The following is a 115343-nucleotide window of genomic DNA, read 5'->3' on the forward strand; positions in this document are numbered from 1 at the left end:
AGACAAGGGAGTTAAGCAGCAAATACTTGATAAGTTGCAATTAGCTTTACAAACATTGACTTCTAAAGCTGATTTTAAAGAGAATGATGTCTTAAGAGATTTTATTCCTAAAGAAAACCTGAAGAGCTTTTGGCGCGATTTGGAATTTGAATTGAAGCTAAAAATACCGAAGCTAAATCCTCAAGATTTTACTGAAGAAAGACTTAAAGACATCAAAATTTTAGGAATTACAATTTCGAGACCAAAGCAAGCTGTTTTGGATATGCAATTCAGCAGATTTTCGGAGTGTATAGGAGCGATAAACTATGAAAAACTTGTTGATTTTGATACTATTTCAAGTTTGTTCGAGATTACAATTGCTACAATTGCTATAACCCACGAACAATGCGGAATAGCCATAGATGAAATATTTGTAACAAGTTCTTTTACTAATGATTTGGGGATTGATTAGTATTTCTAATGAATATTAGTAAGAACAACTGATATTAAACTTTAGTTAAATAAATTCATACTAAATAGTTATCTAGTCAATTACATCTAAATTTGAGTTGGACTATAAAACTATTAGCTATGAAAAGACATGCCACCGCAGTTTGGACTGGTTCCTTAAAAGAAGGAGCAGGGAAGTTGACCACACAAAGTACTACTTTGTCAAATACCCAATATTCGTTTACTTCAAGATTTGAGGAAGGAGTGGGGACCAATCCCGAAGAATTAGTAGCGGCTGCTCATGCTGGTTGCTTTACCATGCAATTGACTGCATTTATTGGAGAAACACTAGCAGTTATTGAAAGCATTGACACCAAATGTGTAATCAATTTAGTAGAGGGTTCTATTATTGGTTCGCACCTTACTGTTAAAGCAAAAATCTCAGGGATTACTGATGCTGTATTTCAAGAATTAGTGACTAAAGCAGAAAAGAATTGTCCTATTTCTAAATTATTTAACACACAAATTACTACTACAGCCACTTTAGTATAAGGTACTATTTTTTTAATAAAAGAAAAGAGCCAATTGTTTTAATTGGCTCTTTTTATGTAAATGGATTTCGTTTTATTAGTAGATTAAGGTCGGTTTTCCGTCAATACAACTCACGCTTTTGGGAACAGGTGTAATATCACAAGGTGAATTGGCTCCCGTTTTTTTATTGAATATTTCTACAGCATTATTGTAAGCCTTAATTTTGGTCTCGAATGCAATTAAGTTTATTTTCCTTGCATAAGGAATATAAGAGTCTACACCGCCACAAGGTTTAACTCCAATTCCCTTAAATGACCATTCTTGCTCATTAGTACAAGTCATAGTGTTGGCTAATGACATACTGATAATTTCATTGTACATAGCTTCTATAGCAGCTGCGTCATAGTCTTGATTCGTGCTCTCCTCATTACTGCAAGAAAGTAATGTAATACAAATTGCCAATAGCATAAAAGATATTTTTTTCATAAATACTGATTTAGGATTAGTATATCTAAGAGGGAGATAAATATAAAAGGTTGCGTTAATATATTGAAATGCAATAGAAAAAAATAAGTAACTACTTTAATAGCAGATCCGTAATTTGAAAAATTATTTATTCTTCAATTTAGGACTATACACATATCCAAAGCTCAGTTCAGAAAAATCAGCCTGTCCTAAGTTTGAATTGATAGTTGCAGCAATAAATACATTGTGTTTTGGAGTTTTTTTTGCAGTAATAGCATAATAGCGGAAGCCTACACGAGAAGAAACATACTGCTTTATTTTTGCTTTCGTGCCAAATTCGTCAGCTATGTCTATGCTGGTATAGCCGCCATTGTTTACATGCCAATCTAATTTGTAAGCTGGTTTGTAAAGATTAATTCCTAATTCTGCTTCTACACTAAAATGGTTTATTAAAACTTCACAACTGCTAAATACCCCAAAAGCAGTAGCATTTTGATAAGGATTTTTTGTTAATTCTGGAAAATGAGTAGTAACTATACTGCCTTCTTCTTTGATGTAATCATAATAATCTTCATAAAATCTATAATAGAAGTTTAGTCCATATTTGAATGATTTGTTCTTTATTCTACCCATTCCAAAGGAGGCAGTGTATACATTTTTAAGAGAATTGTAGTTTCTAAATAGTGTTTTATATCCCAATCCCAATCGAGTAGTATAGTAGGTTTGTGTCTCTGATGGATTTGTATTAGCAGTCTCCTCTGATAAAGGAATAGTATTTTTTGTAAAATTGAATTCGGTTTTAACTGTAGCTAAATAAGAATTCAAACCCAGATTAGGCCAGCGGGTGTGACCATTGGAAGAGTGGGTAAGCCCTCCACCAATTTTAATATTGAAATCTTTTCGATGTACTAAATCATAATACAAAAAGGAACGAAAAGCCCAAGTAAAGTGTGTTGAGATAGCATGGTTCCCAGGATTGGTTACTTTATCATAGATAAGATTGTTGTAGGAACCACCCAAACCGACTTGAAAGCGGATTCTATCTGTGACCTTATTCAAAATGCCAAAATCGAAGAAGGGCATAACAGTAATACCATAGCCAACTTTCTCTCGATTTCCAAAATCTGCATAAGAAAGCAAAATACCTGTTTTTGGATAATTCAGTAGTTTGCCCCAACTATCGTTTTCAAAGGTAGTTGTGCCCAATGTAAGGTCTAAACCTTGTTGCATTTTTGTTTCTGGATAAATACTTAGTGGCGGCATTGTTTGCCCCATTGTATAACCCACTCCAATAAAATTAAAGTTGTTTTTGGTTGTTGAGGTACTTTCTTGTGCTACTGCTATTGAACTAATTAATGCGATTACAAGTACTGTTGTTTTTTTTAAAATCATTTTGTGGAATCTATAATTTGATTTAGTCTCTAAATCAAATTTGACATATTGACTATTCCTGAATTTTTGTATAACAAAAATATGAATATCAATCAATTAAGAGAAATTATTCAAATAAATCTGAAGACAAATACCGATCGCCACGATCACAGATAATAGCAACGATAACCCCAGATTCCAAGGTCTCAGCAATTTTCAAAGCCGCTGCTACTGAACCACCGCTGCTCATTCCAGCAAATACGCCTTCTTCTTTGGCTAAGCGTTTGGTCATCGCTCTAGCTTCTGTTTCGGTTACTTCTATAACGGTATCCACTTTTGAAGCATCAAAAATTTTAGGCAAGTATTCTTGTGGCCATTTGCGAATACCCGGAATTTGAGAGCCATCACTAGGCTGTGCCCCAACAATTTGAATCGAAGGATTTTTTTCTTTCAAATAGGTTGAGGTACCAATAATAGTTCCTGTTGTCCCCATAGCCGATACAAAATGAGTTACAGTTCCTTCTGTATCTTCCCAGATTTCTGGACCTGTGGTTTTGTAATGGGCTTTCCAGTTGTCATCATTGGCAAATTGGTTAAGCATGATATAACCGCCTTCAGCTACTTTTTTGTCAGCATAATCTCTTGAACCAATGATGCCCGTACTTGCAGGCGTTAAGATTACTGTAGCGCCATAAGCTCTCATAGTTTGTGTGCGTTCTATGGTAGAATCTTCGGGCAAAACCAATTCTATTTCAATATTGAATAATTGTGCAATCATTGCCAAAGCGATGCCTGTGTTTCCACTGGTTGCTTCGATTAATTTATCGCCTTTTTTGATGTCTCCTCGTTCAATTGCCGATTTAATCATATTGTAGGCTGCACGGTCTTTTACACTTCCTCCAGGATTGTTTCCTTCAAGTTTTAGAAGCAATTTTACGTTGGGATTTTGTACTAAATTTTGACTTATTACTAATGGTGTGTTTCCAATAAGATCGACTAACTTTTGTGGTTTCATTATCGTTTTTCTTTTATCTTAACCTCAGTTGTTGTTGTGTTTAATACAGTTGAATCGGCTGGTATTGATTTTGTTACCCATGAATTTCCACCTACGATACTATTTTGTCCTATTACAGTTCCGCCTCCAAGTATAGTGGCATTGGCATAAATACATACATTTTTTTCAACCGTTGGATGGCGTTTGTCATTTTTCATTTCTTTGCTAACACTTAGCGCGCCCAAAGTAACTCCTTGGTATATTTTGACATTTTCTTCGATTATCGTCGTTTCACCAATCACAATTCCGGTAGCGTGATCAATAAAAAACGGTGAAGCTATCGTGGCGCCAGCATGAATATCGGTTCCAGTAATTCGATGCGCATATTCACTCATTAATCTTGAAAAAAGTAATAAGTCAAGTAAATACAATTCGTGACTTAATCTATAAATAGCAATGGCATAAAAGCCTGGGTAAGCTAAATATACTTCTTCAATACTATTCGAAGCGGGGTCATTTTTTAAAATGTATGCGGCATCTTGATTGAGTTGTTCTAAAACCAAAGGTAATTTTTCAAGGAAATTATCCCAAGCGCATTCGCAAAGATCTTCGGGTTTCTTGCAAGCAATTTTTGCAATTTCTTTGAATTGAATTTCTAATTCATCAATGCTCTGGTCTAAAGAGGCATTGGAGTCAAACAAGGTGTAAAACAGCTTTTCAGTAAATGCCTCTGTTTTAGTTTTTATGCTATAATTAATAGTCAAATGACTCTTATGCGTGCGTATATTTTGAATAATCTGATGTCTTGACACAATATAAAAATTATTAAAATGAATTCGAAGACGTAAAAGTAAGGTGTTTTTTAGAGATAGCACTATTTTTGAAAGCAATAAATATAACTTTAGTCTATTTTTTTGATAGATTGTATAGGGAGTTATTTTTTGTTATTAAATAAGTTACTATGGGCTAATGACGTAAATTAGCTTAATAATTGCTATTTACCATTAAATCATGATTATGAAAAACCATTCTACTTTCAAAAGCGTTCTCTCCAATATTGAGTTTCCAATAAATGAGCGTATTTCTGGTCACGCAATACAAAATCCAATTTTAGGACTTATAAAAGCGGATCATCCTGATTTTTCAAGTGATCAATATATTGCAATATCGGAGTTGAATTTTTACAGAGAAAAATATATTTCAAATTATCTTTTGACTGAAATTGGAGAATTGAGTCATTTGGAACAACATGTTATTGGTTCATTGAAGGAAGACACATCTTTGGTATCAGAAGTGGAAGATGAGATTGAAACGAGAACGTTTGGTCAAATTGTAGCAGATAAAGTGGCTACTTTTGGAGGAAGTTGGACTTTTATTATCTGTTTTGGAATTTTTATTTTGCTTTGGATTTGTCTTAATACATTTATTTATCTTAATAAAGGGTTTGATCCTTATCCGTTTATTTTATTGAATTTAATCTTGTCTTGTTTGGCGGCTTTGCAAGCTCCTGTGATTATGATGAGTCAAAATCGTCAGGAAGAAAAAGATAGAGTTCGTGCCAAAAAAGATTATATGATTAATTTAAAATCAGAATTGGAAGTCAGAATGCTACATGATAAATTAGACCATCTAATCCAGCACCAACAACATGAGTTGATTGAAATTCAAAAAGTACAAATCGAAATGATGAATGATATTTTGAGCCGAATGAAGATGTAATTCGGTATTAAAAATGTTTATAGATATAGCCGCCAATCACAAAAACAAGATTAATAGCAATTAGAATTGTCAATATATTTTTGGTTGTTACTGTTTTTTTTGTGTTGTAAAATAAAAGAATACCAAAAAACATTACAAGCATAGAGTATACCGCAGGGTACATTACAAAAGCAGCACCCCATTCTCCTTTTAGCAACAAAAGCAGGGCGCGTTGAAAACCACAACCTAAGCATTCTATGCCAAATAGTGTTTTGGTCAAACAAGGAATCATGTATTTTTCTAGATGCATTTGCTTTTATTTAGTACAATTTTACAAAAAAAGCCGATTCCTTTTTTAATAATCGGTCCACCCGTTTTTTATTTCTTATTTTTGAAGCTTGAAATTTTTTGAAATGAAGAAATTGATGATTCTGATTATGGCAATAGCCATTGGAGTAGCCTTATATGAACAAGCTAAACCTGAAAAAAATGTGTATTTGATGGTTATTGCTATTGTTGTTTTTATGTATGGAATGATGCGATTAAGCGCTAAAACACCTAGTAAAAATCAAGAGAAAGAAGAAAAAGATGTGGAATAAAGGAGATAAAGTGTCAGTTTTAGACGATGATATTGATGGTGTTGTTGTAGCAGTAAATGGTACTCAAATCACAATTGAAACCGAAGATGGTTTCGTTATGAATTTTGATGAAAAAGAATTGGTTCGATTAAATGAAGCTAATAATTTAATGGATACCATTAGAAGAATTAATGTAGATGAAATTATCAAGGAAAAAACAATTCCAGCTCCTAGAAGTTTTGTAAAAGAACGCAAAGAGAAAAAAGAGGCTGGAGTGCCTGAATTTGATTTGCATATTGAAAAGTTAGTGCCCAATAAAAGAGGAATGTCTAATTATGATATTTTGACTTTACAAGCGGATACAGCCAAACGCCATATTGAATTTGCTATTAGAAATAGAATTCCTAAAATTGTATTTATTCATGGTGTAGGTGAAGGAATACTTAAAGCAGAATTGGATTTTTTGTTGGGACGTTACGAAAACATTTCTTTTCAGGATGCTAATTATCAAAAATATGGTTTGGGCGCTACAGAAGTTTATTTTAAACAGAATAGTAAATAATTCATTTATTTTTGTTCTTTCTATAATCCTGAGTGCAGTGTGATGCTTCCTACGTCAGCATGACAAAATAGCTTATGAATTTCCCACACTGTTTGTCCTTCCGACGAAGGAGGAATCGCATATTGCAGGTTTAAGTGAATGTGATGCTTCCTACGTCTGCTTAACAAAATAACTTATGAATTTCCCACACCGTTTGTCCTTCCGAAGAAGTAGGAATCGCATATTGCAGGTTTAAGTGAATGAGATGCTTCCTAGGTCTGCTTAACAAAATAACTTATGAATTTCCCATACCGCTTGTCCTTCCGACTGAGGAGGAAACGCATGATCTAGGTGAAAGTTTATCAAAATTCACTATAATTGTATTATAGATAATTTATCATAAGTTGCACAGTGAAAGTTAATAATGTTATGTTTGGACATATAGAAGGAAATCATTCCTACTATGTTTATATTATTACAAATAAATATCGTTCTACGTTTTATGTTGGAATGACTAATGATTTGAGTAGAAGATTAAAAGAACATAAGCAAAATATTGAAAATGGAGTTTTAACTTTTGCCTCAAAATACAATATTGAGTTTTTAGTTTATTATCAAAAGTTTACTTGGGTTCAAGAGGCTATTGCTAGAGAAAAGGAGATAAAAGGTTGGCGAAGAGAAAAAAAGTTGAATCTGATTCGGTCGTTTAATGAAAATTTTGAATTTTTGAATGAGCGTTTTACTAATTTGATTTGACTCTAATTTTTTAGTTTCTGTTTTTGTCTAGATATATGAAGTTTTCCATCCGTTTTTTGGATTCGTAAAAACAAAAAGGTCAATTCCAATAGAATTGACCTTTTTTATTCTTGAAAAAGAAGGATTAATTAGTAATTAATTCTCCATAGATATAATTGTCTCCCAACGAAAAATCATCACTTCCTCTTACCATTTTTGCTTTTTTAAGTACTATGGTATGTTTGAATCCAGTACCAAAAGTTGTGGTAGTAACTTCGATTATACCTTCGGTATTAGCTACGCCAGCAGCGGCTTTCCATTCTTGAAAAAGTGTTGGTGTTGTAGGGGTGGTGGTATTGCAAAAATAACTTTCCGTCAAAAGACCAGTATATGATCTGTAGATTAGAGAATTGGTTGTGCTGCCAATTAATGCCGTTCTTGGAGTGTTCAATGCTGTTACTTCGTTTTTAATTAATCCTGCTTCGATGTTGTTTAGGGTTAAGGCCTCACTATTGATAAAATTGTATACTTGTTTAGACGTAGTACACTGCCCTAAAGTTTTGGTAAAAGCAAATGGGATTGAAGTTACAGTTGTCTTATAATCCCCAAAAATAAACTCAGGATACTTTTGCCTATCATTATTTGTTTTTATGAATACTATGTTTTTAAGTACGATGTAATGGTTGTAACCTGAAATTTTGGTGCTGTTAGTAGTAGCATCTGTTGTTTTTATTGGAGTACTAGTAATCACTATTTTTCCGCCGTCTTCTGCAGTCCATTGGTCAACTACAATTGGTGTGGCTGGGGGAATGGTTTCACAAATGTTATCCGTTTTTACGGTTCCGTTGAAAAAACGATAGACCACTCTATTACTTCCTCCGATAGTAATTTCTTGTGTTTTGGTTTCACTAGGAAAAATAAAGCCTGGAAGTTCTAGTAATAAAGCTTCTTTTTCATTTAGTTTATAAATAATATCATTGTTGGCACAGGTTTCAACCGTAGCCTTATCAAAATTAATGTCCTCTAAAAAAAGGTCGCCGTCATCACAACCGCTAATCATAACTACTAAGAATAGTATTCCTAAAAATCTTTTCATTTCTTTACTTTATTTTAAGCAAAAATAGAATTTTTAATTGGTATCCGCTTCATTACTGATTTTAAAATGATGTTAATGTAAGCCGATTTATTTTGGAAGAAAAAGACAAGCCAAATGAAATTAGTACCTTTGCCGTCCTATTTAATCTAAATGAAACAAACGAAATATTATCTTGCTGCATTTTCCGCTTTCTTTATTTGGGGATTTTTCAGCTTGGCACTAAAACCTATTGCCGATTTTCCTTCTTTGGACATCCTTTTTTACCGCGTTTTTTTGAGTGTTGTACTTTTGACGCTTTTGAATATTGTTTTTAGAAAAAGCGTGATTCGAGAGAATTGGGTCCTTTTTCAAAATTTTGAGCCAAAAGTTAAGAAAACCATTTTGTGGTTGACATTAGGAGGAAGTTTAATACTGGCTTCGAATTGGTTTATTTTTATTTATGTTGTCAATCACGTTAGTGTGAAGGCAGGTTCCTTGGCTTACTTGATTTGCCCGATACTGACGACCGTTTTTGCCTTTTTTCTTTTAAAAGAAACACTTTCAAAGACGCAATGGTTTGCGGTTTCATTGAGTGTTGTGAGTTGTTTGTTGTTGTCAATGAATGATTTGCATGATATTTTTTATAGCTTGGTGGTAGCAGCGTCTTATGCGCTCTATTTGGTAAGTCAACGAAAAAATAATCAAATGGATAAACTTTTGGTACTCAATGTGCAATTGCTTTTTATTGCGCTGTTGATACTGCCATTTTATCCTATTTATAGCGGTCCGCTTCCTACAACAACTTTGTTTTATGGTTGTTTGTTATGTATTGTGGTCTTTTTTACGATTATTCCTTTATTTTTAAATTTGTTTGCATTGAAAGGAATTTCCTCTGCGACAGTTGGAATTTTGATGTATATAAATCCAATGATTAATTTTGCAATTGCTTTGTTGTATTTCAAAGAGAAAATAAATGGAATTCAACTCTTTTCGTATGTACTGATTTTGATTTCTGTTGTGATTTTTAATAAGAAAGTGATATTGGAACTATTGAAAAAATCGAAAGAAAAACGATTGGTTGCCTAAAGAACGTTTGGTTTTGCAGGGTTTGCGTGAGGGTAGAAGTGGAGCTCTTTTTTAGAGACTTTTTTGGCTCTAAAAAAAGCGGGAATGGATGCCCGACCCGACTTTTTCTGGCGGGGCACGCCCAAATAAAAATGAATAGTATTTAATTATGAAAAAAGTATATCTCGACAATGCTTCTACAACTGCGATGCGTCCCGAAGTGATTCAGGTGATGGTGGATTGTATGGCGCAAGATTACGGAAATCCGTCGTCTACGCATAGTTTGGGGCGTCACGCCAAAAGTATTTTGGAACTGTCTAGAAAGAGCATTGCCAAGGCTTTGAATGCTACGGCGCAAGAGATTTTGTTTACATCGGGTGGGACAGAGGCTAATAATTGGATTTTGCGTTCGGCAGTGAAGGATTTGAAGGTGAAGCGGATTATTTCGAGCAAAATGGAGCATCATGCGGTTTTGTATCCTATTTTGGAATTGCAAAAGGAGTTTGGTGTTCAAGTGGAATATGTAGAAAATTCGGCTGATGGTGTACTTGATTTGACGCATTTAGTAGACTTGTTTTCTGAATCTTCGGAGAAAACTTTGGTGAGCTTGATGCATGTGAACAATGAAACGGGTGTAGTTTTGGATTTGGAACGTGTGTCACAAATTTGTCAAGAGCATAATGCGTTGTTTCACTCGGACACGGTGCAATCTGTAGGCAAAGCGATTTTGGATTTGCAAAAAGTACCTGTAGATTTTATAGTGAGCAGTGCCCATAAATTTCATGGACCCAAAGGAGTTGGTTTTGCTTTTATTCGAAAAAATTCGGGTTTGCAGCCTTTGTTTTTTGGTGGAGAACAAGAAAAAGGACTGCGTTCTGGAACGGAAGCAATTCATCAAATTGCTGGAATGGCAAAGGCTTTGGAAATTTCTTATGCCAATTTAGAAGAAGAACAACAGCAAATCAGTGCTCTAAAACAGTATTGTTTGGAAAAATTAGCGTTGCACTTTGCTGGAGTTAAAGAAAATGGAGTTGCTACTTTTTATCCGATTTTGAATGTGCAATTGCCTTTTTCAGCGGATAAAACGGCTATGATTTTGTTTTATTTGGATATGAAAGGGATTTTTGTTTCAAGAGGAAGTGCTTGCCAGTCGGGAAGTGTGAAACCTTCGCATGTATTGGCTGAAATGCTCTCGGAAGATGATTTGAAAAAACCAAGTTTGCGAATATCGTTCAGTCATTTATCCACTCAAGAAGATGTAGATTTGTTGATTGAGGCGTTGAAAGGCGTTTAATTCTCTCTCTTTTAAAATACAAAACCTGACAATTGTGAAGTTGTCAGGTTTTTTGTTTTATATAATTTATGTTATTCGAACAAGCCTTCGATACTCAAATAACGTTCGCCAGTATCATAGCAAAAAGTGAGAACGGTTGCGCCTTCTGGGATTTCGTTTAGTTTTTTGTCTACAGCGGCTAAAGAGGCACCAGATGAAATACCTAACAGGATTCCTTCTTCTTTAGCGGCTCTTTGTGCATAAGCAAATGCCTCGTCTTTGCTAACTTGTATGGTGCCGTCAAGTAATTCGGTGTGTAAATTGATGGGTATAAAACCAGCACCAATCCCTTGAATTGGGTGTGGACTTGGCGCACCTCCACTAATTACAGGAGAAGCTTCTGGTTCTACCGCAAATACTTTTAGGTTAGGAAAGTGTTGTTTTAGGATTTCTGCACAACCTGTAATATGTCCACCAGTGCCGACTCCAGTGATGAGGTAGTCAATTCCGTTTGGAAAGGCATTAATGATTTCTTGGGCTGTTTTTTGCTTGTGCACCTCAATATTTGCTGGGTTTTCGAATTGCAGTGGTGACCAAGAGTTTGGGATTTCGTTGACTAATTCTTGCGCTTTTTCGATGGCGCCTTTCATTCCTTTTTCGCGCGGCGTCAATACAAATTCTGCACCATAGATACTCATTAAGCGACGTCTTTCTATGGACATGGATTCTGGCATAACCAAAATAAGGCGGTATCCTTTTACTGCTGCAACCATGGCTAAGCCAATGCCTGTGTTACCAGAAGTAGCCTCGATGATGGTGCTGCCTTTTTGTAAAATTCCTTTTGCTTCTGCATCTTCAATCATGGCTAAAGCGATACGGTCTTTGATACTAGCCCCAGGATTGGCGCGCTCTAATTTAATCCAAACGGATGCTTTATCTCCAAAAAGTTTGTTGATTTTTACTTGAGGCGTGTTGCCAATCGTTTCGAGTATGTTGTTATAATTCATAGTTGTGTTTTTAAATTTTAAATCCTATTAAATCTATAGAATAAATTGTATTTAACAAATAGCTGACCGTTAATTCTATGATAAAATGAAATTACATAAAAAAATCCGTTTTGTATTGAACAAAACGGATTCTATATTTATCTATAATCTACTTAAGAAGATTTAGAACAAAATGTTACAAGTGAATTACTTCGCCATAAGCATCAGCAACTGCTTCCATAACTGCTTCACTCATAGTTGGGTGAGGATGGATGGCTTTTAAGATTTCGTGACCTGTAGTTTCTAGTTTACGAGCAACAACTGCTTCAGCAATCATATCCGTAACACCAGCTCCAATCATATGGCATCCTAACCATTCGCCGTATTTGGCATCGAAAATTACTTTTACAAAACCATCTGCAGCTCCAGAAGCTTTTGCTTTTCCAGAAGCAGAGAATGGGAATTTACCAATTTTCAATTCATATCCTTTTTCTTTGGCTTGTTTTTCAGTTAAACCAACAGAAGCAATTTCAGGCGTTGCGTAAGTACAACCTGGTACATTTCCGTAATCGATTGGTTCTACATGAAGACCTGCAATTTTTTCAACACAGTTGATTCCTTCAGCAGAAGCAACGTGCGCTAAAGCTTGACCTGGAGTTACATCGCCAATAGCGTAGTAACCAGGAATGTTAGTAGCATTATAAGCGTTCACTAAAATTTTATCTCTATCAGTAGCAATACCTACTTCTTCTAATCCAATGTTTTCAATGTTGGTTTTGATTCCAACAGCTGATAATAAAATATCTGCTTCTAAAACTTCTTCACCTTTAGCCGTTTTTACATAGGCTTTTACACCAGCACCAATAGTATCGATTCTTTCTACAGAAGAGTTAGTCATGATTTTAACTCCTGCTTTTTTCATAGAACGTTCCATTTGTTTAGAAATGTCTTCGTCTTCTACAGGAACAATATTTGGCATAAATTCTACAATAGTAACCTCTGTTCCCATTGAGTTGTAGAAATGTGCAAACTCTACTCCAATTGCTCCAGAACCAACAATAATCATAGATTTAGGTTGAGTTGGTAAAGTCATGGCTTGTCTGTAACCAATTACTTTTACACCATCTTGAGGTAAGTTAGGCAATTCACGAGAACGAGCACCTGTAGCGATAATGATATGGTCAGCGCTATATTCAGTTACTTTTCCATCTTTATCAGTAACGTCTAGTCTTTTTCCAGCTTTTAGCTTTCCAAATCCGTCAATAACGTCAATTTTATTTTTTTTCATTAAGAACTGAACCCCTTTGCTCATTCCGTCAGCTACACTACGGCTACGGTTAACTACAGCACCAAAATCTTTGTCAAATTCTTTTACAGTCAATCCATAGTCAGAAGCATGTTTTAAATAATCAAAAACTTGTGCTGATTTTAGTAAGGCTTTGGTTGGGATACATCCCCAGTTCAAGCAAACGCCACCAAGGTTTTCTTTTTCTACAACAGCAACTTTAAAACCTAATTGTGAAGCTCTAATGGCTGTAACATAACCTCCAGGACCACTTCCTAAAACTATAATATCGTATTTCATTTTTTTTAATTTTTAATTTTTAAAATAGGATGAATTTGTATGTAAAAAATTCATAGTGTTGTTTTTCACACGGTCACAAAATTAAGGATTTATTCTGTTTTGAGAAAGTTTCATTAATAGAATGTGATAATCTAACAAAATTAGTCTGTTATTTAATTTTTTTGCAATTTCTAAAAGGGCTTCAAAACTAATTCGCTATCGAAAACTGCGAATCGTATAGGTTTTTATAAAACCCTTTTTCCTGATTGATTAATTCCTGATGGGTTCCTTGTTCTACAATTAAGCCTTTGTCCATAACTACGATTTTGTCCGCGTTTACAATAGTAGCCAAACGGTGAGCAATCACTATTGAGGTTCTGCCTTGTGTAATGGTTTCGGTAGCTCTCTGAATCAATTCTTCAGAATAGGTGTCGATAGAAGACGTAGCTTCATCTAAAATTAAAATACTTGGGTTGGACACAAAAGCACGTAAAAAAGCAATCAATTGTCGCTGACCAGACGAAAGCATAACCCCGCGTTCTTTTACGTCAAAATTATAATCATCGGGCAAACTCATGATAAAGTCATGTACTCCAATTTTTTTGGCAGCAGCTACTACTTCCTCTCTTGTAATTTCTGGATTATTAAGGGTAATGTTGTTGTAAATAGTATCGGCGAACAAAAACACATCCTGAAGCACCACCGCTATTTGTTTACGTAGTGAACTTAAAGTGTAATTTTCAATATTATGATGGTCTATGTAAATGGAACCACTGTTGATTTCGTAAAAACGATTCAATAAATTAATTATAGTCGATTTTCCTGCGCCTGTAGAACCCACAATAGCAATGGTTTGTCCTGCGCTAACTTCTAAGTCAATACCTTTGATTACTTCTTCATCCGGAATATAACCAAAACGAACGTCTTTAAAAAGGATGTTTCCTTCAAAAATAGGAGCTTCTACGGTTCCAGTATCCTGAATTTGGTCTTCGGTATCCAAAATATCAAACACACGATTGGCTGCAATCATTCCCAATTGCATTTCGTTGAATTTATCCGCGATTTGGCGCAAGGGATTGAACAGCATTCCGATAAACATAGTGTACGAAAACAAATCTCCAAATGTGGTAAAGTTGTCACCGTTCAATATTTTGATTCCACCATACAAAACGATAAATCCCAAAGTCAACGACGAGATAATATCAGCAATAGGGAAGAAAATGGAGTTGTATAAAATTGTTTTTATCCAAGCTTTTCTGTGTTTATCATTGATATTTTTGAATTTATCAAACTCAATATCTTCACGATTGAACAACTGAACGATTTTCATTCCTGTTACGCGTTCTTGAACGAAAGTATTCATATTCGCAATTTGGGTACGTACTTCCTCAAAAGCCACTTGCATTTTCTTTTGGAAAATACGCGTGAAAAAGACCAAAACCGGCATAGCTACAATAACAATCCAAGTGAGTTTCCAGTTCATATAGAACATAAAAATAAGTACCACAAGCATTTTCATCAAATCACTAATAATCATGAAAAGTCCTTGACTAAAAATACGAGCAATGGCTTCAATGTCCGATACACAACGGGTTACGACTTGTCCAACAGGAACCAAATCAAAGTATTTCATCCTAAAACTGAGTAAATGTGCAAACAATTTAATTCGGATGTCTTTTACAATATCTTGTCCCAACCAATTAGCCCAAAACACAAAATAGAATTGCGAGAAAACTTCTAGAAGCAATACAATTCCCATCAAGGAAACATACAAAAGTAAACCTTGTTGGTCATGGGTTTTGATGTATCCATCGACTGTTTGCTTTAACAAATACGGACGTAAAGCTGCAAAAACCGATAAGGAAATGGCAAAGGCAATGACCCCATTAAATCGTAATTGATAGGGTTTTGTATATTTTAAAATTCTTTTGAATAATCGAGTATCGAATGCTTTTGCTTTCATGTTTAGGAGCTATTTCCCGCTATTTGCTGCAATCTTTTTTGTTTTTAAAGGAAAAACAAAAAAGGATTTCCACTACTATCGGGGCTATTTTAGGTATTCATAAGTGATTTCGGTTAAGTACAAACCATGCGCTGGAACCGAAAAACCTGCTTTTTCTCTGTTTTTGCTTTTTATGATGTTTTCAAAATCAACCAAAGTGATTTTATGTAATCCCACATTGACTAATGTTCCTACAATAGAACGCACCATATTTCTCAAAAAACGATTGGCGGAAATGGTAAAAATCAAACTATCTTTTTCCTTTCTCCAAACTGCGTCAAATATAGTGCAATCAAATGTATTTACGTCGGTATTCACTTTCGAAAAGCACTGAAAGTCGGTATGATTTAACAATAATTTAGCAGCTTCATTCATTAAGGCTACATCCAAATCTTGATGGTAATACCAACTCAATCCTTCTAGAAAAGGATTTTTTAGGGTATTGATGTGGTATTCGTAAGTGCGTTTGGTAGCATCAAATCGGGAATGCGCTTCATCGCTTACGGGGATAATTTCAAATATGGCGATATCTTTTGGTAAATACGAATTGAGTTTGTGCACCAAGGTTTCTGTGTCAAGTTCTTTTTCGCTATCAAAATGAGCATACATTTGGCTGGCATGTACGCCAGTATCAGTTCGACCAGCACCCATAATATTGACAGTGGTGTTCAAAAGCACCGAAAGGGCTTTGTTCAGGGTTTCTTGTACAGAGCTGGCATTGGGTTGGTATTGCCAACCGTGATAAGCAGTTCCGTTATAGGCTAATTGTATAAAGTACCTCAAGATGTTTTGTGATTTTGGGTTGTAATCGTTTTAATGCGTTACAAAGGTAGGGTAACGATTGCTTGTTTTATTGGCTGCAAATTTACAATCTTTAGAGTGATTTTTATGTTTTTATATCATTTTTGTAATTGCCTGAAAAAATGCCGAATGTTTGATGCTAGCCCCGATGGGAGGGAATATCCTTTTTTCTACACCTTGCAGGTGGCTGAACCGGAAAGGTGTAGAAAAAAGATAGGAAGGACAGCGGGAATCCCTGTTTATTTTTAGCCTTTTGTTTGGCTCCAAAAAAAGAACTTCAAATTTTGGCTAGAATGAGAGAGAAGCGCTTATTTTTGCTGTTTTTTATTTTTAATCTTCCATAGTATGACCAGAATTCTTTTGCTCTCTGATACGCACAGCCACATTGATGAGGCAATTTTGAAACATGTAGCTTGGGCTGATGAAGTTTGGCATGCAGGAGATATTGGAGATTTGAGTGTGACCGATACGCTAAAAAAACACAAGCCTTTGCGAGCGGTGTATGGTAATATCGATGGGAATGAAGCTAGAATTGAATTTCCGTTACACAATCGGTTTGTGTGTGAGCAAGTTTCGGTTTGGATTACGCATATTGGCGGTTATCCTGGGAAATACAATCCTGCTGTTAGAGATGAAATGGCGATGAATCCGCCTATGTTATTTATTTGTGGGCACTCTCATATTTTGAAAGTTCAGTTTGATAAGAAGCATAATTTGTTGCACATGAATCCCGGTGCTGCTGGAAAAAGCGGTTTTCATCAGGTTCGTACACTGTTGCGATTTGTGATTGATGGCGATAAAATTAAAGACTTGGAAATTGTCGAAATGAAAAAATAATTACGCAACAGGAATAATAAGTTTGATGGTTGTTCCTTGATTTTTTTTGGATTTGATTACGAATTCTCCTTTCATGTTGTTGATTCGTGCTTTGATTCTGTTGATTCCGTAACCATCAGTGCTGTTTTTTTGAAGGTCATCAAACCCTTTTCCGTTGTCTTTTATTTTGATGGATAGTTGATTGTTTTCAAGAGTAGTTTCTAGTTTTGCCCAATTGGCTTTACTGTGTTTCAAAATATTGTTTAGTAATTCTGAGATAATGAAATAGATTTTCATTTCTAAAGCTTCGTCAAATCGGGTTTGAGTATCGATGGTATTCAAAAATTCAAATTTAATTTTTGAATTCGAGTTTTTTTCACACAAATCATCCAAAGCAAATAGTAAACCGAAACGTACCAATAGCGAAGGCATCAATTCATGTGATAAGTCTCGAACTTTATGGTGAGCATCTTCAAGGATGTACTTAGTTTTTATGATTTCATCGCATTGATTTTGACTCATTGAGCTAAAAACATTGAGGTGCATACCTGCAGAAGTCAACAAAGCACTAATGTTATCATGAAGAAATGCAGCAATTTTTTTACGCTCTGACTCTTGACCGTCTATGGTGGCATTGATGATGTTCTGTTGTACTTTGCTTTGTATTTCTTTTAATCGATTGTATTGTTTTAGTTTTTCGTTTTGGGAAAAAGCATAAAAAATTAAGAAAACCAATAGCGAAAGGGTAATGACTAAAATTACAATTTTTTTGTTGCGCGATTGTTGTTCTATCCAATAGGTTTCTTTTGATTTGTAGGAGTTCGATATTTTGTCTATTTCTCTTTTGTATTCGTCTAATTCGAGATTGATTCCCGCAACGTTAGCCTTTTTGAGCTTTTCCTCAGAATTAATCTCTTCTGTTAATTTATTGTATTGTTCTAGTAAGGAATAAGCTTTTTTATGTGCTCCATTTTTATTTAAAAACTTTGAATATTCAAGATAAGCATAGGATAGGTCTGATTTTTCTTCTTCTTCAATTCCGTATTTTACTGCATCCTCAAAAAAGGCAGTAGCTTTTTTACTGTCTTTTGTATAACTGAAATACATACCGTTCAGCATGTTCGTAATGCATTTTAAAGAAGTATCACCGTGTTTTGAAAAATTGTCATTTACAAACTGTAAATACGGGTAGCCTTCATTAAACTTTTGTACATCAAAGTAGGCCCATGCCATATTGATTTTCGTAAAAACCATTTTGGTAGTGTCTTTAATTTTTGAACTGTATTCTAATGCTTTTTTGTAATGGTAGATTCCCTTTTTTAAGTCTTTTTTATCAAAAAAATAGATATTGCCAAGATTGTTGTTTATAGAGTATTTAGAGACATTATTACTTGTTTTTTCTGCGAAAATGAGCCCTTTTTTATAATAAAACATGGCTTTTTCATATTCGAGTAACCCGTCAAAATTTCCACCTATGATGTTGTAGATTTGAGCTATCAATTCAACATCCCTAGCTAAAATAGCGTGACGCAAGGCGCTTCGAGATTGAATTAATGATTTTTCATACAATTCATTATTCATATTGTTTACGGCTTCTGTGGCAAGATGAATAAGTTCTTCTCTAGGGAGTTTTTGTTCTTGAGAAAAGCTTTGAGAAGGGGAGAAAAACAATAGTGAAAGCACTACACAGAACAGATGAAAATGTAGGCTTGAAATGAATTTTGGAGTTTTTTTATAAAAAAGCATGTAGGTTATACCAATTAAGACTTTATCAATTTATGTTTTAAAGCATATTTTACAATGCTAATAGTGTTCTTGGCTTTTATTTTTTTCATTATGTTTTTTCGATGTGTTTCCACAGTGTTGGTACTTATAAATAGCTTTTCACTAATTTCTTTTCCGCTGAATTCTAATGAAATTAGAATGATGATTTCTATTTCTCTTTCTGTTAAGTTAGAGTGGATTTCAATTGGAACCGCTTTAGTTTTTGGATTGTTTTTGGTTGCGGTATCAAAAATTTTATTTTGGACCGTTTTACAAAAGTATTCTTGCCCCATTACAATGACTTGTATAGCTTCAATGATGCTTTCACTTGCACATTGTTTAGTTAAATAGCCACTTGCTCCCAGCTTCATTACTTCTTTTACAATTTTAAGGTCGTCATAGCTAGATAAAATAATTACTTTACAAGGAAATCCTTTTTTAGAAAACTCTTTAAGTACTTGAATACCGTCTTTCTCAGGCATACTAATGTCTAAAACAAGTACATCTGCTTTGTTTTGAATGACTTCCTCATATATTGTGGTTCCATTGAGCGAGGTTCCAACTACTGAAAATCCTGGTATTGTACTTAAAAGGGTTTTAATTCCATCAATTAGTATTTGATGATCATCGGCTAAATGAATATTAATAGTCTGCATGTTGTGGTATTGATCTTTTCAAATGTATCATTTTTTATTAAAATGAAGCAATTTTTTTACAATAAAAAAACCCGATTTTAAATCGGGTTTTCTTCGCACAAATAAACTAAGTTTATAGGTTTATCTCAATCTGTCCACAGATTTTACAAGATCTTCATCCTTCTTGATGGCTTTATTAGCTAAGACTAATAACACGATAGCCAAGACAGGCACAAACATCCCAATACCTTTCTCAGAAACCAAAGGGGTTTCTCCAGATAAATTTAGCGAACGATATACAAACAATCCTAATAAAATTAAATTTAGTATCATATTCAATCTGCCCATTACAAATTGATTTTGTCTCTTTTTAAATGAAAAAATGCTAACTAATGACAGCGTAGTACTTAATCCAAAAAGTGCTACATAAACTGGATTTTGCATAAAATAGAAGTCTTTGGCATCAGCTGTAATCCATAAAGGAAATACATAAGGTACAACCAAAGTAACCAAAAAGGCCAAAAACAAATAGATAGTCTGAATTCTCTGTATCATTTTACTAATATTCTAACGCAAAAATATATTTTCTTTTTTATAAATACTATTGTATGATTGATTTTTATTCGTATTATTGCATTATAAATCCGTAAGCACTTCATACTGCGGTTGATTCAAGAAAAAAAATCCATTCTATTCTTCACACGATTTCCCAAAATAAATAATCTAATAGAACATTCATGTTTGATATTTCTGCATTAAAAGAATTGAAGCTTTCTGAGCTTCAAGAAATTGCTAAAACAGCAAAAACAATAAAGTTTAACGGTGTCAAAAAAGAAACTTTGATTGGTCTTATTTTAGAGCATCAAGCTGCAACAACTAAGGTTGTGGATACTGTTATTTCTAATGATATTGTTGATGCTGAAAAACCTAAAAGAGTTCGAATTGTTCCAAATAAAAAAGTAAAAGACGTAGATGATAAACCAACTCTTTTTCAAAATGAACAAACCATTGATAAAGTGGAATCGGCTAATCCTAAAACGTTAGAAACTAATAGTGCAACGCAATTAGTTGAAGCAAAAGATATTGAGAACAATGATGGTAGTAAGAAGGCTGATAAGGTAGTTAAGTTTAACAAATCAGCTTATGAAAAAAAACTTGCTCTAAAGAAAGAAAAAGGAAATGCAAAAAAAGCAGAGGTAGTTACTGAAGAAGGTGTTGTTGCAGAGACTGTTGCTGCAGAGGGAGTTTTAGAAGAGAAAATTTCGGAGGAGAAAACCAAGGATGTTAACGAACCCTTAGCTCCTGCAAAAAAAATAAACCCAAATCAGTTAAAAAAACAAAACGGGAATCCAAATCAGAATTCTAATCAGAATTCTAATCAGAATCCTAATCAAAATCAGAATGGGAATTCGAATGGGAACCCAAATTTTAAAAACAAAAAAAACAATTTCAAAGATGCCGATTTTGAATTTGACGGTATAATTGAAAGTGAAGGTGTATTAGAAATGATGCCAGACGGTTATGGCTTCCTTCGTTCATCTGATTATAATTATTTGGCTTCACCGGACGATATTTATTTATCTATTTCTCAAATCCGTTTATTTGGTTTAAAAACAGGTGATACAGTAAAAGGAGTTGTTCGACCTCCAAAAGAAGGTGAAAAATATTTCCCACTAGTTCGTGTTCTCAAAATTAATGGTCACGACCCACAGGTAGTTAGAGATAGAGTTTCATTTGAACATTTAACTCCAGTGTTTCCTTCAGAAAAGTTTAAGTTAGCCGAAAAACAAAGTACGATTTCTACTCGAATTATCGATTTGTTTTCCCCAATTGGTAAAGGTCAGCGTGGAATGATTGTTGCTCAGCCGAAAACGGGTAAAACGATGTTGTTGAAGGATATCGCGAATGCTATTGCTGCTAATCATCCTGAAGTATATTTGATTGTTCTACTTATTGATGAACGTCCAGAAGAGGTTACAGACATGCAACGCAGTGTAAGAGGTGAAGTAATTGCTTCTACCTTTGATAGAGAACCACAAGAACACGTTAAAATTGCAAATATTGTATTAGAAAAGGCCAAGAGATTGGTTGAGTGTGGTCATGATGTGGTTGTATTATTAGATTCAATTACTCGTTTAGCAAGAGCCTATAATACCGTTCAACCAGCGTCTGGTAAAGTGTTAAGTGGTGGTGTAGATGCGAATGCATTACAAAAACCAAAACGCTTTTTTGGAGCGGCAAGAAATGTTGAAAATGGAGGTTCATTAAGTATTATTGCAACGGCATTAACTGAAACCGGTTCTAAAATGGACGAAGTTATCTTTGAAGAGTTCAAAGGAACTGGAAATATGGAGTTACAATTGGATAGGAAAATTGCAAATAAACGTATTTTCCCAGCTATAGATTTGACCTCTTCAAGTACTAGACGTGATGACTTACTTTTAGACCAAAATACTTTACACAGGATGTGGATTATGAGAAAATACTTGTCCGATATGAATCCAATTGAAGCAATGGATTTTATCAATGATAGATTTAAGAAAACTCGTAATAATGAAGAGTTTTTGATTTCGATGAATGATTAAAAATACTGTATTAGCTATTTTCTTCTATATTAAAACAAAAAAAAATCCTCATAAGAGGATTTTTTTTTGTTTTAATGCATTGAGTTATTTTTTTAACTCAGTATTTTCTTTACGCTCTAATAAAGCCATATAAAATCCATCAAATCCAGATTCTGAAGCTAATATTTTGTGGTCTTTTATGAATGTGAATTCTTTTCCAATGTCTGTTCCTAAAAAACGTTTCACCTGTTCTTGGTTTTCAGAAGGAAGTATTGAGCAGGTAGCATATACTAATTTACCTCCAGGTTTTACAATTTTGGAATAACTTTCCAAAACCTCCGACTGTACTTTTCGGATATTATCGATAAACTCTGGTTGTAATTTCCATTTCGAGTCAGGGTTTCTTTTTAAAACACCTAAACCACTACAAGGAGCGTCAATAAGCACTCTATCGGCTCTTTGATGCAATTTTTTAATGACTTTTGTAGAATCAATAATGCGGTATTCAATATTAAATGCACCGTCTCTTTTGGCTCTTAGTTTTAATTGTTTGAGTTTGCTTTCGTACAAATCCATTGCAATTAATTGTCCTTTATTTTCCATTAGCGCTGCAATATGCAATGTTTTTCCACCAGCACCAGCACAAGTGTCAACCACTCTCATTCCTGGTTTTACATCAAGGAAAGAAGCCACTAATTGTGAATTTGCATCTTGAACTTCAAAAAGACCTTGTTTGAAAGCATCAGTTAAAAATACATTTGCTCGCTCTCTCAAAACTAATGCATCTGGTTGGTCTTTTAGAGTATCTGTCTCAATATTCAAATCCATTAAAATAGCTCTAAGTTTTTCTTTAGTTGTTTTTAGTGTATTTACTCTAAGTACAACTTTAGCTGGCTGATTTTGAGCAGCAATTTCTTTTGCCCAAACTGTTTCTCCTAGTTCTTTAACTCCAACTTCATCCATCCAATCCGGAATCGATTCTTTGAAGGTTCTGATTTTAGAAAGTTCGTCAAAACGTCCTTTAATTTTACGTTCTGGAGTGCCTTCTAATTGTCTCCAATCAGGAATTGGATATCCTCTCAAAACGGCCCAAACCGCAAAAATTCTCCAAAGATTATCTCTGTCAAACGGTTCTTTAACTTCTGCGATTTCAGCATATAGTCGTTTCCATCGTACAATTTCGTAGATGGTTTCGGCAACAAATTTTCTGTCGGAACTTCCCCAACGTTTGTCTTTTTTTAACGAACGGGCTACTACTTTATCGGCATATTCTCCCTCGTTGAATATGGCGTTTAAGGCATCTATAGTAGTATAAACTAAATTTCTGTGTAATCTCATTTTTAATATTTGAACTGCAAAGGTACTATTTATTGATTGATTGTTAAATTTTTAGTCAGGATTGTTGTTTTTAAATTTTTTACATAAAAAAAGCACTGTATAAAACAGTGCTTTAAATTTGTTTATCGAATGATTATTTTACTCTGGTAAGACCAAGGTTTTCTGGTGCGTGAAGTACCATTGGGAATTTTTCGATTTTAACAGAACTACTATCCAATCCAAAAGCACTTTCTTCTGATAAGCTTAGTTTTTTGATTAAGAAATAGGAGTTCATTATGATTTTTTCATGCCATAATAAATCTGAATCATTAGATAAGAATTTTTCAGAAAGAACGAATTTAAAGTCTCCAACAATATTGTTTTTGTTTAATGATTCGTACCTACTTGTAACGTCTACTTCTCCTTTTTTAACCATATCTACAATTACCTCTCGGAACATTAGATTGATTTTTGTAGGTTCTCTAAAGCCAAGATTAAAATCGATTCTATAAATGTCGTCTTTAACAATTTCAGTTACCTTGTATTCTTTTTTGTAAGGTTCGTTGAGTACATTTACATGCACAAACCAATATATATCGGCTCTTTTTGGTCTTTTTTGTAAAATTGAATAGGTTACTTTTTCTTCAATTTCGTCTACTCTTCCTGCATTAGTCATGTAAACTAAATGCGTTGCGTATTTTGGTATTGTTAAATCACGACTTAGCTCAACAAGTACTTTCTTAAAGTCTTCAATCTTAACAATTTTGGTATAGTTTTTATTGATTTTCTTAGCAAGATACCAAATGGTCATTACGGATATCAATAGAATAGCAATGAATAAAGTTACATAACCTCCTTCAGCAAACTTAGTGATGTTAGCGGCTAAAAAACTAAACTCTATTAACAAATAAATGGTAATCAATGGCATAAAGAAATACCATTTTACACGCTTCATAATTAAGTAATAATTAAGTAAAATGGTAGTCATAATCATGCATAGAATAATGGCTAAACCATAAGCATGTTCCATATTACTAGATTCTTCAAAATGTAATACAATTCCGATACAACCTGCTAGTAAAAGCCAATTTATAGATGGGATATAAAGTTGTCCTTTTAATTCAGTAGGGTACTTAATTCTAACTTTAGGCCAGAAATTCAATCGCATTGCCTCATTAATAAGAGTAAATGACCCACTAATTAAAGCTTGTGATGCAATTACTGCTGCTAATGTAGCTACAACAATACCAAAAGGCTGGAACCAGTTTGGCATAATTAAATAAAAAGGATTTCCATTGTCACCTCCTAAACTTTGTAGTGTTTGACCGCCGTGTTGGATAAGATAAGCAGCTTGTCCAAAATAGTTCAAGACCAAAGCTGTTTTAACAAAAATCCAACTGATTCTAATGTTCTTTCTTCCACAATGCCCCATATCTGAGTATAATGCCTCAGCACCAGTTGTACATAAAAATACAAATCCTAGTACAAAGAAACCATCAGGATGAATTGACAGTAAATGATAAGCATAATAAGGATTTATGGCTTTAAAAACTTCTGGATGGAAACTAATTTGAATCGCACCTAAAACGGCTAACATTAAAAACCAGATTGTCATCATTGGTGCGAAAAATTTACCAACTAATTTAGTTCCGAATTGTTGAATGGTAAATAAAATGACCAAAATTGCTATTACTATTGGTACTGTATTTATTTCAGGATTGAATGTTTTTATTCCTTCAACAGCAGATGAAACAGAGATTGGCGGTGTGATTATACCATCAGCCAAGAGTGCACTTCCACCAATTATTGCCGGGACAATCAACCATTGTATTTTGGTTTTTTTTACTAATGCATAAAGTGCAAAAATTCCTCCTTCACCGTGATTGTCAGCGCTTAGAGTAATAAGAACATATTTTAAAGTTGTCTGTAGAGTCAGTGTCCAAAAAACACACGATACACCTCCTAATACTACATCTGGGTCGATGATGTGTTCGCCAAGTATGGCTTTCATAACGTATAAAGGTGATGTCCCAATATCACCATAAATAATTCCTAAAGAAATCAATAAACCACCTAAAGTTAATTTACTATGTAGGTCTTTGTGCGATGCGCTCATGGATAATTTTTAAAAAACTGCTTCAAATTTACATTTTTTAAATAAAATAAAGGATTTAATTACAATAAATAATAAAAAAACACGACCAGATAGTCGTGTCTTTTTTGTTTTGAGATTTTAGTTAAATACTTCTATTTGTTACTCTGTTTCCTCTACTTTCATTTGATGAGTTTTCTCTTCTTGAGTTATTATTGTTGGATTCAGACCTTCTATTCTCATAAGAACTAGATGTTTTTTGTTCTGTTCTTTGAGGTTTGTTTTCTCTAGTTTTTAAAACATTAGAATTATCATATTGCTGTTCTCTTGAAGTAGCATCATTATTTCTGTTGGTTCGATTATAGTTCGTATAATTTCTTGAAGATTCTACTCTAGTTGGTGGAGTAACTCTTGAGTTATTATTGTTATAATCTATATCGCTTCGTTGGTTACTATATTGTTGAGAATTACTTCTGTTTTCAGCATATCTTCTTGAGGGTTCAACTCTTGCCTCGCTATAATTTCTGTTTGTGTTGGATTCATAACGAGTCACATTGCGATTTGAAGTGTAATCCTCTCTGTTTCCTCTTCTTCTGTCTAGTTCATAACGATTTGTAACTTCTGCATTTCTTCTTGAAAAAGAGTAGTTTGGATAATTTCTTTCATATGCATTATGACGTCTAGATGCATAAATATGTTGTGCTCTATAACTACTTCTGTAAGAAACATATCGATAGGAATTATGTACGTTTATACAATGGTTGATGTTGCTTCTGTATCTATACACCGGATATGGATTCCAAGCATAATAGTACGATGGGTAATAGTTCCAATTCCAGCTTGAATAATATGGTCGATAATTTCCTATCCAAAAGGAAGCGTAAATTGCAGGTGTTCTGTAATAAACGGGTTCGTAAATATAGTTTGGACCATACATAAACACATCTCCAACCACTTGAATACTTACATTGTTATAGCGATCTTTTTCTACATCAATGGTTGCTACATCTTGAAATAAATCTCTTCCAAGTACGGCTTGAATAACAATTACGTGTGTTCTGTTTTCAACAGATTCAATAACTCTTAAATAATCAACTTGGTTGTCATAATTAAGGTCTAAGTTTGAAAGTTGAAGTCTTGGGTCATTTAATCTTCTTTCAAAGTCTTGTAAGTTTGACGACTCACCAAAAACAGATGCTACCGCTTTTAAGTCTAAATTATCGCTAATTTCTCCGTTTTTAGCATAGATAGTTGTTCTGTCTTGTGCTGTTGAACATCCTGTTACAAGAGTTGTAACTATTGCAAATAAAAGTAATTTAGTTTTCATAGCATTTGGTTTTAAGGTTCTGTAATCAATTATTCAATTACTGTGCCAATAAATGTTTTTTTTAATTATCAATATTTAAATATAATTGTATTTTAGCCTATATAAAACGTATTGTAATGATTAAAAATATAGTAATTCTTCTGTTTTTTAGTGTGTTAAGCTTCAATTGTTGTAATGCTCAAAAAAGCAAAAATAAAAGCAGTTTTTTTCAAAAAATTGAGATTGATACTTTGTTTAAAGATGAGATTAGTATCCGTTCATTAAATATTGAAGGCAGTAAAGTATGGTTTGTAGCCAATAATAATCGATATGGTTTTTTTGATTTAAAGAAAAGAGAGAAGGTTATACATAAAGTAGAGAAGGATAATTTAAAATTTGAATTTAGAAGCAGCGCAATTACTGCCAAACATTTTTTTGCTTTAACAATTGCGAGTCCAGCTTTATTGTTTAGGGTTAATAAAGAAAACATGAGTACTGAGTTGGTTTATGAGAATTCTAATGAAAAAATATTTTTTGATAGTTTGCAATTCTGGAATTCAAAGGAAGGAATAGCTTTAGGAGACCCTATTGATAACTATTTTAGCATTATTATCACTAGAGATGGAGGGCAAACATGGCAACCATTACCAAATACTGTTTTTCATAAAAATTTTGATGATGAAGGTGCATTTGCTGCAAGTAATACCAATATCATTATTAAAGGAAATCATACTTGGATAGTTTCTGGAGGGAAAAAAGCAAGGATTTTTTACTCTCCCGATAAAGGAAAGTCTTGGACGGTAAACGATACACCAATAGTACAAGGGCAACAAATGACGGGTATTTTTACTGCTGCATTTTATAATGAATCGATTGGTTGTATAGCAGGAGGGAATTATGAATTGCCAAATCAGAATTTGGGTAATAAAGCAATCACAAGGGATGGAGGTAAAACTTGGCAATTATTAGCCGAAAATAGTGGCCCAGGCTATATTTCATGCATACAATTTGTTCCCAAAAGTAAAGGAAATGGAATAGTGACAGTTGGTGCAACTGGCATTCATTATTCAGGTGATGGGGGCACAACTTGGAAGCAAATGAGTACAGATTCTTCATTATTTACCCTGCGTTTTATAGACGCTTCAACTGCAATAGCAGCTGGGAAGAACAAAATGATTCGAATTTCACTAAAAAAATAAAACCTCATAAATTCAAAAATGAAATTATGAGGCTAAAACTAAATGAAACTATTAATTAGTTTTTGTTGCGGTATTGTTGAAGTAGCTTTCTATCAAAATCTACTTCTGATTTTCTTAGTTTTAGGATTTTTGTTGGAGGTAATATATTTCTTAAGGCAGAATTGAATTTTTTTCTAATTACATATTGCTCTTCATCTGTACTCTCAATCTGATTTAGAAAAGCCAAAGCCTCTCTGTCACTCATATTATCAAGTGAACCGTCATTAAGTTTTCTGGCATACGTTTTCATTTTTTGATGCCTTAATTCAAATTGTTTGTCATCATAGGCATTGTAAACTGGCCAAAATTTTTCAGCTTCATCTGATGTTAGATTAAGTTCACTAGTTAAAAAGGCCACTTTCATAGCTTTTATTTGGTCTCTCTTTTCTTTTAGTCTTTCATTTTGACCATAAGTTATTACAGAGAGTAATAAAAACAGGTACGGGAAAAGTTTCTTAATTGTCATGAGTTTTATATTGTTTTGTTCAAAAGTTGCTATTATTCGAGAATAAGTTGTTCTAAATTTCCTTCTTTTAGTAAATGTTCTTCAATAATTGTATTATCTGCAGGCGAAGATTCGTTCAATGTAAGCAAATCTTCATCCTCTAATTCGCTTATCAAATCATATTGCGTTATGTTAGGTTGATAGGTCAAGTAATTTTCTATACTTGTGTTGTCAAGTTCATTATTTGAGCTAATCAAGGCATTATATATTGGTATACTTAGTGCCAAAATTAAAACTGCAGCAACTGCAAAAAGTAGTTTCTTTTTCTTTTGATAAATAGAAATTACTTTAGGTTCATTTTTAGGCAATTCCTGAAGTAGTTTTGCTGAAAAATTTTCAAAATAATTTTCAGGCACACTAAAACCAGTGCTTATTTTTGGATTGTTATCTAATTTAAATTCTTTCATACTTGTTTATGACTTTAACTGTGTCTAAAGGTTTAATTTTCGGTTACAAAAGCTTCAATTTTTTTTGTTGCATGATGATATGAAGCCTTTAGTCCTCCAACCGAAGTTCCTAATATTTCTGATATTTCTTCGTATTTTAATTCCTCAAAATATTTCATTTTGAAAATTAATTGTTGCTTTTCTGGCAAACGTGCTATTGCTTTATGCAATTTTAATTGAATTTCATCACCTTCAAAATACACATCAGATTGAAGGTTTTGAATCGTTTTTTCTTGTAATTCTTGAGAAGATAGATTGTTTTTTTTTGCTTTTTGACTTAAAAAAGTCAAAGCCTCATTGGTGGCTATTCGATACATCCATGAAAAAAGTTTGCTATCTCCTTTAAAATCTTTTAAATAACGGAAAACTTTAATAAATGTATTTTGCAAAACATCATCCGTATCATCATGATTTAAAACGATGTTTCGGATATGATGATACAGTGGCTTTTGGTATTCCTTCAATAATTGCTCGAACGCTTTATTTTGCGTTTTCGGGTCTAATAATTGCTGGATAAATGCTTGTTCTTCTTGCAAGTTTTACACTTTTTTAGGGTTAGAATAGCATTCTTTAAAAAGGTTTAATCTAAATGATTTATTTTTTAAAATTCTGATGGAATTTCTTCTTCAGTAGGAGTTTCGATTATTTTTTTCCTTGGTTCTGTTGTTTTAGCAACAGGAGTGGGGATTACTTTTGGTTGTAGAGGTGCATAAATGTAGGTAACCCATTTTGAGGGCTGGCTTGACTCCTTTTTGCCAATCGAATAGACTTCAATATGTGAAAATTTAGTATCTCTAGGAATCACTTTATTATTAAAGTAAGCATTAGTTTGTTCTAGAGCTTTTGATAAATGTGAATAGTCACCTTTTAATGTTGTTTTTATTGCTGGGAAAGAGGATAATTTTCCAGGAACTATATTTTTATCTGAAGTCGAGATAATTTCGCTTTTTACAGGAATACAGAAAGTTAGTTTTGCAATTTCTTTAGTAGCGTCGTAATTGTGATAAATTATGAATGGTTTGCCGTAAACTTCAATTCCATTCTTATCGCAATATTCGTTTATTTTTGAAAAAACAATTCTACTGTTTTTGTTGATGTTGCTTACTTTACTGCTAAAGGATTGACTCAAATAAAAAGTAGCTGTTTTTCTCACTTCACCTATTACTTTTACATTGTAGGTGTTTGTTTCGTAATCTAAAACTTTATCTAGATTTTTTAAGCTTTTTTCATATACTGAACCTATATTTCGTTCAACACCACCCTTTAAGGTAGCATACATTTTTAGTTCGAAACTTAAATTCCCTTTAGTTTTCCATGTTACTTTAGTACCTCCAACAGTATCTTTGAAATACCAAAAAACTTCAGATTCAGTTCCGTTATTGTTTAATTTTTGAGTGATACTTTCGTTGTTTTTTACACTTGTTGTTTGAATATCTCCAGCGCCATCTGCACCTGACCAAGAACAAGAGCCTCCTTTTCCTGATGTAATAGCTGGGAAAATCATTTTTAAATTTTCATCATCAAGCATCCATGAATTAAAATTAGGCCAATTTTGATAGTCATTTACATAGTTAAATACTGCTGCTTTTGGCGCATTGATAATTTTACTTCGTTCTAATTGAAATTCTCCTTTTTGCGTAGCTACGAAAATAGTTGTAGCGACAAGACTTAACAATAGTAAAAGAAAAAGATATTTTAGGATTTGCATGAGATTTTGGATATATACTTTCGTAAAGTTAGAAATTTTATTCAAAAAGTAGGAGTACTTTTTAGAATTGATTCCTACTTTATAACAATAAGTTTGGTAATGTAGAAAGAATAGTGGTTTTAATGCTTAAGATAAATTTTTATAAGGAACAAAAGTCCAATAAAAAGAAGGAATCCTAATAGAATTTTATAATTTCCTTTGTAAAACATTCGGTGTAAATTGGCATCTTTTCGATAAGCAATAATCATTGCAAATATAAAGGCGATGGCGAAACAAGCGCCGAAAATTAATTGTCCTTGACTAAACATAGTGGTAAATTTTTCTACAAATTTAAGTAATTGAATAGGAATTATTGCTAATTTGCTCCTTCAATTAACTTATCTAATTATGCAAAAACAAATAGAAGCGGTAAAGGAATTTCATACAGCTTTTGCCATTGGGCATAAAGAACAACCACATGCTGATTTGGGAGAATCAAAGAATTTACTTCGATTTAATTTAATGAAAGAGGAAAATGAAGAATATCTTGAAGCAGCCAATAACAATGATATTGTTGAAATTGCTGATGCTCTTGGAGATATGATGTATATTTTATGTGGAACCATTATTGAACATGGTTTGCAAAATCATATTGAAGCTGTTTTTGACGAAATTCAGCGAAGTAATATGAGTAAATTGGGTGAAGACGGAAAACCAATCTATAGAGAAGATGGAAAAGTCATGAAAGGACCAAATTATTTCAAACCTGATTTTTCTAAAATTCTAAAAATTGTAGAAGATTCTATGTAATAAACAAAAGGCGATTTTCAAATTGAAAATCGCCTTTTGTTATTTAAGTGCAGTAGTATTAAATTTTTACTGTCCAACCAAATGGGTCAGTTTCTAATTTGTGCTGCATATTAGTAAGTTTACTTTTTAACTTTTCAGCGTATGAATTTTCAATTTTAGGTAATTCATAATATTCCTCTTTATAAGAATACCCAACAATTGGATTTACAACTGCGGCTGTACCAGCACCAAAAATTTCTTTTAGGGTTCCGTTTTTAGAAGCTTCTACTAACTCGCTAACCAAAACTGGGCGAACTTCTACATTTATCCCTTCTTTTTGCGCTAACTCAATTAAACTTTTTCTTGTGATTCCATCCAAAATTCTTTCACTTACAGGAGCAGTTAATAGCGTGTCATTTATTCTAAAAAACACATTCATTGTACCTGCTTCTTCTAATTTTGTATGTGTAGCATCATCTGTCCAGATTACTTGTTGGAATCCTTCTTTGTTTGCTAATGTTGTTGGGTAAAATTGTGCAGCATAATTTCCTGCAGCTTTAGCAGCTCCAATACCACCGTTTGCAGCTCTACTATAATGCTCAGCAATTAAAACTTTTACTTCTCCTGAATAGTAAGCTTTTGCTGGAGAAAGAATAATCATGAATTTATATTCACTTGATGGGTTAGCTACAACACCTTCACCAGTTGCAATCATAAAAGGACGAATGTACATTGTATTTCCTAATCCTTTTTTAACCCATGCTTCGTCAATTTTCAAAAGTTCGTTAAGACCATTCATAAAAACTTCTTCAGGAACTTCTGGCATTGCCATTCTTACTGCCGATGCATTAAATCTTTTATAATTTTCATCTGGTCTAAAAAGCCATAAATCGTTGTTATCATCTTTATATGCTTTCATACCTTCAAAAATGGCTTGTCCGTAATGAAAAACTTTTGCTGAAGGGTCTAGTAGAAAAGGTTGGTAAGGCTTAATGACTGGTTGTTGCCAAGCGCCATTTTTAAAATCACATTCAAATAAATGGTCCGTAAAAACGGCTCCAAAACTTAAGTTATCAAAATCTACTTCGTTTATTTTTGAAGTAGCAGCTTTTGTTATGTTAATTGTAGTTGTTTGAGAAGTACTCATGATTATGTATTAATAGTTTTTAGTTTCAATAATTAAATCAAAAAAATAGATTTTTCTCTTTTGATTTTATTTTTTTACAAAATTAAGTAAAAAAGGCTAAAAACGATGCGAAAATTGTATGATGTATTTCATTTAATTGCGATTTATGTATTTTTTAAAAATCGGAATTATTTACTGTGATTTTATATGAAATATATAATAAATACTTGCGTTTTTGTCCGTTAAAGAACCTAACTATTGCTAAATTTTGTTTTAAAGTGAAATTACAAATTCACAAATAAACATCAATTTGTTTTGAAATCGTCATTCGTGCTATCTTTACGGTGTTCAATACCAAAAGAACAACCAAAAATCTATTCAAAATCAATTCTTAAAAGTATGAAAAGAAGAATCATTCAGACTTCAGATGGCTCAACCACTATTCAAATTGAAGATTGGGACGAATGTTATCATTCTAAACACGGAGCAATTCAAGAAGCTAAACACGTTTTTATTAAAAATGGTTTGGCTTTGTTTCCGTCTCAAAATATTTCCATTCTAGAAATTGGTTTTGGTACAGGTCTTAATGCTTTTATAACTTTTTTGGAAGCCAAAAAGCTGCATCAGAAGATACAGTATGTCGGAGCAGAAGCATATCCAGTATCTGTAGCTGAACTTCAAGGAATGAATTATGTAAAAGAACTCGAGGCTTTGGAGTACGAATCCGTTTTTGAAAAAATGCATCGTGATGATTGGGAACAGTCCATTGTAATAGATGAAGATTTTTGTTTAACAAAAAGACAACAATTTTTTGAAGCTATTGATGATGTTGAACAGTATGATTTGATTTATTTTGATGCTTTTGGCTATAGAGTTCAGCCTGATTTGTGGAGTACAGCAATTTTTCAAAAAATGCATACAGCGCTCAAAAACAATGGGGTACTGGTTACTTATGCTGCTAGAGGAGTAGTAAAAAGGAGTATGATTGAGGTAGGTTTTAAAGTAGAAAAATTAGCTGGCCCTCCTGGTAAGAGAGAAATGTTTCGTGCAACCAAGCTCGTCCCTTGAAAACACTACGAAAACGTTTTTGGCTATGAAAAATCAGTATAAAAAAAGGATAAATCTTAGTTAATTATGTAAAAGCTAAAAAGAAAAAGATTAAATTTACTGCAAGATAACCCCAAAAATCTTATTTAATTATGTCGAAAATAATGTTTGATTACACTAAATCAGTGTTAGAAAGAGTAAGTTTTGACCCCATCCTTTTTTGTAAAGAATTAGAAAAAGCCATACGAACTTTATTACCGTATGAGTTGGAACAACTTAAAGAATGGTTATTTGATTTTACTTATGAAAAGCCAGAATTAAAACAATGTCTTGTTATAGTAAATAGATAAAAAAAAGGAACCAATTGGTTCCTTTTTTTATGCTTATTTTTTCTGGATTGGACTTATAATTTCTACATTCTGAAAAACAATTGCTCCTTTTATGACTCCAGCAATTGTGTTTCGTAGGGCATCTATTATCTGGATTTTTAGCTCATTTTTTGGATAAATTAAACTAATCTCTCTTGCTGGTTTTGGTTCAACAAAATGTCTCAGTTTTAGTTTGTCACTTTCTTTTAAATCCAAGGTATGAAGATAAGGGAGCAAAGTAGTTCCAAGACCTTCATCTGCCAATTTGATTAATGTTTCGAAACTACCACTTTCAATAGTAAAATGATTTACTTCGTTTGAATTGCTGTTTTTGCACAAATTCAAAATCCCATCTCTAAAGCAATGTCCGTCTTGTAGCAGCAAGATTTCGTCCAAATTCAAGTCGCTAACTTCGATTTCTTTTTTCGAAAAATGTTGATGCCCTTCTGGAATATAAGCCACGAAAGGTTCATAATACAAAGGAATTTCTTTTATTTTTTCTTCCAAAAGTGGTGTAGCTGCAATCGCTGCGTCTAAATGACCATTGTTTAGTTTAGAAATGATATCTGCCGTGTTTAACTCTTCAATAATCAAACGAATTTTTGGGTACTTTTTGATGAAATTTTTCAAAAACATCGGCAATAAAGTAGGCATTATCGTTGGAATGATTCCCAAGCGGAATTCCCCGCCAATGAATCCTTTTTGTTGTTCTACGATATCTTGAATTCGGTCGGCTTCGTTTACAATGTTTTTAGCTTGTGTAACTATTTTTTGACCAATATCGGTAAGTTGAATGGGTTTTTTGGTTCTGTCAAATATTTGAATGTTTAATTCTTCTTCTATTTTTTGAATTTGCATACTCAATGTAGGTTGAGTAACAAAGCATTTTTCAGCTGCAAGGGTGAAATTTTTATGTTCCGCAACGGCAAGAACATATTTGAGTTGAGTGATTGTCATTGATAGTAATATTTGATGTAAATATAAAAACAATCAATTTAACTGATACCGCTTTCATCTTAAAATATAGGTAATTTTGCAACATATTTAAAAATGAATTGTTATGAAACTAAATACTATTGGTTTACCAATACAAGAGACAGAAAAAATTGTAATAGAGTTGAATGTTTTGTTATCTAATTTTCAAGTGTATTACCAAAGTTTAAGAGGAATGCATTGGAATATTAGAGGAAAACGTTTTTTTGACTTGCATCTTAAATTTGAAGAATTGTACAATGATTCTCAACTGAAGATTGATTTAATTGCTGAGCGTGTTCTTACGCTTGGGGGAACACCATTGCATACTTTTGATGACTATATAAAGCACAACCAATTAGAAGTGGGTAAAGATATTTCTAATGATGAAAAAGCAATTCAACTAATTGTGGATTCTTTGGCAAGTTTGTTAACGATTGAAAGAAAAATTTTAGAAAATGCTTCGGCTATTAATGACGAAGGAACGAGTTCGATGATGAGTGATTTTATTGTAGAACAAGAAAAAACGATATGGATGATGCAGGCTTGGTTGGCGTAATCATTCTAAATTTTAGTTTAAAAAAAACAGAAGCTTTTGTACTTCTGTTTTTTTTATGTCTAATTATTAATCTTCCTCTAAATTTTCATTGAACGAAGAAGGTAATAAAGTTGGTATAAACTTAATTAAAATTGGAAGCAATAAACTTCCTCCAGGTAATAAAAATATAGTAAGCGAAGGTATCGTCTTGCAGATATCCAAAATTTGCTTTCTGATTTTTTTCTTTTCTTTTTCATCAAGGTCACGGTGGGTTGAATGGGCTAAGAGTACCATTAATTCTTTGCTCTCCAAAATTTCTTTGACCAATCTGTTTTTATTTCGGGTTACCAAAGTTACCACACTTTCGGTAGTTTGGTCGTAAAAATGCTTAACAGGATTGGAATAATTGAAATAAGGGATTTCACTTTTGTATTTTGTGATGAAATCGTTGGTGTGATGAATTGATGCCACGACAAATTCATCGGACTCGTTGAGAATAGTGCCTAAAGTATGTAAAAAATATGCCTCTTCTTTTTCTATTACGCCATCACTCCAAAGCGCCATACCCGTAATATCAATTAGGTATTTTTTTTCTAAATCAAGAGTAAAATAATCGAGTTCTAGCGATTCTAAAGATAGAGAAGCTTTTTTTGAAAATTTAGTATAACGAATCGAAGCTTCAAAAAGTTTGATTAATAAATCGTCATATTGTGTTTTGTTGCTTTTTATCTTTAATGCCAAAGCTACAATGTTGACAACGGTTTCTTCAATACGTTTTAAGTATTTTTCAGGGATTTCTCCATGTTTTAGGTATTGGCAAAACGCCAAAACATCAATAAATAAAAGCGCATTGGTGACTAAATGTGAAAAGTTTTTATTGATGATGCCATCGTTGGTTTGCACTCTTTCGTCAATAAATTTTTCCAAAGTTAAAGACCTACTGTTCTTGGGTAATATTTTTTTGAGTAGGCTAAAACCCTGTGGATTCATTTGGTTGTAGAATTCCAATGCTTTGGCTACAAATATTTCTGGTGCTTTGTCAGATTCTGATAAGCAATAAGCACCATAAAGTGTATTTAGTAAAGCAACTTTGGAGATTTCTTCTTTAAACCATCTTTTGGAATCAATTGGATTTATCGTATTGAACGAAATTATGTGACCATAAATAAATCCTGTATCCCTTGTTTTCAGATAAAAAGAAGTACTGTTTTCTAAAGAAAGTTCTTCAGAAAAAGGTTGTTCTGTGAAAAATTTGTCTATCCAACCAGGAGCAGATGGGTTAATCATTGTTATTTTTTGAAGTTGCAAAGCTATGTTTTTTTACAACGACAATGGTTAGTAAAAGTTAAACTTTAGTTTAAAATTAATAGGAGCCTCTTGATTTGCAATTTTGTTCGCAAAGAAGAATGATTTCTTTGATTCTTTTGTCTCTAGTTTCAATTCTTTTGGCTTGATTTAGCCAGTATAAATAACTTTTTCTATACGAGGGGCTAAACGATTGGTAGTTGCTCCAAGCTTTTGGATTATCGTCAAATGCTAGTTGTAAATCTTCTGGTATAATATGGTTTTCTACTTCGTCAAGGGAGTTCCAAGAGCCATTTTGCTTTGCGATTTCGATTTTTCGTAAACCACTTTCATGCATTGCATTTTCTTGAATCAGCTTTTCGATATAGGTTTTGTTTAATTTACTCCAAACACTTTTGTCTTTTCTTGGGGTAAAGAGTTGTCTGCGTTGATGTTCGTCAATTTTCTTTACGGTCGAATCAATCCATCCATAGCATATAGCAACTTGAACGGCTTCTTCCCAGCGCATGCTTTCATAATCGCTACTTACTTTATAAAATAAGAGATAAATGCCTTTTGACGAATGATGATTTTCATGAAGCCATGTTCGCCATTCGTCAGCATTTTTAAAATATAAATGTTCCTTTTCTTCCAAATGTTTTAGGTTTAAGAGATGAAGAGTGCTTCAGCCGCTTCCCAGTTTACAACATTCCAAAAAGAAGCAATATAGTCAGCTCTTCGATTTTGATTTTTTAAATAATAGGCATGTTCCCATACATCTAGTGCCAAAACCGGTTTTCCTTTAGCAACAATCGTAGGTAAATTCATTAATGGATTGTCTTGATTTGGAGTAGAAGTGATGGTTAACTTTCCGTTGCTAACAACTAACCATGCCCAACCAGAACCAAAGCGTTTTGCGGCTGCATCTGCAAATTGTTTTTTGAAAGCATCAAATGAGCCAAATGTTGCGTTTATGGCTTCCCCGAGTTTTCCTTTTGGCTCACCACCACCGTTGGGTTTCATTAAGTTCCAAAATAAACTATGGTTGTAATGACCTCCACCATTATTGCGAATAGCTTCTGGGAAAAGACTCATATTTTCGAAAATAGAAGAGAGATTTTTTGCTTTATCAACTATTCCTTTGTCCAAAGTTTCAATCGCTTTGTTAAGATTCGTAACATACGCCTGATGGTGTTTTGAATGATGGATTTCCATAGTCAGTTTGTCTATGTGAGGTTCTAAAGCATCATAAGAGTAGGGTAATTTGGGTAAGCTGTAAGTTGCTTCTTGAGCATTTAATAAGTTGTCATGAAAAAAAGATGGTACTGAAACACTCTTATTTGCTGCCAAAGTTGAATTAATAATGGAAGTACCCATGAAAATTCCTGTTGAAAGAAGAGCTGTTTTTTTGATGAAATCTCTTCTGCTGCTGTTGTTTTCCATTTTCTTTGAATTAGATGATTAAGTGGTGTTTTTGGGTTATTTGGATTTCTCTCCTACAAAATTATGATTAGGGGATTTGAAAAGGATATTGAATGTTGTAAGAGTTCCATATATCCTTGTGAGGTATTGTTGTAATTCAATTTTTTCAATTTCTTCTATTTTACTAGAATTGATTTTTTGTTCCATTACTCTTAACCGGTCTCTAACCATAATTATTTTGTGAAAGAATGTATCAATTGGGATTTCTTTAGAAGCCAAGCCCGCTTGTCCGGGTTCTAATATGATTTTGCCTCCTTTCCATTTATCTGCGATGGGAACAATTTCAGAAACATCAGACCATTTTTGCAATAAATTTTTAAGTGTGGTTTCTACTTCATAAAAACTAATTGTGTCAACCTCGTTTTCTGCAGCTTCAATTGTTTCAAACGAACTGTCTAAGGCTATTGTTTCTAATCCAGAATCAATGAATGTTACCCAATATTCTGTAGAGGTCACATTGGTTACAACTCCTTTCCCAAATTGCTCGTGGTTTATTCGAGACCCAATTCCTAGTATTTTCATTTTCCTTATGATTTGTATTAAAATTATATTAAATTTATTGTAAAAAACGAGTAAAATGTTTTCAATGGCACAGTTTTAGTAAATTTACTGAATGGCTAATTGATGCTTTTCAAGCATGACTGAATTTTGTATAGCATCTTTTATATTTTTAATCGAATTATAATAAACACTATAAATATATAATTATGAAAAAAAACAGTTTATTAATCGCGTTTTTAGTTTTGATAATGACAGCATGTAACACTACCAAAAATACAACAAATTCTCCAAACTCTTTACAAGGCGAATGGGTCTTAACATATATTAGCGGTCCACGAATTGCTTTTGATGGTTTGTATCCTGGACAAAAACCCGTTATAAATTTTGATATAGCTGGGCAAAAAGTATTTGGAAAGAATAGTTGTAACTCTTATTCAGGAAAATTAACTATCGATGGAGATAAAATTAATTTTAAAGACAGTAAAATGGCTGTTACAATGATGGCATGTCAAGGAAATGGTGACCGTATATACATGGATATGTTAGAAAAAATTGATAGTTACAGTGTTACTGAAGGAGGAAAAGTACTTACAATGCTTGGAAATGGAGTACCATTAATGCGATTTGAAAAAAAATAAATTACTTTAGATATGAGAAATACATTAAAAATTGCAATTGTACTGTTTGTGCTTGTTTTTTCAAATGGTATATCTGCGCAAGAAAAAACAAAAAAAGAACTCAAAGAGGCTCGTAAAATTGAACAGCAAAAAATAACAGAAGCCCTTGTAACTACTCAAAAGTTTGTTTTTGAGGGAAATAGAGCTTTTCCAACTGGGTATAGAAGTATTGATTTGACAACAAATCCAAACTTTGTAACTTTTGCAAAAGATTTTATAAAAAGTGATATGCCTTTTTTTGGTAGAGCTACTGGCAGTATACCTTATGGAGGTGGTGATGGAGGTTTGAAATTTGAAGGTGTACCTAGTGAATTTTCCATTCAAAAAACAAAGAAGAATTATCAGTTAAAAGCAAAGGTTAAGGATAAAAATGATACTTATACATTGAATTTGACTATTTTCTTTGATGGAGGTGCTTCATTGATAATTAATAGCAATAATAGAGCTAGTATTTCTTACTCAGGAAAAATAATGGCACCACCAGTAAATTGATGAAAAAAGAAATCGCTCCTCATTTGCCATATTGGTCTATAGTTATTCCTATTTTGACTTGCTTTCTTTATCTAGGAAAACCTGTTGAAATGAGTACTATGTTTTTAATCCTTTTGTCTTTTGGATTAATTGGAACCATCTTAGCAGCAGTGCATCATGCTGAAGTTGTTGCGCTAAGAATTGGCGAGCCACTCGGAACGCTTGTGTTGGCTATTGCAATTACCACAATAGAAGTAGCTTTAATTGTGTCTTTAATGCTTGCTGGTGGTGAAGGAACAGCTTTTTTAGCCAGAGATACAATTTTTGCAACAGAAATGATTATAATGACAGGAATTGTTGGTGGATGTTTGTTGATAGGTGGGATTAAATTTAAAGAACAAAATTACGGTTTAGACGGCATTAGTGCTGCACTTACAGTATTAACAGCAATTTCTGTTTTAACTTTAATATTGCCGAATTATACAACAAGTGTTGAAGGGCCTATTTACAATAATGAACAATTAATTTTTGTATCATTTGTTTCTTTAATCTTGTATGGTTCTTTTTTGTTGATGCAGACAGTAAAGCACAGGGATTATTTTTTGCCTTTGGATGCCTCTGACCACGAGGAAGTACATGAGGTTGCTCCAACCAATTGGGTTGGTTATATTAGTACGTTTTTATTAATTATAGCCTTGGCTTTGGTTGTTTTGGTGGCAAAAACTTTGTCGCCAAGCATTGAAAGTGGAATTGATTCTATTGGTGCTCCAAAATCTGTTGTGGGAATCATTATTGCATGTGTAGTGCTTTTGCCAGAAGCATTATCTGCAATTAAAGCAGCTATAAATAATCGCCTGCAGTCTAGTTTGAATTTGGCATTTGGTTCAGCATTGGCAAGTATCGGATTGACAATTCCCGCTGTTGCATTGGTGTCTATTTTTTTTAATTTAGACCTTACTCTTGGAATTGATGTAAAATCAACAGTGTTGTTTATTTTGTCATTATTTATTTTGTCATTGTCATTGCGCACAGGAAAAACCACTATGATTCAAGGGGTTGTTTTACTTGTTGTTTTTTCAGTATATTTATTTATCACTATTGTTCCATAGAATCAGATATTAATTTTAAGTCCAAAACAAGATTCAAAAAGCTATTTTTTTTACCATTATTCTAGGTCTATTATTGTTTTCTTGTAAAAAAGAAAATAAAGAAGCAACAACCAATCTTACTGAAATTAAAGCCGATTCGGTTGCAGGAATGCCAATTGATACTATTCATACTGGCGATAATTCGGAAACCTCATTGGATTGGGATGGAGTATATGTTGGAACAACGCCTTGTGCTAATTGTGAAGGTATAGAAACTGAATTGACTTTAGGAAAAGACAAAACGTTTGTTTTGAAGACCAAGTATATTGGAAAAGGGGCTGAAAAAATTAATACAGAAAAAGGAACTTTTTCTTGGGATGAATCAGGTTCTGTAATTGTTTTGAATGGTTTAGAACATAAGCCTAATCAATATAAAGTAGGTGAAAATCATTTGGTTCAAATGGATATGCAAGGTAAAATAGTAGAAGGAAGTTTGGCTTCCAAATATATTCTTCAAAAAAAGTAAGTCATACTTTTTTGAAATAAAGCTCAACATTTTGATTTAGGTGTTGAGCTTTATTTTTTTATACTATTTGGTTAAAGTTAAATCATAACCGTACAAATGTTCGTCGCGAATAAATCCCATTTTATGATATAAATTTTGTGCCACAAAATTATTTTTAGCTGTTCGAAGACGAATAATGGGTGAGCCAATTTCTAGCGCTAATTTTTTTGTTTCCTCGATTAATTCTCGGGCAGTTCCTTTTTTTCTAATGTTAGAGTCTACGAAAATATCGTTTAGAATTACAATTTTGCTTAGCAATAGCGAAGAAAAGGTAATATAATTTAAAGCAAATCCTATAGCTTTGTTTTGTTCATCAAAAGCCATAAATACAATTGCTTCGTTGTTTTCTAGTCGTTCTTTTAAATAGTTTTTATGCGTTTTGATGTCTGTAGGCTTTTTATAAAAAACCAAATATTGATCGAATAAAACGGTTAATGCATCAAGGTCGTTAAGAGTAGCTTTTCTTATCATAACTGTTTGTTTTTAAGTGGTTTGTTAATAAAAATACAACAATATTTTTGTTTTACAAAATACAAATGCAAAAGGGATATCTGAAAAGATATCCCTTTTGCATTTGTTGAACAGTTATTTACCTAAAATTTTAACTGATACACTTCATCTAAATCTTTGTTTGAGCTAATGTTTACCTGTAAATCGGTTACAAATCCAGAGTTTAAACCATAAACCCATCCGTGTAAAGTAAGTTCTTGTCCGTTTTTCCAAGCTGATTGAACAATAGATGTTTTGGCTAAATCAAAGACTTGTTCTTTTACATTTATTTCTACAAAAGTATTGAATCGTTTATCTTCATCTTGAATTGAGTCAAGGTATTCATTGTGTAATCGGTAAACATCTTTTATGTGTCGAATCCAGTTGTCAATGATTCCAATAGAACTATTGCCCATTGCCGCTTTGATTCCTCCGCAACCATAATGCCCGCAAACTAAAACGTGTTTGACTTTTAAAACATTAACGGCATAATCCAATACGCTTAGCATGTTCATATCGGTATGCACAACCATATTGGCAATGTTTCTGTGAACAAATACTTCTCCTGGTTTAGCGCCAATGATTTCGTTAGCAGGAACTCGACTATCAGAACATCCAATCCATAATAAGGGTGGAGTTTGTCCTTTGGCTAAATCTTGAAAGTAGTTTGGGTCTTTTGCTAACGATTGTTCAACCCATTCTTTGTTGTTGTCTAGTATTTTTTTATAAAAATCCTTCATTTTTGACTGGATAATAAAATTGATATTGATTAAAAAACTTCTTTCTTAATGATTTTGCGTTTTGTAAAATCATAATGTTCTACAGTCACGTGATTGCTATTGTCGGTGTTTTCAAGTCGATATTCGTCTTTAAAGTTCTTTAATTTCACTTTGATGTTTAAATCTTTAGACCTAATTTCTTTGAATTCAGTGATTAAGTCCAAAACATCATGGGCAATATATACGGTGTCTTTTGCATCTATAATCACTTTTGAATTTTCAGGTATTTTGGCTAGAGTTGATTTTATTGCAGCTTTATTAAGAAATGAAACCTCTTGTGCCAAGTCAATATGAATTATATCTCCATCTTCATATTCCTCTTTTCTAAAGCTGTAAGCTCTTTTTAAATTTCCTCTTAATACGAAGATAATACTGATGACGATACCCAAGGCGACACCTTTTAATAAATCAGTAAATACAACAGCTAATAAAGTAGCAATGAATGGAACGAATTGGTATTTTCCGTAATGCCAAAAATGAAGAAAAGTTGCAGGTTTAGCCAATTTATATCCTACTAGTAATAGAATAGCTGCGAGCGTAGCTAGTGGAATTTTGTTTAGAATTGATGGAATGGCTAATACACTTATTAATAGTAAAACACCGTGTATAATGGCGGCCATTTTTGATTTGGCTCCAGCATTATTGTTGGCTGAAGTTCTAACCACTACGGATGTCATTGGCAAACCTCCTAAAAGTGAACTTATCATGTTTCCAATTCCTTGGGCTTTGAGTTCTACATTAGGATTGGTGTATCTTTTTTGAAAATCCATTCTGTCGGCAGCTTCTATACATAATAACGTTTCTATAGAAGCAACAATAGCTATGGTTAAAGCAACAATCCATACCTTTTGATTGGTTATGCTTGAAAAATTAGGAGTGATAATGATGTTTTTGAATTCTTCAAAGGATGTTGGAATGGGTAAAGAAACCAAATGTTCTTTTTGAATAGCCAAAGTGCTTCCGCTTACTGTGAATATTTCATTTAAAATTACGCCTACAACTACAGCGACTAGAGCGCCTGGAATTAGCTTTAGTTTTTTTAGAGCAGGAAGTTTGTCCCAAGTAATTAATATTGCAAGTGAGATAAGGGTAATGACGATTGAACCTAATTGGATATAGTCAAAGAAACCTAAAAGCGAAGAAAAAGTATTGCTTCCGTCGGTTTGAAAAAAAGCCTCATCGCCCTCAAAGTCGGTGTCGTAACCAACTGCATGGGGTAATTGTTTTAAGATAATTATGATTCCTATACCTGCTAGCATACCTTCAATTACATTATTTGGAAAGTAATTTGAAATGCTACCAGCTTTTACAAAGCCTAATAAGAGTTGAATTGCGCCTGCTAAAAAAGCGGCTAATAAAAAGACATCAAAAGCTTTAAAATCTGTTACAGCTGTTAATATGATGGCGGTAAGTCCTGCTGCAGGTCCTGATACACTTATGTGAGATTGACTTAGGTAGCCAACTACGATTCCACCAACGACTCCCGAAATGATGCCGGAAAACAATGGAGCTCCAGAAGCCATTGCTATGCCTAGGCATAATGGTAAGGCGACTAGAAAAACCACTAAGCCAGCGGCAAAGTCTGAGTTAAGATTAGCGAATAAATTTATTTTTTTTGACATTTTATATTGAAATAGGTAATTAATTTTTTTAAAAGTTTTTAGTAAGGTCTAAAAACGGTCGAATTGTATTAATTAAATTTTTCGAGGAGGCGGGGTGTTGATTTTTTGAATAGGGTTGTTAGAAAACAAAAAAACATCCATACGGCTTGTTTTGGAAGATGTGACCGCTGGTTTCTTGGAGATTTCAAGTTTTATTATCTGTTCAAAAGAAGCTATTTTTTTTTCTTCATTAGTGTCATCTTCTTCTATTGCTTCTTTTGCAAAACTAACAGTTGCTTTCTTTTCAATAATCGAAACTATTGAGGGCTTGAATATAAACAAGATGAAAAACACTAATAATAGGGTAGCAAATGGTTTCATGTTTTGCATAATTGAGTGGTAAAAATACATAATTAAATAAAGGAGCGTACAGTTAAGTTAAAAATATAGTAAGTGATGATGGATTTATAGTATAGATTATAGTTTTTAGACTTTATATTTTATTTTGTGGTTTACTCTTTTTGATGCTTTTCTAAAATTGATTAAAAAATTAATTTTTACAAGCACCCCATATTTTTTAGGGGGTATTATTTTGTAAGTATAAATTTTTTTAAAACAAAACCCTTTATTTTATTGGTTTTGTATAACAAAAAGTTAAATTTTGATTCAAACACCCATTATCGATTTTTTAAAAAAAAGCACTTAAAATAGCATATTGATATTATTTTTTATCGAAATTTTTGATTTGATAATTCTTCATTGAAAATGTTAAAAACATCCTTTTTTTTTGGACTACTTAGAAAAAAAGGTAATAAATTCGTCAAAGAAAAAGGAAAAAATACTTACAAAAGATTCTTTCTAAATTTCGATTTTAGCTAAAATCATTATTGAGTACAAAAGAAAAACAATAACCAAATAATTGAAATTTAACCAAAATTAATGCACATGAAAAAAGCCACCTTAATTTTAGCTTTAATGCTTACGTCGAATTTTATTTTAGCACAAGAGGAAGGAACAAAAACACCTCCAGCAACTACTTTTGCAGGTTCTGCAGATGCATATTACAAATACGATTTTGCAAATGACTTTTCAAATAACAAAACAAGTTTTACCAATTCAAGTAATTCATTCGAACTTGGAATGGCTTCTATTGAGGCATCTCATAAGTTTGGAAAAGCCTCTGTATTTGTTGACTTAGGATTTGGTAAAAGAGCTGCTGATTTTTCTTATAATGATACATCACCAAATGATAATGCCACTTTCTTAATCAAACAATTGAATTTTACTTATGAATTCTCAGATAAGTTTAAAATAATTGCAGGTAGTTTTGCTACTCACGTTGGTTATGAATTAGTAGACGCTGTTGATAATAAAAACTACAGTATGTCGTATGCGTTTACCAATGGACCTTTCTTTAATACGGGGGTTAAAGCTCAGTATACTGCTGGAAAATTTGGTATAATGGCAGGGATTACGAACCCAACTGACTTTAAAACCGCATTGGATAGTGGAACAGACCAAAAAACTTACATTGCGCAACTTTCTTATACTGGAGAGACAGGAGCTGTTTACTTAAACTTTACCTCAGGTAGTAATAACCCTGCTTCAGATACTAATGCTACTCAATACGATATTGTGGCTACTAAGAAATTAGGAGATAAAATTGGAATTGGTTTCAATGGAACTTATGCATCATTGAAAAATGATAGTAATGGTTCTTTGGATGCTAATTGGTTTGCCTTAGTTGGTTATGCTAATTATTCTTTCTCAGACAAAGTGAGTTTGGCTTATAGAATTGAATATTTTGATGATAAAGATGCTGCAAAATATGGTTTAGTTGATAATAATGTTTTTGCAAACACTTTGTCTTTAAACTTTAAAGAAGGAAATTTCACTTTCATACCTGAGATTAGATTAGATTCTTCATCAAAAGATTTTTTTACTAAATCAAACGGAAGTGCTACAGGAAGTTCAGGTAATATATTATTTGCAACAACCTATTCATTCTAATTATAATCTATTTTTTTTTCTGTCATGACACTTTTTGTAAAGTGTTGTGGCAGTTTTTTTTTAATACTGCTTGGTTTCAATATGAAATCAAGCAGTATTTTTTTGATTAATTAGTAAAGTACTTTTTTCTAAACCAAAAAGCTAAATTAACCAATGCGATTAATGCTGGAACTTCTACTAATGGTCCAATTACACCTGCAAAGGCTTGCCCGCTATTGATTCCAAAAACTCCGATGCTAACAGCAATGGCTAGTTCAAAATTATTTCCTGTAGCAGTAAAAGCAATGGCAGTAGCTTTAGAATAATCTGCGCCAAAATACCTGCCAGCAAAAAAACTAAGAACAAACATCAGGCTGAAATAAATTACTAATGGAATAGCAATTCGGATTACATCTAGTGGTATCTGAACAATTAATTCACCTTTAAGGCTAAACATTACAACAATTGTAAATAATAGTGCAATTAGCGTAACAGGAGAAATCATTGGTATGTATTTTTTGTCAAACCACTCTTGTCCTTTTATAGAAATTAAAAGATATCTACTTATGATTCCTAATGCAAATGGAATTCCTAGGTAGATACCAACACTTTCTGCAATTTGACCAATACTTATAGAAACATCAAAGCCTGTGTAGCCAAAATAAGGAGGAAGTACTGAAATGAATAGATAGGCATATACGCTGTACAATAAGACCTGAAAGATGCTGTTTAAGGCAATCAATCCAGCAGCATATTCTCGGTTTCCGTCTGCCAAATCGTTCCAAACCACGACCATTGCAATACACCTTGCTAAACCAATTAATATAACACCAATCATATATTCAGGATAACCATTTAAGAAAATCAATGCCAAGAAAAACATCAAGATTGGTCCGATAATCCAGTTTAAGAACAATGAGGTTCCTAATACTTTAGTGTTTTGAAAAACCTCGTTTATTTTGCTATAGTTTACTTTGGCTAGAGGAGGATACATCATAATTATTAGTCCAATGGCTAATGGAATATTTGTGGTTCCACTCGAAAAGGAATTGATAAAAGTGCTACTCGAAGGGATAAAATACCCAATACTTACACCTAAAGCCATAGCTAAGAAAATCCACAGCGTTAAATTTTTATCTAAAAAACCAAGTTTTTTTCTAGTAACAACAGGTGTGCAATTATTTGCTGACATAAATTATAAGGATTTAATTTGACTAAAAACATACAAGAATTCGGTAGCAATTTGCGTGCTTCTTTCCAGATATTTTTCTGTTTGAAGCGGGGTGTTGTCAAAAGCTTTTGGGTCATCAAAAGTGATTGGAATTCTTTTTTCGGCTCCTGCAATAAATGGACATCCGCCATCAGCTTGTGAACAGGTTAAAATTGCGGCAAAGTCGCTTTGAGGATTAAAGTCATCCTCGTATCTTTTTGAAAATCCAATTATAGGATGGTCATTAGTATTGTATTTTATAGCGTAAATAGGATTGTCTCCTTCACTGATGATTTTTACTTCAAATCCTGTGTTTACTAGTGTTTTGGCTACTTTTGGGAATAAGGCAGTTGCTTCTGTTCCGCCAGAATAACAAAATACATTTTTTATATTGTAAAATGAAGCTGCCGTTTGAGCCCAAACTTGAGACAAATGGCTTCTTCTAGAATTGTGGGTACAAATGAAGTTGAGACGAATAGTCAGTTCGCTATTAACTTTTGATTGGATGAACTGAATTAGCGGTGCTAAAACCTGTTTTCTTTCCTCGGAAATGGTTTCAAAACTGACTTGGTCTATAGTTGATTTAATTTTTGGAAACATACAATAGAATTTAAAATTTGAGATGTATTAGCAACAACTGCCTCCTGGAATACAAGAGTTTTTTGAAGTAGTAAGTTCTTGTAGAGAAATATGTTGTTTTTCGGCTGGAATGCCACAATTATCTTGTGCTAAACAATTGGTTTGTTTGCTAAGTAATAAAAAATGCTTACCATTGAATCCTAAATCATACTTCCCGATAGTTTCGTTTTGGTATTCCACTTCGATTTCTAAATCTTCGATTCCAAGTACTTTTTCGGAGAGATGGATGATGTTTAGTAGTTTGCTTGGTTTTAGACGGTGATTGGTATCATTAGCATTCCATAATTGAAAATTTGCTACCTTTCCCTCACGGACAGTTCCGCCGCAATCGATAAATTTTTTAGTAATAATGCCAACCTCGGTTACATGAAAATGAATGGGTACCATTTGTCCGTTGGGTAAACTAAAGTTAACATCCTCTAGTTTTTCTAAAATCGTTTTTACTTCTGAAAGTTTCATAATTATTTTTTTTAATGATTAGCAACAAGATTCGTTGGAGGGACCAGCGGTTGATTTACAGGTTAAGGTTTCAAAAAAAGTCTTGATTTTTTCAAACCCTTCCTTGTTAATGCAATAGCAAATGGCATTCCCTTCAATGTTTCCTTTTATGAGTCCAGCATTTTTTAGTTCTTTTAAATGCTGAGAAACTGTAGGCTGCGCTAGTGGAAGTTCATTGACGATGTCTCCACAAATACAAGACTTAGATTCTAATAGGAATTCTAAAATAGCAATTCGAGCTGGATGCCCCATAGCTTTGGCCAAAAGAGCAATTTGATTTTGATGCTCTGTAAAATGTTCTGTCTTTGATGCGCCCATTGTTATATTTTAATATCGCAATATTACGATAATAAAATCAATTTAATTTCATTTTCAAAATAAAAATTTTCAAGGCATTTTGTCTTAGATGAATTTAATAATTAGACAGTGGTATTTCTTTTTTTTCTATTTTTATTAAAAATTAAAACTAAAAACATGAAAAAAACTGTCTATACTTTAAAATTTGTTTTGCTTTTAATAGCTGTTTGTGTTCAATGGAATCAAGGGATGCATGCTCAAAAGAAAACAGCGGTGGTTTTAAACGATGCAATAGATATTACTACTTTGCAAGAAGGTTATAGAAAAAAAACATACTCGATTGAAGATATTACTCAAGCTTATTTAGACCGAATTCAGGCTGTAGATAAAAATGGTTCTCAATTGAATTCCGTTTTAACCATTAATACAGATGCTATTGCAATTGCCAAAGCTTTAGATAAAGAATTGAAAGCTGGAAAATGGAGAGGGCCTTTGCATGGTGTTCCAGTTTTGCTAAAAGATAATATTGATACCAAAGATAAAATGCCTACTACAGCTGGTTCTAGAGCTTTGGCTAATTCATTTCCTTTACAGGATAGTTTTGTGGCACAAAAATTAAGAGAAGCCGGTGCGGTAATCATTGGTAAAACGAATTTAAGTGAATGGGCCAATTTTCGTGGAGCGCCATCTACTAGTGGATGGAGTGGTTTAGGCGGTCAGACCAAAAATGCCTATGATGTCACTCGAAATCCTTGTGGCTCTAGTTCGGGTTCGGCGGTTGCAGTTGCGGCCAATTTGGCTTTGTTTGCCATAGGAACAGAAACCAACGGTTCGATTGTTTGTCCTGCACATGCCAATGGAATTGTTGGGCTTAAACCTACAGTAGGTTTGATTAGTAGGGGAGGTATTATTCCAATTTCTTTTACTCAAGATACGGCTGGTCCTATGACGAGAACAGTCAAAGACGCTGCGATTGTTTTGGGTTGGCTCACAGGTGTTGATACTAGAGATAGTAAAACTGTTGCAAGTGCAACTATGGCTGTCAAAGATTACGCTAGTGCTTTAGATGCTAATAGTTTGAAGGGTAAGCGCATTGGTGTCTATGTTGGCGTTAACGGTAAAAACAAAGAAGTTTATGTGCTGTACCAAAAAGCCATTGAAGACATGAAAGCTCAAGGGGCTACTTTGGTCGAAATTCCTGAAATTACTCCTGAAGAAATTGATATGCAGTCTTTTACTGTGATGTTGTATGAATACAAACAAGGTCTGAATGATTATTTTAAATCATTAGGACCAAATGCAGCCATAAAAAGTGTAGCTGATTTGATTGAGTTTAATAAAAAAGATGCCGTGGAATTAAAACACTTTAACCAATTGTATCTTGAAATGGCACAATCAAAAAACGATTTAAGTACTGAAGAATACAAAAAAGCTTTGGAAGCAATGCGAATAAATAGTCAAGAAAAAGGAATTGATAAAGTAATGAATGATTTTAAATTGGACGCGATTATTGCTCCTACTGGGACTCCAGCTTGGGTAACGGATTTGAAAAATGGCGATAAATTTACATTTGGTACTTCAGGACCTGCGGCACATTCGGGTTATCCAAGTATTACAGTGCCTATGGGTTATGTAGAGGGTTTGCCTGTGGGAATTTCTTTTGTAGGCAAAGCATGGAGCGAAGCCGCTTTGTTGAATTTGGCTTATGCTTATGAACAAAACACAAAACACCGACATGCTCCGAATTTAGCAGCTAATTAATCCAATGTCATTAAAAAAAATGGCAGTTCAATACGTTGAACTGCCATTTTTTTTATGCTGAATTAGAAATTATTTTCCATTCAATGACCAGTCATAAGCACGAGTCATTACTTTATAGGTAGTTTCTATTCTTTTTTCTAAAAAGATATTAATGAAGTCAATTTCGTTAAAATAACCTGTTACAAAATCACCTTTGTATGTTTCGAACATTTTAGGTAATTCAATAGAATTGGTGTTCTTAAAAATTCTGTAAAAATCTTTGTCGTTAATGTACAACTTAGCACGTTGTTTTATTTGGTCGTTCACTTGTTCTGGTGTATAAGCAGCATTCAAAAGTGGAGCATCGCCATTGGTACCTTTACACAATACAAAATGCACTCCAGCATCAGCAATGATTTCTCTCAAAATCGTATTTTCAATGTCATTAAGAGTCAATTCTTGTTTGGCTACAATAAACGTTCTTTCATTAAAAAAACCAGGGATGGTATTTACAGAAACAATAGGAAGTTTTTCAACCACTGCTTTAATTACTAATAAGTTGTAAGCATTTATCCAGAAAGCTTTAGCTTCTTCTTTGGTTTTAAATTCTGTTTTTAACTTTGAAATATTGTCCAAAATATAAATTAATTCTCCGGGACTTTTCTTTAGTTGAGCGTAATTTACTTTTCCTTCTGCTGAAACATTTTTCTTCAAAAACTCATTAGTTTGTTCGAAGAAATCATTTAAAGTTTGTGCTTGTGAATAAGAGGTAATGATTAAAAATGAGACAAGTAGTAAAATTTTCTTCATATAAATTTGGATTTTCTTGGTTTTGGTTTGGTATAAAACAATTACGAATAATTGAGCAAATAAACTAATTTTTTTTGAACAAATTATTATTAATTTGATATAATATTTTGCACTCCAATCAAAAGGATTTTTTGGCTATTGCGTATCTGTTTTTAAATTTATTTTTTTGTTGAAGTATTGTTTTTAAAATTCTAAAAATGACTCACAATTATGATAGTTTTGCTTCGTTTTGACATCAGATAGTGAATTGATTTTTTTTATTTTTTCTTTTTTTGGTGCGATGTAAACGAAATCGATTTCATTTATTTTGTATGCATGCATAATATATCGTTTTCTTTTTCTATTTTTGATTCCAATAAAATCTATAGTATGGAAAAACAGTCTTTACAATCACTTTTGCAAATCACTCATCCAGTGATTATGGCTCCTATGTTTTTAGTTTCTAATACTAAAATGGTAATAGAAGGAATGAAGAGTGGAATTGCAGCTTGCATTCCAGCATTGAATTATCGTACGCTCGAGGAGTTGCGAACTTCTATCATTGAGTTAAAACAAGCCAAAGTTTCCGGAGGTAGTTTTGGATACAATTTAATTGTAAATAAGTCTAATGTAAAGTACAAAGAACAACTACGTGTTTTGTGTGAAGAAGGTGTAGATTTTATCATAACTTCCTTGGGTTCACCTGAGGAAACAATTGCTGAAGCTCACAAAGTTGGTATCAAGGTTTTTTGTGATGTTACGGATTTGGCTTTTGCAAAAAAAGTAGAAAGTTTGGGTGCCGATGCCATTATTGCTGTAAACAATCAAGCGGGCGGTCACCGTGGAAATATAGACCCAGAAACCTTAATAAAATTATTGAATGAACAAACAAGCTTACCTGTAATTTCTGCTGGTGGAGTAGGAAGCAAAGCCGATTTGGATAAAATGCTTGGCTATGGTGCAGTTGGTGTTTCGGTTGGAAGTCCGTTTATCGCTTCGGATGAAGCTGGGGTTTCTAAGGAATACAAACAAGCCTGCGTTGACTATGGTGCCAAAGATATCATTATGACAGAACGCATTTCAGGTACTCCGTGCACAGTAATCAATACCCCTTATGTGCAAAAAGTAGGTACAAAACAAACTTGGCTGGAAACACTTTTGAATAAAAATAAGAGTTTGAAAAAATGGGTAAAAATGATTCGTTTCTATATTGGAATGAAAGCTACTGAAAAAGCAGCGACTCAAGTAACTTACAAAACCGTTTGGGTTGCTGGGCCTAGTATAGAAGATACTACCGCTATTTTACCAGTTCAGCAGATTGTTCAAAAATTGGTTGGTTAGTATGTACGAAAAGATTTATTTGGTTTTAAACCGATTTGTTGAGAAGTCAACCTTGTTTAAGGTATTGTTCAATTGGTCACCAATGTACCGAAGAAGTTGTGGAAAAATTATTTTTGTTTCAAAAGATTTGCATACCGTTCGCATCAAGATTCCTTTGAGTTATAAAAACAAAAATTATGTAGGTTCCATTTTTGGCGGAAGCTTGTTCGCTGCAACCGACCCAATATATATGATTCAGCTTATGCAGATTTTAGGAAAAGACTATGTGGTTTGGGATAAAGCCTCTGTTATTCGATTCCGTAAACCTGCTTTCAGTGTAGCTTATGCTGACTTTCATTTCACCAGTGATGAAATTGCCGAAATTCAACAAAAAGTTGCTGAAGAGAATGAGGTAAATTACGTCAAACAATTGTTGATTACGAATGCCAATCAAGAGGTGTTTACAGAGTTGGAGAAAACCATTTACATCAGTAGCAAAGCCCATTACAAACAAAAACTACAAAAGAAGAAATCCACAAAAGAATCTTCTTAATAGTACAACCTAAAATCCAAAAGCTGACACAAAGCGTATTGTTTTTCGAACAATCTTTCGACTACGTCCGTAATGTCGTCTTCCTTTTGGCACAAATCAAAAAAAGTTTTGTCGAGTAAATGACTACTTGTTTGAGTCGAGGCTAATCCATAACCCGAAACAGCTCTGGCTCCCGTAATATCCAAAAAGTATTGGGCTTCTTCTTCATCTAAGTCCAATACTTTTGCATTGGCAAAGTGAATGATTTTGCCCTTCATTTTGCCTTCAAATAGTTCTGCAATTTCTTCCAAACTATAAAAGTAATCGTTCAAGCAAATAGAATTGGCTTCTCCTGGCATCACCAAATAAATGATTTCATACGCTTGAAAATTATTGTCGTCATAAAGCAAGGTACTCAAGCTTTCTTCAAGACCTTCAATCGTGTCACAGGTCTTGTAAATACTGGTTAAACCTTGCTCAAAAGCCATTTTTTCAAGGTTTTTAATTACGGCTGTTTCTTGTTCAATTGCTGTGTCAGGAACTCCTTCTAGGCAGAAAATAAACTTTTCTTGGTGCATAACATGGTATATAAATGTCATACAAAAATATTCTTTCTTTTTTGGATTCAGATTTTTGTGGGCAAATATTCTTGTTTCAAAAGGGTGCTTTTTTATCAAAAAAAAATCCGTCACGGTAAGTAACGGATTGGTTTAAAGGGTTCAAGCAAGTTTATAAAACATTCAATTCTTGCATACATTTTTTCATACTTTGGTAGGTTCTTTCGATATCGTTGTCAAGTCCAATAGAAAAACGAATCAATCCATCGGTTAGTCCCATTTCGGCTTGCTCTTCTAATGGGATTTCGCTTGATGTTGAGGTGCCTGGCGCACTAAATAAAGTTTTATAAAAACCTAAACTCACAGCCAAATAGCCAAGATTACGTTCTTGCATCAACTCCATCAAAGCATTAGCAGTCGCTAAATTTCCAACATCAATAGTCATCATTCCACCAAAACCATATTCAGGATTAATCATATTTTTGTACAGTTGATGACTCGGGTGACTGGCTAAACCAGGGTAAACCGTTTTTAAACCCTCTTTTTCAAATCGTTCAGCCAAATATTGTGCGTTGTAGCTGTGTTGCTTCATTCTGATATGAAGTGTACGCAGGTTTTTCATCACGCTAGCGGAGCGAAGACTGTCCATTGTAGGTCCCAAAAGCATACTTGCGCCTGTGTTTACATTTTTCAAACTATTGATAAATTCGCGACTAGCACAAGTTACACCACCAACCGTATCGCTACTTCCATTGATGTATTTAGTCAAACTATGAATCACAATATCTGCTCCCAAACGGGCAGGAGAAACTGAAAGTGGCGAAAAAGTATTGTCCACCACCAAAGTCAAATTGTGTTTTTTGGCGATTGCAGACAATCCCGCAATATCGGCTACTTCTAGCAACGGGTTACTTACCGTTTCGCAATACAATACTTTGGTTTTTGTTGTAATCGCTGCTTCAACTACCTCCAGTTTTGTGATGTCTACAAAGGTCGTTTCAATGCCTAAGCGTGGCGTAAAGTTTTTAAGAAAAGCATACGTTCCGCCATAAATCGTGCGGCTGGATACAATATGGTCGCCCGCGCCACACAATTGCAAAAGAGTAGGCGTAATCGCTCCCATTCCCGAAGCTGAAACGTTGGCCGCTTCCGTACCTTCCATTGCAGCTAGTGCTTGGTCCAAATACAAGTTACTAGGCGAGGAGTGACGCGAATACAAATAACAACCTTCCATATTGCCTTCAAAGGTGTCAAACATCGTTTTGGCAGATAAAAAAGTGTAGGTAGAAGAGTCCGATATTGAAGGGTTTACGCCTCCAAATTCCCCAAAATACTGTAAATCCTGAATATTATCGGCTGGATTAAAATCGTTATTTTTCATAGTCTATATTTTGATTAGTTATTATTTTCATTAGGAGCTCATCCCGCTATCCGCTATATCTTTGCCTTTTTAAAGGAAAAAGGCAAAGGATGCCGCTACTATCGGGGCTAGGCTTTTTGTTAAGAACCACGCCAAAATAAAGAATAGGTAGATTATTAATCAATAGTGAGTGGTAATTATAGTTTTTTAATCTAGATTATAATCTATATAAAGATTATATCTCTATTTTTGTGTTTCAAATCCTGTGTTAATAGATTTTTTTTCATATCAAAAACAACCCCAAAAAACCTAAAATCTAAATCAAAAATTCCAAATTCCAAATTCCAAAACCTTAAACTTTTAAACCCAAAACTTTTAAACTTTAAACCTTTAAACCCTTAAAAAATGCTATGACCTTAGACACAATCGATAAAAAACTTTTGGTTTTACTCCAAACCGATAGTAAAAAAACAACCAAAGAGTTGTCATTAAAACTTAATCTTTCGGTAACGGCGGTTTATGAGCGCATCAAGAAATTAGAGAGGGAAGGCATCATTAGTAAGTATGTTGCCCTAGTAGATAAATCCAAAATAGAAAAAGGCTTTGTTGTTTTTTGTCATTTGAAATTGGTACAACACACCAAGGAATTCCTCACCCGATTCGAAAACGAAGTGGTGCAATTGCAAGAGGTCTTAGAATGCCACCACGTGAGTGGCGATTATGATTACATCCTCAAAGTTTTAGTAAAAGATATGGAAGCTTATCGCGAGTTTTTGGTGACCAAACTCACCACGCTTCAACACATTGGTAGTACTCAAAGTACCTTTATGATTAGCGAAGTAAAGAACACCACGGTTATTGGTTTTTGATGCACTATTGTATTTGAAAAAAAATTATATTTGAGGGTAAAATTAATGCAATGAAAACTAAAGAGCTGCGATATAAACTCATCGAAGATTTTGGTAAAATTATTCAAGATGACACTAAATTAGAGGTTTTAGACCTTTTCTTTGAAGCCCTTTCTAATGAGGAGTCGGATTCAATCGTACCAGATGCCCATTATAATTTGATTGCAGAAGAAAGAGAAAAGTATGTTTTAGGTTCAATTTCTTCTGACTCTTGGGAGGATGTTGAAAAAAGATTGAAACTAAAATATGGTTTTTAAAGTTCTCCTTCTTCCTCTGGCTGAAAAAGAAATTAATGAGTCTATTGATTTTTATGAGAGTAAACGTAAAGGATTAGGAAAGGAATTTCTAATTCATTTGACAAGCTACATCAAAATATTAAAAGTATATCCTCATATCTGTGCCATAAAGAAGCTACCGCACTATAGAGAATTACCATTAAAAAAGTTTCCATTTGTAATTATATTTGAAATAAGTCAAAATGAAGTTATTGTTCATTCTGTATTTCATACCTCAAGAAATTCACACAAAAAACCTTAAAAATTAACGTTTAAACAAAACTTTATTCCTTAATTTTGACGCACAAAAAAATAAATCAACACACTATGAGTTCATTTGACGTAGTCATTATAGGTTCTGGTCCTGGAGGATATGTGTCAGCAATTCGTTGCGCACAATTAGGTTTCAAAACCGCAATTATCGAGAAATACTCCACACTTGGAGGAACCTGTTTAAATGTTGGATGTATTCCATCTAAAGCGCTTTTAGCTTCTTCACATCATTATGATGAAATTAAACATTTTGCCGATCACGGAATTGAACTTTCTGGTGAGGTTAAAGTGAATTTAGAGAAAATGATTGCTCGCAAACAAGCAGTTGTCGATCAAACTTCTGGAGGTGTTCAGTTTTTGATGGATAAAAATAAAATCACAGTTTTTAACGGTTTGGGTTCTTTTGTAGACGCGACTCACGTTGCGGTTGCCAAAGCTGACGGAACTTCTGAAACTATTGAAGCCAAAAATATCATCATCGCAACAGGTTCTAAACCTTCTTCTTTGCCTTTTATCTCAATCGATAAAGAAAGAATTATTACTTCAACCGAAGCTTTAAAATTAAAAGAAGTTCCTAAGCACCTTGTAATTATTGGTGGAGGTGTAATTGGAATTGAATTAGGGCAAGTGTATTTACGTCTAGGTGCGCAAGTATCTGTTGTGGAATTTATGGACAGAATCATTCCAGGAATGGATGCTTCATTGTCTAAAGAATTGACAAAAGTCCTTAAAAAACAAGGAATGAAGTTCTATACTTCTCACAAAGTACAATCGGTAGAAAGAGCTGGTGATGTAGTAACCGTGAAAGCTGAAAATGCTAAAGGGGAAATCATTACTTTAGAAGGAGATTACTCTTTAGTTTCTGTAGGTCGTCGTCCTTATACTGAAGGATTGAATGCAGATAAAGCGGGTGTTAAAATCTCTGACAGAGGACAAATCGAAGTGAATGACCATTTGCAAACATCTACTCCAAACATCTACGCTATTGGTGATGTGGTGCGTGGCGCGATGTTGGCTCACAAAGCTGAGGAAGAAGGTACAATGGTAGCGGAAATCTTAGCAGGTCAAAAACCACATATCGATTATAATTTAATTCCTGGTGTTGTCTACACTTGGCCAGAAGTTGCTGCTGTTGGACAAACAGAAGAACAATTAAAAGCGGCAGGAGTAGCCTACAAAGTGGGTAATTTCCCTTTCAAAGCTTTGGGTCGTGCACGTGCTAGTGCAGATTTAGATGGTTTTGTAAAAATCCTTGCTGATGCGAAAACGGATGAAGTTCTTGGTGTTCATATGATTGGAGCTAGAACAGCCGATTTGATTGCAGAAGCAGTTACTGCTATGGAATTTAAAGCTTCAGCCGAAGATATCTCTAGAATGTCACACGCGCATCCTACTTTTGCGGAAGCGATAAAAGAAGCGGCATTAGCTGCTACAGATAATAGAGCGTTACACGTATAAGAATATAATTTCCAAAAATAAGAAACCCGTCTCGTGATAATGAGACGGGTTTTGTTTTTTAAATCAAGGAGTAAATACACTTTTGTAATTGTCCCAATAGCGATAAATTAAGAATAAATTCCCCAAGAATAAAGCGCCAGCAATCGGGATGCCCTCGGGAGCCAAAAAGATATTGATGAACAAGATGTTTATCGTGATAGGAAGAATCAAAATATTGGCTAACGTCACAAAACGATTACTTACAAAAGCTAATCCGCAAAGGAGTTCTATTCCCTTGGCTAGAGGCATAAGATAGGTTGCAGCTACCAATCCTACATTGAAGGCTTTAAAATTTCCTGTTGTTTCAGGCTCTGGCATTAAGTGAAAAAAATAACTGATGGATGCGAACAATAATAGCAGTCCAATCAAAATCCGAATAATAGTAGTGGCTATTTTCATATTTACAATACATTTTAGGGGTTACTTTTTTGAAATCAACAACGAATCATTTCTTGGTTGGGTACTACTTTTAAAACTATATTTTTTAGGAAATGTTTAATTGTCTATCAAATTTAAGTAAAATATTGATAAATAGTGAATTGCAAGTCTTGTTTTTCGGATTTTGATTTTTTAAGCTAATGAATATACAGACTTTATTTTATGTTTTTTATGAAAGGCACTTTCTTAAATATCCAGTATATTACTAAACCAATTAGCGCTAACCACCATAATTTCAAAAGGAAAACTACCAACGACAGCAAATGAAACCAACCAGATTGCAACGCATCCAAAATTTGAATTCCAATAGCTGGCTCAAAGTAATACCCTTGTTTTTCATTGGCTACCAATTCCTGTTTTACAACTTCTCTTTGGTACAACTGAAGGGTAATGGTGCTGTAATTGATTTGGTCTTGCAGCGATAAATTATCTATAAGGCTATTATCACTTGCAGCTTTTTGATTTTCAAGTTGCGATTCGGCATTCATAACATCATTGATTTTTTTACCTTTTGTATCAATGGCATTAGCTACTCTTTTTTCACTGGTAGCACTTCTTTTTTGCAACAATTCATTGGATAGTAATCGTAGCGCTACATCATCTGCTTTGATTAATCGGTAGTCTAAATAATCAATTTCTTTGGCAATTTCTTTTACCACGGTATCCATATTTTGTTGCGGTACACGAAGGGTGATAGTATTTTCAACTTGGTATTTAGTGGTTTCTAGTGTGCTGTCTTGACTAATTTTAGTACTTATTTTGTCATTTATGGTACTTTGAAGGTTGGAGTAGGTAACTAAACCACCCCATTTTTTAGTGGTATTCTCAATCAAGTTGGTCGATTGGACGACACTTTTTACTTTGAATTTGATATCTGCTGTTCGAATGAGCTTCCTTTTTTCTACTGTTTTTGGAGTTTCTGTGGTTTTTTCTGGGGTGTTGCTAACGGTTGCGCTATCGGCAACAGCTGTGGCGTAATCGGCGGTTTCTTCTGCCGAAACATCAGCTTTTTTACACGAAAATAGTACTACTGCGATGATTACGGCTAGGATGCCTGCTTTTGCAATTGTCTTCATAAATAAAATAGTTTAATAGATTAAAAAAGGGTTAAAATTCAAATAAAAGTTCCAAAATGGAGTAAGCGTAGTTTTTTAATCAATACCTAATTTTATTTAGTGAAGTAGTACTTTTTTTACCTATTAAAAAGTGTGCCAATTTTTTTGAGGAAGAAGACAGAAGGCATTTTTTTGTCGTAATTTTGGAGCTTAAAATAATTATTATTGAGAGTCTCTGAATTTTATACTATAGACAATCCTTCACTTTTTAAGGAACAACTGTTGCATTGGGCACAGCAGTTTCGTGAAGTTGCTTTTTTGGATAGCAATAATTACCCACAAGCGTATTCTAGTTATGATTGTTTGTTGGCCGTAGACGCTTTTACGCTGCTGCAAACTGATTATGATAATGCTTTTGAGGATTTAAAACAGTACCAGCAAACGACCAAGGATTGGCTGTTTGGCTATTTGTCTTATGATTTAAAAAATGATAGCGAGCGTTTGCAATCCAATAATTTTGATGGCTTGGATTTCCCAGATTTATTCTTCTTTCAGCCCAAAAAGATTTTTTTGCTAAAAGGTAATCAGCTAGAAACAAGGTATTTGCATTTATGTGATGACGAATTGCAAGAAGATTATCAAGATATCACGACTATTGTTCCTCAACAAAGTATTACTTACGAGTCTGTTGATGTACTAGCTAGAATAGACCAAAAAAAATACATCGAGCAAGTACAAAAAATGCAGGAATACATTCATAAAGGCGATATTTATGAAGCCAATTTTTGTATGGAATTTTATGCAGAAAACGCAACCATTCAACCGCTTGAAAAGTTTCAAAAGTTAAATGCAATTTCGCAACCACCCTTTGCGGTTTTCTTAAAAAATAACCAACAGTACTTGTTGTCTGCCACGCCAGAACGCTATTTGAGAAAAGAAGGAGAAGATTTGATTTCGCAACCCATAAAAGGAACCGCAAAACGCTACGAAGACCCAGCGGCTGACGAAAAAGCAAAAGAAGATTTGGCTTCAAATCCAAAGGAACGCGCTGAAAATATTATGATTACCGATTTGGTTCGCAATGATTTATCGCGAACCGCCCAAAAAGGTTCGGTGCAAGTAGAAGAACTTTGCGGTATTTATTCTTTTATGCAAGTCCATCAAATGATTTCAACCATCACCTCAAAAATGGACGAAAAATATTCAGTTATTGATGTATTGCGCCTTACTTTTCCAATGGGAAGTATGACGGGAGCTCCCAAAATTTCGGCAATGAAAATCATCGAGGAATTGGAAGCAACCAAAAGAGGTTTGTACAGCGGGGCAGTAGGTTATTTCACTCCCGAAGGCGATTTTGATTTCAATGTTGTGATTCGCAGTATTTTGTACAATCAAAAGAAGCAATATCTTTCTTTTTCGGTCGGAAGTGCTATCACAGCGCTATCGGTACCAGAGCAAGAATACGAGGAATGTTTGCTCAAAGCCAAAGCAATGAAAACCGTATTAGAATAAAATTTTTAAAACAGAAACTATTTTTAGGAGCGCTAACAATAGGCTTTCTTGGTAATAGGGTTTCCAGCTATCCGCTATATCTCTTGTATTGGCCTCCGCCATACAAGAGGATGCCGCTCCTATCTGGGCTAAAGACTAACAATTGTCTATTTTTGGAAACAAAAAAAGGCATCTAATTAAAAAAATGTAAATTTGAGCATGCAAAACCTCTTTTACCAACATCTACAAACGCAATTTCCGTTTCTCGAAAACAAAAAATTATTGTTAGCCGTAAGTGGTGGTATAGACAGTATGGTACTTTTGCATTTGTTGCAGCAATTGCCTTACACCATTGCTATCGCGCATTGCAATTTTCAACTCCGTGGTATCGAAAGTTTTGAAGACCAAAATTTTGTTCAAGAGTATGCTCTTCTACATCAAATTCCCTTTTATTGCACTCAATTCGATACTCAGGCATTTGCCAATGATTATAAGCTTTCGACACAAGTTGCAGCAAGAGAACTGCGTTATGATTGGTTTTATGAACAACTAGAGTTCCATCAATTCGACTTTGTTGTAACCGCCCATCACGCCGATGATAATCTAGAAACTTTTTTAATCAACCTCTCAAGAGGCACAGGTTTAGACGGATTGTCGGGTATACCTGCGCAAAACGAAGCGGTAATTCGACCATTATTGCCTTTTTCTAGAACAGCAATTGAGGAATATGCCAAAGCTAATAATTTACAATGGCGGGAAGACAGTAGTAATGCCTCGGATAAATATTTACGCAACCAAATTCGCCATCATTTAGTTCCAATGCTCAAAGAACTAAATCCTGATTTTTTAAAAGCTTTTGGAATGACTCAAGAGTATTTGCAACAAGCACAAGAATTGGTTTCAGATGCGGCTAGTATGGTGTATCAGCAAGTAGCAAGAGAAGAAGGGGACACCATTTATTTTGATTTAAAACAAGTATTACGCTTGCCTAATTATGCTTCTTATTTGTACCAATGGTTTAAAGAATATGGCTTTTCGGCTTGGGATGATATTTATAATTTGGTGTATAGTCAATCAGGAAAACAAGTTTTTTCAGCAGACTACAGATTACTCAAAGACCGCGATTTTTTTATTTTGAGTCCAATACAAGAACCTGAAAAGGAGAAATATTTCATCGAAAAAAATCAAGATAAAGTTAAGATTCCCTTAAAACTCCAGTTTTGTAAAGTAACAGACATTTACAAAGCAGATTCAAGTACTATCTTTGTCGATGAATCAAAGTTAGCCTATCCTTTGGTGCTCAGAAAATGGCAAGAAGGCGACGTCTTTTTTCCTTTGGGAATGAACGGCAAAAGCAAAAAAGTAAGTAAGTTTTTTAAAGATGAAAAAATGGCACTTTTAGACAAAGAGAATACTTGGCTTTTGTGTTCCAATGATGCCATTGTTTGGGTAATAGGAAAGCGAGCTGACGAACGATTCAAAGTAGAGAACACCACCAACACAATTTTAAAAATAGAATTAATATAAGTTATAGTAATGAAAAAACACCTTCTTTTAGGACTTTTAGTTTTCTTTTGTAGTTTGGGTAACGCCCAAATTTTGGACCCAGTAAAATGGACCACCAAAATCGAGCAAAAATCAGCAACCAATTTTATAATAACATTCAATGCGACCATCGAAAACGAATGGCACGTATATTCACAGTTTACTCCAGATGGTGGTCCATTGCCTTTAGAAGTTAACTTCAAAAATCAAAAAGGGAATTATACTTTGGTAGGCAAAGCTAAAGAAAGTAAAACAAGAACTGCTTACAATGATATTTTTGAAGTAAATGAAACTTTTTTTGAGAAAAAAGCGCAAATAACGCAAGAGATAAGTCTAGTAAATAAAGGCGTTAAGACCATCGAAGTAGAGCTGAATTTTCAAGCTTGCAAAGAAGTTTGTATCAATCTCGAAAAGAAATTTAGCATTGCAATTCCTGAGTTGAAAAACGCAACTACAACAGCATCTCCAACTACTCCGATTAATGATTTAGTAAAAGATACGACTGCGCAGACAATAGATTCTGCAACAGTTGCCGCTGATACTGTAAAAGATTCAGTTGCTACTGAGACTTCTCAAATAACTCCAGCAAAAAGCGCAACAACAGAACACGGGTTGTGGGCTATTTTCTTTATTGCTTTTTTATCAGGTTTTGCAGCATTGTTAACGCCTTGTGTTTTTCCAATGATTCCAATGACCGTAAGTTTCTTTACCAAGCAAAGCAAAAACAAAGCGGCAGGTATCAGAAACGCCATTATCTACGGAATTTCAATTATCGTTATTTATGTAGGTTTGGGCTTATTGGTTACTTGGATTTTCGGCGCCGATGCGCTGAATGCTTTATCGACAAATGTTTGGTTTAACCTTATTTTCTTCATTTTGTTGGTAGTGTTTGCTACCTCTTTTTTAGGGGCTTTCGAAATTATGTTACCTAATTCGTGGGCAAACAAAGTAGACAGTCAAGCCGACCGTGGTGGAATTATAGGTATTTTGTTTATGGCATTGGCATTAGCCATTGTGTCTTTTTCTTGTACGGGTCCTATTGTTGGAACTTTATTAGTAGAAGCTGCTTCTAAGGGTGGAATTGCACCAGTAGTTGGGATGTTAGGTTTTTCATTGGCATTAGCCTTACCTTTTATGTTGTTCGCAATGTTCCCAGGTTGGTTGAATTCATTACCTAAATCTGGAGGTTGGTTGAATACCGTAAAAGTAGTTCTTGGATTCTTAGAATTGGCTTTAGCTTTCAAATTTTTATCCAATGCAGATTTGGTATTGCAATTGCATTTGCTAGAACGCGAAGTTTTTATCGCGATTTGGATTGCTATTTTTGGAGCGTTATCGTTGTATCTTTTTGGAAAAATCACACTACCACACGATAGTCCAGTAGGACACATTTCTGTGGGTAGATTGTATATGGGATTACTTTCATTGGTGTTTACCTTTTATTTAATTCCAGGGTTATGGGGTGCGCCTTTGAAATTTATCAATGCTTTTCCTCCACCAATGGAATATAGCGAAAGCCCAATGGGATTTGGAGGCTCATCTACTAGTGTAGCTACAAAAGAGTTACCTGATGGAGGCAAAATTGGTCCTCACGGGATTGTTGTTTTTGATGATTATGAAGAAGGTTTGGCTTATGCCAAAAAAGTAAATAAACCCATCATGCTTGATTTTACAGGTTTTGCTTGTGTAAATTGCCGCAAAATGGAAAACAATGTTTGGTCCAATCCTAATGTGTTGTCTATTTTAAAAGAGAGAGTAGTTGTGATTTCATTGTATGTAGACGATAAAAGAGAATTGCCGAAAAATGAGCAGTTCTTTTCAAAAGCTACCGAATCAGAGATAGAAACAATAGGGGATAAGTGGACTGATTTTATGATTACAAGATACAAGACCAATACGCAGCCTTTGTATGTCTTGACGGATTTAGAAGGGAAAAGCTTGAATACAAAACAACCTACTATAAGTTTTGTTGATGTAGAAGAATACGAGGCTTGGCTAAAAGCGGGTATTGCTAAATTTTAAAGTTCAATATATTTTTTTAATCCCATCTGTGAAAACGGATGGGATTTCTTATTTTTACGAATTATCAATAAACCAACCAATATGAAAAAATTACTACTGCTCCCTTTTTTGTTTTTGTGCCTTTCGGCATTAGGACAAGAAAAGAAACCCAACTATGTAGCTGAAAATTATACCAAGCAAGAAGTGCGAATTAAAATGCGCGATGGTTTGGAATTATTTACAGCTATTTATTCCCCAAAAGATACTTCTAAAAAGTATCCTATCGTAATGCAACGTACTCCCTACAATTGCGCACCTTACGGGCCAGACCAGTTTAAAAGAAGCATTGCTCCCAACGAGACGATGATGAAAGAAGGATACATTGTGGTGTATCAAGATGTGAGAGGGCGCTATATGAGCGATGGTTTATACGACAATATGAGAGGCTATATTCCAAATAAAAAGGGAAAAACGGAGGTTGATGAGGCTTCAGATACTTATGATACTATTGATTGGTTGGTGAAAAATGTAGCCAATAACAATGGAAATGTGGGGACTTGGGGAATTTCATATCCAGGTTATTATGCTTCTTATTCTTTGTTGAGTGGGCATCCTGCACTAAAAGCGGTTTCTCCTCAGGCTTGTATTAGTGATTTCTTCTTTGATGACTTCCATCATAATGGGGCTTATTTATTAAGCTATTGGAAGGTGACGCCACTTTTTGGTCCTCAAAAAACAAAGCCAACTACAGAAGCTTGGTTTAAATTCCCAAATGTAGGTACCAATGACGATTATCAGTTCTTTTTGAATGCTGGGCCGTTAGTGAATTTGGACAAATACTATGATTCGTCCAATGAATTTTGGCAACAATTAAAAGAGCATTCAAGCTATGATGAATTTTGGCAAAAAAGAGGCTTGTTGCAGCATTTAAAAAATATCAAACCAGCTGTTATGATTGTTGGAGGTTGGTTCGATGCTGAGGATTTGTATGGTCCATTGAATACGTATTCAACCATAGAAAAAAGCAGTAAAAATTACAATACAATTGTTATGGGGCCTTGGAGCCACGGCGATTGGGCTAGAAATTCAGAAAAGCAAATCATTGGAAATATTAATTTTGGTGACAGTATTTCTGGTTTTTATCAAAAGAATATTGAGGCTAATTTTTTCCGTCATTTCTTGAAAAATAATGGAAAAGGGGAGAACAAATTACCCGAAGCTTATGTTTTTGATACAGGAAGAAAAGAATGGAAAACCTACGATACTTGGCCTCCAAAAAACACAGAGAAACAACAATTCTATTTGCAACCGCAACAAAAATTAACTAAAAATGCTGGAGCAGTCTCTTTTGAGGAATTTATCAGTGACCCAAAGAAACCAGTGCCACATTCTGAAGATATCAAGCAACAAGGTTTGACTCCAAGAAAATATATGACCGATGACCAACGATTTGCGGCTAGGAGACCTGATGTTTTGGTTTTTGAAACCGATGTTTTAGCGGAAGATATTACTTTGGCTGGAGATATTTTAGCCAAATTGCAAGTAGCTACCACTGGAACAGATGCGGATTGGATAGTTAAAGTTGTGGATGTTTTCCCGAATGACGAACCCGAAACCAAAGAAGTGCAGCCATATCTAAAAATGAGTAATTATCACATGATGGTGCGCAGTGAGGTGATGAGAGGTCGTTTTCGTAATAGTTTTGTAAATCCAGAACCTTTTGTTGCCAACGAGAAAACTCCGGTTAATGTAAAATTACAAGATGTTTTTCATACCTTCAAAAAAGGACATAAAATTCAAATTCAAGTGCAGAGTTCTTGGTTTCCTTTGATAGATTTGAACCCACAAACTTTTGTGCCGAACATTTTTTATGCTAAGCCAGAGGATTTCAAAAAGCAAACCCATAGAGTGTATTCAGATTCAGCTATTGAATTCACTGTTTTGAAATAAAGATTTTTTTTTCATTCGTAATTACCTCCAAACTAGTTTTGGAGGTTTTTTTATGGCAAAAACCGAATAGTTATTTGTGATTTTTGACGAAGTGATTAGCTTGTTTAAGTGGAGTAGTATTCTTGTGAATGTTGAATTCTGGTCTATTTCAATTTTATTATTGCTATTAGAGAAAGAGTGATTCTTTACTAAAATATTTGCCATTTCACAGAGAATAAAAAAATGGCTGTCTCAAAAGAAACAGCCATTTTTTTAATTTGGGGCGGGTATTTTTTATAGGTATTCTCCGTGTTGAGTAATATCTAATCCTAATTCTTCTTTATCTTCACTTACACGCAAAGGAGTGATTTTGTTTACAATAAAGAATAAAGCATAAGAAGCAGCAAAAGCAAAGATAGAAACCAATACTAAAGCTTTCAATTGGATTAAGAATAGGGTAGCGTCACCGTAGATTAATCCTTGGTTGTCACCAACAATTGAGTTCACAGATTTTGAAGCAAAAACACCAGTTAAAAGCATTCCTACCATACCACCTACACCGTGACAAGCAAATACATCCAAAGCATCATCAATTTTTCCTTTAGGGAATTTGCTGCATACAAAGTTACTCACGATACTAGCAATGATACCAATTGCAATAGCGCTAGGAATAGTTACGAATCCAGCTGCTGGTGTGATAGCAACTAATCCTACAACTGCACCAATACAAGCACCCATTGCTGATAATTTATGTCCTAATATTTTGTCTAAGAAAACCCAAGCCATTGCAGCAGCAGCAGCAGCTACAGTTGTTGTTCCTAAAGCTTGAGCAGCTAAACCGCTAGCTCCAACAGCAGAACCTGCATTGAACCCGAACCATCCGAACCATAATAAACCAGTTCCTAATAATACATAAGTAATACGAGCAGGGTTAACTTTTTGTACTTTTCTTTTGCCTAAGAACATTGCTCCAGCCAAAGCAGCCCAACCAGCACTCATGTGAACTACAGTTCCTCCAGCAAAGTCTAATACTCCCCATCCGAAGAATAAACCATCAGGATGCCAAGTCATATGACATAAAGGAGCGTATATGAATAAAATGAATAAAACCATGAATAATAAGTAAGCCCAGAAACGAACACGCTCTGCAAAAGCTCCCGTAATTAATGCAGGTGTAATAATTGCAAATTTAGCTTGAAAGAAAGCAAATAAAATAAATGGAATTGTTGGCGCAAGTTCCCATGCAGTGGTTGAATTTACTCCGTTAAACATAAAGTTGCTTGATGGGTCACCAATTATACCACCTACAGAAGGTCCAAAGCATAATCCGAAACCAACTAATACCCATAAAACAGTGACAATTACCATTGCCATAAAACTTTGTAGCATTGTACTAATTACATTCTTTTTTCCAACCATACCTCCATAGAAGAAACCTAGTCCTGGTGTCATGATTAATACTAAGGCTGATGCAACAATCATCCAAGCTGTATCGCCTGTGTCTAGTTTTAAAGCTACAACATGTGCTCCTAATGCAGTTGCTTCACTTTGAAAATAAATTGAAAAAACGGATAATACCAAAATTGTGATTAGTATCACACTCAAAATAATCTTTCGCATAGTTTATAGTTTTTTTGTTAATTATGGGTTAAAAATATAAAATCATTTGTAACCCCTATAAAAAATCATAAATAAAAATTAATTTTTACTAAATTGATATTTTACCCCCTTGTATTTTGAGGGTAGTGTCAATTTTTTATTGATTATTTTACATTTTGTTAATCGTTATTTTTTTGAATGAATGTAAAATTCATCAACTTAGTCAATTCGTAATTTAATTTTAGCTTGATTTACTCCCATAAAAAAAGGAGGAATCTAAATAGAAACCTCCCTTACTTAATTTTGTTTTTTACAGTATATTATAGAGTGTGTTTACTCAAAATACGATATACTTCATTGATGTTATTACCACCTTTTCCAAATTGTTTTGATATGGGTTCATTGTCATTATTCAGCCAAATTTTTAAATCGGCATCCAAATCAAGTATCCCAGCACTCTCTTTTGAGAATTTTTTGATGTTTTTGTAGGGAATGGATAAGTAATCTACTTTGGAACCCACTAATTGTTTTTCGACTAGTATTAATCTTTTGTTGGTAAAAACAAACATATCTTTTATTAATCGGAAGGCTTTTTCGATTACTTCGCCTTCAATTAATATTGGTTCAAACTCTTTAGAAGCACTTTCGATAGTTACTTCTGAGGCGTTTCCTAAAATGGCATTGAATAGTCCCATAGTGTTTATTTTTGATTGTATTTTGCTTTGTATTTATCGCTAAGTTTTGTTTGATGCGTCGCCAAACTAATCATTCTCCCTTGAATAAAGGCATGGGTTAGTTTGTTAGTTCTCATGTCTAAAGCATCGCCTTCTGAGATGAAAAGTGTAGCGTCCTTTCCTTCTTCTAATGAACCACATTGTTGGTCAATTCCTAATATCTTAGCGGTATTCAAGGTGATTAATTGTAACGCTTTTTCTTTTTCTAAGCCATAAGCTACACAAGTTCCTGCCAAAAAGGGAAGGTTTCTTGAACTCATTCTTTCTTTACTTCCGCTATTTTCTAGACCAACCAGAATTCCTTTATCAGTTAATATTTTGGCCATTTTATAAGGTAAATCGATATCTTGGTCTTCGTTGGTAGGCATATCGTGAATTCTTCTTAAAAGTACACTAATATTGTTTTTAAGCAAAAGTGGCGCTACTTTATAAGCTTCGAATCCGCCCACAATCACCATTTTTTTAATTCCATTCTCAAGAGCTAATTGAATACCATCTGTTATTTGTTTTTCTTCATCAGCGTGAATGAACAAGGTTTGAGTTCCGTCAAATAAGCCTTTGGTAGCTTCAGTAACTAAATTTCTGCTGTCTGAGGTACCGCCCAAATAAGCTTTCGCACTTTTGAAAAAAGCATCTAATTCTTGAAGTTGTTTGTTGTACTCTTTATTTGGCTCGATAGAACCTGGTTCCGCCCACCAGCCCCCTCTTCTAAAAGTAGCTGGAAGATTAATATGGATGCCATCATTCTCTTTTATTAGTGCTTCTTTCCAGTGCCAAGCATCTAATTGTACGATAGAAGAACTACCAGAGATTCGTCCTCCTCTTGGTGTGATTTGAGCCATTAAAATTCCGTTAGGACGAACGGTTTCAATTACTTTCGAATCGGCAGTGTAGGCCACAATACTTCTAACGTTGGGGTTAAAAGTTCCAATTTCTTCCTCATCATCCGAAGATTTTACGGCGTCAATTTCTACCAATCCTAAAGTTGAATTGGGTACAATAAATCCTGGATATACGTGTTTTCCGGTCGCATCTATTGTTGTATTGTACGCATCTTTGGCTAATTTTATTTGTTGTGCATTGGCTACCAAAGTAATTTTTCCGTTTTTAAAACCAATGGCTGCGTTTTCTATTACTTCACCTGTTCCTAAATGTGCTGTGGCATTAAGGATAAGTATCGATTGAGATTGTGGTGGCGCAGGTATTTGTTGGGCTTGACTAAGTGTCGAAAAACCTAGAGTGGCCAATAAAAGTGCTATTTTTATGTTCATCTTTTTTAAAATTTGGTGTTCGTAGTGCATACTAGATTGGATTACAATTCTTCCATTGTATCGCATTCGTACTCTGGTTTGATTGATTTTTTAGGAGCTTGTGTGGCCATTCCTTTGTTTTTTTCTAACAATAACTGACCAATCAATTGAGCTCTTTCTTTAGCATTTGCAGCTCTTTTGGCTTCATCTACTTGGCTGTCAAAATATACTACACCTTCGATTAACGTTTTTTCTGCTTTGGCATAAATAGACAAAGGATTGTTGTTCCAAAGTACTACATCGGCATCTTTACCTACTTTAATACTTCCTACTTTGTCGTCTATGTGTAATAATTTTGCTGGATTTAAAGTCACAAATTTCCAAGCTTCTTCCTCCGAAATGTTACCATATTTAACTGCTTTTGCAGCTTCTTGATTCAATCTTCTTGACATTTCGGCATCATCTGAATTGTAGGCTACTACTAATCCGTGGTTATGCATAATCGGACCGTTTTGTGGAATAGCATCGTTTACTTCGAATTTATAAGCCCACCAGTCAGAGAAAGTTGAGGCTCCAACACCGTGTTCTTTCATTTTGTCAGCCACTTTGTATCCTTCAAGAATGTGGGTATAGGTGTTAACTTTAAAGCCCATTTTGTCTGCCACATTCATCAACATCAAGATTTCTGATTGTACATAAGAATGACAAGTGATGAATCGTTTGTTGTTCAAAATTTCTGCTAAAGTCTGTAATTCCAAATCGGTTCTTGGTGCTTTTGCTTTGTCTTTTTTGCCGCTTGCATTGAATTTTTTCCAAGCTAAGTCGTATTCTTTGGCTCTTTGGAAATAATCCGTAAATACTTGTTCTACTCCCATACGAGTTTGAGGAAAACGTGTTGGATTCGCGTTACCCCAGTTGGATTGTTTTACGTTTTCACCCAAGGCAAATTTGATGAATTTTGGTTGGTTTTTGTATAACAATTCTTCTGGTTCCATTCCCCATTTCCATTTTACGATAGCCGAGCGACCACCGATTGGGTTAGCTGAACCGTGAAGTAATTGTGATGTAGTAACACCTCCCGCTAAATCTCTGTAAATATTAATGTCTTCGGAGTTAACTGCGTCTTCGATAGTTACTTCAGCACTCGAGTTATGTCCACCTTCATTCACACCGTTTGAAATAGCAATGTGAGAGTGTTCGTCAATGATACCGCTAGTTAAGTGTTTTCCTTTGGCATCAATGATGGTAGCTCCACCATCTGAAAGATTTTTTCCGATGGCAGCAATTTTACCGTTTTTAACCAATACGTCGGTTTGTTCTAGAATTCCTTCTTTTTCGTTGGTCCAAACCGTTGCATTTTTAAACAATAGCGTTTGTGCTTTTGGGATTTCAGTATTTCCGTATGCAATGTTTGGATAAGTAACAGGCTGAACCGCGAATGGTTTTTCAACGGCGGTTGAGTCTTTTACAATCTTAAATGGCGCAGTTTTTTTGGCATACCAAGTCACTTCTGAACCATTGTTTAAAATGGCTTTTCCAGATAAATTTTCGGTAGTGTCTACCAAGCCATTTAGTCTTGAAAAATTGGTTTTTACATCGTCATTAGATTTGATTAATAACGTTACCCATTGATTTGCAAAAGTCAAATTCGATTTTACTTTCTTTTTATCAGCGGTTGTAATATCCGATTTTGGTTTGGCAACTTCTCCTTCAATTTTTAACTTATAGGTTTCATTACTTACGGTCAAATCGTACTCTCCACGAATATCTTTTACAGTCCAATCGTTAATTACATACTTATTGCCTTGTACCCAGTTTTCGAAAACGATGGTTTTTTCGTCAAAAATGGCTCCTGAAGTAATGATGAAGTTGGCATAACTTCCTGTTTTTAAGCTTCCAATTTCATTGCTTTTTCCAAGTAAAGCAGCTGGAGTAGTAGTTAAGGCTTCTAACGCTTTGGTCGGGTCAAAACCAAATTGAATGGCTTTTAATAAATTTCCTCTAAAGTCCTCTATCTTTTTTAATTTGTCTGTAGTTAATGCGAAAGTAATTCCGTTTTCAGATAGTACTTTTAAGTTGCTAGGTGCTTGATTCCAAAAACGTAAGTCAGCCAACTCCATTTGGTTCGCATTGAACGGATTTGAAACATCGTAAGCTTCCGGGAAGTTAATCGGGATGATAAAACTAGCATTCGTTTTTTTGATTTCTTGAATGCGTTCAAATTCGTTTCCAGCACCTTTGAGGATATAATTTAAGCCAAATTCTTTTGCAATTTTTGAGGCTCTTAAACTATTCAATTTGTCTTCTGCTGTAAAAATTTGAACTAATTTTTCGTTAGCAATCAACGCTTCTAAGGATAAATCTTTGTTTGTTGCATTTCCATTTTTATACCATTCTTTGTCGTGATACATTTGGCGAAGCAAAGCCATCATTCCCATCAAAGAAGAAGGGTAGGACTGATTGGTAGTTACACTACGAGTAAAACCAAAGTGTTGGCTGGCTTTGTTGCTCAAAATTCGATTGGTTTTATCGCTGTTATTCAAAGCAACTATGGCTCCAGTTCCTCTGGCAATTCCATCTTGAATATGAGTGCCTACAACACCAAATCCGGCTTTTAATAATTCTTCAGCTTTGGTTTCGTCGTAAGCGAAAGTTTCGTAAGCATTGATTTCTGAGCGAATGTTTTCATTCCAATAATAGCCTGCACGTTTGGTGTCATAAGAAGAACCTCTTTCGCCAGATGCTGCTCTTTTTGGTTTTTCAGCACCAAAACTAGTATACATATCGATGAAGGAAGGGTAAATTGATTTTCCTTCGGCATCAATTATCATTGCGTTTTTGGGGATAGCAACTGAGTTTCCTGATGCTACTACTTTACCATTTTGAATGAGTAAAGTTCCTTTTTCAATGATTTGAGTAGGGGTAACATAGATTTTTGCGTTGGTAAAAGCAGTGTAATAATTGTTTTTGTTTGGAATACTTTCGTTATTCGGAAAGTACTCTTGTGCTTGTGTTTTCGCTATAAAAACACCAAAAAAGAGTAGGATTATAAGTTTTTTCATAATGGGTTAGTTAATTTTTTTAAAATTACTAAAATTAATAACACTTGGAAGAGCTATTTAAATTTTAACGTCTGTTTTATAGCTGAATACTATTTTTTGCTAAATTTTTATTTTTTTACGACTTATTATTTTAAGTTTTTGAGAATACTTTTTAAATTTAACAAGTTGATTACTGTTATAGTGTCTATTTTTATTTTATTTTTATTCAAAAAGATTATTTATATGCTCGTTAAAGTTTTTGGAAGTGCCGTTTTTGGAGTCGAAGCTACAACTATCACTGTAGAGGTTAATATTGATAATGGTGTTGGCTATCATTTGGTAGGTTTGCCAGATAATGCGATTAAAGAAAGTAGTTATCGCATTGCGGCAGCACTCAAAAATAACGGGTATGCCTTGCCCGGAAAAAAGATTACGATTAATATGGCTCCGGCCGATTTACGAAAAGAAGGTTCTGCTTACGATTTGACTTTGGCGGTGGGTATTTTAGTAGCTTCCTCACAGATTTCTACTGCTGTTTTGGACGAATATGTCATTATGGGTGAATTATCTTTGGATGGAAGTTTACAGCCCATTAAAGGTGCTTTACCCATTGCTATAAAAGCCAAAGAAGAGGGTTTTAAAGGTTTTTTTCTGCCAAAGCAAAATGTAAAAGAAGCTGCTATAGTTGCAGGATTGGATGTGTATGGCGTCGAAAATGTACAAGAAGTTATTGACTTTTTGGAAGGAAAAGGAACTCTTGAACCCACTAGAATTGATACAAGAGCAGAATTTTATAAAACCTTAGATTTTCCTGAATTTGATTTTTCGGATGTGAAAGGGCAAGAAAGTATTAAGCGTTGTATGGAAATCGCTGCTGCTGGTGGACATAATATTATTTTGATTGGACCTCCAGGTGCGGGAAAAACAATGCTGGCGAAACGCTTGCCTAGTATTTTACCTCCAATGACACTCAGAGAAGCACTTGAAACCACTAAAATTCATAGTGTTGCAGGCAAATTGAAAGAAGTGGGACTAATGAATCAAAGGCCTTTTAGGAGTCCGCATCACACTATTTCGAATGTGGCTTTGGTAGGTGGAGGGAGTTATCCTCAGCCTGGTGAAATTTCGTTGGCGCACAATGGCGTGTTGTTCTTGGATGAATTGCCCGAGTTTAAAAGGGATGTTTTGGAAGTGATGCGTCAGCCGTTGGAAGATAGGGAAGTAACGATTTCTAGAGCAAAGTTTACAGTGACTTATCCTTCCTCATTTATGTTAGTAGCGAGTATGAATCCAAGTCCAAGTGGATTTTTTAATGACCCGAGTGCTCCTCAAACGTCTTCTCCACACGAAATGCAACGCTATTTAAGTAAAATTTCGGGACCGCTTTTGGATAGAATAGATATTCATATTGAAGTAACTCCTGTTCCTTTTGAAAAATTGTCGGATGACAGAAAAGCTGAGAGTAGTGTGGATATTAGACAACGAGTTACTGCTGCAAGAGAATTGCAAAGTCAACGTTTTGCATCGTTAGAAAATATTCATTACAATGCTCAAATGAACACGAAGCATATTCGGGAGTTTTGTGCTTTGGATGCTACTTCAAAGGAGTTGTTGAAAACGGCTATGGAGCGTTTGAATCTCTCGGCTAGAGCTTATGATAGAATTTTGAAAGTTTCTAGAACTATTGCTGACCTTGAAGCGTCTCCCAACGTAATGTCTTCGCATATAGCTGAAGCGATACAATACCGTAGTTTGGATAGAGAAGGGTGGTTGGGGTAATTTTTTGAATGATTACTGATTAGCCAAATTGTTTCCTTTTAGCCCCGATAGCAGAGGAAATCCTTTGTTGCCGGGGTTCGGCAGCAAAGATTACAACGGAGAGCGGGTACCCTCTTTACAAGAATGCCTATTGATGCCGCTTCAAAAAAAAAGCTACTTATTGAGGATAAATAGCTCTTTCGTTTTTAGTAGTTACTGTATGTAATTGAAGGTATTGCCTTGTTTGATATCGCCGGATTGAAATCCTTTTTGAAACCAATACATTCGCTGCTCTGAGGTGCCGTGAGTAAAGGAATCAGGTACGACTTGCCCTTGCATTTTCTTTTGGATGGCATCATCACCTACCGCATTTGCGGCACTTAGTGCTTCTTCTATATCACCGGGTTCTAATATGCTTTTTTGTTTATCGTCATAATGTGTCCAAAGACCCGCATAGAAATCGGCTTGGAGTTCTAGGGCGACGGAGAGTTTATTGGCTTCGGCTTCGCTTTTTCCTTGCTGGAGTTGACGCATTTTAGTTGAAGTCCCCAATAGATTCTGAATGTGGTGTCCGTATTCATGACCAATTACATAAGCGATAGCAAAGTCGCCACCTTGAGCACCAAATTTCGTTCTCAATTCCTCGAAAAATGACATGTCTATATAGATTTTTTTATCACCTGGACAATAAAAAGGTCCCGAGGCTGAGCTGGCTCCACCACAAGCGGTTGCTACTTCTCCGCTAAAGAGTACCAATTTTGCTGGTTCGAAAGGAAGATTGTTTTCTTGGAAAATCTTGTTCCAAATATCCTCGTTATCAACCAATATAGCGTTTACAAGTTTGCTTTCTTCAATTTCGCTTGGCGTTAAATCTCTTTGTTCTGTCGGGGCACTTTGTGATTGGTTGTTGAATTGTTCTAAAACAGGCGTTATCATTTGTGCGTTTTCGCCACCAAAAACATTGATGAGTAAAATGATAATTCCGATGATACCTCCGCCAACGAGCGATTTTCCTCCAGTAGACATCCCTCGGCGGTCTTCCATATTATCGCTTTGTCTTCTTCCTTGCCATTTCATAGCGTATTGATTTTTATGTTGTTAGGAATAAAGTTAGTTAATTTTTAGCAATCCATTTTAAAATTACTTCTTCAATAACTCCTTTTATTATAGGTTTTGGGATGTAGTCATTCATTCCCATTTTTAAGCATTTTTTACGCTCTTCTTTCTCGGTTCCTGCAGTTATTGCAATAATGGGGATATTCATACCGTTTGAAAGATTTCTTATTGCTTTGCTTGTTTCGTATCCATTCATTATCGGCATTTGAATATCCATGAATACAAGAGTTGGTTTTAGGAATTCAAATTGTTCGATGGCTTCTTTTCCATTTAAGAATTCAAAGATTTCTACATCAAGGAAAAGATTTTTGATGATTGTTTTAAGCAACAACATATTGATTTTGTTGTCTTCTACAATCATTATTTTGAGATTGGGAAACTCGTGTTTGACTTTGTTTGAAGCAATTGTGTTGAGTTGAATCGTTTTGGTATTGTGCTCAATTTCTGCTGCGGTAGTTTCGTTTGAAGTTTCTAAATCTATGTCGAAGTAAAACGTACTTCCTTTGTTGATTTGGCTTTCAAGTCGGAGTTTGCTATTCATCAAGCTTAATAATTGATTGGAGATGGTGAGCCCAAGGCCTGTTCCTCCGAATTTTTTGGAAGTAGAACTGTCTTCCTGAGAGAAGGCATAGAATATTTTTTTCTTGTTTTTTTCTAAAATTCCAATACCGGTATCGATAATTGCAAAACGAAGGGTTTGTTGTGCCTCATTATTTTTGGCGATTACATGAACTTCTAGCGTGATACTTCCTTTTTCGGTAAACTTTACGGCATTGGCTAAAAGATTAATTAATATTTGTTTTAATCGAACGGCATCAACCCAAACGAATTTGGGTACTTCTGGAGCAATTTTCAAAAATAAATCTAATTTTTTTTGACTCGATTCGTAGAAAATGAGGTCTATAGTTTGATTTAGAATTTCTATTAATTCTTGTTTTTCAATGAAAAGGTCAAGTTTACCTGCCTCAATTTTTGAAAAATCTAAAATGTCGTTGATGATGTCTAATAATGAAAGTGCCGATTGATTAATCGTCGTCATGTATTTTTCTTGTGTGCGATTAAGATGGGTTTTCATTAGTAAATCGGTGAACCCTATTATCCCATTTAATGGAGTTCTAATCTCGTGACTCATATTGGCCAAGAAATCCGATTTGGCTTTGTTTGCGGCTTCGGCCAATTCTTTTTCTTTGAGTATGGCTTCTGTTTCAATTTGATTGGTAATATCAAATAAAATTCCACCAATATATTCTATGGTGTTTTCTTTTCTAATAGCGTCACTAAACTCCTCTATCCAAATATAGTCATTTGATTTTTTCTTGATGCGATAGCGGTCATGATAGGGTTTACCTTCATTGAATTTTCTGTTTTGATGCTCAATTACAAGTTCTTTGTCTTCTGGATGAAGTAAATCCATTAAGGAGATTTTTTGCTCTAAAAAATCTAGTTTTGAATATCCAGTCAAGGTTTCTATAGAGTCATTGAGGTAAACTTTGGTTGCAAATTCATCAAATTTAGAGAGATATACAGTTCCAGGAATGTTGTTAGCGATAAGTTTGAATTTTTCTTCGCTTTTGTATATTAGTTTTTCGTTTTTATCGCGTTCTAAGGCATATGAAATATTACTAGCCAAAGTTTTTAGAATAAAACTCTCTTCTTTGGACCAGTTTCTTTCATAAGTACAATCGTCCATTCCGATGAATCCGCTAAATTCATCATTGTAATAAATAGGAACAATTAAAATAGATTTGATTTCATTTGCTACTAGTAGTCTTTTGAAAAAAGTGTTTTTGAGTTTGCTGGTTTTTGTTTTAAGTAATTTTTTCTTTTTGGCTTTTATAATTATTTCACTTAAATGTTCTTCATTAAAATCTTGTAATTTGGTGATTTGTAATGGGATTCCTTTTTTTGACCATTTGTATTTTTGTCTGATTAGTTTAGTGTTTTGGTCTTTTTCATAATAGAATAAATGGTCAACTTGTGTGGCATTACCCATAATTTCAAAAGTATCCGTGAACATTTCGTTGAGACTTTTGCTTAATAAGAACTTCTCAGTGCATAGGGCCATTTCTGCAAGTAAATCACTTTTCTTTTGTAATTTTTTTTCAGCTTCAAATTGTTTTTGCGTTGCTATGGCAAGAGAGAGAATATCTGCAATGGTTCTGGCAAATGTCAAATCCTCTTGATCCCAATTGCGTTGTTCGTGTGTGGTTTCAAACGAAAGGACACCAAGTAATTCTCCATTGAGTAAAATTGGAGTGTCAATAGATGATTTTATATCATATATGCTGTAATAGGATTCGTAGAATTCATTTGATTGCACATCATCATTGACATTGTTTTTGTACAATTGAATTCCTTGCTTAATTTTTTGGGTATGAATGGGGTAGTTATCTTTTTTTAGAATAATTTTTTTTCCAAAGGAGTTGGAATCTAGATAGTAAATGCATTCGCAAATAATTGTTTTTTCGCGATATTTCCAATAACTAACGCGGTTACAATTTGATACAGTTGCTGCGTTTTCTATGATTAGGTTTATAATAGAATTGATATACTCAAAATCCCTAAAATTGACTGTGAATAGGTTTTTGATGGTTGTATTATATAATTCTATCTTTTCTTGTCTCTTGAAGTTTATCTGTTCACTTAGTTTGTTTTTTGTAATGTCACGACCAATTCCCGAATACCCAATAATTTTTCCGTTTTCGTCTTTTCTAACAATTACTTTTAATGAAATCCAAATACTCTCATCAAACTTTGTATTGATTGGGAATTCAACTAGCGGGAATTCTGTGTTTCGAATGAATAATGTTTTGATTTCTTCATAATAATCATCTCTAATAATGGAGATGAAATTCTTACCTAAAAGTTCATTTTCTTTGTATTGAAGTGTTTTTACAGAAAAGTCATTGATGAAAGTAAAGTTTCCTCTCGGATTCGTCTCAAATATTAAATCATTAGCATTTTGAATAATGTCTTCGTATTTGTTGTTTAAATTTCTTTGTTCGGTTACATCTTGTCCTATACCTACTATTACATTATCAGTAAATTTTTTATCTGTCCATTGAATAAATTTATAGGAACCATCTTTACATTTCAGTTTTCGTATGTAAACCTGACCGTCAACAAATACATCATGATAGGGGAGTCCAATAAAATCTGGATCTTCTGTTAATCTCCAAAATTCGTATCCCATAACTTCTTCATGGGTATAGCCTAAAATTGAAGCAATAGTTTCGCTACAATAAACTATTTCACCATGATAATTGCAAGCAATCGTAAGCGAGTTTCCCTTATTGATGATTTCTTTGATGAAATTACTTTCTTTTGATAGCGTATCATCTATCTTTTTTCTGATGTAATTAACTGTTATAGCTATTAAAGCATTAATCGATAGATTTATTCCTACGATTTTTGGGATTACTTCTAAAAGGGTTAATAGACTTAATAGCACTATTGTCAATCCAACAAAATAAACGTAGAGTTTTGATTTTTTTAAAATATCAAAAGATAAAAAGAGCATTATTGTAAAAGCAACTTTTGGAATAAAATCGGTTTGCTGTTCAATAACGTTGAAAGTAACATATATAAAATACATTATATAAGTACCAGCAAAAATATTTTTGATATTATTGAAGAAGTAAGTTGATTTTTCAGCTAAAAAATAAGTTGTTACAATTAGAATTGCTACAAGTGTATTTTGAAAAAGCAAACTTTTTGGCCTAACTTGAAAAAAATCAAATAGTAACTCTAAGGCGATAATAAATGTGCCAAAAAGGAGTAAATACAAGCGATATTCTGACTTTAATAAGGCCTTACCGCGTAAGTCTCTATTAGTTTTTATCTTCTTATAAGATTGGTAGATACATAAAAGTAAAACCAATACAAAAATAAATAGAAAAGGTTGTAAATCTTTATTACTTACGTTACCCAATAAAGATTTTAAATCCCTACTCCACAGAACTAAAGACCAACTTTTGAGGGTTAGTTTCTGTATGATAGTATATAAAGTGTTGGTATACAATGCTATCATTCTGGTTTTGGGGTTGTGGTACTTTATTTATGCCTAAAAAAAGGATGCTAAAAATAGGATATTATGCCATATATATTTACTAAAATAGTTAAAAATGTGTAAAAGAATATTTTTTTTTAATACTTATTCTGTTTTTTCTGAGGAAGTTGCCTGATTATAGATGGTATATACTACTGAAATAACGAAAGGATAAGTAAAAAACATTCCAATACAGAAAGCAAAAAGACCCAACAAAGCGCCAAGAATTGCTACAATTATGAGCATCAAAATGACAATAGGTTGTTTCATAACAATAGCTGTACTCGTTTTTATCGATTCAATTGTTGAGCAATTGCCTAAAACAATTAAGGGGATAGTCAAAAGGGTGGCAAAACTGATGATTATAGTCAAAATAAGCCCAATAATTGAAAGTCCGATTTCGTCAAAAACAAGACTCAAACCATTAGTAGCTAATCCGATAAGAAAAGTCACGGAAAATACAGGTATAAATTGAGAAGAGGTATACACTGAAAATAAATGAGAAACGCCAAAAGACATGTCTTTTTCGGCAGCATCGGCCATTTTGTAAAAACCTGCCGTGAATGGGCTCAAAAGACATGAAGTAAGGATTGAAAATCCAGTGTAGTACCAAATATAAGGTTTAGTAAGTAATAACTTCTGGAAGTTTTCTATAGATCTTTCATTGATGTTTTCAGCACCAAAAAAACTTATTGCTGAAGCACTTAAAAAGATAATAAAGAAAAAGGTAAACACGAAAAGCGCCAATCCAGCATATAAAGCAATTTTTTTATAATTGGCAAAAGAATGATTCAATACAGATTCGAAATCTAAACTATTGTTGTAATTGTTGGTTTCAGTTGGTTTTTGGGTAAGCATATGTTATGTTTTTGTAGGTTAGTTATAGTTTAAAATAGACTTGTTCAAATGGTACTCTAAAGCGTTCGCCATATATTCCGTTTTCATCACGAATGCCACAGCCTATAATCATATTGATTTCACTGCTGTTGGGTAAACCAATAATTTGTTTTACTCTTAAGGAATCAAATCCTTCCATAGGACAAGTGTCATAATTTATGGCAGCCATACTAATCATAAAATTTTGAGCAGCCAAAGCAGCGCTTTTGTGAGCAACTATTCGCATATCGCTTTGTCTTGCTTGTCTATAAATTGGTTGAAACCAGCCCATACAGTGAAAAGCTAGGTATTTCATTCTACCAAAAATCCCCCAAAAATCAGTGTAAATCGTTGGAATAATTTTTTGATAATAATTCAAGGCAAATTTTTCTCTTTTGCTATACTCTGATTCCTTTTTGTCACCGAATTGTGATTTTAAAAAGGTAATATTGGCTTCTTTTCTTTTTCGCCATAAATCTTTACGTGCCACAACAATCACTAATTGGTTGGCCGTTTTTGCCCCATTTTGGTCAAAACTAGCTTTGGCTATTTTTTGAATTTTATCGGAATCTACAATATGATAAAATTCCCAAAGTTGCATATTACTGCTAGTTGCAGCTAAGGTTGCTAGACCTAAACATTGTTTTACTTTTTCTTCATCAATAGCTTCATTTTTAAAAACGCGAACTGATCTTCGGTAGTGAATTGCCTCACTTACTGTTTTTTCTACAGCCATTGTAATAGTTTTTTTATAGATTGTAATTTGTCTTTGTATGGCGCATATCGCATAGGTAAATCTAGCCAATTGGCTTTTTTTACAATTCCTTTTTTATGTGAAAAAACATCAAAGCTTAATCGTCCGTGATACGCCCCAATACCACTATGACCTACACCGCCAAAAGGCAGTCTTTGATTAGAAAAATGCACTACTGTATCATTGATGCATCCGCCACCAAAAGAGTACTGTTTCATAATTTCTTTTCCAAAAGCTCTATCTTCCGTAAATACATATAAAGCGAGAGGTTTTTCATAACGAGCTATTATTGCCTCAAGTTCATTTGGGTCATCATAAGTAAGTAGAGGTAGTAAAGGGCCAAAAATTTCTTCTTGCATTACCAAGCTATCTAATGAAGTTTCTTCAATAAGAGTAGGAGCGATATAGCAGTCATCTATTTTGGATTCTCCGCCTATAAGCACTTTTTGTTGGTCAATCATATTGACCAATCGGAGCCAGTTTTTCTCATTCACAATTCGAGCAAAATCAGGAGATTTTTGTGGGTCTTCTCCGTAGGCTTTTTGTAATTCTATTTTCATAAAATCAACAAAATGGTCTTTCATATCCTTTTGTATCAGGATATAATCTGGAGCAATACAAGTTTGTCCCGCATTGATGAATTTTCCCCAAACAATTCGCTTAGCGGCTAGTTTTAAATTAGCTGTTTCATCAATGATGCAAGGATTTTTTCCGCCTAATTCTAAAGTTACTGGAGTCAAATGTTCTGCTGCGGCTTTGGCTACCACTTTACCTACAGGAACACTACCAGTGAAAAAGATATAATCCCAGCGTTGCGATAGTAATTTTTGAGCTACTTCAACACCACCGTTTTCAACTTTGACGTGACTTACGTGAAAAACTTTTTCAATTATTTTTTTAATAACTGCTGCAGTATTTGGCGTTAGCTCTGATGGTTTTAAAACCACCTGATTTCCTGCGGCCACAGCGGATACCAATGGACAAAGTGCCAATTGAAAAGGATAGTTCCAAGGAGCAATAATTAATACTTTTCCGTAAGGTTCTCTTAAAATATAATCAGTGGAAGGAAAATTTAATATAGAAGGCCATACCCTTTCTGGTTTAGCCCATCGATTTAGATTCTTTATAGTGTCTTTTAGTTCTGTAATGACATAATTGGTTTCAGTCAAAACGGCTTCAAAAGCGGGTTTTTTGAAATCATCATACAAAGCTTGTACGATTTCGTCTTCTAGTAAGACAATGGCATTGAGAAGTTTTACTAATGTTTCTTTTCTAAAAGCTAAACTTGTTTTGTAATTCATTTCTACAGTGATGAAATTAGGTACTGCAAGTTAATTTTTAAAAACTTAAAAAAGAATTTTTTTTACAAAAATCAAATCGCTTTCCAAATGACATCGTCTGGAACGGGTGCTGTAATTGATAAGGATTCTTTTGAAACGGGATGCACAAAGACCAATTTTCTCGCGTGTAAATGAATACCGCCATCAGGATTGCTTCGGTCAAAACCATATTTCAAATCACCTTTGATGGGGCAACCAATTGCAGCTAATTGTGCTCTAATTTGATGATGTCTACCAGTGTGTAGATTGATTTCTAAAGCAAAATAGTTCGTAAGTTCTTTGATAATGGAATAATCCAAACTCGCCAATTTACTATCAGGAACTTCTTTACTATGTGCTTTTGAAGTGTTGTTTTTCTCGTTTCTTTTGAGGTAATGAACCAATTGGGCTTGCGATTTTTCGGGTTTGTTTTTAACCACAGCCCAATAGGTTTTTTTAGTTTCTCGGTTGCTAAACAGTTCATTCATTCGGGTCAAAGCTTTGCTGGTTCTAGCAAAAACTACGATTCCTGTAGTGGGTCTGTCTAAACGATGTACAATGCCCAGAAAAACTTCTCCGGGTTTGTTGTATTTTTCTTTAAGGTATTCTTTGACTACTTCCGAAAGCGGTTTATCGCCTGTTTTATCTCCTTGTACCAAATCGCCCACTCGTTTGTTCACTACAATCAAATGATTGTCTTCGTGAAGGACTTGAAGATTGTTTTTGGTAGAGATAACTTTCATTTGGACTTAGTACTGTTCGTTAGCGTTAGGGAAATCTTGCGATTTTACATCGCTTACATAGCTACTAATAGCTGTGGTCATTTGCTCATACAAATTCAAATAACGACGTAAGAATCGTGGACTGAATTCGTTGTTCATTCCCAACATATCGTGAATTACCAAAACTTGCCCGTCAACGCCACCACCAGCACCAATTCCGATAACAGGAATCGAAATAGTTTTGGCTACTTTTTCGGCTAAATGTGCAGGTATTTTTTCAAGTACCAAAGCAAAACAACCTAATTTTTCAAGCATTTGAGCATCTTCGATTAGTTTTTCAGCTTCAGCTTCTTCTTTGGCTCTTACCGTATACGTTCCAAATTTATAGATGGATTGTGGAGTTAAGCCCAAGTGTCCCATTACTGGAATACCTGCATTTAATATTTTTTTAATCGATTCTTTTATTTCTTTACCTCCTTCTAATTTTACAGCGTGTCCGCCACTTTCTTTCATAATTCGGATAGAAGAACGCAGCGCTTCTTTTGGGTCGGATTGGTAGCTACCAAATGGTAAATCAACAACTACCAAAGCTCTTTCTACCGCTCTAACAACAGAAGAAGCGTGATAAATCATTTGGTCTAACGTAATAGGCAAAGTAGTTTCGTGACCTGCCATCACATTGGAAGCTGAATCCCCCACTAAAATAACATCGATACCCGCAGTATCTACTATTTTGGCCATAGTGTAATCATAAGCCGTAAGCATTGAGATTTTTTCGCCATTGGCTTTCATCTCTATTAAGGATTTGGTCGTAATTCTTTTGTAATCTTTTTTGGCTACTGACATACCTTTATGTTTAATTTTAGGGTGCAAAAGTAATAAAATTGTAAAGGTTTAGCAGTACGATATTGTTTTTATATTTTTTCTTGTAAGCTGTCTTTATTTAAAAGGATGTAGATTTCTTAAATCCTTTTTTATTTTCTTATTTTACTGCTCTTTAATCTTCATCTCTTAAAATCAGTATTAGGAGATTTAAAACGTTATAAATAAAATTAGTATGAGAAAAATTATTTTAGGAATGTTGGTGTTGTCCGGAATGACTACCCAAGCTCAAAATTTGGAAGTACAACAAACAATTGAGACTTTTTTCAAGGGATTTCATTCTAGAGATTCTATTGCGATTCAAAAAGTGTGTTCGGATAAAATGGGCTTGCAATCAATAGCAGAGAATGCGAAAGGCAGCCAATTTTCTACAGACACGGCATCAAAATTTTATAAATCCATTGCTTCAATCCCTGCGACAATGCAGTTTGAAGAGCGCTTGTTAGGTCATACGATTCATATTGATGGCGCTATGGCTATTGATTGGACACCTTATGAATTCTATGTAAATGGGAAAAAAAGCCATTCGGGTGTCAATGTTTTTACGTTGTATAAAGACAATGGCCAATGGAAAATTGTAGCGATTATCGATACGAGACGAAAGTAAATACAGTAATTTTGCTTTTTTAATTCACTACCTATTTTGAAAAAAATTCTAATCATAGACGACGAAGAAAAACTACGTGGTTTACTCGCTCGCATCATAAAAGCTGAAAATTTTGACGTTCTGGAAGCTGGAGATTTAAAATCTGGTTTGAAAAAAGTAGAGCAAAATGCAATCGATGTGGTGCTGTGTGATGTCAAATTACCCGATGGGAGCGGAGTCGATTTTGTTCCTCAATTAAAAAAAGCAGACCCGTTAGTCGAAGTTATTTTGTTAACCGCTTATGGCAATATTGCCGATGGCGTACAAGCGATGAAAAACGGTGCTTTTGATTATATTGTCAAAGGCGATGACAATGACAAAATTATTCCGCTATTGTACAAAGCGCTAGAAAAAGTGGAGTTACAGAAAAAAGTGCAACAATTGGAACAGCGCATTGGTGCACAATTTTCTTTTGAATCGATTATTGGAAAATCCAAAGCTTTAGAACAAGTTGTCGATTTGGCTAAGAAAGTAGCTCAAACCGATTCTACCGTTTTGTTAACTGGTGAAACGGGAACAGGTAAAGAAGTTTTTGCGCAAGCCATTCACGAAAATAGCAAGCGCGTAGGTAAATCCTTTGTAGCTTTGAATTGTAGCACTTTTGGTAAAGAAATTTTAGAAAGTGAGTTGTTCGGCCACAAACAAGGGGCTTTTACTGGCGCACTAAAAGACAAAAAGGGATTTATTGAAGAAGCCAATGGTGGAACGCTATTTTTAGACGAAATAGGCGAAATGCCACTAGAATTGCAAGCCAAATTATTGCGGGTTTTAGAAACCAATGAATACATTCCTTTGGGAGACACTACTCCAAGAAAATCGAATTTCAGGTTGATTGCGGCCACTAATCGCGATTTGAAACAAGAAAGTGAAGCGCATCATTTTCGCTCCGATTTGTATTTTCGATTGAATATTTTTGAAATTCACCTTCCACCTTTGCGAGAGAGAGTAAAAGACATTGCCGTTTTAACCTCCTTTTTTGTGGCACAGTTTGCTGAAAAAACCAACAAGAAAAAGCTACATATTGGTGCCGATTTTATCCAAAAATTAGAGGAATACCAATGGCCTGGAAATATTCGCGAATTGAAAAACGTGATTGAGCGTTCGGTGATTTTGGTCAATGGCGATACCTTGACGCAAGACGTTTTACCTTATGAGATTCAGCATCAGCAAGAACATTCTAATAAAAGTGCTTCGGCTTTGGCAATGCAAACCATCGAGAAAGGGCATATTCAAAAAGTATTAGCTTACACCAAAGGCAACAAAGCAGAGGCAGCAAGATTACTCGAAATTGGAATTGCCACTTTGTACCGAAAAATTGAAGAATACAAGCTGTAAAATTGCCCTTATTTAGTACAGTAACTAGCATAAAATCCTATCATTTCAATAAAAGCTTATCATTTTGATAGGCTTTTTTTATGCCCTATTACAAGGTATTTTTCGCAATCCTTTTGTTAACAATGTTTTAGAGTGTTTGGTGTTTTTTCGGAACAACTTTTGGCATAAGCACAGCACAACATAAAAATCATTGTTATGAAAAATCAGATTACCAATGTATACAAACAAGCCGAACGTTTCGCAGCGATTACCAAAACGGCTATCATTTTAGGAAATATTACCAGGGCTAAAAAATGCCTTTCTGTGGCAGAATCTCTTTTTGTTTCAGGAACGAAAGAAACCCAAAATGCCATTACAAATGTCTATGTATTTTCTATTTCTCAGTTTATGGAACTGCGTCATTGCAGTATATCAAACTTTTTCCCACCATTGTTAAAAGCGGAATACGTTAAACAAATCAATACTTCAGGAGTTTAAATCTAATCTAAATTTTAATAAAATGATAACCACTATTCTTTTACTCGCTTTAGGCGCTTTGCTCTTTGCGATTTGTTTTAAATCCGTAGAATTTTTTGAAAAAATCTAAAATTATGTCAGCACTATTTATTGTCGCACTTGCCGTATTCGGTTATTTGGTTTATGTACTAATTAAACCTGAAAAATTTTAAAAATGAAAAAGACAAAATCTAATAACAGACCATTAGCAATAGCAATTTTGGCTTGGACTTTAGCTTTTATTGTGCTTGTAGTTTTTATATAAAAGCTAAAAATTTATTTAATTTCTAATCAACAAAATATGAACACAGAATTTTTTGGCGTCATCAGTATTTTTATCCTCTCTATCGTTTTGGCTATTCCTGTTGGAAGGTATATAGCCAAAGTGTATTTGGGAGATAAAACCCTACTAGATGCCATTTTTAATCCCATTGAAAACTTTATTTTCAAAATCAGTGGCATCAATGCTACAGAAGAAATGAACTGGAAGCAACATTTAAAAGCGCTTTTGAGCTTGAATATGGTTTGGTTTTTCCTTTGTTTTTTTGTGCTACTCTTCCAAGGTAGTTTACCATTAAATCCAGACGGAAACCCATCTATGTCGCCCGATTTGGCCTTTAATACCGCCATTTCATTTGTTGTGAATTGTAATCTGCAACACTATTCTGGTGAGACAGGGCTTTCTTATTTGGGACAATTATTTTTAATGTTCTTACAATTTGTCTCTGCAGGTACAGGAATGGCAGCTGCGGCTATGGTTTTTGTAGCTATGAGAGAGAAAAGCACAGATAAACTAGGGAACTTTTACAATTTTTTCATCAAAAGTTGTACTCGAGTTTTATTGCCTCTAGCTGCTATTGTAGCTATTGTTCTTGCTTTTAGCGGAACACCAATGACATTTGAAGGAAAAGATAAAATAATGAATTTACAAGGAGATACTGTTGAAGTTTCTCGTGGTCCAGCTGCGGCATTTATTGGTATCAAACATATTGGTACAAATGGTGGTGGTTTTTTTGGAGCGAATTCGGCTCATCCATTAGAAAATCCTACGTATTTGACCAATGCGGTTGAATTGTGGGCGCAGTTAATCATTCCGTTTGCAATGATTTTTGCTTTAGGTTTTTTCCTAAATAAAAGAAAATTCTCTTATATCGTTTTTGGAGTGATGACAGTAGGTTTCTTACTACTCGTTATTCCAACAATGATAAGCGAAATTAATGGAAATCCAGCTATCGAAAAGATGGGAATTGCCCAGGCAACAGGCGCTATGGAAGGAAAGGAAGTACGTTTTGGGACTGTCATTACTAGTTTTTGGGAAATTGCTACGACCGTAATTTCTACAGGTTCTGTTAACGGAATGCACGATAGCACTATGCCTGCTTCTGGGGCGATGCAATTATTGGCTATGATGGTCAATGCTTTTTATGGCGGTTGTGGAGTAGGATGGTTGAATTTTTACATCTTTATAATTTTGGCGGTTTTCATTTCTGGATTAATGGTAGGTCGAACTCCTGAATTCTTAGGAAAGAAAATCGAAGCAAGAGAGGTAAAAATCGCTGCTTTTATTGCGATACTTCATCCTTTATTAATCTTAGCAGGCACGGCTTTGGCTACTTATTTTGCAGCCAATGATACAGCAATGGGCTATTGGTTTAGTGGAAATGCCACAGGCTGGTTGAATAATCCGGGTCATCACGGATTTTCTGAAATGTTATACGAATACACTTCGAGTGCAGCTAATAACGGTTCTGGTTTTGAAGGGTTAGGAGATAATAATCCGTTTTGGAATATTTCTACAGGAATAGTGTTGTTGCTAAGTCGTTTCCTTCCTATAATTGGACCTTTGGCTATCGCAGGATTATTGGCTAATAAAAAATACATTCCAGAAAGCGCGGGAACTTTAAAAACAGATACTACCATTTTTGGTGTGATGATTTTTGCCGTAATCGCGATTATTGCAGCCTTATCTTTTTTCCCAGCATTGGCTTTAGGACCATTGGCAGAATATTTTACATTAAAATAGAAAAAGTTAGAGGTTAGAAGTTAGAGGTTAGAAGTAAATAAACGATGACCACTAACCATAATCGAATAACATTTAAACATTTAACTCGTTTTAAAAATGACTAAAAATAATTCCAAATCATTGTTTGAAAGTAAGCAAGTAAAAGAAGCACTAGTGCAGTCTTTTGTAAAGCTTAATCCAAAAACAATGTTCAGAAATCCGGTAATGTTTACCGTTGAAATTGGTACCGCTATTATGTTTGTTGTGTGTATTGCCATTTTATTTGGCGCATCCAATCAAGGTAGTTTTGCATACAATCTCATAGTATTCTTGATTTTATTTACAACACTTTTGTTCGCCAATTTTGCCGAAGCTATTGCCGAAGCCAGAGGAAAAGCTCAAGCCGATAGTTTGAGAAAAACACGTGAAGAAACTCCTGCTCGTCAACTTTTAGAAAATGGAGCAATCAGAAATGTAAGTTCATCAGCTTTGAAAAAAGGAGATGTATTTGTCTGCGAAGCAGGTGATGTCATCGCTACGGATGGTGAAATTATCGAAGGATTGGCAACCATTGATGAAAGTGCCATTACCGGAGAAAGTGCTCCCGTGATTCGTGAAGCAGGTGGTGACAAATCATCGGTAACTGGAGGAACAAAAGTATTGTCTGATAAAATTAAAGTAATCGTAACTTCAGAACCTGGAGAAAGTTTCTTGGACAAAATGATTGCTTTGGTGGAAGGAGCAAGCCGTCAGAAAACACCAAACGAAATTGCTTTGACCATTCTTTTGGCAGCATTTACTTTAATCTTCGTGATTGTTTGTGTGACTTTGAAACCTTTCGCAGATTATGCTAATGCACCAATTACCATTGCAGCTTTCATTTCGCTTTTCGTTTGTTTGATTCCAACGACTATTGGTGGATTACTTTCTGCTATTGGAATTGCGGGTATGGATAGAGCGTTGCGTGCCAATGTGATTACCAAATCTGGTAAAGCGGTAGAAACTGCGGGAGATATTGATGTATTGCTTTTGGATAAAACAGGAACCATTACTATTGGGAACAGAAAAGCAACGAATTTTTATCCTGCAAAAGGAGTATCGCAAGACGAATTTATTCAATCGGCTGTTTTGAGTTCTTTGGCAGATGATACTCCAGAAGGGAAGAGTATTGTTGAATTAGCTGGAAATGAAGTTGCGCAAAAATTATCTATTGAAGGGGCTACTTTAATCAAATTTACTGCCGAGACAAGAACCAGTGGCGTAGTTTTAAAAGACGGAACCAACATCAGAAAAGGTGCTCAAGATGCGGCCAAAAATATCGTTCAGCAAGCTGGAAATGTTTTTCCAGAAGATATTGCCCAAACGGTTATTTCGATTTCTTCTAATGGAGGAACGCCCTTGGTAGTTATTAAAAATAACGCTGTTCAAGGGGTAATTGAGTTGCAAGATATTATCAAAACGGGAATGAAAGAACGTTTTGAGCGTTTGAGAAAAATGGGTGTAAAAACCGTGATGGTGACAGGAGATAATCCATTAACTGCCAAATTTATTGCAGAAGCTGCGGGTGTAGATGATTTTATTGCCGAGGCCAAGCCTGAGGATAAAATGAATTATATCAAAAATGAGCAAGAACAAGGCAAGCTAGTAGCAATGATGGGTGATGGTACCAATGATGCGCCTGCTTTGGCTCAAGCCAATGTTGGTGTAGCGATGAACAGCGGAACTCAAGCTGCTAAAGAAGCGGGTAATATGGTGGATTTAGACAATGACCCAACCAAGTTAATCGAAATCATTGAAATTGGAAAACAACTATTGATGACCAGAGGAACGCTTACTACTTTCTCTATTGCGAATGACGTAGCTAAATATTTTGCTATCGTTCCTGCATTATTTATCACAGCAATTCCTGCCTTGCAAGGGTTGAATATTATGCAATTGCACAGCCCTGAAAGTGCTATTTTATCTGCTGTAATTTTCAATGCGATTATCATTCCGATTTTGATTCCGCTAGCTTTAAGAGGAGTGGATTACAAACCAATTGGTGCAGCAGCTATCTTAAGAAGAAACCTGTTGATTTATGGTTTGGGCGGGATAATTGTGCCTTTTATTGGAATTAAAGCCATCGATTTGGTGGTTGCATTATTTATGTAAAATCAATCCTGACAAGTTTTAGAAACTTGTCAGGTTAAAAAAAATAAAAACAAAAATGAAAAATATATTTTCAATACTAAAATTCACCGTATTAATGGTAATTTTATTCGCTGTAATTTATCCATTGGCTATTTATGGCATTGCACAATTTGCTCCCAATAAAGGAAAAGGAGAAACTATTTCTGTTAATGGAAAAGTAATAGGGTATCAAAAAATTGGTCAAAAATTTGACAAAGCCAACTATTTTTGGGGACGACCATCAGCAGTAGATTATAATGCTGCAGGAAGTGCGGGAAGCAACAAAGGACCAAGCAACCCAGAGTATCTGGCTTTGGTACAAAAAAGAATCGACACGTTTTTAATCGTGCATCCGTATTTGAAAAAAGCGGAGATTCCATCAGATTTGGTAACGGCTTCTGGAAGCGGTTTGGACCCTAATATTTCACCAGAAGGCGCTTTGATTCAAGTGAAAAGAGTTGCCCAAGTTAGAAAATTACCTGAGGATAAAGTGAAAGCTTTGGTGGAATCTAACATCAACAAACCATCGGTAATGGGAACTTCAACGGTAAATGTTTTAGAGTTGAATGTAGCCTTAGATAAATTAAAATAAAACGTCTTAAAATACGAAATGCCCTAGCCCAGATAGCAACGGAAATCCTTTAGTGCCAGGGTTTGGCACTAAAGATTGCAGTGAATAGCTGGATTAGCTCCTAATAATAAATAATTAAATAAAGTGAAAAAAATACTAGTTGCAGCCTTTTTGGCTTTTGGTTTTACAACAATTTATGCTCAAGAAGCATCAAAGAGTCCCATTACTTTTTCAGGTTATATAGAAGGATATTATAGTTATGATTTTGGGAAACCTGAGAATCATACCAAATCGGGATTTATTTACAATCATAATAGGTCAAATGAGGTGAATTTGAATTTAGGAATCGCCAAAGTGAATTATTCGAAAGAGAATGTTCGCGCGAATTTTGCCCTAATGGCGGGAACTTATGCTCAATACAATATGGCGGCCGAGCAGGACTTATTGAAAAATGTGTTTGAAGCGAATGTAGGCGTGAAAATTTCTAAAGAGCACAATCTTTGGATTGATGCGGGAGTTATGCCTTCGCATATTGGATTTGAAAGTGCGATTGGGAAAGATTGTATGACTTTGACCCGAAGTTTGGGTGCTGATAATACGCCTTATTATGAAGCGGGTGTAAAAATAGGCTACACTTCGAAATCGGAGAAATGGTATTTGGCAGCAATGTATTTGAATGGTTGGCAACGTATTCAAAAAATTGATGGGAATCAAACGCCTGCTTTTGGAACTCAAGTGACTTTTAAACCATCGGCAAGTCTTTCATTAAATTGGAGTACTTACATTGGAAATGAACAACCTGATGTCGATAAAAAATGGCGTTATTTCAACGATTTTTTCGGGACATTTAAAGTGACCGAAAAAACAAGTCTAGTTGCTGGTTTTGATATTGGAGCGCAGCAATCCGCAAAAGGAAGTAGCGATTACGATGTTTGGTACAATCCATCAGTAATCGTTCAATACAAACCAACAGACAAAATTCAGTTGGCCGCTAGAGGAGAATATTATCAGGATAAAAATGGTGTAATCATTGCAACGGGAACGCCAAATGGTTTTAAAACCTATGGTTTCTCTGCAAATTTTGATTATTTGGTAGCCAATAACATTATGTTTCGATTGGAAGCACGAACATTAAATAGCAAAGACGATATCTTTTTGAAGAGCAATACTCCAACCAATAGTAATGTATTCTTGACATCTTCTCTTGCCATTTCTTTGTAAGAGGGAAGGTGCTATCAATTATTTATTTACCATTAAGATGTTAGTTGTTTTAACATCTTAATGGTTTAAATGCTAAGAACCAAATTGTTTATTATGGACAATGAAAAAGAAAATAACGTAAAGCACTTTCTCGATTTAATCCAAAAATCGCGCAGAGGAAAGTTCAAGGTTTACATTGGGATGAGTGCGGGTGTCGGCAAAACATACCGAATGTTGCAAGAAGCGCATACCTTGTTAAAGAAAGGAATTGACGTTAAGATTGGTTATATTGAAACGCATAATCGCAAGGAAACCCACGAATTACTTGACGGTTTGCCAATTATACCGCGTAGAAGTATTTTTTATAAAGGCAAGCAGCTCGAAGAACTAGACGTGCAAGCCATTATCAATTTGCGTCCCGAAGTGGTGATTGTAGACGAATTGGCACACACCAATATTGAAGGAAGCAAAAACGAAAAACGCTGGCAAGATGTTTTGGAAATTCTCGAAGCTGGAATCAATGTGATTTCGGCAGTAAATATCCAGCATATTGAGAGTTTGAATGAAAATGTAAAGCAGATTACCAATATAGATGTCAAAGAAAGAGTCCCTGATAATGTACTCCGAATGGCCGATGAGGTGGTGAATATCGATTTGACTTCGGAGGATTTGATTGCCAGATTAAAGGAAGGTAAAATCTACACTCAGGATAAAATTCAGACGGCTTTGAATAATTTTTTTAAGTCAGACCAAATTTTGCAATTGCGTGAATTAGCATTGAAAGAAGTGGCGAGCCAAGTCGTTCGAAAAGTAGAAAATGAAATTCCTAAAAAAATCGCATTGCGTCACGAAAAATTATTGGCTTGCATCAGTTCTAATGATGTAACTGCAAAAATAGTGATTCGAAAAACGGCTCGTTTGGCTACTTATTACAATAGTGATTGGTATGTTTTGTATGTTGAAACACCAAAGGAGAGCAGCGACAAAATTGCTTTGGACAAACAAAGACGCTTGATTAATAATTTTAAGTTAGCCACAGAATTGGGAGCAGAAGTAATTAAAGTTGAAAACAAAAAAATCACTGATGCCATTTTGGCCATAGTCGAACAAAAACAAATTACAACAGTCTGTATTGGAAAACCACAGTATAGTTTAATAAAGGCTATTTTGTCAACCTCACTTTTTAGACGATTATTGAATACGCTTTCGCTATCAAATGTTGACTTAGTCATATTATCATAATTTATAATGCTATCACAAAATGAGAATTAAAACGAAATTGAATCTGGGAGTTGGATTGTTATTTACATTGATTTTTATCCTTTCATTGGTAAGTGCGTATTCTGTTTTTTCAATTAAAAAGGACACTGGAAATATTCTAAAAGCAAATTATAACACTTTAGAGTATTCACGTAATATGTTGCTTTCACTCGATGAAATGATGGTTAACAAAAATAAAGCGATTGCGGTTTTTGAAATTAACCTCAATAAACAAGTATCCAATATCACTGAGAAGAACGAAGATGTTGCTACTCATAAATTGAAAGCTAATTTCAACTTATTAAAGGAAGACAGCAATAACGAAAAGTTAAAAGCACAAATTCGACAAAACATTTTTGAGATAATGAAGCTCAATATGAATGCGATAAAAATCAAAAGTGATATTGCAAAACACACGGCTGAAACCGCCAATTTATGGATTGCTGTAGTTGGGACTTTGTGTTTTTTGATTGCTTTTAATTTATTGGTCAATATGCCCAACAATATTGCAAATCCCATCAAAGAATTGACGGAAAGTATCAAGCAAATTGCTAATAAGAATTATTCAGAAAGGGTTCATTTTAGACACCATAACGAATTTGGAGATTTGGCCAATTCCTTTAATACAATGGCCGAAAAATTGCAAGAATACCACAATAGTAATTTGTACAAATTGTCTTTTGAGAAAAAGCGTTTAGAGACTTTAATCAATAATATGCACGACCCAATTATTGGACTAGATAATGAGGGCGTGATTTTGTTTATCAATGATGAAGCCATCAAAATTATGGGCTTGAAACAAGAGGAGGTTGTCGGAAAATCGGCTGAAAAATTGGGCTTGACGAATGATTTGATGCAATCTTTACTCGTAGAAAAATCAGAAAATGAAAAAGCGCAAATAATGAAAATTTTCGCCGATGATAAAGAAAGTTATTTTGAAAAAGAAATAGTAAAAATCACCATAAAACCAACAGGCGAAGACCAAGCGATAGCCATCGGAAATGTAATTATTTTGAGAAATATTACTTTTTTCAAAGAATTAGATTTTGCCAAAACCAATTTTATTGCCACCGTTTCCCACGAATTGAAAACGCCTATTGCTTCGATAAAAATGAGTTTGCAATTGCTTGAAAGTGAAAGAACAGGTGCCATTAACGAAGAACAAAAACATTTGGTGGACAGCATCAAAGAGGACAGCGAACGTTTGTTGAAAATTACAGGAGAATTGTTGGAACTTTCACAAGTAGAAACTGGAAACATTCAGTTGAATATCGAAAAAAGCAATCCATATGATATTGCACAGTATGCCACAGAAGCCGTAAAAGTACAAGCAGAACAAAAACAAATTGAACTAGTAATCGAAGCCGATGAAAACCTGCCAAGCATCAAAGCAGATAGCGAAAAAACCGTTTGGGTTTTGATTAATTTTTTGACCAATGCCATACGATATTCCTCCGAAAAAAGCACGATTACGATACAGTTAACAAGCGAAAAACATCAAGTTGTATTTGCGGTAATCGATAAAGGAAAAGGAATAGATGTTCGATACAAAAACAAAGTTTTCGATAAATATTTCCAAATTCCAGGGAGCCATAAAACAGGAACAGGACTTGGATTGGCCATTTCCAAAGAATTCATCGAGGCGCAAAACGGAACCATTGGCGTAAAAAGCGAACTCGGATTGGGTTGTACTTTTTATTTCAAATTAGGGAGTGTTTAGGAGCTAATCCTGCTGTCCACTGTATCTGTGTCGCTGAACCCCAGCGCCACAGGATGCCGTTCCCATCAGGGCTAGGGCAGTCGTTATTTCGAGAGATTTTGAGGATTAAGACACCTTTTGTTTCAGCCAAAATTGGTCTACAGCATACGCTAATCCAATCCCAATCATGTAGCACAACAAATCACTCCACAAAAAGCCTTGTCCCAAGACATAATGTCCTAAAGTGGTTTCCCGAATCGCAACTAGTTTTGTGGCTGTACTAAGTTGTTGTATTTCTATTGCGAAGCAAAATAGTAAAGGAAGTCCAATTTGCCAGAGTATTTTGTTTTTTACAAACAGCCACCGAAAACCAAAATAGACCAATACTGCATACAAGATGTCGCCCACAAACAACGGAATACCCACTATTTTTCGGGAAGTAATTCCCAATACAATCGTAAGAAGGGCAAGAATAAAGTATACAAAACGAGGTTTCATTTGTATTAACAATCCGCCATATTAACCGCTATAGCCAATCCACCTTCTGAGGTTTCTTTGTACTTAGAGTTCATATCTTTGGCAGTTTGCCACATCGTATCAATTACTTTATCTAAAGGAACTTTGGCGTTTTTAGAATCGGTTTCGAGTGCCAATTCTGCTGCGTTGATGGCTTTTATGGCGCCCATCGTATTGCGTTCAATACACGGAATTTGAACCAAACCGCCAATTGGGTCACAAGTTAAGCCCAAGTGGTGCTCCATTGCAATTTCGGCAGCCATCAATACTTGTGCTGGAGTTCCGCCCATCACTTCGCATAATGCTCCCGCAGCCATAGCCGATGACACGCCGATTTCGGCTTGACAACCACCCATAGCGGCAGAGATAGTGGCTCCTTTTTTGAAAATACTTCCAATTTCGCCCGCCACCATCAAGAATTGTTTGATTTGTTTTTCGTCGGCTTGGTGGTTTTCAATCACCATATAATACATTAGTACGGCTGGAATAACGCCAGCACTTCCGTTAGTTGGGGCTGTTACTACGCGTCCTAAAGCTGCGTTTACTTCGTTTACCGCTAAGGCAAAACAGCTCACCCATTTTAGAATTTGACGAAACTTTACTTCGGTTTTACGAATTTCTTCTAGCCAAGATTGTGGCGAATCATAATTCGACAACCCAATCAAATTTTGATGCATATCAAAAGCTCTTCTGCGGACATTGAGTCCACCAGGCAATATACCTTCTGAATGACATCCGATATACATACATTCTAACATCGTGTGCCAAATGCGCAATAGTTCACTATGTACTTCGGCTTCAGGTCGCATCGAAATCTCATTGGCATAGACAATTTCTGAGATGCTTTTGTTTTCTTTTTGGGTATAGTCTAGTAATTCTGCGGCATTGTTGATAGGGAAGGGAAAAGCACATTTTATAGCGATTTTCTTTTTGGCATTGCTGCGTTCTTCTTTTACCACAAATCCGCCTCCAATCGAATAAAAAGTGGAAGCATATTCGGTTTCATTTTCAAAATAAGCGGTAAATGTTAATCCATTGGCGTGAAAGGGAAGGAACTCTTTATGAAAAACAATGTCTTGTAAAGTATAAAAAGGAAGCGCTTTCTCGTTGCCTAATTGAATCAAATGATTGTTTTCTATGGCTTTGATGATGCCGTCAATATCTTGCACGGGAATGTATTCAGGGTCTTGACCACTTAGACCTAGCATCACGGCCAAATCGGTGGCGTGTCCTTTTCCAGTCAAAGACAACGAACCGTACAAATCTACTTTTACTCTAGTGATGTTATTCAAATCAAAATCCTGACGTAATTCTTCAAGAAAACGCTCGGCAGCACGCCACGGACCTAAGGTATGTGAACTAGATGGGCCTACGCCAATCTTTAACATATCAAAAACAGAAATGCATTCTTCCATAATTCTAGAGTAAAATTTGTAAAACAAAGATAAACGAATCAATGCTAAATCTGCATAATTTTATGTCAAAATAAGTTTTCTATTATTGAATTCTTTTTAAATAAGAGTCATATTAATTATTTTTTAATATTCTGCCCAATGCAAGACTTTTGTTGCTGTCTATTTTGTCAATTCTTGAGAACATGCTACTCTCTTTTGCTGAGACATTGAAGGCAAAGTTGTTTTTAAAATTGATATATTTACTTTATTAATCAAAATAATATGGAAGACCAACAATCCAAACCCGAAGAAAATCAATTCGAAAAAATTACTGATATCATCATCCGTTTAGGGGTGCTTTTTTTAATTGTCTTTTGGTGCTTTTCTATTTTACAGCCTTTTATTCTGTTACTGATTTGGGCAGTGGTTATCGCTATTGCAATGTATCCTATTTATTTATCGGCGGTAAAATTGTTTAGAGGTAGAACCAAAACACCCATTGTATTTTTGACACTTGTGCTGTTGAGCTTGATTATTCTACCTAGTTTTTTGGTTACAGAATCCCTTTATGAAGGCATTCGTTATTTAACCATAAGTTATCAAGCTGGTGAGCCTATCATTCCACCACCGAACGAAACTACCGCCAATTGGCCTTCTTTTACCAGACCTATTATAGATATTTGGCAACACGCTTCGGATAATCTTCAAGAAACGGTTTTGGAATATTCTGATGAAGTGACGATGGTTGGTTCTTGGATTTTATCGGCTTTTGCAGGAATCGGAAAAGGAATTTTGCAGTTTAATTTATCTATTATCATTGCTGGTTTTTTATTGGCTTTTTCAGAAAATTTAAAATTCATTTCCAGTAAAATATTTGTCAAATTAGCAGGAGACAAAGGAGAACATTATGCCTCAATCACGGTAACTACAATTCGAAACGTAGTAAAAGGATTTTTAGGAGTAGCCGTGATTCAAGCGGTTATGGCAGGAATTGGTTTTTTTGTTGCGGGTGTTCCATTTGCTGGATTGTGGTCTGTAGCTTGTTTGGTGTTGGCGGTGGTTCAAATTGGGATTGGGCCTATCGCAATTCCTGTTGCCATTTATATGTTTTCGGTATCAGATACTACGACGGCTACTTTATTGACGATTTGGTTATTGATTACACTTTTGGCTGACAATGTGCTAAAACCTATTTTATTGGGCAAAAATGCGCCAGTTCCTATGCCTGTGGTATTTTTGGGAGCTATTGGTGGTTTTATGTTGAGCGGGTTTTTAGGTCTTTTTTTAGGAGCAGTAATTTTGACGATTGGCTATAAGTTGTTCTTAGCTTGGTTAGAAACCGAAAATCAATAGTTTTGAAAAAAATCCTTTGCCAAGACAGTTATCGGACTTGGCAAAGGAATTGTTCTCTATTCTTCTAGTAAAGCCTTTCTAATCTCTTGTAATTCGGCTACTTTTTCTGGACTTACTCTTGGGTATTCTAATCCCATTTCGTCTAAGGCATTGATAATGGCCGAAGCAATGACAATACGAGCATACGATTTATTGTCTGCGGGAACGACGTACCAAGGAGAGTGCGTTGTGGTTGTTTTTTGAATCAAATTTTGGTAAGCATTCATATAATCGTCCCAAAAACCTCTTTCTTTGGCATCGGATGTACTGAATTTCCAGTTTTTATCTTGGTCGTCGATGCGCTCTATGAAACGTTTCTTTTGCTCTTCTTTGGATACATTCAAGAAAAATTTAATCACGATAGTTCCATTGCGATTCAGGTATTTTTCAAAATTGCGAATGTCTTCAAAACGTTCTTCCCAAATGGATTCGGTTACCAATTCTTGAGGAAGCTTTTGGGCTTTCAGAATTTGTTCGTGCACTCGAACGACCAATACTTCTTCATAATACGAACGATTGAAAATGCCGATTCGACCTCGTTCGGGTAAATGTTTTTGGCAACGCCAAAGAAAATCATGGTCCAATTCTTCCGAACTCGGTGCTTTGAAAGAAGAGACTTGACACCCTTGTGGATTCACACCCGAAAGCACGTGTTTGATGGCGCCATCTTTTCCAGCAGCATCCATCGCTTGAAAAATGAGTAATAAAGACCATTTGTCTTGAGCGTATAAGATTTCTTGCATATCGGCCAAAGCCTCCACGCCAAGCGTTAGAATCTTATCCAATTTCTTATTGCTTAGTTCTATATCAATATCGGTTTTGTAATCCGATAATTGAACGTTATCCTCTTCCTTGACTTTGAATTGAGCCGAAAATTGTTTGGCTCTTTCAATTCTTTCTTTCGAACTTAACTTTTCAAAAAGAAGCTTTTTTTTCTTTGGTTTTTCTTCTTTACTCATGAATATTTGGTTTTAAGACGCGTTTTTAAATGGTTGTTTTTCAATAGGTTTACTCAAATTTACTTTTTTAATTTATTGTATGAAAATAAAATGCTACCGATTGTTTTTAATTGAGATTTTTTAAAGCCTTGTATACCAATGTTTTTTTGTTTTTCTAGCTAAAAAGTCGTTCAAAATCGGCTTAAGGCTAAGTTTGTAATTTATTTAGGTCAATACCTTAGGTTTCCCTATTTTTGAATTCTAATAAACCAAAAACAGTATGAAGAAACTAATTCTATCTTTATTTTTAGCCACCACTGCTTGGGTTTCGGCTCAAGTAAAAAGTCCTTCTCAGTTCATTCCTGATTATGGCAAACACATTACTTTTTACCACCAAGTTGAAGATTATTTTGAACATTTGGTTGCACAAACGTCCTACATTAAACCTTATAGATACGGACAAACTGCCGAACACCGCAACTTGAATGTGTATTATATTTCTACTCCTGAGAATTTAGCGAATTTGGAGCAAATTCGTTTGAACAATTTAGCAGCCATTGGTATGGCACCTAATCAATCGAAAACTGTAGGCGATAAACTAATTGTTTGGTTGAGCTTCAATGTGCACGGAAACGAATGGGCGGGAACCGAAAGTGCTTTGACTGTTGCCTACGAATTGACCAATCCAGAAAATAAAACGACCAAAGAATGGTTGAAAAATACCGTAGTAATTCTTGACCCTTGTGTGAATCCTGATGGATATTCAAGATACGGAAATTGGTTGCACGAAATCGCTGGAAAAAACACGCATCCAGGTCTTACCGATAGAGAACATATGGAAGAATGGCCAGGTGGACGTTACAATCACTACATTTTTGATTTGAACAGAGACTGGGCTTGGCAAACACAAAAAGAAAGCCAACAACGTATTGCTTTGTACAATCAATGGATGCCGCAAGTGCATACAGACGTTCACGAACAAGGTTATAATTCGCCTTACTTTTTTCCACCTTCAGCAGAACCTTTGCACGAGTTTATTGAGCCGTATCAAAGAGATTTTCACGCTTTGTTGGGAAAAAATATTTCAGCTAAATTCGATGCTCAAAACTGGTTGTACAACACTAGCGAGCGTTTCGATTTGTTCTATCCTAGTTATGGAGATACCTATCCAACCTATAACGGAGCTGTAGGGATGACTGTAGAGCAAGGTGGTATTGGAGCAGGAAGAGAAGTAACTATGGAAAACGGTGTAAGTGTGACCATCAAAGACCGTTTGACACATCACGCAACAACGGTTTTAACGATAGTGGAATCGGCTGCTTCTCAAGTGGAGCCTTTGTTGAAAGGGTTTAGAGGGTTTATGAATACTTCTAGAAAAACAATGAAAGGGAAGTATGCAACTTATGTGATGAAAAGCAATCCTAAATTGGAGCAATTGGCCGATTTGTTGCAAAAAAACAAAATCGAGTTTTCGTATGCCGATGCCAAACAATCAGCAAGTGGTTTTAATTACCAAACGAAAAAAGAGAACAGCTTTACTATCGAGCCTAATGATATGATTGTAAAAGTGGACCAACAAAAGGCAGTTTTTGCCCAAATTTTGTTTGAACCAAATCATAAATTGAATGATAGTTTGTCTTATGACATTACGGCTTGGGCGTTACCATTGGCTTATGGTGTAGAAGGCTATGCTTTGAAGAATGCCATCAATATCAAAACAAAACCTACGATTGAAACGACTTCATCTTCTATTCCAAGTTCAGTGTATGCGTTTCATATTCCTTGGAACAACCGTACTTCGGCTCAAGTGGTAGCATTATTGCACCAAAAAGGTATCAAAGTACGTTCAGCGATGAAGCAATCGGTTTTTGGAAGTACTACTGTAGAACCTGGTGGATTAATCGTGAGCAAAGGCGATAATCCAAAGGTGGTTGATTTTGAAAAAGTAGTGGGTGAAATCGTGAAGAAGAAATCAGATTTCTCTATACTGTCTTCTGGGTTTTCAAAAAATGCTAGAGATTTAGGTGGAGAAAACTTCCCTCTGTTGACGGCTCCAAAAATCTTGTTTTTATCAGGAAGAGGAGTAAATTCTACTGACTTTGGTTCGGTTTGGTTTTATTTAGAAGAAACCATTGGCTATCCAGTAAGCATTGTAGATTTGGACCGTTTCCGTAGAGTGAAATTGCAAGAATTCAATACTTTGATTTTGGCGGATGGTAATTATGATTTCTCCGATGGAGAACAAAAACGTATCAACGAATGGGTAAGTAGCGGTGGAAAAATCATTGCTATGAACGGAGCTTTGGATATTTTTGACGGAAAAGATGGTTTTGCATTGAATGCGCACGCGACTGATGATGACAAGCAAAAAGCAGAAAAAACCGCCAAAGAAAAAGAATTGAAAAAACGTTTCTTATATTCGGCCAACGAAGAGCGTCGTGCGATGTCGGATGCTATTCCTGGCGCAATTATCGAAAACGTATTGGATGTTACCCATCCGATGGCATTTGGTTTAGGTAAAAAATATTTCAGTTTAAAAACCGATAGCCGTCATTATGCTTTATTGAAAAACGCTTCAAATATTGCGTATGTTCCTAAAGGCTACAAAAGCTATGGTTTTGTTGGTCACGAAATTGGTAAAGAATTACCCGAAACGGTAAATTTTGCTATAGACTACAAAGGTTCTGGAAAAGTGATTTATATGGTAGATAATCCATTGTTTAGAGCGTTCTGGGAAAACGGAAATTTACTCTTTAGCAATGCTTTGTTCTTGGTGAACTAGCCTTTATTTATCTTAAACAACAAAGCGCGATTTTTATAATCGCGCTTTTTTTATGATTATTTTTTTTGACACAGATTACACAGATTTTCACAGATTAAAAAGTAGAAAAACTTTGCGTCCCTTGCGTAAACCTTTGCGAACTTTGCGGTTAAGGTTTTGATACAAATTACACAGATTTTTAAAAAAAACCTTGCGACCCTTGCGTAACGCTTTGCGAACTTTGCGGTTAAATTTTCTCAACAGATTTATTCACCAATAACTTATTTGTTCTTCCATTTTACTTGACAACAACACACCACAACTTATATGACCTTATATGTCTTATATGTTTAAGAAATACTAAAACGGATACCCAATCGCCAAATTAAAAATCAAGTTCTCTTTTCTCCACGCTCCATTCCCCAAGTTGATTTGGTCAATAACCCAACGATTGCCTTCAGGTAGGTAAGGTTTACGAAGCGGGAAAGCAAAATCCGTTCGAAGTATCAAAAAATTAAAGTCAAAGCGCAATCCAAGTCCAGCGCCTACTGCCATTTCTTTCATAAAGTTTTTAGAAAATTTGGCTCCTGGTTTGTCTTTGTTTTCATTGAGCAACCAAATATTTCCTGCGTCGATAAAAGCGGCTCCTTTCACAAAGCTAAACAAGGTAGTTCGGTATTCGGTGTTGAGTTCGATTTTGATATCTCCTGATTGGTCTGCCAAAAAACCATCAGTATTTACCGCTTTATCGAGGTAACTTCCTGGTCCAATAGAACGCGCTCTAAAGGCACGAATACTGTTGGTTCCTCCAATAAAAAACTGCTTGATAAAAGGCATTTCTTTTGAATTCCCAAAAGGCAAAGCGGTACCAACGATAATCCGACTCGCCAATTGGGTTTCCTTTCCTAATTTTATAAAATGGCGGAATTCATTTTCGAATTTCACATATTGGCTGAAGGGCACGCCAAAGACTTTTAGCGTGTCTTTTTTATCGATGTTGGCACCAGCAATCAAACCTGTAACCGCAGCTGATAGGTCTACCGTACCTTTGTAATAAATGGTGTTTTTCTTTCTTCTTTGTGCCGTGTTGGAGTAGGTGTAAGAGTAAGTGGGACCAAAAATAAGTTGGCGCTCAATCACTTTGCCTAGTGAGGGATTTAGTGCTACTTCATCGAGGTACAATTGGGTTACGTTTTGTGGTCGGGCAAAAATGACTTCACCTATGTTTAGTGTGTGTTCTCTTCTAGCGTTTTCTTTCCAGTTGTACCCAAACAGCGCTTTAAACGTTTGCAGCCTGTACAATTGCTGACGGTCTTGAAATTCATAGCCCAAAGTCGCTTTGGTTTTTGGAGTAAAGCGATTGCTCATTTTGAAGCGGATAGGGGAAATCATTCGTGGCCAAATCAAATTGGCTTCGGTACCCAAACGATACACATTGAAGCCATTATTTTGACCAGAAACTTGAATTTCATATCCCCCAAAAATTGAAATTGAAAGCAATTCTGCTCCTCTAAAGGTATTTCGATTGCTCCAATTTACGTTCAATTCCGTTCCTTGGTAATTGGCCGAATTGGTTTTGGCTAAAACTTCAAATCGGAAGGATTTTTTTTCTAAAGGCGATAAATAGTAAAAGGCATCTAAATAATTGCCTTCGATTAGAGAAGGACGGAATTCATTTTTTACCAATTTAAAAGTGCCTAAATTCACCAATCGATTTAAGGATAGATTGTGATTGGTGCGGTTGTAAACGTCTCCTTTTTTGAAGTATAGCGAACGGTCAAAAATTTTGGGTTTGAACAACGAATCCCTGTCGACAATCGTAAAATCTTTGTATTGAGTTACGGCTTTTTTAGAGGCACTGATGGTGTCAGCTCCAAGAGTGTAATTGGGATAAATTACAATTTGATTGATTTTGTAAATGAATCGGGCACGAGCAGGTGTTTCCTCTTTTACTTTTACAATCAAATCAACTTCTTGTTCCGCTACGGTTGAGTCTACTTGAATTTTTAAATATTCGGGGCTAAAGTAATAAAAGCCTTGTTCTTTCAAACGTTCGTCAATACGGACACGCTCTTCTTTTATGGTTTCTAGGCTGTAGGTATTCCCAATTTTGAGCAAACTTCTTCTTTCGGTATTGCTAATCGCTTTGGATAAATCCGATGAGTCTTTTGGGAATACCACTTTTTTGATACGGTATTGTTTCGAAGGTGTAACGGTGTAAATAGCCTGAATCGTTTTGCCTTTTACAATTGTATCAGCTATGGTTTTTGCATTGAAAAAACCCTTGTTTTCCAAATAATTTTGCAGCACTAATCGATTGTATTCGGAATCGAGTTTGGTGTTCAAAACGGGTGCTTCTCCCACTTTGGTACGCAACCAATTGCGCCATCCTTTTTCTTTTTTTGGGATGCCTGCAAAGTTGTAAATGTACAATTTGGGATAGGTTCCGAATAAGGATTTGTTTGGGATAGGTCGCGTGAGTGCTTCCAGTTCTGTGGTTAATGCTTTTTTTTCTTTTGAAGGTATTTGTCCTTCAACAGTTACTTTGGCTCCTGTGTACAGCAATTCGCCCTCTGCTAGATTTTTAGTAGAAGAACAGCTTTGTAGCCCAATGACGACTAGCAAAATGAATACTATTTTATGATGCATTTTCACTGTACTTTGGTTTTGATTCCTTATTTACTTCTCTGAAACAACTCTTTAAATTTATTGTAATCCATTGTGATGATGAAAGAAACACCAGTTTCGACTACCTCACCTTGAAGCGCTACTTGGTATTTGTTTACTCGATACCCTCTTATTTTATAACGACCGTCTTTTGTGATTTGGTAATCAATAGAGACATCGCCTGCAATGTTGGTGGCTTTTTCATTGGTTTGTTGGCTGCCTTCCAATTCGAAACTACTGCCTACAGTCACTTTTACGCGGTCATTGAATAGTTTTTTGGATACGCCTACATTCAAATCGGTTTTGTTTTCTTTTTGTCCAGTAGAGTAATCATCTGTGGATTGTAAATCAAAATTCAATTCAACCCCTTTTATTAAATTGCCAGCGAAGTTGTTCAACTGATTGGATAAAATTTTACTTGCACTTCCTCTTGCCATCGATTCAGCCGAGAAACCCGATTCGCTCGACAATGGATTTTCACCCATAAAATTCCCCAACACCAATAAAGCAAAAACTTGTTTGTTCATCTCGTTCGGGTCTTGTCTCAGTTGGTCTAATTTTGATTTTGTAGTACTTATGACTTTTGACGAAACGGAACTGTTTTCTGGGACTACGATGTCAAATGCAATTTCGGGTTTCATAATTTCGCCCGTCATTTTTAGTTCGGTTTCAAACGGAATTTTCTCCTTATAGGTGTTTTTTTCTGCCTCTGAAACACTACCAATTTGATTTAGTACCAAATCGATAGGCGCCGTGGTTACTTTGTATACAGCGGTAATATTGATGTCGGCTTCCATAGGTTCGCCTTTCCATAAAATATAGCTTCCTTTTTTGATGTTGAACTTCTTCTTGATGGAACTGAACGTCATTTCATACTCTCCTTCTTCTAGTTCGTATTTTCCTGTTAGATTGGTTTTTCCAGAGGCGTCAATACCACCGTTTAAGTTGGCCGTTCCTTTTACTTTTACAAAATCGCCAGACGTTTTATCTATAATCATTGTGAGTTCGGCTTCTTTGTCTACCGTAATGTCTACGGAGGCGTTTAGTCCAATGATGTCGCTTTGACTGGCTTTTTGGTCTCCATTTAAAGTGGTCACCAAAACAGGATGGTCTTGGTCTATGAACTCAACGATGCCTTCTCTATCGGCTATTGAAGGGTCGGATTGAGGGACAACGATGGTAAATTTGGTGTCTTTATTGACTTTAATTGCACCATTAATTATTGGATTTTTGCTAGTTCCAGCAATAGTGATGTGGTTGTCTAGGAATAATTCTCCATAGAACAATTCGTTGTCTTTTGCTTTAGAGTTAATGGCTTTAAAGTTTTTAGCATCAATGGCTAAATCATAACCGAGATTTTCTAAAGAAGCAGTATTAATTTGGCCATCAATGGTTAAGTCATTACTCTTTTCGTCTTTAATCGTAAATTTTTTAAAGATGATTTTTTGGTCTTCAAAAGTGATGGCATCATTTATTGAATTAAAATTAGCGTTGAGTTGTTTTACATTGAAACCAACATTGTTGAACTTTAATTGCCCAGTCAAATTGGGCGTTGCTGTTGTTCCTTTGATGTCGAAATTTCCAGATAAGAAACCATTGCTTTTGGTTAGTTGCCCCATAGAAAAGCCTTGAATACTCTTCATGTTGAGCTTTTCGATAGCCAATTTCATATCGAAACTATCGCTTTGGCTACTATAAATTCCGTCTAGTCGTACGTCATTTTCTTGACCTGTGAGGGCTACGTGCGTATCGTATTCGTTGTCTTTTTCGTTTTTAATTTGAATCACAAAATCTCCTACGGGTTCTTTTTTGAAAGTAAAGGTATCGATTTTTATATCCGAGGTGAAAAGCGGTTTAGTTGCACTATTTTTGATTATAGCTGTACCATTGATTTTACCGCTCATTTGCCAGTCGTCTTTTTCGACCATACTACTTAGCGTTTGGATGTCGAAATTTTCAAATGCCAAAGCAATAGGTGCATTGGCGGTTGGCGTTTGTGATTGCGCACTAATACTGCTTCCTTCGTGTTCTAGTTTGAAATCAGAAATAATTAATCCCTTTGGTGTCGAAACGATTTGATTGTTTTCTGGTAGTTGCCAAGTCTCGTAATTCAGCAAGGCATTTTTATCCAAATGCAATAAAGTGTTGCCTTGATTGGTCGTTACATTTCCAGCAAGAAAATAACGCTCTTTGTCTTTGTTGTCTTTGAGTTGCAAGGCATAATCGATTTGATTTTGCGCGACCTTTCCAGACAACAAGGTAAGAGGCAATTGCATTTGTGGATTTTGAATGTCGTCAATGAATAGGCTATAGTTCAGCGCATTGTCATTGGTCGAAATAGTCAAATCGGCATTGGTAATGGTTTGATTACCGTACACCAATTTTGGCATTTTTCCTGTAATTGCAATGGAATCGTTTACCGAATTGTAGCGCCCAGAAAACTGAATAGGTGCCAATTCCTTTACCTCAGGTAATAACTGTGCAAACAACGGACTTTCTTTGGTATTGAGCGTAAAGCTGAAGTTTTGCGGAGCCGTTGTTTTTCTTTTGGCTTTTGGTGTCGTATTGTAATAATGCGCTATTGAGTTTTGCAAAGCCGTTGCCAATTGGCTAATTTTAAATTGCCCCTCCATAGCCGCATTCACAAGGCTAGAATTCAAGAGCAATTCGGTTTTTTCTTTATTGGATACCGCTTTAAATTGAATAGAATCTATCGGGAAAGCTCCTTTTTCGTTGGTGATTACCAGTTGATGCGCAATAATGGTTCCGTTAAGGCGGTCCAAATCGGCGGAAAGGATATTGGCATCGACTTCTCCTTTTAGTTTTAAAGGACCCGCGTGAAGATTCAGTTTTTCTAAATCGGCTATGTCCAAATGGAGTTTTACGTTTCCTTTTGGCGTTTTGCCGTTCATCCCTCCACTTCCAGTCAAAGTAAAAGTCAAATTAGGGTCGTTCGCATCCATTGTGGCTTCAAAAAGCCCTTGTTTCATTGCGCCATTCCAACTCAAATTTTGATATGCGTAATTGTTGTACATCAGTTTAGAGACTGTACCTGTACTTACAATTGTTGCCGTTTTTGGGTCGAGTCCAGTTCCTTTAACTCGGATGCGGCTACTTATTTTACCCAAATCCTTATTCTGAATCAAACGACCCAAATCAAAATTGGTGAACTCGGCTTGGGCGTCGTAGCGTTCTTTGTTTTTTTGGCGTTGGTCGAAGGTGGCTTTTACTTTGGCTTTGCCAAAACTACTATTGAGCACCACATCGGTAAAAAAGGAATGAATCGTACCTTTGAAACTTCCTTTTCCGCTCAATTGATTGGGTAAGCTAAGGTTCGACGGCAAACTTCCTTTGGGAGCGAATTGCTTAATATCTTGTGCCGAAGATTCAAAATTTTGAATGGCGATGTCGAATCGGGCTTGGTCCACATTGGGTAAGCCAACGATAGAACCGCTAGCTTGCAATTTGGTTTTACCAATGCCGCTCACTTCGAGATTGGGAATTTCGATGCGATTCAGTTTGCCCGAAACGGTACTGTTAATTAGTAAAATTCCTTTTGGATTACTCGCAAACGGATTGGTAGTTGCCAATTGTGGTGCTAAAACTAGCAGGTCTTTGAAACCTAATCGGCTCTTTTTTAAATTGGCTTTTATCGATATTTCACCCGGATTTTTGCTCAATGCCGCTATTGAAGGGTAACCCAAAAGCACTTGATTGCGCAAAAGGGTTTGCGGTGTTTTGAGGTACAACTTTTTTAAATAGCTGTTTTTGGGACCAAAGAAAAAGTCGGTAGAGAGGGAATCTATGACCAAACCACTTTGCTCTTTTCCGGCAAAAGAAGCTACGTTGACCGCAATCGATTCGGGTTTGTAATGAAAATTGGTTGCTTTCAGATGGGCTTTTTTGAGTTGGATATGGTTGTAATCCAATCCTTTGTTCAGGAGGTTAAAGTTGTTATTGTCGAACTGAAAAAACAGTTGTGCCACATCGGTTTGATTGATTTTTACTTCCCACAGATTTGGAGTTGCAGTAGGCTGGGTTGGAGACGGAGCGGCTATTTTGGCTACTTTCCCCAAAGCAACTGCTCCTCTTAAATTTTCGAATTGTAGGGATTGAATAACCACCAAATTATTGGCCAAATCAATCAACTCTATTTTGGTGTACCAACGTTTGAAGGAAACGTGGGCTTTGGTTTTTTGAGACGATTCTAGGTAATCGAGTTGTACTTTTCGTAGGTCAATTTCACCCAGATTGATTTTCCAAACGGGCGTTGGGGCGGTACCTATTTTGTTAGGCACTACCGTTTTGGAAGTTGCTTTTAGGGTTTGCGACACGTCTGCGGTGAGTCCAGTGACTTTGATTTTTGGCAGGTCGATTTCTTGCTTTTCTAAATCGAAAGCTTGGAATTCGGTATCGAAATGTTTGAGTTTTAACGTGGCCTTGATGGGTTCTTTGGCATCATTATAAACAAAGCGTATTTGGTCCAGATTGATTTTACGCAGCACGATAGCCATAGGTTTTGAAGGCTCTTCTTCTGGCTTTTCGGGAGAGGCAAAGGCTTGGGTAATGTAATCAAAATTGAAAGTGCCTTGTTTTGAACGGTCTATTTTTGCAGTGACACCTTCTAGTGTAATGCTGTTTAACGTTAGTTGGTTGCCCATCAAATCGAGTAGGCTAAAATCGATAGCAAGGTGTTGACCAGCTAGTAAAGTGTCTTTCTTTTGGTCGGACAAATACAAGCCGTGCACTTTTATGGGTTGGAAAAGCCCAAACGAAAGCGAATCGATTTGTACTTTGGTTTTGATTTTTTCTTGTAGGTAATCGACCGCTTGGTTTTTGACGAAACGTTGTACAAAAGGCAAATGCAGCGCTATACCCAAAACCAGTAGCAAGAGGACAGCCCCCAAGACTATTTTGCGTACCACCGAAATACTTTTCTTGATATTAGGTTTCAAACGTTCGATTTTAGCATAAAAGTAGCTTTTTTAAAACAAAGTAGCAAGTGGTGGGTTGGGGAGGAGGGATTGAGGTTACTTTATGAAGTATAATTTGTTAACAACTAACCGTGTATTGCTTACGATTGTAGGCGGTACAATTGTAGGCGTAAAAGTATTTTTAGAAACATGAATATAAAAGAAAAAATAGGAGATAAAGTAAAGGTTCTCAGGCTAGAAAAGGATATTACCATTGAGTATTTAGCCAATATTTCTGATGTGGATAGAAACTACATCTCAGATATAGAAAAAGGGAAACGAAATGTTTCTGTAGAGATTTTAGAGAAAATAGTTGTTGCACTTGAAACGGATTTAGCAACATTCTTCAATGATAAAAAGTTTAAAAGATGAAAATGAAAGAGACAATATCAATTGATGAATTTGATGGTAAAAAATTCAAAATTCGCTTTATAGAAGAGGAGGACAATCGTAAAGCTGTTCTAACTCATTATTTACACAATTATCATAATGGTGTAAAAAAACATTATGAGAAAGAAGCAAAAGAATATTTGAATCAGATTGTTGAATATAAAAACCAAGAAGCCGAATTACAACTTGTAAATGAAGTTGCTTTGCAACAATTACTTTTTGAAGTTGAAAATGTACCTTTTCCAACTCCTAAAAACTATAAATTCAAATTTATCGATTTATTTGCAGGTATAGGTGGATTCAGATTGGCTCTTCAAAGTTTGGGTGGTAAATGTGTTTTTACTTCTGAATGGGATGAAAATGCAAAGAAAACATATCGAGCCAATTTTGGTGAAACTCCTTTTGGCGATATAACCAAGGAAAGTATCAAAAAATACATTCCAGATGATTTTGATGTTCTGTGTGCTGGATTCCCTTGTCAAGCTTTCTCCATTGCTGGAAAACGTGGAGGATTTGAGGATACTAGAGGTACTCTGTTTTTTGATGTTGCTGAGATAATTAAACGAAAAAGACCAAAAGCAATTTTCTTGGAAAATGTGAAAGGTTTGAGAAATCATAATGGGGGCAAAACTTTAGCGACAATTTTAAATGTTTTGAGAAATGACTTAGGATATTTTGTTCCAGAGCCCCAAATTATTAATGCTAAAGATTTTGGTGTGCCACAAAATAGAGAACGAATCTATATTGTAGGGTTTAGAAACGATTTAGGTATTGATAATTTTGACTATCCAAAAGCAACAAATAAAAACGTTACATTTTCTCAAATAAAAGAGGAAAACGTACCTCCAACAAAGTATTTCTTATCAACTCAATATGTTCAAACTTTGGTCAATCACAAAGCAAGACACGAAGGTAAGGGAAATGGTTTTGGTTATGCTATAATTCCTGATGACGGAATTAGCAATGCAATTGTGGTTGGCGGAATGGGAAGGGAAAGAAATTTGGTTTTAGACCATCGAATTACAGATTTCACACCTACAACACACATTAAAGGAACTGTAAATCGTGAGGGAATTAGAAAAATGACACCACGAGAATGGGCTAGATTACAAGGTTTTCCAGATGATTTTGTTATTCCTGTTGCAGATGCTTCTGCATATAAACAGTTTGGGAATTCTGTTGCTGTTCCCGCAATTAGAGCTACTGCAAAAAAAATTATTGAATTAATAAGTTTTAATGATGATAACAGGAAATAAAGGAGAATGGAGTGAAGTTTATACACTTTTAAAAGTTATTTCAGATAAACAACTTTTTGGAGGTGATAGTAATTTAAAGAAAATAGAGACTTTAATTTTTCCAATAATCAAAGTTCTTCGTGATGAAACAAATGGAACTTTTGAATTTAGCTATGAAGATGATTTAGTGATTGTTAAAAATGGCAAAGAAGAAATTAGAATTTCGGTTTTAGAATTTCAAAACCAAGCTCATTTTCTCCTGAATAAACTTAAAGAAAAGACAAAGTCTACTTTCTCAATTCCTGAAATTGAAAATTTTATTAATTCTTTTGATAGTCATTCACTTAAGGCAAAATCATCTGTAAAAAGCGATATAAGAATTGTTATTCACGACCAAAGAACAGGAACAAATCCTGAACTTGGCTTTAGCATAAAATCGCAACTGGGAGGAGCTTCAACACTTTTGAATGCTGGTAAAACAACAAATTTTATTTTTAATATTAATAATTTGAATTTAACTCAGAAGCAAATTATAGAAATAAATGAAATTGAAACAAGAAGTAAAATCAAAGATAGAATTGAAAAATTATGTCAACTTGGCGGAAGTTTAGAGTTTAAAAAAACAGAAAGTTCTATTTTTGGGAATAATCTTGTTTTGATTGATAGTGCTTTACCTAAAATTCTTGCTGAAAGTTTGCATTTATTTTTTACTTCAACATTTTCGACAATAGTTGAATTAACTAATCAAATTTCAACAAAAAATCCACTTGACTATAATCTAGAAACAAATCATCCATTTTATTCATACAAAATCAAAAGGTTTTTAACAGACGTTGCATTAGGTATGATGCCTTCAAAAGTTTGGACTGGCGAATTAGATGCAACTGGAGGTTATTTGGTTGTAAAGGAAAATGGCGAAGTTTTATGTTATCACATTTATAATAGAAATGAATTTGAAGATTATTTGTTCACAAATACAAAGTTAGAAACAGCAAGTAGCACTCGACACGAATTTGGGAAAATTTACGAAGACAACGGAAAATTATATTTCAAACTAAATTTGCAAATACGATTTAAATAGTAAAATTTATATTTACAAAAATTGAGTTTTTCATATTGTAATAAAAACAACAACGCTTCTCCCTTACCAGAGAAGCGTTGTTTATTTGATGTTGTTCGAAACCTTATTCGTTCTGGCTAGCCCCGGGAGTAGTGGCATCCTTTGTTGTCTCGTTTTTTTAACGAGACAACAAAGATAGAACGAATCACGGGAGGGGACGTACTTTCGGTCCTTAGGCGGGCTGCTCCCAAAAAGGATAATCGGTATAGCCACGACTTAGCTTTTATGGGATAATCCTCTTAGTTTTTGAAGAATGTTTTGTTGACAAACTGGTACACAACAGTAAACAGTAGCAACCACAAAACCACCATCAAAGCATAGCCCCAATTGCCCAACGACCAACCAAACACAAACAGCCAAGTTTCGTGTTGGTACATAGGATTAAAAGCTTCCCAATAATTTGTCGGTCCACCGCTAGAAATTAGCAATACCACTAAGGATACCAAGTAAATTAGCAAAACGGTGAATACAGTGGTTAGGAGTATTTTTTTGAAAGTCATAAGGGTTTGTTGTTTTTCGGTTTATGGTTTTTGGTTTATGGTTTGTTGTTTATGGTTTGTTTAAAGGTTTAATCGGTTAATTGTTTAAAAGTTTAAGGTTTAAAGTTTAAGGTTTAATCTGCTTTCTATGTTCTGCCTTCTAACTTCTAACCTCTAACCTCTAACTTCTAACCTCTAACTTCTCATTTCTCATTCCTTCCACGTTACGACTTCTTCGATGGGTCTTCTGGTTTTTGGGCGGGGGTCGATTACTCGGTAGCCAAAAGCGACCATATAGGCTAAGCCGTATTGGGTGGTGTCGATGCCAAAATGTTCGGCGAGGATGGCTTCGGATATTTTTTGGTTGAAGCCTTCGATAGGACAGGAGTCGATGCCAATCATTGCGGCTGCTGTCATCATATTGCCCAACGCGATATAGTTTTGTTTGGTAGCCCAGTCGAATAAATGACGTTCGTTGTTGAGGTCAAAATCCGATTTCTGGAAGTCCTCAAAGAATTTGCTTTTGCCTTTGATGGTTTCTTCTGGGAGTTGTTGTACGTCTTTCATGAAATTTGCAATGTACGCGCTGTCCCATTTGGTCAAAGGCGCTTTCATGGTTAGTCCCAATACAAAATGACTTGCTGTTTCTAATTTTTTTGGAGCGCCCCAAGCATTCTGTTTGAGTAGTTCTCTCAAGTTTTTGTCTTGTACCACGACAAAATGCCAAGGTTCAAATCCAAAGGAACTAGGCGATAAACGAGCGGTTTCTAAAATAAAATCAAAATCGTCTTTCGGGATTATTTTGTTGGTGTCGAATTCTTTGCAAGCGTGACGGAATTGGAAAGCGGACAGTATTTCTTGTTTGTTCATATGTTTCTGATTTTAAGAACGATAAAGATAAAATATTTTTTTTTCAATTATTTTTTAGGAGTCAAATAGTTTTCGGTTTTGTTAATCCAATCCATACGTATGGGAGTGAAAATATCCAAATCCAACGTATTTTCAAAAGCCCAAAATTCATGAGGCACATTAGGCGGAATGATTAAAACGTCGCCTTTTTTTACAATATATTCTTTGTCGTTTATTTTGACCTTTACTTTTCCTTCGAGGATATGAGTGATTTGTTCGTTAGGATGCTGGTGTTTTTGGATATGGGCTCCTTTTTCAAGTTTTAAATAAGCTATCATTCCGCCACTTCCATAAGCATATTTGCGTTCTACCTTGTCCATCATTTTCTCATACTTCAAAGTATCCATCGAAAAATGATTGACTTCATTGCCTTTTTGTGCCTTTGCTCCCCAAACTATTAGAAAGAGAGCGATTCCGATTATTGTTGTTTTATTCATGATTGCTTTATTAGTTATTGTACTTTGCTTCGGCATTGTCAATAGGCGTATTGGGGTC

General features: G+C 34.8%; 107 protein-coding genes (2 of these 107 cut by a window edge). 47 read left to right on the forward strand and 60 right to left on the reverse strand.

Features of this window, described 5'->3' with window-relative positions:
- Positions 1-451: the 3' portion of a hypothetical protein gene (locus ACSVH9_RS02635; protein WP_438062354.1), read on the forward strand. Its footprint begins 140 nt before the window's first position; only the last 451 of its 591 coding nucleotides appear in the window; its start codon lies off the left edge, out of view; its stop codon occupies positions 449-451.
- 119 nt (positions 452-570) lie between these two features.
- A complete protein-coding gene (locus ACSVH9_RS02640; protein ID WP_438062355.1) occupies positions 571-981 on the forward strand; it encodes an OsmC family peroxiredoxin in 411 nt (136 codons plus the stop codon).
- Positions 982-1056: 75 nt separating this feature from the next.
- On the opposite strand, the gene ACSVH9_RS02645 is transcribed toward ACSVH9_RS02640, so the two are convergent.
- From ACSVH9_RS02645 to epsC, 4 genes are all read right to left on the reverse strand, one after another.
- On the reverse strand, positions 1057-1446 hold the full coding sequence (locus ACSVH9_RS02645) for a hypothetical protein (RefSeq protein WP_438062356.1): 390 nt from the start codon (positions 1444-1446) through the stop codon (positions 1057-1059).
- Between the two features lie 123 nt (positions 1447-1569).
- Positions 1570-2817, reverse strand: coding sequence for an acyloxyacyl hydrolase (locus ACSVH9_RS02650; protein WP_438062357.1), 1248 nt, complete (start codon positions 2815-2817; stop codon positions 1570-1572).
- 106 nt (positions 2818-2923) lie between these two features.
- Entirely contained in the window at positions 2924-3811 is an 888-nt protein-coding gene (gene cysM, locus ACSVH9_RS02655) for a cysteine synthase CysM (RefSeq protein WP_438062358.1), read from the reverse strand.
- Positions 3811-4602 carry a serine O-acetyltransferase EpsC gene (gene epsC / locus ACSVH9_RS02660; RefSeq protein ID WP_438062359.1) on the reverse strand — a complete coding sequence of 264 codons (792 nt, stop codon included), beginning with the start codon at positions 4600-4602 and terminating at the stop codon, positions 3811-3813. Before epsC ends, cysM begins: the two co-directional genes overlap by 1 nt.
- Positions 4603-4807: 205 nt before the next feature.
- Here epsC and ACSVH9_RS02665 point away from each other — a divergent pair, with 205 nt between their 5' ends.
- On the forward strand, positions 4808-5509 hold the full coding sequence (locus ACSVH9_RS02665; protein WP_438062360.1) for a DUF1003 domain-containing protein: 702 nt from the start codon (positions 4808-4810) through the stop codon (positions 5507-5509).
- 7 nt (positions 5510-5516) lie between these two features.
- Here the strand turns inward: ACSVH9_RS02665 and ACSVH9_RS02670 are convergent, their stop codons facing one another.
- Positions 5517-5798, reverse strand: coding sequence for a DUF2752 domain-containing protein (locus ACSVH9_RS02670; RefSeq protein ID WP_438062361.1), 282 nt, complete (start codon positions 5796-5798; stop codon positions 5517-5519).
- A gap of 103 nt (positions 5799-5901) precedes the next feature.
- On the opposite strand from ACSVH9_RS02670, the gene ACSVH9_RS02675 reads away from it, so the two are divergent.
- The 3 genes from ACSVH9_RS02675 (at position 5902) to ACSVH9_RS02685 (ending at position 7363) form a co-directional block, all read left to right on the forward strand.
- A complete protein-coding gene (locus ACSVH9_RS02675) occupies positions 5902-6087 on the forward strand; it encodes a hypothetical protein (RefSeq protein ID WP_438062362.1) in 186 nt (61 codons plus the stop codon).
- Positions 6077-6628 carry a Smr/MutS family protein gene (locus ACSVH9_RS02680; RefSeq protein WP_438062363.1) on the forward strand — a complete coding sequence of 184 codons (552 nt, stop codon included), beginning with the start codon at positions 6077-6079 and terminating at the stop codon, positions 6626-6628. Before ACSVH9_RS02675 ends, ACSVH9_RS02680 begins: the two co-directional genes overlap by 11 nt.
- A 408-nt stretch (positions 6629-7036) precedes the next feature.
- Positions 7037-7363, forward strand: coding sequence for a GIY-YIG nuclease family protein (locus tag ACSVH9_RS02685; protein ID WP_438062364.1), 327 nt, complete (start codon positions 7037-7039; stop codon positions 7361-7363).
- Between the two features lie 124 nt (positions 7364-7487).
- Here the strand turns inward: ACSVH9_RS02685 and ACSVH9_RS02690 are convergent, their stop codons facing one another.
- A complete protein-coding gene (locus tag ACSVH9_RS02690; protein ID WP_438062365.1) occupies positions 7488-8438 on the reverse strand; it encodes a hypothetical protein in 951 nt (316 codons plus the stop codon).
- Between the two features lie 150 nt (positions 8439-8588).
- On the opposite strand from ACSVH9_RS02690, the gene ACSVH9_RS02695 reads away from it, so the two are divergent.
- Positions 8589-9503 (forward strand): EamA family transporter, encoded by a 915-nt coding sequence (locus tag ACSVH9_RS02695; protein WP_438062366.1) that lies wholly within the window; start codon positions 8589-8591, stop codon positions 9501-9503.
- 148 nt (positions 9504-9651) lie between these two features.
- Positions 9652-10776 (forward strand): cysteine desulfurase family protein, encoded by a 1125-nt coding sequence (locus ACSVH9_RS02700; RefSeq protein WP_438062367.1) that lies wholly within the window; start codon positions 9652-9654, stop codon positions 10774-10776.
- 71 nt (positions 10777-10847) lie between these two features.
- On the opposite strand, the gene cysK is transcribed toward ACSVH9_RS02700, so the two are convergent.
- From cysK to truA, 4 genes are all read right to left on the reverse strand, one after another.
- Positions 10848-11762 carry a cysteine synthase A gene (gene cysK, locus ACSVH9_RS02705; RefSeq protein WP_438062368.1) on the reverse strand — a complete coding sequence of 305 codons (915 nt, stop codon included), beginning with the start codon at positions 11760-11762 and terminating at the stop codon, positions 10848-10850.
- Positions 11763-11937: 175 nt separating this feature from the next.
- A complete protein-coding gene (gene lpdA / locus ACSVH9_RS02710; protein ID WP_438062369.1) occupies positions 11938-13326 on the reverse strand; it encodes a dihydrolipoyl dehydrogenase in 1389 nt (462 codons plus the stop codon).
- Positions 13327-13513: 187 nt separating this feature from the next.
- Positions 13514-15268 carry an ABC transporter ATP-binding protein gene (locus ACSVH9_RS02715; protein WP_438062370.1) on the reverse strand — a complete coding sequence of 585 codons (1755 nt, stop codon included), beginning with the start codon at positions 15266-15268 and terminating at the stop codon, positions 13514-13516.
- Positions 15269-15352: 84 nt separating this feature from the next.
- Positions 15353-16090 carry a tRNA pseudouridine(38-40) synthase TruA gene (gene truA / locus ACSVH9_RS02720; RefSeq protein ID WP_438062371.1) on the reverse strand — a complete coding sequence of 246 codons (738 nt, stop codon included), beginning with the start codon at positions 16088-16090 and terminating at the stop codon, positions 15353-15355.
- A gap of 363 nt (positions 16091-16453) precedes the next feature.
- Between truA and ACSVH9_RS02725 the strand changes: the two genes are divergently transcribed.
- Positions 16454-16945: a metallophosphoesterase family protein gene (locus ACSVH9_RS02725; RefSeq protein WP_438062372.1), complete on the forward strand. Its 492-nt coding sequence runs from the start codon at positions 16454-16456 to the stop codon at positions 16943-16945.
- Here the strand turns inward: ACSVH9_RS02725 and ACSVH9_RS02730 are convergent, their stop codons facing one another.
- The 3 genes from ACSVH9_RS02730 to ACSVH9_RS02740 form a co-directional block, all read right to left on the reverse strand.
- Positions 16946-18670, reverse strand: a complete 1725-nt coding sequence (locus ACSVH9_RS02730; RefSeq protein ID WP_438062373.1) for an ATP-binding protein — start codon at positions 18668-18670, stop codon at positions 16946-16948.
- A 14-nt stretch (positions 18671-18684) separates the two neighbouring features.
- Positions 18685-19344 carry a response regulator transcription factor gene (locus tag ACSVH9_RS02735; RefSeq protein WP_315230602.1) on the reverse strand — a complete coding sequence of 220 codons (660 nt, stop codon included), beginning with the start codon at positions 19342-19344 and terminating at the stop codon, positions 18685-18687.
- Positions 19345-19464: 120 nt separating this feature from the next.
- The gene (locus ACSVH9_RS02740) at positions 19465-19878 is read right to left on the reverse strand and encodes a DUF4293 domain-containing protein (protein ID WP_438062374.1); all 414 of its coding nucleotides are present in this window, start codon (positions 19876-19878) and stop codon (positions 19465-19467) included.
- A 182-nt stretch (positions 19879-20060) separates the two neighbouring features.
- Between ACSVH9_RS02740 and rho the strand changes: the two genes are divergently transcribed.
- Positions 20061-21908 carry a transcription termination factor Rho gene (gene rho / locus ACSVH9_RS02745; RefSeq protein ID WP_438062375.1) on the forward strand — a complete coding sequence of 616 codons (1848 nt, stop codon included), beginning with the start codon at positions 20061-20063 and terminating at the stop codon, positions 21906-21908.
- Between the two features lie 84 nt (positions 21909-21992).
- Here rho and ACSVH9_RS02750 read toward each other — a convergent pair whose 3' ends face one another.
- The 3 genes from ACSVH9_RS02750 to ACSVH9_RS02760 form a co-directional block, all read right to left on the reverse strand.
- Positions 21993-23225, reverse strand: a complete 1233-nt coding sequence (locus ACSVH9_RS02750; protein WP_438062376.1) for an RsmB/NOP family class I SAM-dependent RNA methyltransferase — start codon at positions 23223-23225, stop codon at positions 21993-21995.
- A gap of 133 nt (positions 23226-23358) precedes the next feature.
- Positions 23359-25320: a KUP/HAK/KT family potassium transporter gene (locus ACSVH9_RS02755; RefSeq protein ID WP_438062377.1), complete on the reverse strand. Its 1962-nt coding sequence runs from the start codon at positions 25318-25320 to the stop codon at positions 23359-23361.
- A 121-nt stretch (positions 25321-25441) separates the two neighbouring features.
- Positions 25442-26623, reverse strand: coding sequence for a hypothetical protein (locus tag ACSVH9_RS02760; RefSeq protein WP_438062378.1), 1182 nt, complete (start codon positions 26621-26623; stop codon positions 25442-25444).
- A 116-nt stretch (positions 26624-26739) separates the two neighbouring features.
- On the opposite strand from ACSVH9_RS02760, the gene ACSVH9_RS02765 reads away from it, so the two are divergent.
- On the forward strand, positions 26740-27801 hold the full coding sequence (locus ACSVH9_RS02765; RefSeq protein WP_438062379.1) for an oxidoreductase: 1062 nt from the start codon (positions 26740-26742) through the stop codon (positions 27799-27801).
- A gap of 55 nt (positions 27802-27856) precedes the next feature.
- On the opposite strand, the gene ACSVH9_RS02770 is transcribed toward ACSVH9_RS02765, so the two are convergent.
- From ACSVH9_RS02770 to ACSVH9_RS02790, 5 genes are all read right to left on the reverse strand, one after another.
- Positions 27857-28306 carry a sensor of ECF-type sigma factor gene (locus tag ACSVH9_RS02770; RefSeq protein WP_438062380.1) on the reverse strand — a complete coding sequence of 150 codons (450 nt, stop codon included), beginning with the start codon at positions 28304-28306 and terminating at the stop codon, positions 27857-27859.
- A gap of 32 nt (positions 28307-28338) precedes the next feature.
- Positions 28339-28752: a hypothetical protein gene (locus ACSVH9_RS02775; RefSeq protein WP_438062381.1), complete on the reverse strand. Its 414-nt coding sequence runs from the start codon at positions 28750-28752 to the stop codon at positions 28339-28341.
- 32 nt (positions 28753-28784) lie between these two features.
- Positions 28785-29327, reverse strand: a complete 543-nt coding sequence (locus ACSVH9_RS02780; protein ID WP_438062382.1) for an RNA polymerase sigma factor — start codon at positions 29325-29327, stop codon at positions 28785-28787.
- 65 nt (positions 29328-29392) lie between these two features.
- Positions 29393-30499, reverse strand: coding sequence for an SRPBCC family protein (locus ACSVH9_RS02785; protein WP_438062383.1), 1107 nt, complete (start codon positions 30497-30499; stop codon positions 29393-29395).
- 119 nt (positions 30500-30618) lie between these two features.
- Positions 30619-30807: a hypothetical protein gene (locus tag ACSVH9_RS02790; protein ID WP_159683953.1), complete on the reverse strand. Its 189-nt coding sequence runs from the start codon at positions 30805-30807 to the stop codon at positions 30619-30621.
- 79 nt (positions 30808-30886) lie between these two features.
- On the opposite strand from ACSVH9_RS02790, the gene ACSVH9_RS02795 reads away from it, so the two are divergent.
- Complete coding sequence (locus tag ACSVH9_RS02795; protein WP_159683956.1) at positions 30887-31288, forward strand: nucleoside triphosphate pyrophosphohydrolase family protein; 402 nt, start codon at positions 30887-30889, stop codon at positions 31286-31288.
- A gap of 58 nt (positions 31289-31346) precedes the next feature.
- On the opposite strand, the gene ACSVH9_RS02800 is transcribed toward ACSVH9_RS02795, so the two are convergent.
- Positions 31347-32414: a branched-chain amino acid aminotransferase gene (locus ACSVH9_RS02800; protein WP_438062384.1), complete on the reverse strand. Its 1068-nt coding sequence runs from the start codon at positions 32412-32414 to the stop codon at positions 31347-31349.
- 378 nt (positions 32415-32792) lie between these two features.
- Between ACSVH9_RS02800 and mnmD the strand changes: the two genes are divergently transcribed.
- Entirely contained in the window at positions 32793-33461 is a 669-nt protein-coding gene (gene mnmD, locus ACSVH9_RS02805; protein WP_438062385.1) for a tRNA (5-methylaminomethyl-2-thiouridine)(34)-methyltransferase MnmD, read from the forward strand.
- Between the two features lie 131 nt (positions 33462-33592).
- Complete coding sequence (locus ACSVH9_RS02810) at positions 33593-33790, forward strand: hypothetical protein (protein WP_159683969.1); 198 nt, start codon at positions 33593-33595, stop codon at positions 33788-33790.
- A 33-nt stretch (positions 33791-33823) separates the two neighbouring features.
- On the opposite strand, the gene ACSVH9_RS02815 is transcribed toward ACSVH9_RS02810, so the two are convergent.
- Positions 33824-34765, reverse strand: a complete 942-nt coding sequence (locus tag ACSVH9_RS02815) for a LysR substrate-binding domain-containing protein (RefSeq protein ID WP_315142162.1) — start codon at positions 34763-34765, stop codon at positions 33824-33826.
- 103 nt (positions 34766-34868) lie between these two features.
- Here ACSVH9_RS02815 and ACSVH9_RS02820 point away from each other — a divergent pair, with 103 nt between their 5' ends.
- Positions 34869-35339, forward strand: coding sequence for a Dps family protein (locus ACSVH9_RS02820; RefSeq protein WP_438062386.1), 471 nt, complete (start codon positions 34869-34871; stop codon positions 35337-35339).
- 66 nt (positions 35340-35405) lie between these two features.
- Here the strand turns inward: ACSVH9_RS02820 and ACSVH9_RS02825 are convergent, their stop codons facing one another.
- From ACSVH9_RS02825 to ACSVH9_RS02840, 4 genes are all read right to left on the reverse strand, one after another.
- Positions 35406-36605 (reverse strand): LETM1-related biofilm-associated protein, encoded by a 1200-nt coding sequence (locus ACSVH9_RS02825; protein ID WP_438062387.1) that lies wholly within the window; start codon positions 36603-36605, stop codon positions 35406-35408.
- Between the two features lie 76 nt (positions 36606-36681).
- Positions 36682-37257: a YdeI/OmpD-associated family protein gene (locus tag ACSVH9_RS02830; RefSeq protein WP_438062388.1), complete on the reverse strand. Its 576-nt coding sequence runs from the start codon at positions 37255-37257 to the stop codon at positions 36682-36684.
- 11 nt (positions 37258-37268) lie between these two features.
- Entirely contained in the window at positions 37269-38045 is a 777-nt protein-coding gene (locus tag ACSVH9_RS02835) for a superoxide dismutase (RefSeq protein WP_438062389.1), read from the reverse strand.
- Positions 38046-38081: 36 nt separating this feature from the next.
- Positions 38082-38606, reverse strand: a complete 525-nt coding sequence (locus ACSVH9_RS02840; protein WP_438062390.1) for a hypothetical protein — start codon at positions 38604-38606, stop codon at positions 38082-38084.
- 185 nt (positions 38607-38791) lie between these two features.
- On the opposite strand from ACSVH9_RS02840, the gene ACSVH9_RS02845 reads away from it, so the two are divergent.
- From ACSVH9_RS02845 to ACSVH9_RS02860, 4 genes are all read left to right on the forward strand, one after another.
- A complete protein-coding gene (locus ACSVH9_RS02845) occupies positions 38792-39223 on the forward strand; it encodes an META domain-containing protein (protein ID WP_438062391.1) in 432 nt (143 codons plus the stop codon).
- Between the two features lie 12 nt (positions 39224-39235).
- Positions 39236-39754 carry a DUF4251 domain-containing protein gene (locus tag ACSVH9_RS02850; protein WP_438062392.1) on the forward strand — a complete coding sequence of 173 codons (519 nt, stop codon included), beginning with the start codon at positions 39236-39238 and terminating at the stop codon, positions 39752-39754.
- Entirely contained in the window at positions 39754-40842 is a 1089-nt protein-coding gene (locus ACSVH9_RS02855) for a calcium:proton antiporter (RefSeq protein WP_438062393.1), read from the forward strand. Before ACSVH9_RS02850 ends, ACSVH9_RS02855 begins: the two co-directional genes overlap by 1 nt.
- Before the next feature lie 73 nt (positions 40843-40915).
- Entirely contained in the window at positions 40916-41347 is a 432-nt protein-coding gene (locus ACSVH9_RS02860; RefSeq protein WP_438062394.1) for a copper resistance protein NlpE, read from the forward strand.
- 63 nt (positions 41348-41410) lie between these two features.
- Here the strand turns inward: ACSVH9_RS02860 and ACSVH9_RS02865 are convergent, their stop codons facing one another.
- The 4 genes from ACSVH9_RS02865 to ACSVH9_RS02880 form a co-directional block, all read right to left on the reverse strand.
- Positions 41411-41857 carry an N-acetyltransferase family protein gene (locus tag ACSVH9_RS02865; protein ID WP_438062395.1) on the reverse strand — a complete coding sequence of 149 codons (447 nt, stop codon included), beginning with the start codon at positions 41855-41857 and terminating at the stop codon, positions 41411-41413.
- A gap of 122 nt (positions 41858-41979) precedes the next feature.
- Entirely contained in the window at positions 41980-42615 is a 636-nt protein-coding gene (gene can, locus ACSVH9_RS02870) for a carbonate dehydratase (protein ID WP_438062396.1), read from the reverse strand.
- 29 nt (positions 42616-42644) lie between these two features.
- On the reverse strand, positions 42645-44276 hold the full coding sequence (locus tag ACSVH9_RS02875) for a SulP family inorganic anion transporter (RefSeq protein ID WP_438062397.1): 1632 nt from the start codon (positions 44274-44276) through the stop codon (positions 42645-42647).
- Between the two features lie 72 nt (positions 44277-44348).
- Positions 44349-44636, reverse strand: a complete 288-nt coding sequence (locus tag ACSVH9_RS02880; protein ID WP_438062398.1) for a hypothetical protein — start codon at positions 44634-44636, stop codon at positions 44349-44351.
- A 564-nt stretch (positions 44637-45200) separates the two neighbouring features.
- Between ACSVH9_RS02880 and ACSVH9_RS02885 the strand changes: the two genes are divergently transcribed.
- A complete protein-coding gene (locus tag ACSVH9_RS02885) occupies positions 45201-46265 on the forward strand; it encodes an outer membrane beta-barrel protein (RefSeq protein WP_438062399.1) in 1065 nt (354 codons plus the stop codon).
- 106 nt (positions 46266-46371) lie between these two features.
- Here ACSVH9_RS02885 and arsB read toward each other — a convergent pair whose 3' ends face one another.
- From arsB to ACSVH9_RS02905, 4 genes are read right to left on the reverse strand one after another with little or no spacing between them, the layout of a single operon-like run.
- Positions 46372-47436 (reverse strand): ACR3 family arsenite efflux transporter, encoded by a 1065-nt coding sequence (gene arsB / locus ACSVH9_RS02890; RefSeq protein ID WP_438062400.1) that lies wholly within the window; start codon positions 47434-47436, stop codon positions 46372-46374.
- A gap of 3 nt (positions 47437-47439) precedes the next feature.
- Positions 47440-48054: a low molecular weight phosphatase family protein gene (locus tag ACSVH9_RS02895; protein WP_438062401.1), complete on the reverse strand. Its 615-nt coding sequence runs from the start codon at positions 48052-48054 to the stop codon at positions 47440-47442.
- Positions 48055-48081: 27 nt separating this feature from the next.
- Positions 48082-48552: a DUF6428 family protein gene (locus tag ACSVH9_RS02900; RefSeq protein ID WP_438062402.1), complete on the reverse strand. Its 471-nt coding sequence runs from the start codon at positions 48550-48552 to the stop codon at positions 48082-48084.
- An 18-nt stretch (positions 48553-48570) separates the two neighbouring features.
- On the reverse strand, positions 48571-48909 hold the full coding sequence (locus ACSVH9_RS02905; RefSeq protein WP_438062403.1) for an ArsR/SmtB family transcription factor: 339 nt from the start codon (positions 48907-48909) through the stop codon (positions 48571-48573).
- A gap of 156 nt (positions 48910-49065) precedes the next feature.
- Here ACSVH9_RS02905 and ACSVH9_RS02910 point away from each other — a divergent pair, with 156 nt between their 5' ends.
- Positions 49066-50649, forward strand: coding sequence for an amidase (locus ACSVH9_RS02910; protein WP_438062404.1), 1584 nt, complete (start codon positions 49066-49068; stop codon positions 50647-50649).
- A 69-nt stretch (positions 50650-50718) separates the two neighbouring features.
- Here the strand turns inward: ACSVH9_RS02910 and ACSVH9_RS02915 are convergent, their stop codons facing one another.
- The gene (locus ACSVH9_RS02915) at positions 50719-51438 is read right to left on the reverse strand and encodes a DUF547 domain-containing protein (protein WP_438062405.1); all 720 of its coding nucleotides are present in this window, start codon (positions 51436-51438) and stop codon (positions 50719-50721) included.
- A gap of 369 nt (positions 51439-51807) precedes the next feature.
- Between ACSVH9_RS02915 and ACSVH9_RS02920 the strand changes: the two genes are divergently transcribed.
- On the forward strand, positions 51808-52758 hold the full coding sequence (locus tag ACSVH9_RS02920; RefSeq protein ID WP_438062406.1) for an NAD(P)H-dependent flavin oxidoreductase: 951 nt from the start codon (positions 51808-51810) through the stop codon (positions 52756-52758).
- 1 nt (position 52759) lies between these two features.
- Positions 52760-53290, forward strand: coding sequence for a DUF4442 domain-containing protein (locus ACSVH9_RS02925; protein WP_438062407.1), 531 nt, complete (start codon positions 52760-52762; stop codon positions 53288-53290).
- Here ACSVH9_RS02925 and ACSVH9_RS02930 read toward each other — a convergent pair.
- Both ACSVH9_RS02930 and ACSVH9_RS02935 read right to left on the reverse strand, forming a co-directional pair.
- Complete coding sequence (locus tag ACSVH9_RS02930) at positions 53287-53847, reverse strand: DUF6642 family protein (RefSeq protein ID WP_438062521.1); 561 nt, start codon at positions 53845-53847, stop codon at positions 53287-53289. The genes ACSVH9_RS02925 and ACSVH9_RS02930 overlap by 4 nt on opposite strands.
- 151 nt (positions 53848-53998) lie before the next feature.
- Positions 53999-55207: an aminotransferase class I/II-fold pyridoxal phosphate-dependent enzyme gene (locus ACSVH9_RS02935; RefSeq protein ID WP_438062408.1), complete on the reverse strand. Its 1209-nt coding sequence runs from the start codon at positions 55205-55207 to the stop codon at positions 53999-54001.
- Positions 55208-55596: 389 nt separating this feature from the next.
- Here ACSVH9_RS02935 and ACSVH9_RS02940 point away from each other — a divergent pair, with 389 nt between their 5' ends.
- The 4 genes from ACSVH9_RS02940 (at position 55597) to lpdA (ACSVH9_RS02955) (ending at position 58100) form a co-directional block, all read left to right on the forward strand.
- Entirely contained in the window at positions 55597-56055 is a 459-nt protein-coding gene (locus tag ACSVH9_RS02940) for an Lrp/AsnC family transcriptional regulator (RefSeq protein WP_298296140.1), read from the forward strand.
- 50 nt (positions 56056-56105) lie between these two features.
- On the forward strand, positions 56106-56351 hold the full coding sequence (locus ACSVH9_RS02945) for a hypothetical protein (protein ID WP_438062409.1): 246 nt from the start codon (positions 56106-56108) through the stop codon (positions 56349-56351).
- Positions 56341-56631 carry a type II toxin-antitoxin system RelE/ParE family toxin gene (locus ACSVH9_RS02950; RefSeq protein ID WP_438062410.1) on the forward strand — a complete coding sequence of 97 codons (291 nt, stop codon included), beginning with the start codon at positions 56341-56343 and terminating at the stop codon, positions 56629-56631. The genes ACSVH9_RS02945 and ACSVH9_RS02950 overlap by 11 nt, the downstream gene beginning before the upstream one ends.
- 65 nt (positions 56632-56696) lie before the next feature.
- Positions 56697-58100, forward strand: coding sequence for a dihydrolipoyl dehydrogenase (gene lpdA, locus ACSVH9_RS02955; RefSeq protein ID WP_438062411.1), 1404 nt, complete (start codon positions 56697-56699; stop codon positions 58098-58100).
- Between the two features lie 63 nt (positions 58101-58163).
- Here the strand turns inward: lpdA (ACSVH9_RS02955) and ACSVH9_RS02960 are convergent, their stop codons facing one another.
- Together ACSVH9_RS02960 and ACSVH9_RS02965 are read right to left on the reverse strand one after the other, a co-directional pair.
- On the reverse strand, positions 58164-58538 hold the full coding sequence (locus ACSVH9_RS02960) for a DoxX family membrane protein (RefSeq protein ID WP_298296146.1): 375 nt from the start codon (positions 58536-58538) through the stop codon (positions 58164-58166).
- Positions 58539-58732: 194 nt separating this feature from the next.
- A complete protein-coding gene (locus tag ACSVH9_RS02965) occupies positions 58733-59653 on the reverse strand; it encodes a DUF4349 domain-containing protein (protein WP_438062412.1) in 921 nt (306 codons plus the stop codon).
- Positions 59654-59857: 204 nt separating this feature from the next.
- Here ACSVH9_RS02965 and ACSVH9_RS02970 point away from each other — a divergent pair, with 204 nt between their 5' ends.
- From ACSVH9_RS02970 to ACSVH9_RS02985, 4 genes are all read left to right on the forward strand, one after another.
- Positions 59858-61144, forward strand: coding sequence for an anthranilate synthase component I family protein (locus ACSVH9_RS02970; protein ID WP_438062413.1), 1287 nt, complete (start codon positions 59858-59860; stop codon positions 61142-61144).
- Positions 61145-61342: 198 nt separating this feature from the next.
- Positions 61343-62650 (forward strand): tRNA lysidine(34) synthetase TilS, encoded by a 1308-nt coding sequence (gene tilS, locus ACSVH9_RS02975; protein ID WP_438062414.1) that lies wholly within the window; start codon positions 61343-61345, stop codon positions 62648-62650.
- A 9-nt stretch (positions 62651-62659) separates the two neighbouring features.
- Positions 62660-64690: a protein-disulfide reductase DsbD family protein gene (locus tag ACSVH9_RS02980; RefSeq protein ID WP_438062415.1), complete on the forward strand. Its 2031-nt coding sequence runs from the start codon at positions 62660-62662 to the stop codon at positions 64688-64690.
- A gap of 81 nt (positions 64691-64771) precedes the next feature.
- Positions 64772-66619 (forward strand): CocE/NonD family hydrolase, encoded by a 1848-nt coding sequence (locus ACSVH9_RS02985; RefSeq protein WP_438062416.1) that lies wholly within the window; start codon positions 64772-64774, stop codon positions 66617-66619.
- 273 nt (positions 66620-66892) lie between these two features.
- Here the strand turns inward: ACSVH9_RS02985 and ACSVH9_RS02990 are convergent, their stop codons facing one another.
- From ACSVH9_RS02990 to ACSVH9_RS03005, 4 genes are all read right to left on the reverse strand, one after another.
- Positions 66893-68218, reverse strand: a complete 1326-nt coding sequence (locus ACSVH9_RS02990) for an ammonium transporter (RefSeq protein WP_159684076.1) — start codon at positions 68216-68218, stop codon at positions 66893-66895.
- Positions 68219-68517: 299 nt separating this feature from the next.
- The gene (locus ACSVH9_RS02995) at positions 68518-68892 is read right to left on the reverse strand and encodes a PH domain-containing protein (protein WP_315146064.1); all 375 of its coding nucleotides are present in this window, start codon (positions 68890-68892) and stop codon (positions 68518-68520) included.
- Between the two features lie 5 nt (positions 68893-68897).
- Positions 68898-70202: an amidohydrolase family protein gene (locus ACSVH9_RS03000; protein ID WP_438062417.1), complete on the reverse strand. Its 1305-nt coding sequence runs from the start codon at positions 70200-70202 to the stop codon at positions 68898-68900.
- 41 nt (positions 70203-70243) lie between these two features.
- Positions 70244-73243 carry an amidohydrolase family protein gene (locus ACSVH9_RS03005; protein ID WP_438062418.1) on the reverse strand — a complete coding sequence of 1000 codons (3000 nt, stop codon included), beginning with the start codon at positions 73241-73243 and terminating at the stop codon, positions 70244-70246.
- A 222-nt stretch (positions 73244-73465) separates the two neighbouring features.
- Between ACSVH9_RS03005 and ACSVH9_RS03010 the strand changes: the two genes are divergently transcribed.
- Entirely contained in the window at positions 73466-75001 is a 1536-nt protein-coding gene (locus ACSVH9_RS03010) for a YifB family Mg chelatase-like AAA ATPase (protein WP_438062419.1), read from the forward strand.
- Positions 75002-75193: 192 nt separating this feature from the next.
- Here the strand turns inward: ACSVH9_RS03010 and ypfJ are convergent, their stop codons facing one another.
- The 7 genes from ypfJ to panB all read right to left on the reverse strand — a co-directional run bounded on the left by ypfJ (position 75194) and on the right by panB (position 84661).
- Positions 75194-76057, reverse strand: coding sequence for a KPN_02809 family neutral zinc metallopeptidase (gene ypfJ / locus ACSVH9_RS03015; RefSeq protein ID WP_438062420.1), 864 nt, complete (start codon positions 76055-76057; stop codon positions 75194-75196).
- 37 nt (positions 76058-76094) lie between these two features.
- Positions 76095-80126, reverse strand: coding sequence for a PAS domain S-box protein (locus tag ACSVH9_RS03020; protein WP_438062421.1), 4032 nt, complete (start codon positions 80124-80126; stop codon positions 76095-76097).
- Between the two features lie 123 nt (positions 80127-80249).
- Complete coding sequence (locus ACSVH9_RS03025) at positions 80250-81002, reverse strand: hypothetical protein (protein WP_438062422.1); 753 nt, start codon at positions 81000-81002, stop codon at positions 80250-80252.
- A 22-nt stretch (positions 81003-81024) separates the two neighbouring features.
- Positions 81025-81756 (reverse strand): nitroreductase family protein, encoded by a 732-nt coding sequence (locus ACSVH9_RS03030; RefSeq protein ID WP_438062423.1) that lies wholly within the window; start codon positions 81754-81756, stop codon positions 81025-81027.
- On the reverse strand, positions 81747-83075 hold the full coding sequence (locus ACSVH9_RS03035; protein WP_438062424.1) for an aldehyde dehydrogenase: 1329 nt from the start codon (positions 83073-83075) through the stop codon (positions 81747-81749). Before ACSVH9_RS03035 ends, ACSVH9_RS03030 begins: the two co-directional genes overlap by 10 nt.
- Before the next feature lie 71 nt (positions 83076-83146).
- Positions 83147-83836: an RluA family pseudouridine synthase gene (locus ACSVH9_RS03040; protein ID WP_438062425.1), complete on the reverse strand. Its 690-nt coding sequence runs from the start codon at positions 83834-83836 to the stop codon at positions 83147-83149.
- 6 nt (positions 83837-83842) lie between these two features.
- Entirely contained in the window at positions 83843-84661 is an 819-nt protein-coding gene (gene panB, locus ACSVH9_RS03045; protein WP_315146091.1) for a 3-methyl-2-oxobutanoate hydroxymethyltransferase, read from the reverse strand.
- A gap of 211 nt (positions 84662-84872) precedes the next feature.
- On the opposite strand from panB, the gene ACSVH9_RS03050 reads away from it, so the two are divergent.
- The 10 genes from ACSVH9_RS03050 to ACSVH9_RS03095 all read left to right on the forward strand — a co-directional run bounded on the left by ACSVH9_RS03050 (position 84873) and on the right by ACSVH9_RS03095 (position 96095).
- The gene (locus ACSVH9_RS03050) at positions 84873-85304 is read left to right on the forward strand and encodes a nuclear transport factor 2 family protein (RefSeq protein WP_438062426.1); all 432 of its coding nucleotides are present in this window, start codon (positions 84873-84875) and stop codon (positions 85302-85304) included.
- Between the two features lie 33 nt (positions 85305-85337).
- Entirely contained in the window at positions 85338-86678 is a 1341-nt protein-coding gene (locus ACSVH9_RS03055; RefSeq protein ID WP_438062522.1) for a sigma-54-dependent transcriptional regulator, read from the forward strand.
- Positions 86679-86873: 195 nt separating this feature from the next.
- Positions 86874-87155, forward strand: coding sequence for a DUF7674 family protein (locus ACSVH9_RS03060; RefSeq protein ID WP_024982082.1), 282 nt, complete (start codon positions 86874-86876; stop codon positions 87153-87155).
- Between the two features lie 113 nt (positions 87156-87268).
- The gene (gene kdpF / locus ACSVH9_RS03065) at positions 87269-87346 is read left to right on the forward strand and encodes a K(+)-transporting ATPase subunit F (protein ID WP_139225580.1); all 78 of its coding nucleotides are present in this window, start codon (positions 87269-87271) and stop codon (positions 87344-87346) included.
- Between the two features lie 128 nt (positions 87347-87474).
- Positions 87475-89196: a potassium-transporting ATPase subunit KdpA gene (gene kdpA / locus ACSVH9_RS03070; RefSeq protein WP_438062427.1), complete on the forward strand. Its 1722-nt coding sequence runs from the start codon at positions 87475-87477 to the stop codon at positions 89194-89196.
- Positions 89197-89292: 96 nt separating this feature from the next.
- Positions 89293-91326 carry a potassium-transporting ATPase subunit KdpB gene (kdpB, locus tag ACSVH9_RS03075; RefSeq protein ID WP_438062428.1) on the forward strand — a complete coding sequence of 678 codons (2034 nt, stop codon included), beginning with the start codon at positions 89293-89295 and terminating at the stop codon, positions 91324-91326.
- Between the two features lie 55 nt (positions 91327-91381).
- Positions 91382-91936: a K(+)-transporting ATPase subunit C gene (locus ACSVH9_RS03080; RefSeq protein ID WP_438062429.1), complete on the forward strand. Its 555-nt coding sequence runs from the start codon at positions 91382-91384 to the stop codon at positions 91934-91936.
- 123 nt (positions 91937-92059) lie between these two features.
- On the forward strand, positions 92060-93136 hold the full coding sequence (locus tag ACSVH9_RS03085; RefSeq protein ID WP_438062430.1) for a porin: 1077 nt from the start codon (positions 92060-92062) through the stop codon (positions 93134-93136).
- Positions 93137-93229: 93 nt separating this feature from the next.
- Positions 93230-94357, forward strand: a complete 1128-nt coding sequence (locus tag ACSVH9_RS03090) for a sensor protein KdpD (RefSeq protein WP_438062431.1) — start codon at positions 93230-93232, stop codon at positions 94355-94357.
- Between the two features lie 19 nt (positions 94358-94376).
- Positions 94377-96095, forward strand: coding sequence for an ATP-binding protein (locus ACSVH9_RS03095; RefSeq protein WP_438062432.1), 1719 nt, complete (start codon positions 94377-94379; stop codon positions 96093-96095).
- A 105-nt stretch (positions 96096-96200) separates the two neighbouring features.
- On the opposite strand, the gene ACSVH9_RS03100 is transcribed toward ACSVH9_RS03095, so the two are convergent.
- Together ACSVH9_RS03100 and ACSVH9_RS03105 are read right to left on the reverse strand one after the other, a co-directional pair.
- A complete protein-coding gene (locus ACSVH9_RS03100; RefSeq protein ID WP_438062433.1) occupies positions 96201-96572 on the reverse strand; it encodes a DUF2809 domain-containing protein in 372 nt (123 codons plus the stop codon).
- A gap of 5 nt (positions 96573-96577) precedes the next feature.
- On the reverse strand, positions 96578-98005 hold the full coding sequence (locus ACSVH9_RS03105; protein WP_438062434.1) for an L-serine ammonia-lyase: 1428 nt from the start codon (positions 98003-98005) through the stop codon (positions 96578-96580).
- Between the two features lie 261 nt (positions 98006-98266).
- Between ACSVH9_RS03105 and ACSVH9_RS03110 the strand changes: the two genes are divergently transcribed.
- The gene (locus tag ACSVH9_RS03110; protein ID WP_438062435.1) at positions 98267-99337 is read left to right on the forward strand and encodes an AI-2E family transporter; all 1071 of its coding nucleotides are present in this window, start codon (positions 98267-98269) and stop codon (positions 99335-99337) included.
- Positions 99338-99393: 56 nt separating this feature from the next.
- Here the strand turns inward: ACSVH9_RS03110 and ACSVH9_RS03115 are convergent, their stop codons facing one another.
- On the reverse strand, positions 99394-100335 hold the full coding sequence (locus ACSVH9_RS03115; protein WP_438062436.1) for a polyphosphate kinase 2 family protein: 942 nt from the start codon (positions 100333-100335) through the stop codon (positions 99394-99396).
- A gap of 259 nt (positions 100336-100594) precedes the next feature.
- Here ACSVH9_RS03115 and ACSVH9_RS03120 point away from each other — a divergent pair, with 259 nt between their 5' ends.
- Positions 100595-103096: a M14 family zinc carboxypeptidase gene (locus tag ACSVH9_RS03120; protein WP_438062437.1), complete on the forward strand. Its 2502-nt coding sequence runs from the start codon at positions 100595-100597 to the stop codon at positions 103094-103096.
- Between the two features lie 339 nt (positions 103097-103435).
- Here the strand turns inward: ACSVH9_RS03120 and ACSVH9_RS03125 are convergent, their stop codons facing one another.
- Positions 103436-105724, reverse strand: coding sequence for a BamA/TamA family outer membrane protein (locus tag ACSVH9_RS03125; protein WP_438062438.1), 2289 nt, complete (start codon positions 105722-105724; stop codon positions 103436-103438).
- Between the two features lie 26 nt (positions 105725-105750).
- On the reverse strand, positions 105751-110697 hold the full coding sequence (locus tag ACSVH9_RS03130; RefSeq protein WP_438062439.1) for a translocation/assembly module TamB domain-containing protein: 4947 nt from the start codon (positions 110695-110697) through the stop codon (positions 105751-105753).
- Between the two features lie 168 nt (positions 110698-110865).
- Between ACSVH9_RS03130 and ACSVH9_RS03135 the strand changes: the two genes are divergently transcribed.
- The 3 genes from ACSVH9_RS03135 to ACSVH9_RS03145 are packed head-to-tail and all read left to right on the forward strand — an operon-like array spanning position 110866 to position 113421.
- Positions 110866-111087, forward strand: coding sequence for a helix-turn-helix domain-containing protein (locus tag ACSVH9_RS03135; protein ID WP_438062440.1), 222 nt, complete (start codon positions 110866-110868; stop codon positions 111085-111087).
- Positions 111088-111089: 2 nt separating this feature from the next.
- Entirely contained in the window at positions 111090-112361 is a 1272-nt protein-coding gene (locus ACSVH9_RS03140) for a DNA cytosine methyltransferase (RefSeq protein ID WP_438062441.1), read from the forward strand.
- Positions 112342-113421 (forward strand): HpaII family restriction endonuclease, encoded by a 1080-nt coding sequence (locus ACSVH9_RS03145; RefSeq protein WP_438062442.1) that lies wholly within the window; start codon positions 112342-112344, stop codon positions 113419-113421. The genes ACSVH9_RS03140 and ACSVH9_RS03145 overlap by 20 nt, the downstream gene beginning before the upstream one ends.
- Positions 113422-113699: 278 nt before the next feature.
- Here ACSVH9_RS03145 and ACSVH9_RS03150 read toward each other — a convergent pair whose 3' ends face one another.
- The 4 genes from ACSVH9_RS03150 to ACSVH9_RS03165 all read right to left on the reverse strand — a co-directional run.
- On the reverse strand, positions 113700-113960 hold the full coding sequence (locus tag ACSVH9_RS03150) for a hypothetical protein (RefSeq protein WP_438062443.1): 261 nt from the start codon (positions 113958-113960) through the stop codon (positions 113700-113702).
- A 189-nt stretch (positions 113961-114149) separates the two neighbouring features.
- Positions 114150-114809, reverse strand: a complete 660-nt coding sequence (locus tag ACSVH9_RS03155; RefSeq protein WP_438062444.1) for an NAD(P)H-dependent oxidoreductase — start codon at positions 114807-114809, stop codon at positions 114150-114152.
- A gap of 47 nt (positions 114810-114856) precedes the next feature.
- Positions 114857-115285, reverse strand: a complete 429-nt coding sequence (locus ACSVH9_RS03160) for a cupin domain-containing protein (protein ID WP_438062445.1) — start codon at positions 115283-115285, stop codon at positions 114857-114859.
- Positions 115286-115295: 10 nt separating this feature from the next.
- A protein-coding gene (locus ACSVH9_RS03165) for a polysaccharide deacetylase family protein (RefSeq protein ID WP_438062446.1) crosses the window boundary here: on the reverse strand, positions 115296-115343 show its 3' end. 903 nt of this gene lie beyond the right edge of the window; 48 of the gene's 951 nt are visible here — the last part of the coding sequence; its start codon lies off the right edge, out of view; it ends in the stop codon at positions 115296-115298.

It is taken from the genome of Flavobacterium sp. RSSB_23, from assembly GCF_051547145.1.
Taxonomy (GTDB): Bacteria; Bacteroidota; Bacteroidia; order Flavobacteriales; family Flavobacteriaceae; genus Flavobacterium.

Excerpts from the sequence above, each read along its gene's own strand:
- ACSVH9_RS03090 (WP_438062431.1), top strand. The coding sequence starts at position 93,230 with ATGGACAATGAAAAAGAAAATAACGTAAAGCACTTTCTCGATTTAATC.
- ACSVH9_RS02665 (WP_438062360.1), top strand. The coding sequence starts at position 4,808 with ATGAAAAACCATTCTACTTTCAAAAGCGTTCTCTCCAATATTGAGTTT.
- kdpF (WP_139225580.1), top strand. The coding sequence starts at position 87,269 with ATGTCAGCACTATTTATTGTCGCACTTGCCGTATTCGGTTATTTGGTT.
- ACSVH9_RS03040 (WP_438062425.1), bottom strand. The coding sequence starts at position 83,836 with ATGAAAGTTATCTCTACCAAAAACAATCTTCAAGTCCTTCACGAAGAC.
- ACSVH9_RS02935 (WP_438062408.1), bottom strand. The coding sequence starts at position 55,207 with ATGAAAAATAACGATTTTAATCCAGCCGATAATATTCAGGATTTACAG.
- ACSVH9_RS02735 (WP_315230602.1), bottom strand. The coding sequence starts at position 19,344 with ATGCAGACTATTAATATTCATTTAGCCGATGATCATCAAATACTAATT.
- ACSVH9_RS03120 (WP_438062437.1), top strand. The coding sequence starts at position 100,595 with ATGAAGAAACTAATTCTATCTTTATTTTTAGCCACCACTGCTTGGGTT.
- ACSVH9_RS03125 (WP_438062438.1), bottom strand. The coding sequence starts at position 105,724 with ATGCATCATAAAATAGTATTCATTTTGCTAGTCGTCATTGGGCTACAA.
- ACSVH9_RS03010 (WP_438062419.1), top strand. The coding sequence starts at position 73,466 with ATGCTCGTTAAAGTTTTTGGAAGTGCCGTTTTTGGAGTCGAAGCTACA.
- ACSVH9_RS02820 (WP_438062386.1), top strand. The coding sequence starts at position 34,869 with ATGAAACTAAATACTATTGGTTTACCAATACAAGAGACAGAAAAAATT.
- ACSVH9_RS03025 (WP_438062422.1), bottom strand. The coding sequence starts at position 81,002 with ATGCTTACCCAAAAACCAACTGAAACCAACAATTACAACAATAGTTTA.
- ACSVH9_RS02770 (WP_438062380.1), bottom strand. The coding sequence starts at position 28,306 with ATGACAATTAAGAAACTTTTCCCGTACCTGTTTTTATTACTCTCTGTA.
- ACSVH9_RS02755 (WP_438062377.1), bottom strand. The coding sequence starts at position 25,320 with ATGAGCGCATCGCACAAAGACCTACATAGTAAATTAACTTTAGGTGGT.
- ACSVH9_RS02835 (WP_438062389.1), bottom strand. The coding sequence starts at position 38,045 with ATGGAAAACAACAGCAGCAGAAGAGATTTCATCAAAAAAACAGCTCTT.
- ACSVH9_RS03105 (WP_438062434.1), bottom strand. The coding sequence starts at position 98,005 with ATGGAAGAATGCATTTCTGTTTTTGATATGTTAAAGATTGGCGTAGGC.
- ACSVH9_RS02730 (WP_438062373.1), bottom strand. The coding sequence starts at position 18,670 with ATGCTTTTTTATAAAAAAACTCCAAAATTCATTTCAAGCCTACATTTT.
- ACSVH9_RS02850 (WP_438062392.1), top strand. The coding sequence starts at position 39,236 with ATGAGAAATACATTAAAAATTGCAATTGTACTGTTTGTGCTTGTTTTT.
- ACSVH9_RS02940 (WP_298296140.1), top strand. The coding sequence starts at position 55,597 with ATGACCTTAGACACAATCGATAAAAAACTTTTGGTTTTACTCCAAACC.
- ACSVH9_RS02925 (WP_438062407.1), top strand. The coding sequence starts at position 52,760 with ATGTACGAAAAGATTTATTTGGTTTTAAACCGATTTGTTGAGAAGTCA.
- ACSVH9_RS03135 (WP_438062440.1), top strand. The coding sequence starts at position 110,866 with ATGAATATAAAAGAAAAAATAGGAGATAAAGTAAAGGTTCTCAGGCTA.
- ACSVH9_RS02840 (WP_438062390.1), bottom strand. The coding sequence starts at position 38,606 with ATGAAAATACTAGGAATTGGGTCTCGAATAAACCACGAGCAATTTGGG.
- ACSVH9_RS02905 (WP_438062403.1), bottom strand. The coding sequence starts at position 48,909 with ATGGGCGCATCAAAGACAGAACATTTTACAGAGCATCAAAATCAAATT.
- ACSVH9_RS02815 (WP_315142162.1), bottom strand. The coding sequence starts at position 34,765 with ATGACAATCACTCAACTCAAATATGTTCTTGCCGTTGCGGAACATAAA.
- ACSVH9_RS02885 (WP_438062399.1), top strand. The coding sequence starts at position 45,201 with ATGAAAAAAGCCACCTTAATTTTAGCTTTAATGCTTACGTCGAATTTT.
- kdpB (WP_438062428.1), top strand. The coding sequence starts at position 89,293 with ATGACTAAAAATAATTCCAAATCATTGTTTGAAAGTAAGCAAGTAAAA.
- ACSVH9_RS02790 (WP_159683953.1), bottom strand. The coding sequence starts at position 30,807 with ATGTTTAGTCAAGGACAATTAATTTTCGGCGCTTGTTTCGCCATCGCC.
- ACSVH9_RS02765 (WP_438062379.1), top strand. The coding sequence starts at position 26,740 with ATGATTAAAAATATAGTAATTCTTCTGTTTTTTAGTGTGTTAAGCTTC.
- ACSVH9_RS03050 (WP_438062426.1), top strand. The coding sequence starts at position 84,873 with ATGAGAAAAATTATTTTAGGAATGTTGGTGTTGTCCGGAATGACTACC.
- ACSVH9_RS02915 (WP_438062405.1), bottom strand. The coding sequence starts at position 51,438 with ATGAAGAAAATTTTACTACTTGTCTCATTTTTAATCATTACCTCTTAT.
- ACSVH9_RS02695 (WP_438062366.1), top strand. The coding sequence starts at position 8,589 with ATGAAACAAACGAAATATTATCTTGCTGCATTTTCCGCTTTCTTTATT.
- ACSVH9_RS02715 (WP_438062370.1), bottom strand. The coding sequence starts at position 15,268 with ATGAAAGCAAAAGCATTCGATACTCGATTATTCAAAAGAATTTTAAAA.
- cysM (WP_438062358.1), bottom strand. The coding sequence starts at position 3,811 with ATGAAACCACAAAAGTTAGTCGATCTTATTGGAAACACACCATTAGTA.
- ACSVH9_RS02965 (WP_438062412.1), bottom strand. The coding sequence starts at position 59,653 with ATGAAGACAATTGCAAAAGCAGGCATCCTAGCCGTAATCATCGCAGTA.
- arsB (WP_438062400.1), bottom strand. The coding sequence starts at position 47,436 with ATGTCAGCAAATAATTGCACACCTGTTGTTACTAGAAAAAAACTTGGT.
- ACSVH9_RS02985 (WP_438062416.1), top strand. The coding sequence starts at position 64,772 with ATGAAAAAATTACTACTGCTCCCTTTTTTGTTTTTGTGCCTTTCGGCA.
- ACSVH9_RS02945 (WP_438062409.1), top strand. The coding sequence starts at position 56,106 with ATGAAAACTAAAGAGCTGCGATATAAACTCATCGAAGATTTTGGTAAA.
- ACSVH9_RS02875 (WP_438062397.1), bottom strand. The coding sequence starts at position 44,276 with ATGTCAAAAAAAATAAATTTATTCGCTAATCTTAACTCAGACTTTGCC.
- ACSVH9_RS03005 (WP_438062418.1), bottom strand. The coding sequence starts at position 73,243 with ATGAAAAAACTTATAATCCTACTCTTTTTTGGTGTTTTTATAGCGAAA.
- ACSVH9_RS02810 (WP_159683969.1), top strand. The coding sequence starts at position 33,593 with ATGTCGAAAATAATGTTTGATTACACTAAATCAGTGTTAGAAAGAGTA.
- ACSVH9_RS02950 (WP_438062410.1), top strand. The coding sequence starts at position 56,341 with ATGGTTTTTAAAGTTCTCCTTCTTCCTCTGGCTGAAAAAGAAATTAAT.
- kdpA (WP_438062427.1), top strand. The coding sequence starts at position 87,475 with ATGAACACAGAATTTTTTGGCGTCATCAGTATTTTTATCCTCTCTATC.
- lpdA (WP_438062411.1), top strand. The coding sequence starts at position 56,697 with ATGAGTTCATTTGACGTAGTCATTATAGGTTCTGGTCCTGGAGGATAT.
- ACSVH9_RS03060 (WP_024982082.1), top strand. The coding sequence starts at position 86,874 with ATGAAAAATCAGATTACCAATGTATACAAACAAGCCGAACGTTTCGCA.
- ACSVH9_RS02740 (WP_438062374.1), bottom strand. The coding sequence starts at position 19,878 with ATGATACAGAGAATTCAGACTATCTATTTGTTTTTGGCCTTTTTGGTT.
- ACSVH9_RS02785 (WP_438062383.1), bottom strand. The coding sequence starts at position 30,499 with ATGCAAATCCTAAAATATCTTTTTCTTTTACTATTGTTAAGTCTTGTC.
- ACSVH9_RS02685 (WP_438062364.1), top strand. The coding sequence starts at position 7,037 with ATGTTTGGACATATAGAAGGAAATCATTCCTACTATGTTTATATTATT.
- ACSVH9_RS02690 (WP_438062365.1), bottom strand. The coding sequence starts at position 8,438 with ATGAAAAGATTTTTAGGAATACTATTCTTAGTAGTTATGATTAGCGGT.
- ACSVH9_RS03100 (WP_438062433.1), bottom strand. The coding sequence starts at position 96,572 with ATGAAACCTCGTTTTGTATACTTTATTCTTGCCCTTCTTACGATTGTA.
- ACSVH9_RS02775 (WP_438062381.1), bottom strand. The coding sequence starts at position 28,752 with ATGAAAGAATTTAAATTAGATAACAATCCAAAAATAAGCACTGGTTTT.
- tilS (WP_438062414.1), top strand. The coding sequence starts at position 61,343 with ATGCAAAACCTCTTTTACCAACATCTACAAACGCAATTTCCGTTTCTC.
- ACSVH9_RS02800 (WP_438062384.1), bottom strand. The coding sequence starts at position 32,414 with ATGAGTACTTCTCAAACAACTACAATTAACATAACAAAAGCTGCTACT.
- ACSVH9_RS02900 (WP_438062402.1), bottom strand. The coding sequence starts at position 48,552 with ATGAAACTTTCAGAAGTAAAAACGATTTTAGAAAAACTAGAGGATGTT.
- ACSVH9_RS02700 (WP_438062367.1), top strand. The coding sequence starts at position 9,652 with ATGAAAAAAGTATATCTCGACAATGCTTCTACAACTGCGATGCGTCCC.
- ACSVH9_RS02670 (WP_438062361.1), bottom strand. The coding sequence starts at position 5,798 with ATGCATCTAGAAAAATACATGATTCCTTGTTTGACCAAAACACTATTT.
- ACSVH9_RS03095 (WP_438062432.1), top strand. The coding sequence starts at position 94,377 with ATGAGAATTAAAACGAAATTGAATCTGGGAGTTGGATTGTTATTTACA.
- ACSVH9_RS02865 (WP_438062395.1), bottom strand. The coding sequence starts at position 41,857 with ATGATAAGAAAAGCTACTCTTAACGACCTTGATGCATTAACCGTTTTA.
- ACSVH9_RS03080 (WP_438062429.1), top strand. The coding sequence starts at position 91,382 with ATGAAAAATATATTTTCAATACTAAAATTCACCGTATTAATGGTAATT.
- ACSVH9_RS03000 (WP_438062417.1), bottom strand. The coding sequence starts at position 70,202 with ATGAACATAAAAATAGCACTTTTATTGGCCACTCTAGGTTTTTCGACA.
- ACSVH9_RS03115 (WP_438062436.1), bottom strand. The coding sequence starts at position 100,335 with ATGAGTAAAGAAGAAAAACCAAAGAAAAAAAAGCTTCTTTTTGAAAAG.
- ACSVH9_RS02845 (WP_438062391.1), top strand. The coding sequence starts at position 38,792 with ATGAAAAAAAACAGTTTATTAATCGCGTTTTTAGTTTTGATAATGACA.
- ACSVH9_RS02645 (WP_438062356.1), bottom strand. The coding sequence starts at position 1,446 with ATGAAAAAAATATCTTTTATGCTATTGGCAATTTGTATTACATTACTT.
- ACSVH9_RS02990 (WP_159684076.1), bottom strand. The coding sequence starts at position 68,218 with ATGCGAAAGATTATTTTGAGTGTGATACTAATCACAATTTTGGTATTA.
- ACSVH9_RS02920 (WP_438062406.1), top strand. The coding sequence starts at position 51,808 with ATGGAAAAACAGTCTTTACAATCACTTTTGCAAATCACTCATCCAGTG.
- ACSVH9_RS02960 (WP_298296146.1), bottom strand. The coding sequence starts at position 58,538 with ATGAAAATAGCCACTACTATTATTCGGATTTTGATTGGACTGCTATTA.
- cysK (WP_438062368.1), bottom strand. The coding sequence starts at position 11,762 with ATGAATTATAACAACATACTCGAAACGATTGGCAACACGCCTCAAGTA.
- ACSVH9_RS02995 (WP_315146064.1), bottom strand. The coding sequence starts at position 68,892 with ATGGGACTATTCAATGCCATTTTAGGAAACGCCTCAGAAGTAACTATC.
- ACSVH9_RS02980 (WP_438062415.1), top strand. The coding sequence starts at position 62,660 with ATGAAAAAACACCTTCTTTTAGGACTTTTAGTTTTCTTTTGTAGTTTG.
- ACSVH9_RS03110 (WP_438062435.1), top strand. The coding sequence starts at position 98,267 with ATGGAAGACCAACAATCCAAACCCGAAGAAAATCAATTCGAAAAAATT.
- ACSVH9_RS02910 (WP_438062404.1), top strand. The coding sequence starts at position 49,066 with ATGAAAAAAACTGTCTATACTTTAAAATTTGTTTTGCTTTTAATAGCT.
- ACSVH9_RS02680 (WP_438062363.1), top strand. The coding sequence starts at position 6,077 with ATGTGGAATAAAGGAGATAAAGTGTCAGTTTTAGACGATGATATTGAT.
- ACSVH9_RS03155 (WP_438062444.1), bottom strand. The coding sequence starts at position 114,809 with ATGAACAAACAAGAAATACTGTCCGCTTTCCAATTCCGTCACGCTTGC.
- ACSVH9_RS02640 (WP_438062355.1), top strand. The coding sequence starts at position 571 with ATGAAAAGACATGCCACCGCAGTTTGGACTGGTTCCTTAAAAGAAGGA.
- panB (WP_315146091.1), bottom strand. The coding sequence starts at position 84,661 with ATGTCAGTAGCCAAAAAAGATTACAAAAGAATTACGACCAAATCCTTA.
- ACSVH9_RS03160 (WP_438062445.1), bottom strand. The coding sequence starts at position 115,285 with ATGAATAAAACAACAATAATCGGAATCGCTCTCTTTCTAATAGTTTGG.
- lpdA (WP_438062369.1), bottom strand. The coding sequence starts at position 13,326 with ATGAAATACGATATTATAGTTTTAGGAAGTGGTCCTGGAGGTTATGTT.
- ACSVH9_RS03020 (WP_438062421.1), bottom strand. The coding sequence starts at position 80,126 with ATGATAGCATTGTATACCAACACTTTATATACTATCATACAGAAACTA.
- ACSVH9_RS03145 (WP_438062442.1), top strand. The coding sequence starts at position 112,342 with ATGATGATAACAGGAAATAAAGGAGAATGGAGTGAAGTTTATACACTT.
- ACSVH9_RS03140 (WP_438062441.1), top strand. The coding sequence starts at position 111,090 with ATGAAAGAGACAATATCAATTGATGAATTTGATGGTAAAAAATTCAAA.
- ACSVH9_RS02930 (WP_438062521.1), bottom strand. The coding sequence starts at position 53,847 with ATGCACCAAGAAAAGTTTATTTTCTGCCTAGAAGGAGTTCCTGACACA.
- ACSVH9_RS02725 (WP_438062372.1), top strand. The coding sequence starts at position 16,454 with ATGACCAGAATTCTTTTGCTCTCTGATACGCACAGCCACATTGATGAG.
- mnmD (WP_438062385.1), top strand. The coding sequence starts at position 32,793 with ATGAAAAGAAGAATCATTCAGACTTCAGATGGCTCAACCACTATTCAA.
- ACSVH9_RS02675 (WP_438062362.1), top strand. The coding sequence starts at position 5,902 with ATGAAGAAATTGATGATTCTGATTATGGCAATAGCCATTGGAGTAGCC.
- ACSVH9_RS02880 (WP_438062398.1), bottom strand. The coding sequence starts at position 44,636 with ATGAAACCATTTGCTACCCTATTATTAGTGTTTTTCATCTTGTTTATA.
- ACSVH9_RS02760 (WP_438062378.1), bottom strand. The coding sequence starts at position 26,623 with ATGAAAACTAAATTACTTTTATTTGCAATAGTTACAACTCTTGTAACA.
- rho (WP_438062375.1), top strand. The coding sequence starts at position 20,061 with ATGTTTGATATTTCTGCATTAAAAGAATTGAAGCTTTCTGAGCTTCAA.
- ypfJ (WP_438062420.1), bottom strand. The coding sequence starts at position 76,057 with ATGAAATGGCAAGGAAGAAGACAAAGCGATAATATGGAAGACCGCCGA.
- ACSVH9_RS03030 (WP_438062423.1), bottom strand. The coding sequence starts at position 81,756 with ATGGCTGTAGAAAAAACAGTAAGTGAGGCAATTCACTACCGAAGATCA.
- ACSVH9_RS03150 (WP_438062443.1), bottom strand. The coding sequence starts at position 113,960 with ATGACTTTCAAAAAAATACTCCTAACCACTGTATTCACCGTTTTGCTA.
- can (WP_438062396.1), bottom strand. The coding sequence starts at position 42,615 with ATGAAGGATTTTTATAAAAAAATACTAGACAACAACAAAGAATGGGTT.
- ACSVH9_RS03035 (WP_438062424.1), bottom strand. The coding sequence starts at position 83,075 with ATGAATTACAAAACAAGTTTAGCTTTTAGAAAAGAAACATTAGTAAAA.
- ACSVH9_RS02795 (WP_159683956.1), top strand. The coding sequence starts at position 30,887 with ATGCAAAAACAAATAGAAGCGGTAAAGGAATTTCATACAGCTTTTGCC.
- ACSVH9_RS02825 (WP_438062387.1), bottom strand. The coding sequence starts at position 36,605 with ATGATTAACCCATCTGCTCCTGGTTGGATAGACAAATTTTTCACAGAA.
- ACSVH9_RS02650 (WP_438062357.1), bottom strand. The coding sequence starts at position 2,817 with ATGATTTTAAAAAAAACAACAGTACTTGTAATCGCATTAATTAGTTCA.
- ACSVH9_RS02895 (WP_438062401.1), bottom strand. The coding sequence starts at position 48,054 with ATGTTTCCAAAAATTAAATCAACTATAGACCAAGTCAGTTTTGAAACC.
- ACSVH9_RS02750 (WP_438062376.1), bottom strand. The coding sequence starts at position 23,225 with ATGAGATTACACAGAAATTTAGTTTATACTACTATAGATGCCTTAAAC.
- ACSVH9_RS02855 (WP_438062393.1), top strand. The coding sequence starts at position 39,754 with ATGAAAAAAGAAATCGCTCCTCATTTGCCATATTGGTCTATAGTTATT.